Source organism: Clostridium omnivorum (assembly GCF_026012015.1).
Lineage (GTDB): Bacteria > Bacillota > Clostridia > Clostridiales > Clostridiaceae > Clostridium_AX > Clostridium_AX omnivorum.
On sequence record NZ_BRXR01000001.1, the window covers coordinates 3,006,177 to 3,121,519 of the forward strand.

General features: G+C 32.6%; 100 protein-coding genes, 1 pseudogene and 2 riboswitches (2 of these 103 cut by a window edge). Of the genes and pseudogenes, 69 read left to right on the forward strand and 32 right to left on the reverse strand.

Annotation, left to right across the window (positions count from 1 at the left end; all coding sequences use genetic code 11):
• The 3 genes from bsdE14_RS14120 to bsdE14_RS14130 form a co-directional block, all read right to left on the reverse strand.
• Positions 1-610 carry the 5' portion of an SMR family transporter gene (locus bsdE14_RS14120; RefSeq protein WP_264850609.1) on the reverse strand. 299 nt of this gene lie to the left of the window's left edge, so only the first 610 of its 909 coding nucleotides appear in the window; the start codon lies at positions 608-610; its stop codon lies beyond the left edge, outside the window.
• A 122-nt stretch (positions 611-732) separates the two neighbouring features.
• Positions 733-1,326: a rubrerythrin gene (gene rbr, locus bsdE14_RS14125; protein WP_264850610.1), complete on the reverse strand. Its 594-nt coding sequence runs from the start codon at positions 1,324-1,326 to the stop codon at positions 733-735.
• A 151-nt stretch (positions 1,327-1,477) separates the two neighbouring features.
• Entirely contained in the window at positions 1,478-2,122 is a 645-nt protein-coding gene (locus tag bsdE14_RS14130) for an adenylate kinase (RefSeq protein ID WP_264850611.1), read from the reverse strand.
• A 357-nt stretch (positions 2,123-2,479) separates the two neighbouring features.
• On the opposite strand from bsdE14_RS14130, the gene bsdE14_RS14135 reads away from it, so the two are divergent.
• Together bsdE14_RS14135 and bsdE14_RS14140 are read left to right on the forward strand one after the other, a co-directional pair.
• Positions 2,480-3,046: a CD3073 family putative ECF transporter S component gene (locus bsdE14_RS14135; RefSeq protein ID WP_264850612.1), complete on the forward strand. Its 567-nt coding sequence runs from the start codon at positions 2,480-2,482 to the stop codon at positions 3,044-3,046.
• An 82-nt stretch (positions 3,047-3,128) separates the two neighbouring features.
• Positions 3,129-3,608 carry a CD3072 family TudS-related putative desulfidase gene (locus bsdE14_RS14140; protein ID WP_264850613.1) on the forward strand — a complete coding sequence of 160 codons (480 nt, stop codon included), beginning with the start codon at positions 3,129-3,131 and terminating at the stop codon, positions 3,606-3,608.
• 87 nt (positions 3,609-3,695) lie between these two features.
• Here bsdE14_RS14140 and bsdE14_RS14145 read toward each other — a convergent pair whose 3' ends face one another.
• Positions 3,696-5,072: an MATE family efflux transporter gene (locus bsdE14_RS14145; protein WP_264850614.1), complete on the reverse strand. Its 1,377-nt coding sequence runs from the start codon at positions 5,070-5,072 to the stop codon at positions 3,696-3,698.
• Between the two features lie 156 nt (positions 5,073-5,228).
• Here bsdE14_RS14145 and bsdE14_RS14150 point away from each other — a divergent pair, with 156 nt between their 5' ends.
• Positions 5,229-6,476 (forward strand): amidase domain-containing protein, encoded by a 1,248-nt coding sequence (locus tag bsdE14_RS14150; RefSeq protein ID WP_264850615.1) that lies wholly within the window; start codon positions 5,229-5,231, stop codon positions 6,474-6,476.
• A 149-nt stretch (positions 6,477-6,625) separates the two neighbouring features.
• Positions 6,626-7,429: a polysaccharide deacetylase family protein gene (locus tag bsdE14_RS14155; RefSeq protein ID WP_264850616.1), complete on the forward strand. Its 804-nt coding sequence runs from the start codon at positions 6,626-6,628 to the stop codon at positions 7,427-7,429.
• A gap of 25 nt (positions 7,430-7,454) precedes the next feature.
• Here the strand turns inward: bsdE14_RS14155 and uvsE are convergent, their stop codons facing one another.
• Positions 7,455-8,411 (reverse strand): UV DNA damage repair endonuclease UvsE, encoded by a 957-nt coding sequence (gene uvsE, locus bsdE14_RS14160; protein WP_264850617.1) that lies wholly within the window; start codon positions 8,409-8,411, stop codon positions 7,455-7,457.
• Positions 8,412-8,758: 347 nt separating this feature from the next.
• Positions 8,759-9,649: a radical SAM/SPASM domain-containing protein gene (locus tag bsdE14_RS14165; RefSeq protein ID WP_264850618.1), complete on the reverse strand. Its 891-nt coding sequence runs from the start codon at positions 9,647-9,649 to the stop codon at positions 8,759-8,761.
• Between the two features lie 227 nt (positions 9,650-9,876).
• On the opposite strand from bsdE14_RS14165, the gene bsdE14_RS14170 reads away from it, so the two are divergent.
• Positions 9,877-10,608, forward strand: a complete 732-nt coding sequence (locus bsdE14_RS14170) for a lysoplasmalogenase (RefSeq protein WP_264850619.1) — start codon at positions 9,877-9,879, stop codon at positions 10,606-10,608.
• Positions 10,609-10,665: 57 nt separating this feature from the next.
• Entirely contained in the window at positions 10,666-10,872 is a 207-nt protein-coding gene (locus bsdE14_RS14175; RefSeq protein WP_264850620.1) for a heavy-metal-associated domain-containing protein, read from the forward strand.
• A 78-nt stretch (positions 10,873-10,950) separates the two neighbouring features.
• Here the strand turns inward: bsdE14_RS14175 and bsdE14_RS14180 are convergent, their stop codons facing one another.
• Positions 10,951-11,733: a carbon-nitrogen family hydrolase gene (locus bsdE14_RS14180; protein WP_264850621.1), complete on the reverse strand. Its 783-nt coding sequence runs from the start codon at positions 11,731-11,733 to the stop codon at positions 10,951-10,953.
• 224 nt (positions 11,734-11,957) lie between these two features.
• Here bsdE14_RS14180 and bsdE14_RS14185 point away from each other — a divergent pair, with 224 nt between their 5' ends.
• Together bsdE14_RS14185 and bsdE14_RS14190 are read left to right on the forward strand one after the other, a co-directional pair.
• Positions 11,958-13,190, forward strand: coding sequence for an exonuclease SbcCD subunit D (locus bsdE14_RS14185; protein ID WP_264850623.1), 1,233 nt, complete (start codon positions 11,958-11,960; stop codon positions 13,188-13,190).
• On the forward strand, positions 13,165-16,683 hold the full coding sequence (locus bsdE14_RS14190; RefSeq protein WP_264850624.1) for an AAA family ATPase: 3,519 nt from the start codon (positions 13,165-13,167) through the stop codon (positions 16,681-16,683). Before bsdE14_RS14185 ends, bsdE14_RS14190 begins: the two co-directional genes overlap by 26 nt.
• Before the next feature lie 33 nt (positions 16,684-16,716).
• Here bsdE14_RS14190 and bsdE14_RS14195 read toward each other — a convergent pair whose 3' ends face one another.
• Entirely contained in the window at positions 16,717-17,655 is a 939-nt protein-coding gene (locus tag bsdE14_RS14195; RefSeq protein ID WP_264850625.1) for an AEC family transporter, read from the reverse strand.
• Positions 17,656-17,865: 210 nt separating this feature from the next.
• On the opposite strand from bsdE14_RS14195, the gene bsdE14_RS14200 reads away from it, so the two are divergent.
• Positions 17,866-19,635 (forward strand): M3 family oligoendopeptidase, encoded by a 1,770-nt coding sequence (locus bsdE14_RS14200; RefSeq protein ID WP_264850626.1) that lies wholly within the window; start codon positions 17,866-17,868, stop codon positions 19,633-19,635.
• A 64-nt stretch (positions 19,636-19,699) separates the two neighbouring features.
• On the forward strand, positions 19,700-20,188 hold the full coding sequence (locus bsdE14_RS14205) for a thioredoxin family protein (RefSeq protein WP_264850627.1): 489 nt from the start codon (positions 19,700-19,702) through the stop codon (positions 20,186-20,188).
• 20 nt (positions 20,189-20,208) lie between these two features.
• Here the strand turns inward: bsdE14_RS14205 and bsdE14_RS14210 are convergent, their stop codons facing one another.
• The 4 genes from bsdE14_RS14210 to bsdE14_RS14225 all read right to left on the reverse strand — a co-directional run bounded on the left by bsdE14_RS14210 (position 20,209) and on the right by bsdE14_RS14225 (position 22,819).
• Positions 20,209-20,892 (reverse strand): DUF421 domain-containing protein, encoded by a 684-nt coding sequence (locus tag bsdE14_RS14210; protein WP_264850628.1) that lies wholly within the window; start codon positions 20,890-20,892, stop codon positions 20,209-20,211.
• Between the two features lie 12 nt (positions 20,893-20,904).
• Positions 20,905-21,276 (reverse strand): DUF4363 family protein, encoded by a 372-nt coding sequence (locus tag bsdE14_RS14215; protein ID WP_264850629.1) that lies wholly within the window; start codon positions 21,274-21,276, stop codon positions 20,905-20,907.
• Positions 21,277-21,292: 16 nt separating this feature from the next.
• Positions 21,293-22,012, reverse strand: coding sequence for a YetF domain-containing protein (locus tag bsdE14_RS14220; protein ID WP_264850630.1), 720 nt, complete (start codon positions 22,010-22,012; stop codon positions 21,293-21,295).
• A 147-nt stretch (positions 22,013-22,159) separates the two neighbouring features.
• Positions 22,160-22,819 (reverse strand): DUF4397 domain-containing protein, encoded by a 660-nt coding sequence (locus bsdE14_RS14225; RefSeq protein ID WP_264850631.1) that lies wholly within the window; start codon positions 22,817-22,819, stop codon positions 22,160-22,162.
• A 218-nt stretch (positions 22,820-23,037) separates the two neighbouring features.
• Here bsdE14_RS14225 and bsdE14_RS14230 point away from each other — a divergent pair, with 218 nt between their 5' ends.
• The 3 genes from bsdE14_RS14230 to lysA all read left to right on the forward strand — a co-directional run bounded on the left by bsdE14_RS14230 (position 23,038) and on the right by lysA (position 26,673).
• Positions 23,038-23,733 (forward strand): L,D-transpeptidase family protein, encoded by a 696-nt coding sequence (locus tag bsdE14_RS14230; RefSeq protein ID WP_264850632.1) that lies wholly within the window; start codon positions 23,038-23,040, stop codon positions 23,731-23,733.
• 68 nt (positions 23,734-23,801) lie between these two features.
• Positions 23,802-23,992, forward strand: a riboswitch (Lysine riboswitch).
• A gap of 155 nt (positions 23,993-24,147) precedes the next feature.
• Positions 24,148-25,347: an aspartate kinase gene (locus bsdE14_RS14235; protein WP_264850633.1), complete on the forward strand. Its 1,200-nt coding sequence runs from the start codon at positions 24,148-24,150 to the stop codon at positions 25,345-25,347.
• A gap of 27 nt (positions 25,348-25,374) precedes the next feature.
• A complete protein-coding gene (lysA, locus tag bsdE14_RS14240; protein WP_264850634.1) occupies positions 25,375-26,673 on the forward strand; it encodes a diaminopimelate decarboxylase in 1,299 nt (432 codons plus the stop codon).
• 68 nt (positions 26,674-26,741) lie between these two features.
• Here lysA and yidA read toward each other — a convergent pair whose 3' ends face one another.
• Positions 26,742-27,560: a sugar-phosphatase gene (gene yidA / locus bsdE14_RS14245; protein WP_264850635.1), complete on the reverse strand. Its 819-nt coding sequence runs from the start codon at positions 27,558-27,560 to the stop codon at positions 26,742-26,744.
• A gap of 220 nt (positions 27,561-27,780) precedes the next feature.
• On the opposite strand from yidA, the gene bsdE14_RS14250 reads away from it, so the two are divergent.
• Positions 27,781-28,347 carry an AAA family ATPase gene (locus tag bsdE14_RS14250; protein ID WP_264850636.1) on the forward strand — a complete coding sequence of 189 codons (567 nt, stop codon included), beginning with the start codon at positions 27,781-27,783 and terminating at the stop codon, positions 28,345-28,347.
• Positions 28,348-28,519: 172 nt separating this feature from the next.
• A complete protein-coding gene (locus tag bsdE14_RS14255; RefSeq protein WP_264850637.1) occupies positions 28,520-30,118 on the forward strand; it encodes a peptide chain release factor 3 in 1,599 nt (532 codons plus the stop codon).
• A gap of 33 nt (positions 30,119-30,151) precedes the next feature.
• Here the strand turns inward: bsdE14_RS14255 and bsdE14_RS14260 are convergent, their stop codons facing one another.
• The 3 genes from bsdE14_RS14260 to bsdE14_RS14270 form a co-directional block, all read right to left on the reverse strand.
• A complete protein-coding gene (locus bsdE14_RS14260; RefSeq protein WP_264850638.1) occupies positions 30,152-31,345 on the reverse strand; it encodes an NAD(P)/FAD-dependent oxidoreductase in 1,194 nt (397 codons plus the stop codon).
• 129 nt (positions 31,346-31,474) lie between these two features.
• Positions 31,475-32,404, reverse strand: a complete 930-nt coding sequence (locus bsdE14_RS14265; protein WP_264852272.1) for a phosphatase PAP2 family protein — start codon at positions 32,402-32,404, stop codon at positions 31,475-31,477.
• A 293-nt stretch (positions 32,405-32,697) separates the two neighbouring features.
• On the reverse strand, positions 32,698-32,856 hold the full coding sequence (locus bsdE14_RS14270; protein WP_264850640.1) for a DUF5670 family protein: 159 nt from the start codon (positions 32,854-32,856) through the stop codon (positions 32,698-32,700).
• Between the two features lie 198 nt (positions 32,857-33,054).
• On the opposite strand from bsdE14_RS14270, the gene bsdE14_RS14275 reads away from it, so the two are divergent.
• The 12 genes from bsdE14_RS14275 to bsdE14_RS14330 all read left to right on the forward strand — a co-directional run bounded on the left by bsdE14_RS14275 (position 33,055) and on the right by bsdE14_RS14330 (position 47,657).
• Positions 33,055-33,582 carry an ECF transporter S component gene (locus tag bsdE14_RS14275; RefSeq protein WP_264850641.1) on the forward strand — a complete coding sequence of 176 codons (528 nt, stop codon included), beginning with the start codon at positions 33,055-33,057 and terminating at the stop codon, positions 33,580-33,582.
• A 176-nt stretch (positions 33,583-33,758) separates the two neighbouring features.
• On the forward strand, positions 33,759-35,201 hold the full coding sequence (locus bsdE14_RS14280; RefSeq protein WP_264850642.1) for a tyrosine-protein kinase domain-containing protein: 1,443 nt from the start codon (positions 33,759-33,761) through the stop codon (positions 35,199-35,201).
• Between the two features lie 22 nt (positions 35,202-35,223).
• Positions 35,224-36,609: a UDP-glucose dehydrogenase family protein gene (locus tag bsdE14_RS14285; protein ID WP_264850643.1), complete on the forward strand. Its 1,386-nt coding sequence runs from the start codon at positions 35,224-35,226 to the stop codon at positions 36,607-36,609.
• Between the two features lie 26 nt (positions 36,610-36,635).
• Positions 36,636-37,622, forward strand: a complete 987-nt coding sequence (locus bsdE14_RS14290) for a GDP-mannose 4,6-dehydratase (RefSeq protein WP_264850644.1) — start codon at positions 36,636-36,638, stop codon at positions 37,620-37,622.
• Positions 37,612-38,613 (forward strand): polysaccharide deacetylase family protein, encoded by a 1,002-nt coding sequence (locus tag bsdE14_RS14295; RefSeq protein WP_264850645.1) that lies wholly within the window; start codon positions 37,612-37,614, stop codon positions 38,611-38,613. Before bsdE14_RS14290 ends, bsdE14_RS14295 begins: the two co-directional genes overlap by 11 nt.
• A gap of 22 nt (positions 38,614-38,635) precedes the next feature.
• Positions 38,636-39,787, forward strand: coding sequence for a glycosyltransferase (locus bsdE14_RS14300; protein ID WP_264850646.1), 1,152 nt, complete (start codon positions 38,636-38,638; stop codon positions 39,785-39,787).
• Between the two features lie 15 nt (positions 39,788-39,802).
• Positions 39,803-40,888: an EpsG family protein gene (locus tag bsdE14_RS14305; RefSeq protein ID WP_264850647.1), complete on the forward strand. Its 1,086-nt coding sequence runs from the start codon at positions 39,803-39,805 to the stop codon at positions 40,886-40,888.
• 31 nt (positions 40,889-40,919) lie between these two features.
• Positions 40,920-42,017: a glycosyltransferase family 4 protein gene (locus tag bsdE14_RS14310; RefSeq protein ID WP_264850648.1), complete on the forward strand. Its 1,098-nt coding sequence runs from the start codon at positions 40,920-40,922 to the stop codon at positions 42,015-42,017.
• A 28-nt stretch (positions 42,018-42,045) separates the two neighbouring features.
• Positions 42,046-43,134, forward strand: coding sequence for a glycosyltransferase (locus bsdE14_RS14315; RefSeq protein ID WP_264850650.1), 1,089 nt, complete (start codon positions 42,046-42,048; stop codon positions 43,132-43,134).
• Entirely contained in the window at positions 43,131-43,889 is a 759-nt protein-coding gene (locus tag bsdE14_RS14320) for a GNAT family N-acetyltransferase (protein ID WP_264850652.1), read from the forward strand. The genes bsdE14_RS14315 and bsdE14_RS14320 overlap by 4 nt, the downstream gene beginning before the upstream one ends.
• A complete protein-coding gene (locus tag bsdE14_RS14325) occupies positions 43,865-46,384 on the forward strand; it encodes an oligosaccharide flippase family protein (RefSeq protein WP_264850653.1) in 2,520 nt (839 codons plus the stop codon). Before bsdE14_RS14320 ends, bsdE14_RS14325 begins: the two co-directional genes overlap by 25 nt.
• 88 nt (positions 46,385-46,472) lie before the next feature.
• Positions 46,473-47,657: an ATP-grasp domain-containing protein gene (locus tag bsdE14_RS14330; protein WP_264850654.1), complete on the forward strand. Its 1,185-nt coding sequence runs from the start codon at positions 46,473-46,475 to the stop codon at positions 47,655-47,657.
• A gap of 59 nt (positions 47,658-47,716) precedes the next feature.
• On the opposite strand, the gene bsdE14_RS14335 is transcribed toward bsdE14_RS14330, so the two are convergent.
• Complete coding sequence (locus bsdE14_RS14335; RefSeq protein WP_264850655.1) at positions 47,717-47,887, reverse strand: zinc-ribbon domain-containing protein; 171 nt, start codon at positions 47,885-47,887, stop codon at positions 47,717-47,719.
• 306 nt (positions 47,888-48,193) lie between these two features.
• On the opposite strand from bsdE14_RS14335, the gene bsdE14_RS14340 reads away from it, so the two are divergent.
• The 5 genes from bsdE14_RS14340 (at position 48,194) to iadA (ending at position 54,817) form a co-directional block, all read left to right on the forward strand.
• Positions 48,194-48,685, forward strand: a complete 492-nt coding sequence (locus bsdE14_RS14340; RefSeq protein ID WP_264850656.1) for a YajQ family cyclic di-GMP-binding protein — start codon at positions 48,194-48,196, stop codon at positions 48,683-48,685.
• A gap of 98 nt (positions 48,686-48,783) precedes the next feature.
• Entirely contained in the window at positions 48,784-49,470 is a 687-nt protein-coding gene (locus bsdE14_RS14345) for a DUF554 domain-containing protein (protein ID WP_264850657.1), read from the forward strand.
• Between the two features lie 23 nt (positions 49,471-49,493).
• A complete protein-coding gene (locus bsdE14_RS14350) occupies positions 49,494-51,524 on the forward strand; it encodes a sigma-54 interaction domain-containing protein (RefSeq protein ID WP_264850658.1) in 2,031 nt (676 codons plus the stop codon).
• A 319-nt stretch (positions 51,525-51,843) separates the two neighbouring features.
• Positions 51,844-53,559, forward strand: coding sequence for a putative basic amino acid antiporter YfcC (yfcC, locus tag bsdE14_RS14355; RefSeq protein ID WP_264850659.1), 1,716 nt, complete (start codon positions 51,844-51,846; stop codon positions 53,557-53,559).
• Between the two features lie 82 nt (positions 53,560-53,641).
• Positions 53,642-54,817: a beta-aspartyl-peptidase gene (iadA, locus tag bsdE14_RS14360; protein WP_264850660.1), complete on the forward strand. Its 1,176-nt coding sequence runs from the start codon at positions 53,642-53,644 to the stop codon at positions 54,815-54,817.
• 52 nt (positions 54,818-54,869) lie between these two features.
• On the opposite strand, the gene bsdE14_RS14365 is transcribed toward iadA, so the two are convergent.
• Both bsdE14_RS14365 and bsdE14_RS14370 read right to left on the reverse strand, forming a co-directional pair.
• A complete protein-coding gene (locus bsdE14_RS14365) occupies positions 54,870-55,445 on the reverse strand; it encodes a GDSL-type esterase/lipase family protein (RefSeq protein WP_264850661.1) in 576 nt (191 codons plus the stop codon).
• Between the two features lie 109 nt (positions 55,446-55,554).
• Positions 55,555-55,692, reverse strand: a complete 138-nt coding sequence (locus tag bsdE14_RS14370) for a hypothetical protein (protein ID WP_264850662.1) — start codon at positions 55,690-55,692, stop codon at positions 55,555-55,557.
• Between the two features lie 177 nt (positions 55,693-55,869).
• On the opposite strand from bsdE14_RS14370, the gene bsdE14_RS14375 reads away from it, so the two are divergent.
• From bsdE14_RS14375 to bsdE14_RS14390, 4 genes are all read left to right on the forward strand, one after another.
• Positions 55,870-57,030, forward strand: coding sequence for a metallophosphoesterase (locus bsdE14_RS14375; RefSeq protein WP_264850664.1), 1,161 nt, complete (start codon positions 55,870-55,872; stop codon positions 57,028-57,030).
• A 188-nt stretch (positions 57,031-57,218) separates the two neighbouring features.
• Positions 57,219-59,330, forward strand: a complete 2,112-nt coding sequence (locus bsdE14_RS14380) for an MASE3 domain-containing sensor histidine kinase (RefSeq protein ID WP_264850665.1) — start codon at positions 57,219-57,221, stop codon at positions 59,328-59,330.
• Positions 59,331-59,404: 74 nt separating this feature from the next.
• On the forward strand, positions 59,405-59,836 hold the full coding sequence (locus bsdE14_RS14385; protein WP_264850666.1) for a DUF2935 domain-containing protein: 432 nt from the start codon (positions 59,405-59,407) through the stop codon (positions 59,834-59,836).
• Positions 59,837-59,959: 123 nt separating this feature from the next.
• A complete protein-coding gene (locus bsdE14_RS14390) occupies positions 59,960-60,556 on the forward strand; it encodes a DUF3793 family protein (protein ID WP_264850667.1) in 597 nt (198 codons plus the stop codon).
• 32 nt (positions 60,557-60,588) lie between these two features.
• Here bsdE14_RS14390 and abc-f read toward each other — a convergent pair whose 3' ends face one another.
• Entirely contained in the window at positions 60,589-62,505 is a 1,917-nt protein-coding gene (gene abc-f, locus bsdE14_RS14395; RefSeq protein WP_264850668.1) for a ribosomal protection-like ABC-F family protein, read from the reverse strand.
• Positions 62,506-62,773: 268 nt separating this feature from the next.
• Between abc-f and bsdE14_RS14400 the strand changes: the two genes are divergently transcribed.
• The 13 genes from bsdE14_RS14400 to bsdE14_RS14460 all read left to right on the forward strand — a co-directional run bounded on the left by bsdE14_RS14400 (position 62,774) and on the right by bsdE14_RS14460 (position 76,995).
• Positions 62,774-63,424, forward strand: coding sequence for a redox-sensing transcriptional repressor Rex (locus tag bsdE14_RS14400; protein ID WP_264850669.1), 651 nt, complete (start codon positions 62,774-62,776; stop codon positions 63,422-63,424).
• Between the two features lie 286 nt (positions 63,425-63,710).
• The gene (locus bsdE14_RS14405) at positions 63,711-64,493 is read left to right on the forward strand and encodes a short-chain-enoyl-CoA hydratase (RefSeq protein WP_264850670.1); all 783 of its coding nucleotides are present in this window, start codon (positions 63,711-63,713) and stop codon (positions 64,491-64,493) included.
• 31 nt (positions 64,494-64,524) lie between these two features.
• Positions 64,525-65,664, forward strand: a complete 1,140-nt coding sequence (locus bsdE14_RS14410; protein WP_264850671.1) for an acyl-CoA dehydrogenase — start codon at positions 64,525-64,527, stop codon at positions 65,662-65,664.
• Positions 65,665-65,707: 43 nt separating this feature from the next.
• Positions 65,708-66,487, forward strand: coding sequence for an electron transfer flavoprotein subunit beta/FixA family protein (locus bsdE14_RS14415; protein ID WP_264850672.1), 780 nt, complete (start codon positions 65,708-65,710; stop codon positions 66,485-66,487).
• A 14-nt stretch (positions 66,488-66,501) separates the two neighbouring features.
• Positions 66,502-67,509, forward strand: coding sequence for an electron transfer flavoprotein subunit alpha/FixB family protein (locus bsdE14_RS14420; RefSeq protein WP_264850673.1), 1,008 nt, complete (start codon positions 66,502-66,504; stop codon positions 67,507-67,509).
• 72 nt (positions 67,510-67,581) lie between these two features.
• A complete protein-coding gene (locus bsdE14_RS14425) occupies positions 67,582-68,430 on the forward strand; it encodes a 3-hydroxybutyryl-CoA dehydrogenase (protein WP_264850674.1) in 849 nt (282 codons plus the stop codon).
• A 141-nt stretch (positions 68,431-68,571) separates the two neighbouring features.
• Positions 68,572-70,515 carry a sigma-54-dependent Fis family transcriptional regulator gene (locus bsdE14_RS14430; protein ID WP_264850675.1) on the forward strand — a complete coding sequence of 648 codons (1,944 nt, stop codon included), beginning with the start codon at positions 68,572-68,574 and terminating at the stop codon, positions 70,513-70,515.
• Positions 70,516-70,735: 220 nt separating this feature from the next.
• A complete protein-coding gene (locus tag bsdE14_RS14435) occupies positions 70,736-71,902 on the forward strand; it encodes an iron-containing alcohol dehydrogenase (protein WP_264850676.1) in 1,167 nt (388 codons plus the stop codon).
• 446 nt (positions 71,903-72,348) lie between these two features.
• A complete protein-coding gene (locus tag bsdE14_RS14440; RefSeq protein WP_264850677.1) occupies positions 72,349-73,236 on the forward strand; it encodes a sulfide/dihydroorotate dehydrogenase-like FAD/NAD-binding protein in 888 nt (295 codons plus the stop codon).
• Between the two features lie 119 nt (positions 73,237-73,355).
• Positions 73,356-74,738, forward strand: a complete 1,383-nt coding sequence (gene gltA / locus bsdE14_RS14445; RefSeq protein WP_264850678.1) for an NADPH-dependent glutamate synthase — start codon at positions 73,356-73,358, stop codon at positions 74,736-74,738.
• A 151-nt stretch (positions 74,739-74,889) separates the two neighbouring features.
• The gene (locus tag bsdE14_RS14450) at positions 74,890-75,297 is read left to right on the forward strand and encodes a C-GCAxxG-C-C family (seleno)protein (protein ID WP_264850679.1); all 408 of its coding nucleotides are present in this window, start codon (positions 74,890-74,892) and stop codon (positions 75,295-75,297) included.
• A gap of 33 nt (positions 75,298-75,330) precedes the next feature.
• Positions 75,331-76,239 (forward strand): DNA-3-methyladenine glycosylase family protein, encoded by a 909-nt coding sequence (locus bsdE14_RS14455; protein WP_264850680.1) that lies wholly within the window; start codon positions 75,331-75,333, stop codon positions 76,237-76,239.
• A gap of 30 nt (positions 76,240-76,269) precedes the next feature.
• Positions 76,270-76,995, forward strand: a complete 726-nt coding sequence (locus bsdE14_RS14460; RefSeq protein WP_264850681.1) for a TVP38/TMEM64 family protein — start codon at positions 76,270-76,272, stop codon at positions 76,993-76,995.
• Position 76,996: 1 nt separating this feature from the next.
• Here bsdE14_RS14460 and bsdE14_RS14465 read toward each other — a convergent pair whose 3' ends face one another.
• Positions 76,997-77,656: a TIGR01906 family membrane protein gene (locus tag bsdE14_RS14465; protein WP_264850682.1), complete on the reverse strand. Its 660-nt coding sequence runs from the start codon at positions 77,654-77,656 to the stop codon at positions 76,997-76,999.
• 461 nt (positions 77,657-78,117) lie between these two features.
• Between bsdE14_RS14465 and groES the strand changes: the two genes are divergently transcribed.
• The 15 genes from groES (at position 78,118) to guaA (ending at position 98,433) form a co-directional block, all read left to right on the forward strand.
• Complete coding sequence (groES, locus tag bsdE14_RS14470; RefSeq protein ID WP_264850683.1) at positions 78,118-78,402, forward strand: co-chaperone GroES; 285 nt, start codon at positions 78,118-78,120, stop codon at positions 78,400-78,402.
• A gap of 30 nt (positions 78,403-78,432) precedes the next feature.
• Positions 78,433-80,058: a chaperonin GroEL gene (gene groL, locus bsdE14_RS14475; RefSeq protein ID WP_264850684.1), complete on the forward strand. Its 1,626-nt coding sequence runs from the start codon at positions 78,433-78,435 to the stop codon at positions 80,056-80,058.
• A 540-nt stretch (positions 80,059-80,598) separates the two neighbouring features.
• Positions 80,599-82,293 carry a GspE/PulE family protein gene (locus bsdE14_RS14480; protein WP_264850685.1) on the forward strand — a complete coding sequence of 565 codons (1,695 nt, stop codon included), beginning with the start codon at positions 80,599-80,601 and terminating at the stop codon, positions 82,291-82,293.
• A 28-nt stretch (positions 82,294-82,321) separates the two neighbouring features.
• On the forward strand, positions 82,322-83,527 hold the full coding sequence (locus bsdE14_RS14485) for a type II secretion system F family protein (protein ID WP_264850686.1): 1,206 nt from the start codon (positions 82,322-82,324) through the stop codon (positions 83,525-83,527).
• A 30-nt stretch (positions 83,528-83,557) separates the two neighbouring features.
• Positions 83,558-84,013 (forward strand): prepilin-type N-terminal cleavage/methylation domain-containing protein, encoded by a 456-nt coding sequence (locus bsdE14_RS14490; protein ID WP_264850687.1) that lies wholly within the window; start codon positions 83,558-83,560, stop codon positions 84,011-84,013.
• A 105-nt stretch (positions 84,014-84,118) separates the two neighbouring features.
• Positions 84,119-85,282 carry a type IV pilus assembly protein PilM gene (pilM, locus tag bsdE14_RS14495; protein ID WP_264850688.1) on the forward strand — a complete coding sequence of 388 codons (1,164 nt, stop codon included), beginning with the start codon at positions 84,119-84,121 and terminating at the stop codon, positions 85,280-85,282.
• A gap of 13 nt (positions 85,283-85,295) precedes the next feature.
• Positions 85,296-85,871: a PilN domain-containing protein gene (locus tag bsdE14_RS14500; protein WP_264850689.1), complete on the forward strand. Its 576-nt coding sequence runs from the start codon at positions 85,296-85,298 to the stop codon at positions 85,869-85,871.
• Positions 85,852-87,066, forward strand: coding sequence for a hypothetical protein (locus bsdE14_RS14505; protein WP_264850690.1), 1,215 nt, complete (start codon positions 85,852-85,854; stop codon positions 87,064-87,066). The genes bsdE14_RS14500 and bsdE14_RS14505 overlap by 20 nt, the downstream gene beginning before the upstream one ends.
• A 41-nt stretch (positions 87,067-87,107) precedes the next feature.
• Complete coding sequence (locus bsdE14_RS14510; RefSeq protein ID WP_264850691.1) at positions 87,108-88,022, forward strand: type IV pilus modification PilV family protein; 915 nt, start codon at positions 87,108-87,110, stop codon at positions 88,020-88,022.
• Between the two features lie 14 nt (positions 88,023-88,036).
• Positions 88,037-90,373, forward strand: a complete 2,337-nt coding sequence (locus bsdE14_RS14515; protein WP_264850692.1) for a hypothetical protein — start codon at positions 88,037-88,039, stop codon at positions 90,371-90,373.
• A 20-nt stretch (positions 90,374-90,393) separates the two neighbouring features.
• Entirely contained in the window at positions 90,394-90,954 is a 561-nt protein-coding gene (locus tag bsdE14_RS14520; RefSeq protein ID WP_264850693.1) for a prepilin-type N-terminal cleavage/methylation domain-containing protein, read from the forward strand.
• 23 nt (positions 90,955-90,977) lie between these two features.
• Positions 90,978-94,202, forward strand: a complete 3,225-nt coding sequence (locus bsdE14_RS14525) for a vWA domain-containing protein (protein WP_264850695.1) — start codon at positions 90,978-90,980, stop codon at positions 94,200-94,202.
• Between the two features lie 95 nt (positions 94,203-94,297).
• Positions 94,298-95,044, forward strand: coding sequence for a prepilin peptidase (locus tag bsdE14_RS14530; protein ID WP_264850696.1), 747 nt, complete (start codon positions 94,298-94,300; stop codon positions 95,042-95,044).
• 45 nt (positions 95,045-95,089) lie between these two features.
• Positions 95,090-95,187, forward strand: a riboswitch (purine riboswitch).
• Between the two features lie 240 nt (positions 95,188-95,427).
• Positions 95,428-96,882, forward strand: a complete 1,455-nt coding sequence (gene guaB, locus bsdE14_RS14535; protein ID WP_264850697.1) for an IMP dehydrogenase — start codon at positions 95,428-95,430, stop codon at positions 96,880-96,882.
• An 18-nt stretch (positions 96,883-96,900) separates the two neighbouring features.
• Positions 96,901-98,433 carry a glutamine-hydrolyzing GMP synthase gene (gene guaA, locus bsdE14_RS14540; protein ID WP_264850698.1) on the forward strand — a complete coding sequence of 511 codons (1,533 nt, stop codon included), beginning with the start codon at positions 96,901-96,903 and terminating at the stop codon, positions 98,431-98,433.
• A 45-nt stretch (positions 98,434-98,478) separates the two neighbouring features.
• Here guaA and bsdE14_RS14545 read toward each other — a convergent pair.
• The 7 genes and pseudogenes from bsdE14_RS14545 to bsdE14_RS14575 form a co-directional block, all read right to left on the reverse strand.
• Positions 98,479-98,586 (reverse strand): annotated as a pseudogene (locus bsdE14_RS14545) (site-specific integrase); the annotation flags it as partial.
• Positions 98,587-99,051: 465 nt separating this feature from the next.
• Positions 99,052-99,444 (reverse strand): spore coat protein, encoded by a 393-nt coding sequence (locus bsdE14_RS14550; RefSeq protein WP_309298138.1) that lies wholly within the window; start codon positions 99,442-99,444, stop codon positions 99,052-99,054.
• A 471-nt stretch (positions 99,445-99,915) separates the two neighbouring features.
• Entirely contained in the window at positions 99,916-100,329 is a 414-nt protein-coding gene (locus tag bsdE14_RS14555; protein ID WP_264850700.1) for a YmaF family protein, read from the reverse strand.
• A gap of 211 nt (positions 100,330-100,540) precedes the next feature.
• Entirely contained in the window at positions 100,541-101,650 is a 1,110-nt protein-coding gene (locus bsdE14_RS14560) for a GerAB/ArcD/ProY family transporter (protein ID WP_264850701.1), read from the reverse strand.
• Positions 101,651-101,662: 12 nt separating this feature from the next.
• Entirely contained in the window at positions 101,663-102,832 is a 1,170-nt protein-coding gene (locus bsdE14_RS14565) for a Ger(x)C family spore germination protein (protein WP_264850702.1), read from the reverse strand.
• A gap of 31 nt (positions 102,833-102,863) precedes the next feature.
• Positions 102,864-104,477: a spore germination protein gene (locus bsdE14_RS14570; RefSeq protein ID WP_264850704.1), complete on the reverse strand. Its 1,614-nt coding sequence runs from the start codon at positions 104,475-104,477 to the stop codon at positions 102,864-102,866.
• A gap of 154 nt (positions 104,478-104,631) precedes the next feature.
• Entirely contained in the window at positions 104,632-105,195 is a 564-nt protein-coding gene (locus tag bsdE14_RS14575) for a TetR/AcrR family transcriptional regulator (protein WP_264850705.1), read from the reverse strand.
• Positions 105,196-105,398: 203 nt separating this feature from the next.
• On the opposite strand from bsdE14_RS14575, the gene bsdE14_RS14580 reads away from it, so the two are divergent.
• On the forward strand, positions 105,399-107,228 hold the full coding sequence (locus tag bsdE14_RS14580) for an oleate hydratase (protein WP_264850706.1): 1,830 nt from the start codon (positions 105,399-105,401) through the stop codon (positions 107,226-107,228).
• 31 nt (positions 107,229-107,259) lie between these two features.
• Here bsdE14_RS14580 and bsdE14_RS14585 read toward each other — a convergent pair whose 3' ends face one another.
• A complete protein-coding gene (locus bsdE14_RS14585; protein WP_264850707.1) occupies positions 107,260-107,706 on the reverse strand; it encodes a helix-turn-helix domain-containing protein in 447 nt (148 codons plus the stop codon).
• Positions 107,707-108,023: 317 nt separating this feature from the next.
• Here bsdE14_RS14585 and bsdE14_RS14590 point away from each other — a divergent pair, with 317 nt between their 5' ends.
• A complete protein-coding gene (locus bsdE14_RS14590) occupies positions 108,024-108,752 on the forward strand; it encodes a GTP pyrophosphokinase (RefSeq protein ID WP_264850708.1) in 729 nt (242 codons plus the stop codon).
• A 132-nt stretch (positions 108,753-108,884) separates the two neighbouring features.
• On the opposite strand, the gene bsdE14_RS14595 is transcribed toward bsdE14_RS14590, so the two are convergent.
• Complete coding sequence (locus bsdE14_RS14595) at positions 108,885-109,070, reverse strand: Spo0E family sporulation regulatory protein-aspartic acid phosphatase (RefSeq protein ID WP_264850709.1); 186 nt, start codon at positions 109,068-109,070, stop codon at positions 108,885-108,887.
• Positions 109,071-109,188: 118 nt separating this feature from the next.
• The gene (locus bsdE14_RS14600) at positions 109,189-110,061 is read right to left on the reverse strand and encodes a GGDEF domain-containing protein (protein ID WP_264850710.1); all 873 of its coding nucleotides are present in this window, start codon (positions 110,059-110,061) and stop codon (positions 109,189-109,191) included.
• A gap of 426 nt (positions 110,062-110,487) precedes the next feature.
• On the opposite strand from bsdE14_RS14600, the gene bsdE14_RS14605 reads away from it, so the two are divergent.
• Both bsdE14_RS14605 and bsdE14_RS14610 read left to right on the forward strand, forming a co-directional pair.
• On the forward strand, positions 110,488-111,837 hold the full coding sequence (locus bsdE14_RS14605) for a glucose-6-phosphate isomerase (protein ID WP_264850712.1): 1,350 nt from the start codon (positions 110,488-110,490) through the stop codon (positions 111,835-111,837).
• Positions 111,838-111,840: 3 nt separating this feature from the next.
• Positions 111,841-112,281: a YaiI/YqxD family protein gene (locus bsdE14_RS14610; protein ID WP_264850714.1), complete on the forward strand. Its 441-nt coding sequence runs from the start codon at positions 111,841-111,843 to the stop codon at positions 112,279-112,281.
• Positions 112,282-112,390: 109 nt separating this feature from the next.
• Here the strand turns inward: bsdE14_RS14610 and pulA are convergent, their stop codons facing one another.
• Positions 112,391-114,523 carry a type I pullulanase gene (gene pulA / locus bsdE14_RS14615; protein ID WP_264850716.1) on the reverse strand — a complete coding sequence of 711 codons (2,133 nt, stop codon included), beginning with the start codon at positions 114,521-114,523 and terminating at the stop codon, positions 112,391-112,393.
• A 210-nt stretch (positions 114,524-114,733) separates the two neighbouring features.
• On the opposite strand from pulA, the gene bsdE14_RS14620 reads away from it, so the two are divergent.
• A protein-coding gene (locus bsdE14_RS14620) for a triple tyrosine motif-containing protein (RefSeq protein WP_264850717.1) crosses the window boundary here: on the forward strand, positions 114,734-115,343 show its 5' portion. Its footprint extends 1,394 nt past the window's final position; only the first 610 of its 2,004 coding nucleotides appear in the window; the start codon lies at positions 114,734-114,736; its stop codon lies off the right edge, out of view.

Sequence of the window (115,343 nt, forward strand, 5' to 3'; positions counted from 1 at the left end):
AAAATAGAAAAACATCTTTATATTCAATTAAGGAATACTTTTGAAATATTTTATTGGAGAATTCCGCCATTCCTCCGAAGAAGAAGAGCAATATCAAGGTTAAATTTACTCCATTTAAATTATTTTTATCAAAAGATAAATTTACAATAATAATAGAAATAATAGAGAGTGCTATTCCAACCCATTGCAGTGAAGTAGGGTATTCATTCCATAGTATTATAGACATACACATAGGAATTAGTATTCCTAATTTTCCAAAGGTACCTGAAAGGGAAGCACCATTTTTTTTAACACTCTTCTGATAATAGATAAATGATAAGAAGAAAAAGGCCCCTGCAAATACTCCAATCAGAATAGCCCAAATCAAACTTCCATACTTTGAAAAAGAACCACTGCCATTTAGTACTACTTGTACAAATTCATTATAGAAGTTACCACTTAAACTTAAAATCTCAAGCTTATTAATTATAAGCATGATGAAGCATACTATGAAAGCTGTAAAATAGTTCATAGTGGTAACAGCATATCTATTCATATTATTTCCTTCGGTGTATTTAAAAATTAGCGCTATAGAAGAACTGCATAGTATAGCTAATATCAAGTAAAACATCAAATGTACATCCTCTCAAAGTATAATACAATAGTACAATTCTATAAAAGACGTTGAAATCCTTTTAAAAGTAAAATACTTTGCCAAATTAATAGCAAAGTATTTTTTAAAGTTAAATAAATTTATGCGTTAGGAAGATTATTGTACATTATTTCAAACCAGCCTTGAGGGTATTTACATGCAGGACATATTTTTGGTGCCTCTGTTCCCTCAAATATATACCCACAATTTATGCACTTCCAGTACTGAGGGGTATTTTTCTTATAGAGTGTTCCGTTATTTAGAGCATTCATTAAATCAAGAAAGCGCTTCTCATGAGCAGTTTCTATTTCCACAATCTTTCTAAGTGCAAGCTCAACTTCAGGGAAGCCCTCTTGCTTTGCAGTATCCGCAAATGATGGATATAGTGTTCCCCATTCTTCTTTTTCTCCTTCAGCGGCATATTGAAGGTTTTGTGCTGTATTGCCATATCCAATTGGATACTCTGCATCTACCTTTATGTGTGTTTTACCAAGACCTTGAATTAAGAAGTCAAAGAAGATTTTGGCATGAGCTCTCTCATTATCTGCAGTTTCTCTAAATACCTCAGCTGTATGTATATGACCTTCTTGCTCAGCTACCTTTGCATAAATTGTATATCTATTTCGTGCTTGTGATTCTCCTGCAAAAGCTTTTGCTAGATTTTCAGCTGTTTTAGTTCCTTGTAAACTCTTCATATAAACTCTCCTTTCGCTGGAAACACAGGATAGTCTACGTTTCTTTATTGAAAGACTTATCCATAAATCCAATGCATTATTATCGTTAATTATTATTACCAAATCATCAAAAAAGTAACGATAATAATCGGGAGATCTTATAAGAAAATTTTTAAGAAATCAAAAGTGAAGAAATTTCATGGAAAACTTCATCCACAGAAAGTGTTCCATCAACTGAAGATAGTAAATTTTTATTGTTATAGTATGCAATTAGCGGCTGAGTAAGCTTATTGTATTGCACTAACCTCTCAGTCACAACTTCTTCCTTATCATCTTCTCTTTGAGTTAAATCTCCGCCACAGCTTTCACATTTTTCTTTAAGCTTTGAGGGGTTAAACTTAATGTGATAATTAGTACCACACTGTTTGCAGGTTCTTCTACCTATAATTCTCTCTAAAATAATATCATCTTTTACATTTATTAAAACGACTTTATCTAAAGTCTTATTTTCTTCGTTTAGAAGTTTATCTAATGCTTCTGCCTGAGCAGTAGTCCTAGGAAATCCATCTAGTAGGAAGCCATTGCTGCAATCATCACATTTAAGTCTTTCTCCTATTATTTGTGTAGTAATTTCGTCTGGAACTAAATCGCCTTTATCCATATATTCTTTAGATATTTTTCCTAAATTGCTGCCCTTGGCTATTTCAGCCCTAAACATTTCACCTGTTGATATATGGCATACATTAAATTCTTTAGCAATAAGCTTTGCCTGCGTTCCTTTTCCAACGCCTGGAGCCCCTAATAAAATAATTCTCACTTTTTTACACCCCCTGGTATTTCTTGTTATTACATAATTTATATTATGCATCTAAATTATTTAGGCTCTCTAATTTAGAAGTTATTTTTGAGCCTTTTGGAAATAAGTGCAATTAATACGCACATTATCTATTATACTACACTTTTTAATAAAATGTGATACACAAATGAAAGAAATAATATTAAAATAATTCAAAAAATAAAGTTTATATTGAAATTTATGTTGTAAACGTATTAAACTATATGATCAAAATCGGATTTTCTTATAGATACTGTTTCAAGTATTTAAAATAGCTATTTTACATTGGAATAACTTGCATATAAAATTACATTGAGATTAAATGTTGGAGGGAAGATTATGAGAAATAGAAAAGTATTTTTGCTAGTTATAAGTGCTATGGCAGTTGCAATTAATATAGTACTAGGAACAATAGTTTCAAGGCTTCAAATTCCGTTATTATTTTTAGATACTATAGGTACAATTTTTATAGCAGCACTTTACGGACCTTTGTATGGGGCGGCAGTTGGTACTATTACTAACCTGCTGACTCCTATTTTATCCGGAAATCCTAAAGATATACCATTTTTCTTAGTAAACCTTGCTGTAGGTTTAATTGTAGGGTTTATAGCAAAAAGGTATAAGTTTGGATTAGTTCCTGCAGTAATTACAGGTATTATATTATCAATAGTATGTCCTTTAATAGGATCTCCAATTGCTGTATGGGTATATGGTGGAATAACAGGCTCAGGTAACGATTTTATATTCACTTGGCTAAAAAATTCAGGAATGGACATATTTAGCGCTGCCTTTGTTCCAAGAATTACAGGAAACATAATAGACAAAATAGGGTCTTGTATATTAGTGTCTGCAGCTATAAAATTAATACCTGCACAATACAAGAGTTCTTCAAATTTATCGGCTTAAGTATAAGTTTAAAAGGATAGGTAGTTTCACTATACTATCCTTTTAGTTTATAAAGATATTATATGTTATAAGGAGAGTTAAATTGAGAAGTAAAAAAATACTTGTAATGAGCCACTGTGTTTTAAATCAAAATAGTGTGGTTTATCCTTTAGCCAGGGCAAAGGGTGCCTTTAGCTTTGTTAAGAAAATAGTAGATAGTGGTGTTGGAATAATACAACTTCCATGCCCTGAACTAAAATTCCTTGGTATTACAAGAAAGCCTATGACTAAAGAAGAATATGACTCTAAAGAATATAGAGAATTATGTAATGAATTATTTGTTCCGGTTTTAGAGGACTTAATTGTATATATTGAAAGTGGATATGAATTCTGCGGTATAATAGGAATTAATGAAAGTCCAACTTGCAGCATAACTGGAAGTAGGGGTGTTTTTATGGAAGAAGTGTTCAAACTGCTTCATGAGAAAAAAATTGAAACTGCATATTATGAAGTGTCAGAGGAATATAGCGATGAAGACAGTGATAATGTTTATAGAGCTATAGAAAAGGCACTGCATATATAATTATTATATTAACTATTTATAATTATATTATTTTAAGTAATAAAAAGTTGATTAATTTTATAAAATAAAAGAAGGTTGAGCCTAGTATTATAGGTTCAACCTTCTTTTGCTATAGTTATTTCTAAACTTATTTTTTTTAAATTTACGCTCAAAGAAGATAAACATTAGAAGTCCATCGGCACACCACTGTATTATAGTAATGCACCAGGCATAAACTACAGAAGCTCGGCCAAGATAGATAAAATAATACATTAGTGGTATTCTTATTAGCCAGCATGTGATAAGAGATATAACAAAGGGTGTTTTGGTATCACCGTAACCTTTTAAAGCTCCTGCATAAATTAGAGAAGCTGCTATAAAGGGCTGTTCAACAGAGCCTACCATAAGACAAAGAGTACCATAGTATATTACAGATGCTTCCTTTTCATGAAGAAATAATTGTATTAGATTTCCTGGAAATAAGAAAAATATTATACCACAGATAGTCATAGCTATTCCGCCTAGAAAGGCACAAGCATTACCATATTGCTGAGCTCGTATATAGTTTCTCTCTCCAATTTTTATTCCAACTAAGGTTGTAGCTGCTGCAGCAAACCCCATTCCCTGCATAAAGGAAATGGATTCAATTGTAGTTGCAATTTGATTAGAAGCAAAAGCAGTGGTTCCTGTATGTAATATCATTGATAAGCTGAGAAGTCTGCTTAAGCTAAAAACAGCTTCCTCTAGAGAAGTTGGCACAGCTAAGCTGATAAGTTCCTTAAGTTTTGATAATTGAAATTTTAGCATAAAATTAATATGAATTTTAATTTTGGATAAATTTAAGGTGTAAAATACTACAAAGGTAAAACCGCATATTTGAGCCACCAGCATAGAAACTGCTGAACCCATAACTCCAAGCTCAGGAAAGCCAAGGTTTCCAAATATAAGCAGGTAGTCTAAGGATAAATTTATGATGCAAATTATTGTTGAGACCAATAAAGGTGTACGTGTATTTCCATAACCTCTAATAATGGAGTCCATAGTAGTTGAAAGCATTTTAAAAAATAGACCTAAAAGGGCTAGTCTCATATAATTTGTTCCAAGGCTTAATACTGCCTTTTTTGCGCCCGCAATTGATAAAATAGTTGGACAAAAGCAAAAGAGTAGATAGCATAGAGCAAAGGATACAATTATTGCTATACTAAGTCCCATGGAGGCATATTGATCAGCTTCGGCTTTGTAACCTGCACCATATTTGCGTGCTACTATAGAAGTAATTGAAATGGCAACGCCTAAATCAATAAAAACACTGCTGAGAGAAAACATAATTTCATTTGAAAGGCCTACTGCACTAACAGCAGTTTGTCCACCATACAACCCTATCAGCATAGTATCAAAAACGGAAATAAACATATATAATATCATTTCACTCACAGCTGGAAGTGAAATGTATAATACCTCTTTTACTAATTTTTTATCTTTCATATTTCACCTCCACTTATCCACAGTTTGTACATAACTATTCTATGCAAGTTAATAAAATAAAATAATAAAAAAATTTTTATACCTTGTAATTTATATTTTTTGGGGAAAAATATTTTAGAAACATGCTTTTAGCTTTAGAAAAGGGAGGAGTTCTGCTTGCACACTTTTAATCATAAATATAATCTTTTGAAAATAGCTACTATAATACTTTTATTTACTTTTTATCTAAATAACTATTCACCAAAAGTCTATGGATATATGCTAGAACCAAATGTGAACCAGGAGAACCAGCAAACTCCTAAAAAAGAAGAGATTAAGCCACAAGAAGAAAAGCTAGATCCTAAGGAAGAGATAAAAGCTGAGATAGAAAGAATATATAATGAGAGAAATAAAGCACTTGTAAATGGGGATGCCTCAATATTAAAGTCAGATTTTGACACTTCCCAAAGACAGGGTTTATGGTCCATGGAGCACGAGGTTAAAAGAATTCAATATTTTAATCAATGGGCAAGTGAAAGAAATATGGAGTTTAAAAATATTGAATCTACAGTAAGAATAAAAAAGCTTAATGCTGGAAGCAAAAGTGCTAAAGCTTTCCTTGAGGAAACTTATAAATTTGATTATGTATATAAGGGTGATGAAGCTGCCACTTTAAATTCTTTTGGAGTAGGTATAAGGCATACTATAACCCTTAAAAACAATGGAGAAAAGTGGATTGTCTATAACGATTGGTATACAGACTGCTTTGAAGATGCACTTCAAGGTTACACTGGATTTATTCAAGAAAATCAAACATCTATGACTACAGATACAATTGAAGAATATATTGATAAATCAGCTTGGAAGTGGAAGCACTCTTACAATAGAGAAAAGGCAGTAGAATATGCAGATAAATACTGCGGAGCTGCCTGGGGGAGTACTAACGATTTTAAATATAACAAAAAATACAGAGACTACAATGGCATAGGAGGAGATTGTACTAACTTTGCCTCCCAGGTATTAGGAGATAAGGAAGCAGGAGGACTTAAGCAGGATGGCACATGGAGATGTCCGCAAAAATTATATGGGCATAGTGAAGGAACTAGTGCATGGGTAAATGCTGATGGTCTTAAAAATTATCTTGTTTACAGTGGTAAGGCAAGTGTTATTAGAAAGGGCACTTTCAAAGAATTAACTGCAGCCACACCAAATTTACCAAGCGGTGCCATAAGTAAAATACAGCTTGGAGATTTAATTTGCTATGAAAAGAAGGGCCAAATAGACCATTTTGCAATTGTTACAGGCTTTGATTCTAAAGGCTATCCACTTGTAAATTCTCATACTACAGATAGGTATCATGTACCTTGGGATTTAGGTTGGGGAGATAAGCACATAAAATTTTTATTACTGCATGTTAACGGTTAATGAAGATATGGTGCATAGAGATTAAACTTCTTTATGCACCTAAATAGAGTATTAGAGGGTAGAAATTCTTATTTTATTTCTAGTAAAAGAAAATAAGAAACAAAAGGTTAACTTTCCTCAAACATATGGGGAAAATAGGAGGTGTAAAATTGAAAAAGGGCTATAGTTTTTTATCTAAATGTGGAAATTTTACGATATTTTTTTTAGTGTTGGTATTTTGCATGCCACTTATAAGTGGCTACAATAAAATCAATGCAAGGACAAGTGCCAGCGATGTAGAAGAAAATAAGAAGGTGGTATACTTAACTTTTGACGATGGGCCAGCTAATATTGTTACAAACAAAATACTGGATACTTTAAAGGAAAAGGATATTAAGGCTACTTTTTTTGTAATAGGAGATAAAATAAGCGGAAGAGAAGAGATACTAAAAAGGATATACGGTGAAGGGCATACTATAGGGCTTCATACATATACTCATAAATTTAAAAAGATATATAGAAGTGAAGAAAGCTTTATTGAAGAAATGGATTTAACACGGAATGAGGTTAAAAGAGTTCTAAATATAGAAGCAACTGCAATAAGGTTTCCAGCAGGAAGCAAGCCTCATTTAAATGACAGCTTACTAGAAAAGCTTCATGCACAAGGTTATAAAATATATGACTGGAATGCAAGCTTATCTGATGGGCTAAATTATAATACTCCTCCAGATAAACTATATAGAGAAGCTACAAAGGTAGTAGGGAAATCTACAAATGTAGTATTATTACTTCATTGTGATCAGCCAAATACTAACACATGTAAGGCTCTTCCTAGAATTATAGACTATTATAAAGAACAAGGATATGAATTCAAACCAATCAAAGAAGATACTCCTGAATTCTACTTTAGATTCAAGAAAAATAATGTTAGGAAGACAGTAACCACATTTATAAAAAATACAATGGATAAATAAGACAGGAGGCTTAATCTCCTGTTTTTTATAATTCCAAGGTTGCATTATCTACAAAGTGCCAATCAGTTCTTACAGCCTTTATATCTTCTACTAATTTAAATAATGCCAAGTCTTTTTGCTTTGCTTCTATCATCACATCAAAATCCATATTTATGGGCTTGCACAGCTCTACAAAGGCTATAAAATCCTCTGCTTTTATAAAGTCTGCATGCTTTCTATCATATTCACTTTCTTTAGGACTTGAAAAGTGAATCTTAGGAGGAAAAGGCTGTCCCTTCCAAGTATTAAAAATATCTTTAATTATAGGTTCAAGAGAATTTCCATTATTATTGCAGAGGTGGTGATGTACATCTAGTACCATGGGAGTTTTTACTTCCTCACATATTTTAAGCACCTCTTCAGCAGTAAAGGTTTTATCATCGTTTTCTAGTATGATTTTTCCAGTTATTTCTCTAGGATAGGCATTAAAATTATGTATAAACCTCTCCATAGAAGCTTCTTTTCCACCTTGACTGCTGCCTACATGAAGTACCATTTTACCCAAAGGGTAGTTCATATCCTCAAACAGATGTACATGCTGCCACAAATTTCTTTTAGTAGCCTCAACAACTTCTTCTCTTATACTATTTATTACGTTGAATTCATCTGGATGAGTATCTACCCTCATATTACTTTCTTTAATTAATTTTCCAAGTATAGAAAAATCCTTGTTAAACATTTTTCTATATTCCCAAAGCACCTCTGGGTGTGTAGCAAGAGGTACAAGAGCTGAAGTTATTCTGTAAAAATGTATTTGCTTTTCTACATTATACTGAAGTATTTTATATAAATCATTAATGTTTGAAAGAGTGACCTGTTTTAATTTGTTAAGCTTTTTTTCCTCAGTCTCTAATTTACTGTAGTTTTTATAGGTTACAGTACTTGAAGAAGTAACTTTGGGCAAATTTAGTGCTATAGCCACATATCCAAAACGGATTCTCATAAACATCACCTCTTTATTTATTGATATAAGAGTATTATGTGTAAAGATAGAACATCTTACTAGAATCATTTTAAGCAGTTATCTAAATGGATATATGGTTTAGATGAAAGATGCACTATTGTTTTTTGTCCTACGGTGCTTTAATTGGTGGCTTTATATGAAGTATAGCTATAGCAATTCTTGCATCTATAGGACCGCTCAAAAGACTAATGGCCGACAGTGCTATTGATTCTATAAGAACAGTTGGGTAGGATAATGTAACAGCCTTAGAATATGAGAAAAAAATCAGCTGACTGAATTATGTTTCAGTGAGCTGATTTCACTTTTATTTCTTACTTATAAAATTATCAAAACCTTCTCCTGTAATCACACTTTTTGCATAGCTCCTCCACTACTTCGTGTCTAGAAAAGCCTTCATATATATCTTTAGCTCTTTTATCATTTATGATGGTTTCAAAGGAGCTTTCTTTTATATTACCTAGGTTAATTATGCCTTCACCGTCTAAGCAGCAGGGGACTACAGTGCCATCCACTAGAATTGCTATTTGATCTTTAAGACCATAGCAGAAGCCTTTGTTGTCGGATTCCTCAAGCTGAAGCTCAGGCCATTTAAATTCATATGCTTGGTTTAGATATACCTTAGGAAGAAGCTTTATACCTCTATTCCCTACTAGCACTTCTTCAATTTTATAATCTAAATCGAAGGCGGTTTCAATTCTCTCCAATATGTGTTGATTTTCACCAGCATAGGCTGTGTTATTTTCTCTAGCTGTTCTAAGCTTTTCTTCTTCTAGATTCCAGAGTCTATAGGAAACAAGTACTTCAGTGTTCTTAGCTGCTTCCCTTGTAAAGGTAAAAATATTATCTAAATATTCATCTATAGTTATGTTTTGAGTATTTGCATCAAAGCTGTGAAGTGAGAAATTCACCTGTCTTAAAGACTTTTTATATAGTATTTTATCTTTAACCCTGCCAATAAGAGTACCGTTGGTGGTTATATTAACTTTAAAACCATACTCAGATGCTAGGTCTAGCATCTTTTCAATATCAGGATGCAATAGGGGCTCACCCTTAACATGTAGATAAATATAATCAGTATAAGGCTTAATTTGAAGCAATATATTTTCAAAGGTTTCAAGGTTCATAAATTCAGGAGCTCTTTGAGTTATAGGACAAAAGCTGCAGCTTAGGTTGCATACATTGGTTATTTCTATATAAACTTTTTTAAATCTTTTCATAATTGACCTTCCTAAATTATAATAATAAGTATTGAATATATTTTACACTAAATTATAACAAACAATGATGCAAAAGTGAAAGAATAATAGTGGGTTTGGAGAAAATATATTATTAAAAGTGAGATAATGAGATTAAAGGTCTAAATGACTTTTAATGGTTAATCAACCTTGCCAATTTCCATCGGCAAGGTTGATTAACCAGTGTTTCCACTGGAAGGAGAATGAATATGAAAAAGGATAATGTTATAAAAAGCCTTGTAGTAATAGTAATATCAATGTATATTATATTTTTATTTACTGACATAGGTTTTAAAAATGTAGCAAATATTTATTCTACTATGCTAAAATTCAGTACTATTGTTTTTTGCTTTTTAATAGCTCTATTAATTGGAAATGATGGCATAGATAAAATAGACACAACTTTTGTACAGCTGGCAAGATTTTTTACTCTTCTAGCAGATTTATCATTGGTGATTTTATACCGCTTTGAACTAGGCATTGGCTGTTTTTGCATAGTTCAATTTATATATATATTAAGGCATGGAAGAGGAAAGTCATTCAAAAGTATTGCAACTAGACTTATAATCACTATGCTTTTATTTGGAATTGTCTATATAAAAATACCTATTCCCAATATAGATAAATCAATGTACATATTGGCTTTATTATATGCTTCACTACTAATAAACAGTGTAATTATGGCTGTTACAACTTACAATAGGAAGTTTTATTCTAGACTTTCCTGTACACTAATTGCTATAGGGATGGTTTTATTTTTCCTGTGCGATATAAATGTAGGACTTTATAATGTAATTGATTTTCATGATATTGAATTTATAAGGGTCAACAGTAAAGAGTTTTTGGTTGGATTCCTAATGTGGTTTTTTTATCTTCCATCCCAGCTATTGTTAACCTTAAGTGGGTTTAACCAGAATTATCTAAAAAAGCTGTTTGGATAAAAATAAGCCTTTCATTTAATACTATTAATAGTTATAAAAAATGAAAGGAGAAATATTATGCAAACAGTTCACTATAATGTATCAGGTTTAGCAAACTCACAAAGCAAGACGAAGGTATTAAATGCTCTTGACAAAATAGAAGGAGTTCAAGAAGTTGATGTGGATTTAGCAAGGGGGACTATAGAAGTTGAGTATAATAGTCCTGCAAACCCTGAGAAGATAAAAATATGTATTGAAAACACTGGATATGAAATTCAAGATTAAATGATAATAATAGACCTCTTAGTAAAAAAGTTTACTAAGAGGCCTATTATTGTTTTCGTCTATATAGTTGTTCACAAGTTATTTTAAGCTTATAGCGCTGTATAGATTTTCTCTTCTGTCATCTTTAATTGGGAAGGATTTTCTTAAGGTATTAACTTCATTTATATCTAAATCTGCAATTAATAGCGCTTCACTGTCAGAACACTGAGTTAAAATATTTCCTAGTGGATCTATTATCATAGAATCACCGGAATACTCCAGGTTGTTGATGCTGCCTACAGCATTTACTCCAGCTATATAGCATTGGTTCTCTATAGCACGTGCTTTTAAAAGTGTAATCCAGTGCTCTCGTCTAGCCTTTGGCCAGTTTGCAGCTACAGTTATAAGCTGACAGGACTTTGAAGCTATTTGAAAGATTTCTGGAAATCTTAAATCATAGCAGATAAAAGGAGTTATTTGAAAGTTCTTTAGAGAGGTATATACTATTTCATTTCCGCCTGTATAAAACTCACTCTCTGTACCGTAGGAAAAAGGATGAATTTTTGTATATGTGCATAGCTTATTTCCATCAGAGGATACTATGGAAAACTTATTTTTACCTTTTTCTGAGGTTTTTTCTATATGTCCAAAGCCAAGATTTATATTATGCACTACAGCTTGCTCTTTAAACCAGTGAAGAGTACTACTATCAGTTTCTCCCATAGCTTCAACCTTCATAGAAAAGCCAGTGAGGCTCATTTCGGGAAAAAGTAATAAGTCTACTTGATTTAAAGCTGCTTCAGCTATAAATTTAGAACACTTTTCTCTATTTAAAGCTTTGTTTTCAAATTCAATTTTCATTTGAGCAAGGCCTAATTTCATAATAAATTCACCTCTACTATAATGATTTTCTTATATAATAGTATACATTAGGAATAAGCAATTATATATATTCATTTTTCAGTTAACAATAAAATCTGTGAAAAGTAGTATATATTTCTTAAAGGACTTATATAAAAAATGGCGAACATATATACTTATATTCTTTTGAAAAAGTACTTTTTGTGCATAATAAAAATATAGAAGTTCAAAGAGGGGGATAAACTTTGAGAATTTTACATACATCTGACTGGCATCTTGGAAAAAACTTAGAAGGCTTTAGCAGACTTGAGGAGCAGGAGCAGTTTCTTGAGGAGCTTATAGAAAAGATAGAAGAGAATAATATAGATTTGGTTATTATTGCAGGAGATATATATGATAATGGAAACCCTCCAGCAAGGGCGGAAAATTTATTTTACAATGCTCTTAAGAGAATAGCAAAGGGCGGAAAAAGAGCAGTGCTTGTAATAGCTGGAAACCATGACAATCCAGAGAGATTAGTAGCTGCAAGCCCACTTGCTTATGAGCATGGAGTAATATTACTAGGAACTCCAAAGAGCTGTGCTCTTACAGGCAGCTTCGGAGGTTTTGAGATAGTTGAGGCGGGAGAAGGCTATGTGGAAATAAGCATTGGAAATGAAAAGGCAGTAATAATTACACTAGCTTATCCTAGTGAGAAGAGATTAAATGAACTTTTAACTAAGGATTTAGAGGAAACTGAAAGAAGAAGAAGCTACTCAGAAAGAGTTGGAGAATTGTTTTCAAAGTTATCAGATAAATATAGAGAAGATACTATAAATCTAGCAGTATCCCATATATTTGTGGCGGGAGGAGAAACTACAGATTCTGAAAGACCAATTCAGCTTGGAGGCAGTCTTACTGTAGATGCAGAGGTGCTTCCCGAAAAAGCTCAATATATAGCACTAGGACACCTTCATAGGCCTCAAAGGGTTAAAGGTGCCAAAACTAAAGCTTATTATGCTGGTTCACCACTACAATACAGCAAGAGTGAAATTGGGTATAGCAAATGTGCATATATAGTGGAGGTTAAAGCAGAGGAAGAAGCAAAGGTAGAGGAATTATTTTTTAGAAACTACAAGCCTATAGAAGTGTGGAAGTGCAATGGAGTTGAAGAAGCCATTGAAAGGTGCAGGGAGAATAGCGAAAGAAATATATGGGTTTACCTTGAGATAAAAACTGATAATTATATAACCCAAGAGCAGATAAAGCAGATGAAGGAGCTAAAAAAGGATATTATAGAAATACACCCTGTAATAGAAGGTATGGAAGAATCTGCGGTAGACTACGAAAGCTTTAGAGAAAAGAGCATGGCAGAATTATTTAAGGAATTTTATTTGAAGGAAAGGAAAGTTGACCCAAGTAACGAGGTTATGGATTTATTCTTAAACATAGTAATGGAAGGAGAGGAAATGGATGAAGCCAAAGAGACTGAAAATTAAAGGGCTTAACAGCTTTATAGAGACTCAAGATATAGAGTTTGACAGGCTCACTGAAAAAGGACTATTTGGAATTTTTGGTCCTACTGGAAGTGGTAAGTCTACAATCCTTGATGCCATTACTATAGCACTATATGGAAAGATAGCAAGAGACTCAAGTGAGTTTATAAATACAGAATGTGATACTCTTTCTATAAGCTATGAATTCGAAATTGGGGATGGAAATAGCAGATGCTTTTATGTGGTAGATAGAAATATTAAAAGGGACAAGAATGGAAAGTATAAGACAACCCTAGCTAGACTTATGGATAGTAATGAGATTTTAGCTGAGGGGTCTAGGGAAGTTCAAGGAAAAATTGAAATGCTTATAGGACTTACCTGCGATGATTTTACCCGCTCAGTAGTGCTTCCTCAAGGAAAGTTCAGCGAATTCTTAAAGCTTACAGGCAGAGAGAGAAGAGACATGCTTGAGAGGATTTTTAGCCTTGAAAAGTATGGAAAGGGCCTTGGAGATAAGATAAAAAAGGTTAAAAATTCAAAGCTTAAAGAAATGGACATTTTAAGTGGAGAGCTGAAGCGCTATGATAATTTGTCAGAGGAGAGCTATGAGGAGGCTGTAAAGCAATTTAATGTGCTTACAGCAGAGCAAAGGCTTTTAAAGAGCAAAAAGGATGATTTGGATAAGCAATATGAAAGCTATAAGTCCATATGGGAACTACAACAAGAGCTTAAACAATATGAAGATAAAGAAATAGAACTAAAGCAGCAGCTGTCAGACATAGAACAGTGCAAGTTAACTTTGAAAAAGGCTCAGGCTGCAGAAAAGGTTAAGCCCTTTATTGAAGATGTGAAGGGAATAGAAGCTAAAATTAAAGAGAATGAAGAAAATATAAAGAATACCATTACTCAGTTAAATTTATCGAAAGAAAAATTAGCTGCTATAGAGACCTCTTATATGGAAGCATTGAATAACAAGGAAAAGCTTGTACCAGAACTTATTAAAAAAGAAGCAGAACTTCTGCAAGCTATTGAAATTCAAAAGAAAATAAAAGCTTTGGAGGAAGATAGAGATAAATTAGCTGAGGAGTACAAAGGCATTCATGAAAAGCTTAAAGAACTTTTGACTTTAATAAATAATACCAGTGAACTTAGGGAAAAGGATGCAGTTCTCTTAGAAGAACTTGAAAAGAAAATTGTAGCCTCGGCAGTAGAGCCAGAGTATAGAGAAAAGGTTCAAAAGGCAGCTATAAAAGAAGAAGAATATAATAATAGTTCTGAACAATTAAAGGATAAAGAGCAAAAGATTAAATTAAAGCTTGAGAGTATAGCATCCTTAGAGGCTTTACATAAAAAAGCACTAAGCTTGCAGGCTGCTAAAGAAAAAGAAATTAAAGACATAGAGCTTTTCAAAGGCAATCTAGAAAAAAATTGCCCAGGAGATAATGCTCTGCTGCTTAAAATGCAAAATGATATTTTAAGCTTTAGAGAAAAACTAAGTGAAGCAGAAAAAAATTATGAGAAGAACATTGAGCTAAAGGAAAAGTTGAATTTAGTGCTGGAAAAGAAGAGCTTAGTTCAAAAGCAGTTTGAGGACACCTCAAGACAGCTAGATGGAAAGCAAAAGCGTCTACAGGACTTAAGACTAAAACTTGAGGAGCATCAAAGGAATAATATTGCAAGTTCCTTATCTTCAGCATTAGAAGAAGGTAGTCCTTGCCCTGTATGCGGTTCAACACATCACCCTAATTTAGCGGTACAGGTAGAAGAAGCTAATATTAAAAAGCTTGCTGAAGATATTGATACTCTTATAAATGAGGTAGATAGACTGCAAAAGGAAAATAAGCAGTGGGAAATTGAACTAGCAGCTGTGCTTCCACAGGAAAATCAATTTACTGAAGAAATTAGTAGTGTAATTGAAAGGATTAAGGATATAAATATTGAAGAACTAAGAAGTGAAAAGATAGTAAAAGAGCAGTTGTTTAATGATATAAAGGCATCCATAGAAAAGTGGAATATGGAGGTTAAAAGCTGTGAAGAAAAACTCTCAGCACTTAAGGATGAAAAGTCAAAGCTAGATAGGGACGAGATTAAGTATAATGAGGCTCTAAATAGTGATAAAGCTGTAGTTGCAGAATTAAACAATGAGTATAATAATCTGAAAATAAAATTTGAAGCATTGAGTAGTGAATATGAAAAATTAAATGGGGAGCTTAAGCTTGATAATATAAAGCAAAAGCTTCAAGAATTAAGAACTCTTGAAATAGAAGGGAAGAAGCTTCAGCAAAGGGAAAAAGAAACACGCCAAAAGTTAAGCACTTATGATAAGCAAAAGGAGTCCTATACATTAGAAAAATCTAAACTGGATATTAAGCTTGCCGAAATATTAAACAGTGGTAAGGAAAAAAGGGCAAGTATAGACTTGCATAAGGAAGAAATAAAAAAGCTTTCTAATGATAAAGAACCTATTTCCTATTTATCTGAAGTAAGGGAGCAAATAGTAAAACTTAATGAGTTGGAAGCAAATATAAAAAAGCAGCTTGAGGTAGAAAAGGAAAAAGTTAAGCAACTTCAAGAAAAGAATATAAGTGAAAAGCAAGAGGAATTAACTCTAAAACAGCTTTATAAAGATCAAAGTGAAAAGTTAGCAATTTCCTTGAAGGAGAGTTCTTTTGAAAATATAGAAGAAGCACTAGATAATATGCTGGATAAGCAGTCTATGGAAAGTTTGGATAAAAAGATATCAGATTATGGGGAAAGTTATAATAAGGTTAAGCTTCAAATACAAAGCATCAAAGATAAGCTTCAAGGTAAGACAGTAGATCAGGAGCAGTGGGATAAGCTTAAGCTAGAAAGAACAGCTGCTGCTGAAGCATTAGATGAAATGCTTAAGGAAATAGCTAAATGTCAGCAGATTATTGAAGTTATGAAAAGCGAGCTTCAAAAGCTTAAAGGCCTTTTAGATAAGAAAAAGGAGCTTGAACATATAAGCAGTCTACTTGATGATTTGGATAAGCTTGTACAAGGAAATAAGTTTGTAGAATTTGTAGCGCTAAATCAGCTTAGATATATAACTATGGAAGCTTCAAAAAGGCTTAAAGATATAACAAGAGGGCGATATGCACTTGAACTGGACTCAGATGGAAACTTCACTATGAGAGATGATTTTAATGGAGGAGTTGTAAGACCTACTAATACCCTATCAGGAGGGGAAACCTTCCTAACTTCCTTGGCATTAGCTCTGTCCTTGTCCTCTCAAATTCAACTTAAAGGAAGTGCACCGCTTGAATTCTTCTTCCTAGATGAGGGCTTTGGTACCTTGGATAATGAGCTTTTAGAAATAGTAATGAGCTCTCTTGAAAGGCTGCACAGTGATAGATTAAGTGTGGGCATTATAAGCCACGTAGAAGAGCTAAAGAGCAGGGTGCCGGTAAAGCTTATTGTAGAACCAGCAGCTCCAGGGCAAGGCGGCAGTAAAATTAGGATAGATTATACTTAAAATATAAATTAAGAGAGGCTTTGGGCCTCTCTTTTAACTTAATAAAAGCATATATATTGGTATTATAAACATACTAGCTATTGTGGTTACAGCAACCATCATTGCCCCATACTTGTGGTCTGCACCATAAGCTTGAGTTATTATGGCTGTTTGAGTCATTATAGGAAGTCCTGCTTGAATAATAAATACATCCTTCATGAGCATAGGAGCAGATAAAAGGTGGCAGAACAAAAGTACGGACAGTGGTGAAATAACAAATCTACCTATAAGCACCACAAGCATTTCTAAATCAAATTTAATTTCTCTTAAATCAATAGAATATATTATTATTCCAATAAATAGCATTGACAGTGGAGTTGTCAGATTTCCAATGTATTTGCAAGTATCCATTATGAAAAGTGGAAGCTTTATGTTTAGCAATATTAAAATTATAGCTGCAATAAAACCCATTAGTGGAGGAGAAAATATTCTCTTTAATGTTTCTATGGAGAATAAACTTCCTTCAGTTGAACCTCCATCTTTTCTAATATTATAAACTCCTATTGTCCAAAACATAGTGGTGTTAGCAATATAGTAATATAAAACATAAGGAACACTATGATCTCCAAATAGTGCAAGATTTACAGGCAGTCCTATAAAAATTGTATTAGATAAAAAGAACATGCATTGAAAGGTTCCTCGCCTTTTAGCATCAACCTTCACAAGCTTAGATATAATTATACTTAGTGCATAGCATAATATCATTGAAGCAAAGGGAATAACAAGTCCAACCCCAGCTTGTTCAAGTTTTTCTTTTGTGAAGGTTGTCATTAGGTTGGAAATCATAAGAGCAGGCAGGGATATGTTAACTACCAGTTTAGAAAACAACCTAGAAGTACCTTCATCAAACCATTTTTTCCAGGATAATATATAACCTATAGCAATCATTAGAACTATAGTAAGTACACTTTGAAGTGCATTTAAAACAACCAATGAAAAGACCTCCTTTTTATACACCAAATATTATTATGCCATAAAATGCTTTGTAGTGTATAGATTAATAGTGTATTTATTGAGAAATTTATGTTTTGGGTATAATAATGTTAAGAATATGAAAATATTTAACTTTCAGGAAAATATTTGAAGGAGTTATGGAGAACTTAGAGAATTAGATACATAGATTATAATTGCAGGAGGGGTATTATGGATAAAACATGGAGCTTAAAGGAACTTTATAGTTCTTTTGAAGCAGAAGAATTTAAAAATGATATGGTTAAATGCAAGGAATATATAGAAGAGCATAAAGCTAAAATAATGGAAGCTTTAAAGACACATGATAATGAAGTAGGAGTTATTGAAAAGTATATTGAAAGTGAAATAAGGCTTTATAATATTTTTTCAAAGCTTTTGGAATTTGCTAGTTTAACCTTAAGTGTAGAGGCTAAGAATGAAAAGGCAATGTCCATAATGGAAAATTTAGAAAATAGTTTTACAGAGCTAACAGAAGTAGAAGTTAATTTTAAAAAGTGGCTTTACGAAATTAAAAATCTTAATGAATTAATTGAAGGATCAAAGCTTTTAAAAGAACATGAATTCTTTTTAAAGGAGCTATGGGAGAAAAATAGATATCTATTAAGTGAAGCAGAAGAGGTTGTTATTTCAAAGATGAAGAATACAGGTTCTGGAGCCTTTTCAAAGCTTCAAAATACACTTTCTTCAACCTTATTGGTGGATATAGAGTTAGATGGAGAAAAGAAACAGCTTCCATTGCCAGTAGTAAGGAATATGGCGCACAACAAGAATGCGGAAATAAGAAAGACAGCCTATGAGGCAGAGTTAAATTCCTACAAGAAGATTGAAGAATCCTCCGCAGCCTGCCTAAATGGAATTAAAGGTGAAGTTATTACAGTAAACAAGATGAGAGGTTATAATTCAGTATTAGAAGAAACCTTAATAAATTCTAGACTTGATGCAGAGAGCCTTGAGGCAATGTTTACAGCTATGAGAGAGAGCTTCCCTGCCTTTAGAAGGTTCTATTTAAAAAAGGCTGAGATACTTGGTCATAAAAACGGTCTGCCATTCTATGATTTATTTGCACCTTCAGGGGAAGCCCATATGAGCTATACCTATGAAGAAGCAAGAGAATTTATTGTAAAGAACTTTGGAACCTTCAGCAAAGCATTAGCTGACTTTGCAGATAATGCTTTTGAAAAAAGGTGGATAGATGCTGAGCCAAGAGAAGGGAAAAGAGGGGGAGCCTTTTGTTCCAATCTGCATTCAATAGGAGAGAGCAGAGTATTATGCAATTTTTCAGGCAGCTTTAGTGATGTAGTTACTATTGCCCATGAGCTTGGGCATGGTTATCATGGAAATTGCCTAAAGGATGAAAGTATTTTAAATAGTGATTACACTATGCCTATAGCTGAAACAGCTTCTATTTTCTGTGAAACTATCGTTAAAAATGCAGTACTAAAAACTGCCACTAAAGAACAAGCTTATTCAGTACTTGAAGAGAGTATTTCTGATGCAGGTCAGGTTATAGTAGATATTTACAGCAGATTTTTATTTGAGAGCGAGCTATTCAAAAGAAGGGAAAGCTCATCCCTTTCAGTAAAGGAATTAAAGGAAATAATGATTAATGCTCAAAAAGAAGCTTATGGAGAGGCACTAGATGAAAATTATCTACATCCTTACATGTGGATTAATAAACCTCACTATTACTATGCTGAGCGCAACTTTTATAACTTTCCATATGCTTTTGGACTTCTATTTTCTAAAGGACTATATGCTGAATACGTAAAAAGGGGCCAGGAATTTGTTAAAGATTATGATAAGCTATTAGCTATGACAGGCAAAATGAGCATTCCAGAGGTTACAGCTATGATGGGAATAGATATTCACAAGGTTGATTTTTGGAGATCTTCTCTAAAACTTATTGAAGAGGATATTGAAAAGTTTATCAGTTTGGTATAGATTTAAAGGTGAGCATACTAAACAATTAATAGTATCAAAATAAGTTGAAAGGATCTGAGTAATAATGATTAATTTAAATGAAGGTCTAAGTTTTCAGCAGTATTTAGAAAAAAATACACCTGAACAAAGGGAAGCTATGCTAAAAGCTTATGATAATACACAGCTTTCAGAAGAAGGTAAGAAATATATTCAAAGTATTGACAAACCATTAAATATGGTGGTGTATTCAGAAGGTTTTTGCCCTGATTGCGTGGTAACTCTTCCTTTTGTAAGAAGAATGGAAGAATTAAATCCAAATATAAAGATGTTCATATTTGGGCGTGAAGGCAATAAAGAAACCTTAGAAGAAATGGTTGGTACAGCAAGAATACCTACAGTATTATGCTTTACTGAAAACATGGAGCCAAAGGGAGCTTATATAGAGGTACCTGAGGATATAAAGGAAATGATGATGGGTTTAAGCCCAGATAAGCAAAAGGAAATAGTAATGGAATACAGAGCTGGTAAGTTTAATAGTTCTATTGAGAAAAATTTAATAAAGATACTTAAATAAATTAACATATAAGAGCAGGACTAAGTGTCCTGCTTTTTTTTAAACACACTTAAATTCCAAGCTGAATCAAGTTCAGCTAAAGTTACTTCATTGTAAATATCTTTAATCCCCTGACTATGAATCTTATTTATAAGCCAAGCCTCGTCCTTTTTTATATGGCTTAGATTTTCAGTGATTATACTTCCGTCCATAACCAGTGGAAGCGTAAGCTGCTCATTTTGAACCTTTATATTTAAATCCTTTAGTGTTACAGGTGTGTTCTCAGCCTTTGGAAAAACAGAGATGGTGCCTTGAGGTTCAAGAATAGCTGTATTTACTTCTGCCACATTGTCATAACCCTTTTCTCTTAGAAGTCCTTGAAGCTGGTTGAGGCTTATGCTGACTTTCTTCAGTGCATCCATATCTATTTCTCCGTTTTTTATAAGTACGGTAGCAGTATGCTCTAAAGCTGGTGTAAGTTTATTAACAAGAGCAAGCCTGGAGGTTAAGACCATTAATATAACCAATGCACCAGAGCCATAAACGGATTTAACAATTACCTTATCAACTAATGGTTCTGCAGCTACATTTGCAAGAATCATAATGGTAGCAATTTCATAGGCAGTCATTTCTGCTAAGGCTTTTTTACTCATAGCTCTAGTACAGAGATAAGTAAAAAAGTAAACTATTAAAACTCTCACACTGTAGGATAAAACATCAATCATAATTACACTCCTTTAAGGACCTGAAAAGGCTTTGGCTACAAGCTTAAGTGATTCTTTTAGAGCCCCCACATATTCAATAGCGCTGTCCTGCTTATTTTCTAATGTTACTTCCAGCTGACCAAAAACAGCTTCAAAATTTGTATATATTTCAGTGGCATTGTTCATTTGAATTATCTTTCTGTACTTATCATGGGTGGCTTTTAAACTTTTCATGTTCCTATCCGCTTGTTTCCAATTCTTATTCTTAATATTCTGTTCTAAGGTAGTCAAATCACTATTCATAGCTTTATATGGAAGTGCCTTTGCAAATACTATCCATAATAATGCAAAGCACACAACCCATATTATTGCTATAATATGTCTCATATCTACTTTGTCAAACATAATATCAGCTCCTAAGCTATTCTATACCGTACATGCCATGTTTTTCATTAGTTGAACTCTTTAGTGACACATATAAATTGTTTGATGAATCAAGCCCAGCATAGAAAACATCCGATATATTCATTATGCCTTGCTTTTTTAACTGTTCTTCTATCCACTGCACTGTAAACTTTGTATCATCAAGATTTTCATTCATCAGCTTTCCATCTATAATAATGTCCTTGCTCAAACCTTTATAATATGTTGTTATTTTCATATCTGAAGGAGTAAGAGGTTGTTTTTCAGACTTTGGAAGCACAGAGAGAATGCCATCAGTTTCTAATATTGCAAATTCAACTTCAGCTGCATTAAATACGCTTTTTTCTCTTAGCAGCATCATAAGTTCATTAATGGTTACTCGGCACTTTTTCATATTTTCTTCAACCATTTGACCTTGTGAAATAAGTACTACAGGCTCAGAGTTTAATACCTTTCTTGCATTAAAGCTTTTTATATGAAGGTAGGAAGAGGCTATAGCAAGCAGTGCAAAAATAATTAAAGCTGCTGCAGAATACGGAAAAGAATTTATGTCTCCCAAGGCAACTACACCTGTTATAGTGCCTGCTGTGATACCAACAGTAAAATCAAAGAAGGTCATTTGTGAAATAAGCTTTCTTCCCATGAGTCTTGTTAACAGTAAAAGTAACAAATACGCACCAATTGTTCTAAGAAATATATTAATAAAGGCAGTCCACATAGTTAATCTCCTCTCTGTAAACAATATTGCCATACTTATTTTCTTATTTTTAAAGATTTATATGCATAAAAAAACCCTGAAGCTAAATTCAGGGTTTTATAAGATGATGTTATGACTAAGTGGCGGTAAGATTTTTAAAATTTAGCATTATACTTTTAAATAAGTATTACCATCTAGAGGAATAAGAGCCTGTAGTGGAGGTGTTTTATCAGCAAGGCCTACAGCATAGAAAGTATAAATGCGATTAGGTCTAAGATGCTGATTTGGTACATAAAGTATTCTTTCATTACTAGAAGTAAGTCTTAGTTCAAAGGAATAGGTGCCAGGGTCAACTCGAATATAGTCAGCTACTTCCTTGTACTGTAGATTTTTAAATAATACCGTCCCATCACTAAGGGTTAAATTTACACTAGGGGTATTTGGTGATAAGTGAACAAATCTAATATAAACTTTACCAGGCTCAGTTGGAATTATTGGTTCTAATATAGGCTGCAGGCTGAGATTTGGAAGAGTTCCAATAGCTGCAATAGTGAATATGGCCTTAGCTGGTATTTCTAAATTGGTATCTATAACAGGATTTTGGGTTGTTCCAGCAGGATAAACCTTTATATTATAATTTCCATTACTAACAGGAAGATAAACTGAAAAGTCTTTATAGGATAATCTTCTAATTATTAATCTGTTGTTTAAGTAAATATCAACTGAAGGAGCACCTGGTGCTGCATGAAGCACTCTCACATAGGAAACTGGAGCAGCTTCTTCTCTGTAGAGTGATTTACAATAATTATAGTATGGGCAATAAAACATGAATATATGTCTCCTTAAAATATTACTTCATTTGTATTATATGAAACATATTTTAGTTGGTAACCATGAAAAAAATTATATCTATACAGCAGATATGTAAGAAATATATTCCATTCAATATTAGAATTAAATAGTGAGTAGAGGTATATACTAAATTCATGTGCTGATTTACTGCAAAGAAGACTATATTTTAGAGCTGCATGAAATTGGGAGGAGGCATGAATTTGAAAAAGTTTCAAAAAACTATTCTAATTTTGCTATTATATACACTTTTATTTTTTATAATTCCTATAAATGTTAAGGCTTCAAATTATAATTATAACGCTGCTAACAAATATGAAATAGTGATTGAGATAGGAGAAAAAAGGCTATTTCTTGTTGATAAGAATACTAAGCAGGTTATAAAAAGCTATAGTATAGCTTGTGGGAAGGTTGATACCCCTTCACCTCTTGGTACATGGACTATTATAAGCAAAGCAGAATGGAGCGGAGGCTTTGGTACAAGATGGCTTGGTTTAAATGTACCTTGGGGACTATATGGAATTCATGGTACTAATAGACCAGGTTCTATAAGCTCTGCTGCTTCTCATGGCTGCATAAGAATGTTCAATAATGATATAGAGGATCTATATAAATACGTAAATGTTGGAACCATAGTGGTTATTCAATGTGAACTCTATGGAGCCTATAATGGAGGCTACAGATATTTAAAACCTGGAGACAGAGGTGCTGATGTGTTAGAAGTTCAACGATTGTTAAAAGCTAAAGGGTACTATTCAGGTAGTATTGACGGTGTTTACGGGGATGGAATGAAAGCTGGTATTATTCAATTTAGAGAAGAAAATAACTTGGAAACAAGCCATGATATAGATTACAAGTTCTATAAGAAAATAGGAATGGATTTATTTGACTAATTTTATGAGGGTTGCATTTAGTTTTCTTTTGTGTTAAACTGTGCTTAATTTAATACGGTATATGAGTAACCTAGGGTAGAGGCGCTGTAATTAATAGTAGCTTTCAAGAGTGGGCACACTAAGAAGGAGAGCAAAAGGAGTTATGGCCGAAGAAATTTTACTTGGCAAAGGAGATTTCTGGCTTTGCATATAATATATGCAGGGCTGTCACTTAGATATTACGGATTAAAGTCTGTATAAGTGGAGAGCTACAAAGGTAACACTAGTTGCATAGTTTTTTATTAATGCAGCAAAGGTGTTCCTTTGCTGCATTTGTTTTTTTATATAGGTTTAATAATATTCATATAAGATTTCAAATGCCCTGCCTAAGGTCGTATTAATGCTAAATATTACTTATGAAAAGGGGAGATTGAAATGTCTGTAATTGTTCAAAAATATGGTGGGAGTTCTGTAGGAACCATAGAAAAGATTAAAAAGGTAGCACAGAGCGTTATAAAAAAGCATGAAGCAGGCAATAGCATGGTGGTAGTAGTATCAGCTATGGGTGATACTACTGATGAATTAATTGCACTTGCAAAGCAGGTAACAGATAACCCTGACAGAAGAGAACTGGATGCTCTTTTATCTACAGGTGAGATGATTTCATCTTCGCTACTGGCTATGGCGCTTAAAGCTATGGGACACGATGCCATCAGCTATTCAGCATATCAAATTGGAATTAAAACCTCAGGTCAATATGGGAAATCATTAATAGACGATATTGATGGAACTAAAATACGAGAAAGGCTACAAGAAGGGAAAATAGTAATAGTTGCTGGTTTCCAAGGAATAAATGATGAGGGTGATATTACAACACTTGGAAGAGGTGGTTCTGACACTACCGCTGTTGCTATAGCTGTAAAGCTAAATGGAAGCTGTGAAATATATACGGATGTAGACGGAATTTATAGCGTTGACCCTAGAAAATATAGTGCAGCAAAGAAGCTTAAAGAAATTGACTATGAGGAAATGCTGGAGCTAGCAAGTCTTGGAGCGCAAGTTATGCATTCTCGTTCCATAGAGCTTGGTCAAAAGTATAGTATTCCTATATACGTTGGATTAAGTAATAGTGATATAGAAGGAACTGTAATTAGGGAGGTAAAGAATATGAACATGGAAAGTAAACCAGTAACAGGACTTGCAACTAGTGATGAAGATGTGGCTATAACAGTACAAAATATTTCTAATGATATAAATGTTTTATCTAATTTATTTGAAGATGTAGCAAGCAAGAGAATAAATATTGATATGATAAGCCAGACTGCACCAGTGAATGGTACTGTAAATATATCTTTTACTATACCTAAAGATGATTTGAAGGAGTGCCTAGATATAGTAAGTCTGTACTCCGAAGGGAAAAATATAATAATTGATGAAGATATAACTAAATTTTCTATAGTGGGAATAGGTATGAAAACTACCTCTGGAGTTGCTGCTAAGATGTTTAAGCTCTTTAGCAGAAATGATATATTAGTTAAAATGATTACTACCTCAGAGATTAGGATAACCTGTGCAATTAGACAAGAGGATAAGCTTAAAGCCATTAATATTATGGCATCAGAGTTTGAACTATAAAATTCAGCTTTTAAGGTGGTGAAGGATATGGAGTTCTTTGGAACAACGGAAGTTATTAATAATAAGCTTTTTATAGGTGGGGTAAATACCGTGGATTTAGTAGCTCAATATGGTACTCCACTATATGTAATTGATGAAACATTAATAAGAAATAAGTGTAAGAGATATTTTAAAGGGTTTAAAGTAAATGAAATGGGAAATAGAGTTGCCTATGCAGGAAAGGCATTTCTTACAATAGCTATGTGTCAAATTATAAATGAAGAAGGCTTATGCCTGGATGTAGTATCAGGTGGAGAGTTATATACTGCAATTAAAAGTTCTTTTCCTTTGGAGAGAGTGTATTTTCATGGAAATAACAAGACACTTGATGAAATAGACATGGGAGTAAAATATGGAGTAGGTAGATTTGTAGTAGATAATTTTTATGAAATAGAGAGAATAAACGAAGTTGCAGAAAAACATAATAAGGTGCAGAGTATTCTACTTAGAATAACCCCAGGCATTGAAGCTCACACCCATGATTATATTAAAACAGGGCAGATAGATTCAAAGTTTGGATTTACTATCTTAAATGACAACGCTTTAGAGGCAGTACGTAAGGCAGCAGCACTTCCAAATATAAATTTAGTAGGACTTCACTGCCATATAGGTTCTCAGATTTTTGAACTTGAGCCCTATGAAGAAGCTGCAGATGTAATGCTTACATTAATGAGCAGCATAAAAAATAAATTGGGGATAGAGCTTGAAGAGCTAGACTTAGGTGGTGGCTTCGGTATTCATTATAGAATGGGTGATAAGCCTAGAAGTATAGAGGAATTTTGTGAAACTATAATAAGAAGGGCAGAATATAAAGCTTTTGAACTCAATATAAAGCTTCCAAGGCTGGTTATCGAACCAGGTAGATCTATTGTTGGAAAAGCTGGTACTACCCTTTACAGCATCGGCTCTATTAAGGACATTCCAGAAGTAAGAAAATATGTGGCTGTGGATGGCGGTATGACAGATAATATAAGGCCAGCGCTTTATAAGGCAGAATATGAATGTGTAATTGCTAATAGAGTTGAAAGCAGTTCCCATGAAAAGGTGACTATATCTGGTAAGTGCTGTGAATCTGGGGATATACTTTTAAGTGATGTGGATATTCCAAGTGTAGAAAGCGGCGATATACTAGCAGTGCTTTCAACAGGAGCTTATGGGTACTCCATGTCAAGCAATTATAATAAAATACCCAGAGCTGCTGTAGTATTAGTGGGAGATGGAAAATCAAGGCTTATATGCAAGAGACAGAGTTATGAAGATTTGATTTCTACAGAATTATCACTTTAAAGAGTTGTGACACGGGGACGTTTCGTTTGGCATACTAGTGTGCCAAGCGAAACGTCCCCGTGTCACGCCTAGCTTACTTTTTCTTCTTCAAGGATAAATTTGTTTATTACTTTTGCAACGCCGTCTTCTTCATTTGTGCATGTAACATAGTCAGCTATTAGTTTAACTTCAGGGAAGGCATTTCCCATTGCTACTCCAAGTCCAGCGTATTTTATCATATCAATATCATTACCTGCATCACCAATACAGATTACTTCTTTATGAGATATACCTAGGTTTTCTGCAAGTAAGCCTACACCAAAACCTTTATTGACCTTCTTATTTAAAAATTCCAAGAAATAAGGAGCGCTTCTAACAACTGTATACTTATCATATACTTCGGAAGGCAGCTGCTCAACTACCTTTGATAGATAATTAGCTTCATCAACGAACATTATCTTAACAACATTTGTATCTAAAGGTATTTTACTAAAATCAGCAACTTCTAGTGGTATTTCATTTATTGTAGCTTCTACCATAGAATATTCATTTATTTCAGTTGTTACGCATTTTGATTCAGTTAAAAAGTGTATGTGGACCTTTAACTTTTTGCTTAGTTCATATAAGTAATTTAGGTCTTCGATATTCATTGGATTATCTGCAATTATTTTACCATCCTTAGTTCTTTGCACTAGTGCGCCGTTATATGCTACAGCGTAATCACCAGCTTCAACTAGATTAAGTTCTTTAAGATATTTTTTTATTCCATTTATAGGTCGGCCGGTTGCCAGTACTACTTTAACGCCTTTTGCCTTTGCTCTTTGAATTGCTTTAAAATTAGCTTTTGAAATTGTTTTATCTTCGCTTAATAGAGTTCCATCCATATCTAAGGCAATTAATTTATACATATCGTAACCTCCATGACATTTTTAAAAAATTCCACTAAAAATATTATAACATTACTGTATAAAAAATAAATGGAAGTAAATTCAATGAAAAGCTATACATAGATGGAAATGAAAAAATATTTTTTAAAAAATCATTCGTGGTTTTGTTGAAAAATTAGACATAAATTGATATAATTTTCTGTGGTTTGATAAATTATTGGATGTGGAGGGTCATGAAAATATGACTACAAGAATAGCAATTCTAGGTGGACCAAGATGTGGTAAAACCACCTTAATACAACAATTATATGTGGACATGAAGATTATGGGATTAAATGTAGGTTGTGCTTCAGAATATAGTACAGACTATTTAAGAGATAAAGGTATGATAGAGAGCATTGCAGAGCAATATGGAATATATTTAGGTCAGCAGAGAATTGAAGATGATTTAGGCATTTTTGATTATGCAATTACTGACTATGCAACCTTTGTACCATATGTTTATGGAAGGTTTATGCTTGGTAGTAAGAAAAGAACGAAAAAAGAGATAGAAATACTAAAGGATCTTTATTATCTTGCCCTTAGGGATATACCTAAGTATGATCATATATTCTTTGTTCCAAGAGAATTTGGATACTCTAAAGATGGAGTTAGGTGGCAGGATGAAGATACAGCAATAAGAGTAGATGAGGCAATTAAGCAATTTTTAGTTGCTGAAAATGTACCTTACACAGTAGTTGAAGGTTCAACAAAGGAAAGAGCAAAGAGAATTATAGAGATTGTAGGACTAGAAAGCAATCTTGAATAAAATATAAAGGTCTAGGAATTTTCCCAGACCTTTAATATTTCTTTTGACATGGAAACATAATAAAGATAAAATCAATAATGGTACACTTTATAGATAAAGAGGGAAATCCAATGTAGATTATTGTAATTTTATATTTATAAATATATTGATTTTATCAAAGGAGAGAAAAACATTGTCAGATTTAAGTAGAGAAATTGAAAAAAGAAGAACCTTTGCTATAATATCTCACCCTGACGCAGGTAAAACAACCTTAACTGAAAAGTTTTTGCTATATGGGGGAGCTATAAGACTTGCTGGTTCTGTAAAGGCGAGAAAAGCAGCAAAGCATGCTGTATCAGACTGGATGGAAATTGAAAAACAAAGAGGTATCTCTGTTACTTCTTCAGTTATGCAGTTTAATTATGATGGATACTGTATAAATATATTAGATACTCCAGGTCACCAAGATTTTAGTGAAGACACTTATAGAACCTTGATGGCTGCAGATAGTGCAGTAATGGTTATTGACGGAGCAAAAGGTGTCGAGGAACAAACAAAGAAGCTTTTCCACGTTTGCAGCTTAAGAGGAATACCAGTATTTACTTTTGTAAATAAGATGGATAGAGAAGCAAGAGACCCTTTTGAACTATTAGAGGAAATTGAAAATGTTCTTGGGATTAAGTCCTATCCAATGAATTGGCCAATAGGCTCAGGAGCGGATTTTAAAGGCGTATATGATAGAGAAAAGAAAGTAATCCAAGCTTTTAATGGAGGAAACCATGGGCAGACCCTAGTAGAATCTGTTGAAGGAAGCATAGAGGATAATGTATTTAAAGATCTTTTAGGTGAATCACTTCATAAGAAGCTTATGGATGATATCGAGCTTCTTGATATAGCTGGAGATGAATTTGATTTAGATAAAGTTAGTTCAGGTGAACTTACCCCAGTATTCTTTGGAAGTGCGCTTACAAACTTTGGGGTGGAGCCATTCCTTGAGGACTTTTTAAAGTTAACTACAGCTCCTCTTTCAAGACAATCAAACATAGGAGAAATTGATGCTTTTTCACCAGAGTTTTCAGCCTTTGTTTTCAAGATACAAGCAAATATGAATCCAGCTCATAGAGATAGAATAGCATTTATGAGAATTTGCTCTGGTGAATTCAAAAAAGGTATGGAAGTGTTCCATGTACAAGGTGGCAACAAGGTTAAGCTAGCACAGCCACAGCAATTTTTGGCTCAAGATAGAGAAATTGTAGAAACAGCTTATGCAGGTGATATTATTGGTGTGTTTGATCCAGGTATATTCAGTATAGGGGATACACTATGTGAAACTTCAAAGAAATTTAAGTTTGAAGGGATACCAACCTTTGCACCAGAACACTTTGCTAGGGTAAGAACTATAGATACTATGAAGAGAAAACAGTTTATTAAGGGTATTACTCAAATATCCCAAGAAGGAGCTATTCAGGTATTTAAGGAACTTCATATAGGAATTGAAGAAATAATAGTTGGGGTTGTAGGTGTACTCCAATTTGAAGTTCTGGAATACAGACTTAAACATGAATATGGCGTTGATATTAAGATGGATAGATTAGCTTACAGATATGTTAGATGGATTGAAAATACTGATATAGATGTAGATAAGCTAAATATAACTAGTGATAGCAAAAGAGTTAAGGACTTTAAGGATAGAAATCTTATTATTTTCCAAAGCGATTGGGCAATAAGTTGGGCTCTTGAGCACAATAAGGGGCTTATACTATCAGACGTAGGAAAGAATAACGAGGAATAATATAAAAGCATGGAGCAGCACTCCATGCTTTTATTATCGTTCAAAAGAAAATAAGTTTTTATCGCAATCACTGCCATATAAAATTAAATCCTTAATTATTTGGGCACCTATTATACTATATGTGTTGCTATTAGTTCCAGCAGGAAGATTAAAATAGCAGTTAGGATACTTTGTATGAGTTCCTATATAAGTCAGATCATCTTTGCTTTCTATATATCTGGAACTCCACTCATAGTCAATGTTAAGCATATTATAATCAGTATACATGCTTTGTACTTTTCGAAGAAGGTATTGACTCTTTTCTTTTAGTATAGCTTCAATGTCCATATTTTTCATTTCATCGGTGCAATATTGAAGTACCATTATCCTATTATCAGAGGTAGTTCTCAGGTGAAGCAGATTTTGGTTATCCTTAATAACCATGGAATATTTATCAATGCAGTCTTTTACCCCATTTACAGGATTAGTTACTATTCCAAAGGTGTTTTTTAAGGAAAAAGACGGCTTTTTAAACAGTTTTAAAGTTGATAATCCAGTGCAAAATACTATCTTCTTGCAAAGAATGTTAAATCCGTTGGTAGATACTTTCATTTTGTTTTCAGAGTAATCATAACTTATTAGTGGAGTCTGCTCATATATTCGCCCTCCAAGTGCTTCGAAAGCCTTTACCAGTGTATGTGAAAATTTTAGTGGGTCAATGGTTGCAGTATTTTTTGTTACAATGGCATCTTCGTCATTAATAGTGAATTTTTCAATGCAGTCTGGCAAATTGATGTATTTAACTTCAAAATCTAATTTCTTTCGCAGGTTATATTCTTTCTTCAAATCAACTAAAGGATTGATGTATAGGGTATCCTTTCTATTGAATTCACAGACCTTGCACAGATGAAATAAGGTGTTTTCAAATTCATCTGAAGCCTTTATGGATAGTTTATAAGCTCTTTCAGCAGCTTCTTTTGGTATAATTCTAGAAAGATCTAGAAGTGTTTTGCTAAGTTCTGGCTGAAGCATTCCATCCATTGAAGATGTTGTACCAGAACCTATCAAATCCTTTTCAATCAATATAGTATTCACATTATATAAGGACAAATAATAGGCTGTAAGGCAGCCAGCAAGACCAGCACCAACTACTACTACATCGCAGACTTCATTATTAGACAGTTTTGGATAGTTTTTATAGTTCTTATTAATATTATTCCAATAGGTATTTCCATATATAAGATTCATACACTCTGTCATCCTTTCTATGGTTAAAGCAATATGTTTAGTTTCTACAGTTTAATATTAAATAATGTATAAATTTATATATTTTATTATAAATAAAAATCCGCTGGTATATTTACCAGCGGATAAGTATTAATCCATTATATCAAGAAGGTATTTAGTTAGATAGGTAGACTCTTGGTGCCTATAATAAAATCTGCCAAGAGGTTTATTGAGTAAATTGTCTGCTTTTGCTAATATAAAATCTACAAGCTTAACAGTACCATAGGCAAGAATTAATCCACCAATAACATCTATAACCCAGTGTATTTCAAGGTACATGGTTGAAAATATAACGCTAAGACAGAAGAAACCCCATATCCATTTGAATAGCTTATTCTTTTCTCTTAAAACTAAAAGAAACATTGCAAAGGCTATTGAGGTATGCATAGATGGAAAACAATTTAAAGTCCATCCAGCAGCTTGTTCAGGAGTAAAGTTCCTTGCCATTCCATCTGGGTGTCCAAGTACATACCAAACCTCTTGTAGGTGGAACATAAGATAAAATGGTGTTATTAAAAATACTTGGAAGATATGCGCTGAAAGTGCATATCGTATTGCTTTTTTAAGATCTTTTGAAATGCAAGCTCTGTAAAGAGGTAGAATAACTGGCAATACAAATCCATTTTGGTAAACTAAACGCATAAACCAAGTTAAAGTATCTGATTGATAAACCCTCATAAAAGCAGCATCATTTAGCGGTATTTTACTAAATAGGGGATTTAAATCAAAAACTATTTTCCTGCTTATCTGCCAGCTTAGCATTTTTCCCCAAAAGGCATACCCATGTACGCTTATGTATTGGATTATAAGTAAAAATGGTATACAGAGTATTATAAATGGAAGCCATTTTACATCTCTTCTCATGTCAGAATATGCTGTAAAGCTAGCAAAGGCTAATAAATAAAAGTATGCCTTATAATCTACGCCTGCATTAGAATATAGAGATGTTAGAATAGCAGTTCTTAAAAAGTATAGACCTATTAAAATAAAAAAATATTTATCTATTAGTCTCCAAACCATCAATAGTTTATTTTTAAGCCAAGAACCAATTGAAGATGATTCCTTAATTCTAGAAAAAAGTACACTTAACACGAAGAGATCCTCCATTAATTATAATAATTGTGAGCAAACGAAGATGCCAATGCCACGCTTCAAATTATAACATAATATTGGAGGACAAGTACATAATAATAATGAATTTTAAATAGCTTCAAAAATTAAAATGCTCAAGCATTAAAGCAATGAGCATTGAAAATTAGATATTATTGTATTTGTAATAAGTTATCTTGAGATAATTCATTACATTTTAAAACTTATCTTGGAGTTTTCCTTCTCCCAAATATAGCATCTACAACAAATATTATTGCAGCTACTAAAAGTAGAAGATTGATTAAACTTCCACCTATTCTAAAAATTAAACCAATTAGCCAGAATAGAATAACAAATCCACCTATCCAACGTAATATAGCCATAATTATTCCTCCTTCACTGTTTTATGTACATTGAAACATATATGTAATTTTTTATGTAATAATATTATTTACATATAGTTTAGTTATTATTTGAGGAAATTTATGCCATAAATATTTTAAGTGTATCCATACATTTGCAAAAAGTGTATTAGTGTCTATAATAATATTAGGAGATTAAAGAAAACAGGGGGAATACATATGGAGGAAAGAAAAGAAGTTATGGCAAGTGCTATTAAAGTTAGCGATATTGCAAAAGTTGGAGTTATGGCAGCTCTTATATATGTTGCTACCTGGCTCATTCATATTCCAATTGGAGAAAAGGCAGTTCTGCACCTAGGAGACAGTATGGTATTCACTGCAGCAATTATTCTTGGAAAGAAGAAAGCAGGTGTAGCTTCAGCCATCGGAATGTGTCTATTTGATGTTTTATCACCTTATGCTATTTGGGCGCCATTCACTTTTGTTATAAAAGGACTTATGGGATACTTAGCTGGATGGATTGCTTATAGGAATGACTATGAAGGAAACAATTCTCTTAATAACATTTTAGCATTTACTGTTGCAGGTATTTGGATGATAGTAGGATACTATTTTGCTGGAGCATTTATATATCATAGTTTCATTATAGCTTTAAACGATATACTAGGAAATGTAATTCAGGTAGTTGGCGGAGCTGTTATAGCAATTCCACTTGCAAGATTGCTTAAAAAGGCAAATGTAAAGTAAATAATGCAATAAAAAATATATACTAAGAAACCTATAGTAGCAATGAACTATAGGTTTCTTATTTTTTTATCAAAACCTGCACAGATAGGATTATATTTAATATTTTAATAGTATACCCATGCTTTTATAGATTTTTCAAATAGAGTATGTAGCCTTATAAAATAGGGGGAGTGGAAGTGAAAGATACCAGCGAACAATTTAAGATTAGTGAAATTATAAAAATATTGTTAAGAAGGTATATAACCATATTAGTTTGTATTGTTTTATGTGTATCAATAGGTTTTTTTACAGCTTTTTTTGTAATACAGCCTTCTTATGAAGCAAGCATTAGTATTATTGTAGGAAATTCATCAACTAGCGGTACGAAGCTTGATTACGATCAATTGATGTTATATCAAAAGCTTGTGAAAACCTATTGTGCAATTGCAAAGACTTCCACTGTTGCTGAAAAAACCATAGAAAAGGTAGGCTTAAGCATATCTACTGATGATTTTGAAAAGCTAATTACTGTAGTTCCAGAGGCAGATACTCAAATTTTTGATATAAAAGTAAGAGCTAACAGCAAAAAACAGTCGGTAGAAATAATCACCGCATTAAGTCAAGTATTTATTGATGAAGTAAAGAACACCTATCCGTCAGATAGTATTAAGATTATGGATAAGGTTAAAGCTAGCGATAACCCAATATCGCCAAATAAAAAGCTTTATTTATTTATTTCTGCTTTTGCAGGATTAATGTTAGCTTTCATAATAATCATGGTAAAAGAATACTCGGATAATACCTTTAAAACAGAAGAGGACGTGGAAGATAATTTAGACTGTCAAGTAATAGGAATTATTCCAAGAGAAAATGATGGAATTAATAATTTAATAATTAAAAAATCTAACATGACTATGGAGGCCTTTAGAACTCTTAGAACTAATGTAGAGTTTTCATCCATAGATAAAAAAGTTCAATCTATCATGCTAACAAGCAGTAAACAAGGAGAAGGAAAAAGCAGTATTGCATATATACTTGCTTTCATTATGTCTCAGAATGGTAAAAAAACACTACTAGTTGACTGTGATTTAAGAAAGCCGGAACTTTATAAGTTTTTTGAAACTAGTAATAAAAAGGGACTATCAAATATATTGTGTGGAGTAAACAAATGGGAAGAAGAAAAATATAAAACAAAATTTAATAATTTGTATATGATTACGGCTGGAACAAAACTTCCAAATCCTACAGAATTATTATCATCACATAGGATGAGGGAATTTATGGAGACATGGAAACAGAATTTTGACTATATTATTATGGATACTCCACCAGTAGGTATTGTTACTGATGCTCAGGTGTTATCTACACTATGTGATGGCTGCATCTTTGTAGTGGCAGCTGGAGAATCAGTAAAAGAGGATTCCATTAAGGCAAAAAATTTATTAAAAATTGTAAACGCTAAGATAATAGGAGTGTGTCTAAATAAAGTAGAAGTGTACAAAAAATATGATGATAAAGATTATTTAGATAGCAATGAAAAAATAAGAGAACCTTTCATAGATAAGCTTAATAAATATATAGAAAAGATAAAAAAATTAATAAAAAGAAATTTACACAAGGATGATAAAAAGATAAATTGATAGCTGAAATGGGGGATTAAAAATGCTAAAGCTTGCATTTATAGGAGTAGGATATGTTGGACTAGTAACAGGTACTTGCATGGCTGAACTTGGTATGGAGGTTACTTGTATAGATATTAGTAAAGATAAAATAGATAAATTAAATTTAGGGATTATTCCAATATATGAGTTAGGACTTGAAGAGTTGGTATTAAAGAATTTAAAAAGCAATAGATTAAGCTTTACTACTGATATGAAGAGTGTGGTTGAAGAATGTGATGTAATTTTTATTACGGTAGGAACCCCTCAGGGAAGTGATGGAAGTGCAGACTTAAGCTATGTAGAACAGGCGGTAGTGGAAATTGCAAAATATATGAATAGATATAAAGTTATTGTGGATAAATCCACAGTACCAGTTGGCACTGGAGAAATGGTTAAAAGTAAAATAGAGGCTGAACTAAAGGCTAGAGGTGTAGAGTATGATTTCGACGTAGTATCAAATCCGGAGTTTTTAAGAGAAGGTACAGCAATTGGAGACTTTATGAATCCAGACAGAATTATTTTGGGGGTTGAAAGTAAGAGATCCGCAGAAGTAATGAAAAAAATTTATGAAAAAGTTTTAATTAAGGGAGTGCCGCTTTTATTAACTAATCTAGAGACAGCTGAATTAATAAAGTATTCAGCAAATGCCTTTCTTGCATCAAAGATTTCCTATATAAATGAGCTTACAGAGCTTTGTGAATCTATAGGAGCTGATATAAGGGCTGTTTCAAAGGGAATTGGAATGGATAAGAGGATAGGAAGTGCTTTTTTAAATGCTGGTCCAGGATACGGTGGAAGCTGCTTTCCAAAGGATACTGCTGCACTAATAAAAATTTCAGATGCTGCTGGATGTAAATTGTCTATCGTGGATGCTGTAATTAGAGCAAATGCTAAACAAAAAGAAAGAATGTTTAAAAAGATAACTAAAGCATTTGGGGATATCAGTAATAAAGTAATAGCAGTACTAGGTGTAACCTTTAAAGCAGATACTGATGATATAAGGGAATCTCCTGCTGTAAGCCTTATTAATAACCTATTAAACAGTGGTGCAAGACTTAGAGTATATGACCCAGGAATATCAGAACTAGTATTTATAAATAATGAGGAATCGAGAAATAACTTGTATATTTGTAATAACGAGTATGAGGCAGCAGAAGGTGCTGAGGCTTTAGTAATAGCAACTGAATGGAGTCAATTTAAGAAGCTTGATTTAAAAGCTATTAAGCATAAGATGACAAATACTTGGTTTTTTGATTTAAGGAACTTATATAGTCCAGTTGAAGTTACAAAGGCTGGTCTTAATTATATAGGTAATGGTAGAAACAATATTGTAAGTATAATTTATACCATAACTAAAGATGGAAAAGAAGACTATGAAGTCATATAGCATTAATAAACGGTAAGGAGATTACTATGAATATTGTTGTCACAGGTGGGGCTGGTTTTATTGGATCGCATCTATGTGAGGCGCTTTTGTGCAGTGGAAATAGGTTAGTAGTAATTGACAATTTTAATGATTTTTATAATCCAGACATTAAAAGAAGAAATATAAAAGAAATACTGCATATGATGAAGAAAAACAATATTCCAGAAGATAATTTGAGATTATATGAATATGACATTAGAGATAAAGAAGCAGTTGGAAAATTGATTGGCAAAGATATAGATGTTGTAGTACACTTGGCTGCCATGGCTGGTGTAAGAAATTCTATACAAAATCCTAAGTTATATTATGAGGTAAATGTGCTTGGAACTCTTAATATATTAGAGGCTTGCAAAGCAAGTAATGTTGGAAAAATAGTATTTGCATCAAGCTCATCGGTTTATGGAAATAACAAAACTGTGCCTTTTAAGGAAGAAGATAGAGTAGACTTCCCTATATCTCCTTATGCTGCAACAAAGAAATCAGGTGAGCTAATGTGTTATACCTATCACTTATTATATTCATTTAACATTGCGTCACTTCGTTTTTTTACTGTCTATGGACCAAGGCAGAGACCTGATTTAGCAATTCATAAGTTTACCGAAAAAATATTTAATGGTGAAGATATACCCATTTATGGTGATGGTACTACCAAAAGAGATTACACATATATAAGCGACATTGTTGATGGGATACTAAAGGCAATTGAATGGGTTAATAAAAATGAAAATAGTTACGAAATTTTTAATCTTGGAGAATCAAGGACTATATCTTTGAATTTTATGATTGACACAATACAAAATACAATTGGTGAAAAGGCAAAGAAAAAGATGCTTCCTATGCAGGGTGGAGACGTAAATATAACTTATGCAGATATAACTAAGGCAAAGCAGATGCTTGGATACAATCCATCTATGCAATTTGAAGCTGGAATAGAAAATTTTATTGAGTGGTATAGAAGAGTAAATGGTCGGTGATAACATGGGGGCTAATGTAAAAAAGCCATATTTTTTAATAACAATAGATACAGAAGGAGATAATTTATGGGAAAAGCCCTGCAGCATAACTACAAAGAATGCTGAATATTTGTTTAGATTTCAAGAACTATGTGAGGAGTACGGTCTCAAGCCAACCTATTTAACTAATTATGAGATGGCTTCTTCTAAGGTTTTTATCGAGTTTGCAAGGGACGTAATAAAGCGCAATACAGGAGAAATAGGAATGCACCTTCATCCATGGAACAGTCCTCCACTGATACCTTTGACAAAGGATGATTTTAGACTACAGCCTTATTTAATTGAATATAATGAAGAAGTTATTAAACAAAAGGTAGAATATATGACAAAACTCTTAGAAGATACTTTTCAAATATGTATTGCAAGCCATAGGGCAGGCAGATGGGGATTTAATGAGTATTATGCAAAAGTACTGGAAGAACTGGGCTATAAGGTGGATTGTTCAGTAACGCCGCTTATTAACTGGAATTCTCAAAAGGGAGTACCTTTAGGAAAGGGAGGAACTGATTATAGTTCCTTCCCAGATAAGGCCTATTTTTTAGATTTAAGCGATATATCAAGAGAAGGCAAATCAAGAATTTTAGAAGTACCTATGACGACTATTTCTACGGATTCTATGCTTTCAAAGGGAATAAATAATAAACTTAAGAATAAAAAAATGCTTAGAAAGTTCACAAATAGACTTTTCTCAAGTTTCTTTATGCTTAGACCAAATGGAAGAAACTTGCATAGATTACTGTGGATAATCGATAAAACAATTGAAAATGAAAAGGATTATGCTGAATTTATGATTCATTCCTCAGAGCTTATGCCAGGTGGTAGTCCTACTTTTAAGAGTAAAAATCATATTGAAAGGTTGTATAGAGATTTAAGAATGTTGTTTGACATAGTTCATAAAAGCTTTAATGGAGCTACTATGCTGGAGTATTACAACTATTTTAATGCAAAATAAGAATTAGGGGTCGAGTTGTTCTATGAAGAAGGTAGCATTTTTTATTCCTGATTTGGGTGGAGCTGGAGCAGAAAGAGTTGTATCAAACTTGACACAGGCTTTAGCTGAAAGAGGATATGATATATTTCTTATCCTTTATAATCAAAGTGATGTAGCATATCCCTTTGGGGGTAAGCTGCTCACTATTGATGGAAGAAGTAACAGCATACTATATAAAAACAAAATATTAAAGTTTTTATATAGAACTTATAAGCTTAAAATGCTTAAGCATAAGTATAAATTTGACTTTGTAATAAGCTTCCTTGAAAATCCCGATTTTCAAAATATATTAACTAAGGGAAAAGAGAAGGTATATATTTCAGTTAGAAACTATGCCTCAAAATCTTATTCTAAAAGCAAAAAATTTATTTCAAAGCTTCTATATAGAAGAGCTGATAAAATAATTGCTGTTTCTGAAGGAGTAAAAGAGGATTTAATAAATAACTTTTTAATACAAGAACGAAAGATTAAAGTAATTTACAATCCCTATGATTTAGAAAAAATAAATCTATTAGCACAGGAAGCTATTGAAGGGAAATTTCAAGATATATTCAATAAGAAATGTATTTTAAATACAGGAAGATTAACTAGGCAAAAGGGACAATGGCATCTTATTAGAGTCTTTTCCTATGTTTGTAATGAATTTAGTGATGTGGAACTAGTTTTCCAAGGAGAGGGACCTCTGCTTGAGAAGCTGAAAAGGTTAGCTGAAAGCCTAGGAATAATTGATAGAGTACATTTTATTGGTTTTCAGAGTAATCCTTTTAAATTTATGAAAAGTAGCTACATCTATGCGCTTACATCACTATATGAGGGTTTTCCAAATACGCTGGTAGAAGCAATGATTTGTGGGCTGCCCGCTATATCAGTTAATTGTAAATCAGGGCCTAAAGAAATATTACTAAGAACTAAGGATAGTACGGATGAAAGCTATGGAATTTTACTAGAGGAATTTCAGCAAAACGAAGATATTGAAGGTTTAATATTAAGCGAAGAAGAGAAGAAAATGGCTGCAAGGATATGCCAGCTCCTAAGAAATAATGAAGAATATCAAATTTATAGAGCAAAGTCAATAGAAAGGTCAAAGGATTTTAGGCTTACAAAAATTATTGAAGAATGGAGAAAAATTTTATGATATAAGGATAATTATATGATTTATGTTGTTGTTACCATTATTTTAATCTTTGCATCTTTATTAGACTATATAGAAATTCCTAAGAAATTAAGAATAACTCTAATTTATTTATTAAACGCCATGTTAATTTTTATGTCTGGATTAAGATATGAAACTGGGCACGACTATTATAACTATATTAATATATTTGATAACTTAAACGGTTTTAAGGACTATTTTGCATCCTATCAATCGAGTCCTGTTGAGGTTGGATATGCATTATTAAATATAATAATAAAGGATCTTGGAGGGGGGCCAGAAGTACTTTACTTCATTATAGCTTTTCTCACCATAGTGATATTTTCCTATGCAATAAATAAACAGACTAAACATTATTTTACTACAATGCTAATGTTCTATTTTTTACTATACTATGAAAATACCATGGGACATATTAGAGCGGGAATGGCAATGGCTATAATTTTGTGCAGTATAAAATATATTGAAAAGCAGGATTTTATTAAGTTCTTAGCATTAATAATAACTGCAGCCAGCTTTCATAGTACAGCACTAGTGGTACTTCCAGTATATTTTATAAAGAAGTATGAGCCTTCAAAACAGATAATTACTGTAACGATTTTAGCAGCTTTTTTAATTGGAAGAATTAATATTATAGCGATTTTAGTAAAGTACATTGAATTAATTAATATTAACTTTTATTTAACTAATAAAATCCTCAATTATGCTTCTAATGAAGTATTAACTGATTCATTTAAAACTATAATTATCAGATTAGGTATACTTATAGCATTTATTCTATCAGAAAAAAATATAGGCGATAAACTGAAAAATTACAAAGCAGTAATGTATATGCAATATCTAGGGACATTAATGCTGCTTATGCTATCCAGTTCCCCAAGCGATTTTGGAACAAGAGGAACACGAAGCTTATTTTTTATTCAAATTCTAATACTGCCATCATTACTTCAAAACGTAAAAAATATTTATTTAAAAATAATGGCGCATTTTGTTATTGTACTTTATGGGTTGTTTCTTTTCTTGAGTTACATGAGCGTTTATGGGTACGCATTTTTTCCGTATAAAAATATTTTTCTAAAATAAATACACTAATTCATTTCAGGGGGATAGCTTTATGGATTATGGCGAAGTCAAAATAGGACTTATGGACAGCAATGTCACAAAGCTAAAAGGTGGTCCATTAGTTTTTATGGGAAGATTAAAGGAAGGTATGATTGATAAAGGTGTATATAGCGAAGATAACTTTAATAAATGGATAAATCTTTCTTTTAAGAAAATTCCCAAAGAAGTATTAAAAAGAAGAGAAGACATGGAAATCATAGTAAGATTTGATGGAATTTATAATGTGAGTCTAGTTCCTAATAGAATTCCAAAAAGTCTAAAGAGCATTTGGGATAGAGCGTTTTTTATATATATAAATAATAAAATTGTTAAGAATTACAAAATTGCTGATAAAATAATCTACCAGAGTGAGTTTTCAAAATTTCACATTGAAGATCTGCTGTTAAAAAGATTTAAAGTAGATTTAGGTAACAAAAAGACTAAAATTATATATAATGGAATAGATATAAACAGATTTAAACCAGAAGAGAATTTAAAAAACACTTCAAATTTTCCTAATATATTAGTATCTCATAGAATGGTACCATACAAAAGAGCACATCAAATTCCTCAAATTGTTTCAAAACTTCGTAATTATTATCCTAACCTAAAAGTACATGTAGTAGGTAATGGAGTAAAAAATCCATTATATTTTAACGAAAGCTCCTTGGATTACTTCAAAAAACAAGTAAAAGCTTTAGGACTAGATGAAAATTTTTGCTTTTATGGCTATGTTGAACCGAATAATTTGCCCAAAGTATATAATAGCTGTGATTTTATGCTGAATTTATCCTATGCGGATCCTTGTCCCAATGTAGTTATTGAAGCCATGGCCTGCGGACTTCCTGTAATTGCACCTAATTCCGGAGGAATACCAGAACTTATTGGGACTAGCGAATTATTAGTTAATGAAGAAATTGATTTAGTCAAATTTTATCCTATGTTTTGTTATGAGGATTTACCTAAGATTGAAAGTGATAAATATGTAGAAAAAATATTACAGGTATTAGAGAAGCTTCAATTTTATTCACAATACTGTAGAGAAAGAGCTGTAAAAAATTTTGATATAAATAATATTATTGAAGAATATATTTCCTTTGCCTGTGAATAATATTTCATTTAATAGAGGTGGCGGGATAATGAAAAGAGTGCTGTTTATAATAAATTCACTTGGACTAGGTGGAGCAGAAAGAGTTGTAGTATCTCTTGCAAATCAGATGGCGAAAGAAGGAAATAAGGTATATATAATTTATTTTAAAAATCAGTGTATGTTTGAAGTGGATTCTAAAGTTAAAACAATTTGTCTTTATAGCAGTTTAAGTAAAAATCCTTTTAATATAATTAGAAACAAAATGTCCTTAGAGAAAATAATTAAAAGTTTAGAGGAAGAAGGCTGCTTTGACCTCATAACAGCACATCTTTTCTATTCACATTTAATTTGTAGGTTAAGTATATATAGTAATAGAGTCAATTATGTAATGCATAGCATGTATTCAAAAATGTTTAATAAGAATAAGTTTTATTTAACTTTATTTAACTTTATGTATAAAAGTAGAAATTTAATTTGCGTGTCTCAAGGGTTAAGAAATGAATTTATAAAATATTGGAAGATAGATGAGGCAAAAAGCATTTTAGTCATTAACAATCCCATTGATATAGATTATATAATGAAAAAAGCCAATGAAGAAGTTCCTTTGAAAGATAAATATATAGTTTCCGCGGGAAGGCTTACAAAAATTAAACAATTCGATGTTTTGATAATAGCATATCTGCTCAGCAGCCTAAAAAAAGATTACAAGCTTTTAATAATTGGCGAAGGTGAAGATAGAGAAAGGCTGGAGGAAATAATTCATAGGTTTAATGGAGAAAATTATGTGTTTTTAAGAGGCTATGAGAAAAATCCTTACAAATGGATTAAAAATGCTGCTGCATATGTTTGTACCTCAAGTTATGAATGTTTTCCTTTAGCATTTTTAGAAAGTTTATGCTGCAATACACCTGTAGTAAGTTTTAATTGTGATTATGGGCCAAGAGAAATCTTAAGAGGAGAGTTAAAAAAGTATTTGGTTAAAAATCATCATATTGATGACTTAATAGAGACTATTGAAAGAGCAGTTTTGGAACCTCATGAGATACCAGAAGAATATTTTATGAATTATGATGTAGAAAAAATAGTAGAATTATATTTTAAGGTACAAGAAATTACAAGGCAGGTAGGAGATAAATGATTACAGTAAAAAGAAAGAAATTTTTCTTGAATTTTCAGGATGTATATTTTGCTAAGGATAGTGAAAAAGTGACTATAGATAAAAGAACTGATATAGCTATTTTTGTACAGGCATCGGATAAAATAGTAGGCGCCAAGGAATTTCATACACAAATTATTGATTTGAATAAGTCTGAAGAAGAACTATTTAGAGATATACATGAGCATGATAGAAATAAAATTAATAAAGGAATAAAAAAGAAATGTTTCACAGTGAAAATTAATGATTCACCTTCTTTTGAAGATATTAAAGCCTTTCAAAATTTTTTTAAGGTATTTGCAGAAAAAAGAGGAATTAAAGACTGTAATATTGGAAGAATTAATTCTTTGATAAAAAGTAATGCACTTGTAATGTGTTCAGCACAAGATTGTGATGGAAAAATACTGTGTTATCATGTATATGCTGTAGACGAAAAAAGGGCAAGATTACTTTACTCAACTTCAAAGTATATTTTCGGTAATGACTCCAAATATAGAAACCATATTGGTATTGCTAATAGATATCTTCATTGGTGTGAAATAAAATATTTTAAAGGAAAAGGTTTCTCCGTTTATGATCTTGGGGGGATATCCAAAGATAAAAATGATGATCATTTGATGAATATTAATAGATTTAAGAAAGGTTTTGGGGGAAGAGAAATAGTTGAGTATAACAAGTATAAAGGTATAAGTTTGTTAGGCAGGATTCTAGTATGGATATTAAGAAAAAATGCTTGACATTAATACAAAATATTAATAGCTATATAATCAAGAATTCCAACTTCATCCTATATACAGCTTTAAGACTTATAACTACTGGCATTGGCTTCTTGATAAATATTATTATTGTAAGGAAGCTAAGTGTAGATGATTATGGCATCTACTCTATAACAATAATGCTCTTGGGGTTCGCCACTACTTTTGGATTTAGCTGGAGTTCCTCAGCTATTCTATACTTTGGAAGTAAAGAAAAGGCTGAACATGGAGATATAAACAAAACCTTTTGGTCAAGAAGTTTGATATTATCAGTAAGCTTTATTATTGTTTCAGCAATAATATTAATTTTTAGATATAAAATAAATAATTATGCTTCTCAAAATATAGTGTATAAGCTGTTATTATGGCTATGTATTCAGATGATAGTAGATTTTTTAAATCAATACTATCTGTCGGTACAAAAACAGATTTTGGCCTGCTTTATGTATCTTGTATCTAAAACGATACTTTTAATTGCAACTCTGATAATAACTTTTCGAAACCCAATGGATTTTATAAATTTAAACATTTTTACTGATTGTTTAATGATCTTGTTTATCCTTAAAATAAATAAGAAAGACATTAAGAAACCTGTTTTCAATAAAGAATATCTTAAGGAAATACTAGATTTTTCACTTTGGCAATTATTTGGATTTTCTGGCTTGTATTTAACTAACTTTGGAGATAATTGGGTAATTAAATACTTTTTAAACAATAGAGAAATAGCCATATATAACTCAGCTTATAAACTCTATAACGCTTTTTCGGATTTGTCATATCTAATAGTAAATTTTTATGGAGCATATATAATCGAAAAATTAAAAAACAATAGGCTTGATGAACTGAAGGATTTTTATTATAAGCAAAGATTTATGCTGTGGGGAATTATCTCAATTATTCATTTAGGCATAATCTTAGGATGCCGTCCAATCATAATATTTATATATGGGTACAGATACATAGAATCAATACCTATGCTTCAAATTTTACTTGTTGGAAGTATTTTTAGATATTTTACTGTGTTTTATGTTCCATTTTGTAATGCTACTAAGGGCTATGTTCAGCTTCAAATTTTGAACTTGATTCAAGCATCTTTGAATATAGTTTTGGATGTTATTTTGGTAAAAAGTATAGGAACTTTAGGAGCTGCTGTTGCTACAACCACTGCAGTAATATTTGTAGGAATATTTACCGTTATGTATTTTGAAAAGCAATTAATTAAGCAGATATATGATTCTTATGTAAATGATGAAAATGCCATTCTTAACTTCATAGTTAGGGGGGTAGGTATTGTGAACCCAATTAAAAAAAGGGAGTTAATTCATAAACTTTACAAATTGCCTTATGTTAAAGCCATAAAAAATATTATGAAAAAGAAAATAGGAAAACAAAGCAGTGCTTTTGACAGTGTAAAGTTAGAATATGACATAGGAATAAAAGAGGATCTTTCTATTGATGCAGCAGAAAAAGTGCTAATGGATTGGCCTGTTTATATCAAAAGGCCTTATGTTGGCCTTGTAAGGGAATGTGAAATACCAGGAGCATATTGGCCAATATACGAAAAATTCTTAAAAAATAATAATATCAAATATGACTATTATGATATTCACAGTAGTAATTTTATAGAAGAGGCAAGGAAATTTGATGTTATTGTTTGGAGAACTCTTAGTTATCCTTCTGAGCAGGAAGAAGCAGCTTCCAAGATAAAGATATTGGAAAATAGTATGGGAAAGCTATGTATTCCACATGAACATGAATTATGGATATATGAGAACAAAATCAATCAATATTATTTATGCAAAGTAAATTCATTGCCTGCTATAAACACCTTTATATCAAATTCAAAGGAAGAGACAATGAATTATATTAAGAATTGTAAATATCCATTTGTATCAAAAATTACTAATGGTTCTAGCTCTGAGGGTGTTTCTTTAATAAAAAATTATAAGCAAGCCAAAAAACTATGCTCAAAAATTTTTGATAATGGAAAGAGCATCTGTTGGAGCTATATAAAGCAAAAGGATTATGTTTATTTTCAAGAATTTATACCAGATGCAAAATTCGATTTAAGAGTAATGATAGTAGGAAATAACTACTTTGGATTTTATAGAGATGTACCAGAAGATGACTTTAGAGCTTCTGGGGCCCATCGTCAAAGATTTGAGCATGTACCAGAAGAAGTAATGAAATTGGCAAAAAAGTTTAAGGAAAGCTATAAAAAATGTAGACTATTAGCAGTAGATTTTCTTATGGATAAGAAAAGTGGTCAATATATTTTCATAGAAGCATCTATTTTTCCAGGCATAGAGTTTCCTTCAGATACTATAGTTGACGGTAAGATAGGATGGTATATATATAAAAATGGCAGCTTCTCATTTGTTGAAGGAAAGATATGGCCCCAAGAATTACAGTTAAAGGAAGTTATGATGGAATGGATAGAGAAGGAAAAGACTCTTATGAGAAAAAATCTGCTTTAGTACTATATTTTAAAAGTTAAAAGATAATAAAAGAGAGGTAAAACCTCTCTTTTGTACTGGAATCTCTTTAAGTAGGGGGAATAGTATTGTGAATCCTATCAGGAGAAAGGAATTAATTAATAAGCTTTATAGGTTACCTTATGTAAATGCAGTAAAAGATTTTATTAAAAAGGCTATAGGAAAACAAAGTAGTGCTTTTGACAGCATAGAATTGGAGTATGACATAGGAATTAATGAAGATCTTTCTATCGAAGCAGCAGATAAAGTATTGATGGAATGGCCTATTTATATTAAAAAACCCTACGTTGGGCTTGTAAGAGAATGCGAAATACCAGGAGCATACTGGCCAATATATGAAAGATTCTTAAAAAATAATGATATTAAATATGATTATTATGACGTGCACAGTAGCGATTTTATAGAAAAGGCAAGGAAATTTGATGTTATTTTATGGAGAACCCTTAGTAATCCAGCAGAGCAAGAAGAAGCAGCTTCAAAGATAAAAATATTGGAGAATAATCTGGGAAAATTGTGCGTTCCAAACCAGCATGAACTTTGGATATATGAAGATAAGATTAATGAATATTACTTATGTAAAGTAAATTCTTTGCCCACTATAAAAACCTTCATATCAAACTCTAAAGAAGAAACATATGAGTATATAAAAAAATGTGAGTATCCATTTGTATCAAAAATAACTATTGGCTCTGGTTCAGAAGGTGTTTTTTTAATTAAGAATTATAAACAAGCTAAAAAGTTATGTACAAAAATTTTCGATAATGGAAAGAGCAGCTGTTGGCCTTATTTAAAACAAAAGGATTATGTTTATTTTCAAAAATTTATTCCAGATGCTAAATATGATCTAAGAGTAATGATAGTTGGAAATAACTATTTTGGGTATTATAGATATGTGCCTAAAGATGATTTTAGAGCATCCGGTGGTAAAGTTCAAAGGTATGGGAATATACCAGAAGAGGCAATGAAACTTGCGAAAGAAGTAAAGGATAGCTTTAAAAAGTGCAGGTTAATAGCAGTAGATTTTCTTATGGATAAAATAAGTAATAAATATCTCGTTTTAGAAACATCAATTTTCCCTGGAATAGACTTTCCTTGTGAAACTATAGTGAATGGTAAAATAGGAAGGTATGTATATAAGAATGGTACGTTTACTTTTATTGAAGGAAAGGTATGGCAGCAGGAATTGCAGCTAAAGGAAGTTATGGTGGAGTGGATAGAAAAGGAAAGGGTTCTTATGAGAAAAGATCCCCATTAGTACATTATTTTTAAATATATGAGAAATTTAAAAAAGAGAGGTTTTACCTCTCTTTTATACTAGAATCTTTTTTCTCTGAAGTTGTTCTTTTGAGCTTTTCTTGCTTTTCTGCATTCTGGGCATCTAACTGGATCATTTTCAAATCCTTTTTCTTTGTAGAAAGCTTGTTCTCCCTCAGTAAATACGAATTCTTTTCCGCAGTCTTTGCATACGATGTTTCTGTCTGCCATTATGAAAACCTCCTTAAAATCATAGGGACTAATTTGTTCTTGGAATACCTATCTCTCTCCTATGATTGGTGGAGGAACAGTACCTTGAAACAATTAAACCCAAATAAAATATTTTGAGCTCTTGCTCTAAGTTCATTATATCAGATTTAAGGTATAATGCAATACTGTGTTTTAAAAATAATATGTGATAAATTATGATAATATTATGCATATTACTTCTATGTTATACACAATAATGTATTGATTATGTATTTATTTTACATTAATATATTTATGTGACTACTAAATGCAAAGGAGAAGATAGTTATGCCGAGTACATATTCATTTGACGTAGTTTCAGAAGTAAATATGCAGGAAGTTGACAATGCTGTAAATCAAGCAAAGAAGGAAATTGACCAAAGATATGATTTTAAAGGCAGCAAAACAGAAATTGAGCTTAAGGATGAGGAGATAAAAATTCTTTCTGATGACGAATACAAGCTTAAGGCTGTAGTAGAAATTCTAAAAGCTAAGCTAATAAAGAGAGGAATATCTCCAAAGGCTTTAGATCTTGGAAAAGTAGAAAATGCATCTATGGGAGCGGCTAGACAAATAGCAAAAATAGTTAAAGGAATTTCAAAAGAAAAGGCAAAAGATATTGTGGCTGAGATTAAGGGAAGTAAAGTAAAAGCTCAAGCTCAGATAATGGAAAACCAAGTAAGAGTATCAAGTAAAGATAAGGATGATTTGCAAGCTGTAATAACACTTTTAAAATCTAAAGACTTTGGAATTGATCTACAATTTACAAATTATCGATAGTAAAAGTTAAATGGGCAAGTAACCGTAATGGTTAGTTGCCTATTTTAAAAGTTAAAATATACTGTTATAAATTTCGCAGTAAGCTTGGAGGAATTGTAATGTTAGGGACTATAGTAAATGCATTGGCTATATTAGCAGGAAGTCTTTTAGGGTTTGTTTTAAAGGGGGGAATACCTGAAAGAATAAACGATACAATAATTAAGGGATTATCCCTTTGTGTACTTATTATTGGGATATCAGGTGCTATAAAAACCAATAATATGCTGCTTGTTATATGTTCAGTTGCAATAGGTGGATTAATTGGAGAGATAATTGATATTGATAAAGGACTCAAAAAGCTTGGGGATTTTATAGAGTCCAAGCTTTCAGGAAAAGGCGGAAAAATATCTGAGGGATTCATAACTGCAAGTTTAATGTATTGTGTTGGTGCAATGGCAATAGTTGGCTCACTTGAAAGCGGATTAAGTGGTAATCACAAAACACTATTTGCTAAGTCTATTATTGATGGAATTTCATCAATAATGTTTACTTCTTCTTTAGGGATTGGAGTTGCTCTGTCTGCTGTTTCAGTTTTCATTTATCAGGGAATTATAACACTTTCAGCATCGGCGCTTCAAGGCTTGCTTGTAACATCTGTAATTTCAGAAATATCAGCAGTAGGCAGCTTACTAATAGTTGGACTTGCTTTTAATATGATGGGAGTAACAAAGATTAAAGTTGCTAATCTGCTGCCGGCGGTGCTTATACCAATTTTTTATCAAATAATACTTAATATTATTAGTTAGTGAGTAAAAAGGGGGAAGCTATTTTGAAGAGAAAAGTTATACTCATTACGGGTACGGAAGGAACTAGAATTACACTTCAAGAACAGCTTCAGAATTATATTGGGAATTATGCAGATATAGAAAGTTATGCAATAGATGAGGGGATAAATAAAAAGCTTAAGGCTGATTTAGTAGTTATATCTACTGATTTAATTTATGAGGATGCGATAAAATATATTGAAAATATTTGCCCAATAATAGTTGCAAGAAGGGTAATAAATTATAGTGAAATTGAAAAAATATTGTTTGTTACACCAGGTGAAACAATACTATTTGTTAACGACGCAAAGGAAACAACTTTAGAGTGTATTGAATGGCTTAAAAAACTTGGAATAAGAGACTATAATTTTGTACCTTTTTATCCTGGATGTAAGGCTATAGATAGGCATATAAAAATAGCAGTTACTCCAGGAGAAGTTGAAGTTGTTCCAAAATCTGTTGAAAAGATTATAAATATAGGACCGAGGCTTATTGACATAACTACACTTACAGAAATATTGAAAGAACTTAATATATTTGAGGAGAAATGGGAAGAAATTTCTGTTATGTACTTAAATAAAATTATAAACATGGGAAAACTGCTCACTCAGGTAATCAAGGATAAAACAGAAAACTATGAGCACATTATTAAGGTTATTGATAGTGTTAATGAAGGTCTATTAGCTATTGATAATCATGGAATTATTACTGTTTTCAATGAAAATTTAAAATATATTTTAGGAATAAGAAAAGGAAATACTATAGGAAAACAAGTTAAAGAGGTAATAAAGGATAAGTCTCTTCAGAAATTTATTTTTGAAGGCAGTTATAAAGATAACGCTGTATTGGAGATTAAAGGTAATGAGTATTTGGTCTCTAGGTTTAGTATAAAAGAAGAGAATACAAAGGTAATTATTTTTAAAAGTAATAGTTCTATTGAAGATGAAATAAATTTAAAGAAGGAATTATATAAAAAAGGTTATTATGCAAAGTATAGGTTTGAGGACATAGTTGGAGAGAGCAAGGCTATTAATTTTACTAAAGATGTTGCAAAAAAACTAGCTGTATCAGAATTGAATGTTCTTATTGAAGGAGAAAGCGGCACGGGAAAAGAACTATTTGCTTCTTCTATACATAATGCCTCTAATAGGAAGGACAAACCTTTTGTTGCTGTGAATTTTTCAGCTCTATCTGAAAACTTAGTAGAAAGTGAGCTCTTTGGATATGAGGAAGGAGCTTTTACAGGAGCAGCTAAGGGAGGAAAGGTAGGATTATTTGAACAGGCCAATGGAGGAACTATTTTTTTGGATGAGATAGGTGATATCTCACCAAGGGTTCAGGCTAGTCTTTTAAGGGTACTACAAGAGAAGGAAATAATGAAAGTTGGTGGTAATAAAATAACTGAAATAGATGTTAGGGTTATAGCAGCTACTAACCAAAATTTAAGGGTGCTTGTAGAACAAGGAAAATTTAGAGCTGATTTATATCATAGACTAAAGGTTTTATATCTTAAGCTGCCAGCACTTAAGGAGAGAAAGGAAGATATACTGCCTCTTATAAGATATTTTATATATGAGAAGAGCAAAGAAAATCTTAAAATAGATGAAGAAGTTATTAAGAAGCTTATAGATTATTCTTGGAACGGAAACATTAGAGAACTTAAAAATACTATGGAATATATGCTTACTGTTTGTGATAACTTGTGTATTACTACTAGAGATTTGCCAGAAGAGAGCTTTTTTAAGGAAAACTCAGAAAGAATGCCAAAGTACTGTGAAGACGAAACTGAAATTAGAGGGGATTTTGCTTTTATATTGAAAGCATTATACAAAATTAATCAAGAAGGTTCAAATGGAAGTAGGCATAAAATCTACAGCTTGTCTAAAGAATGTGGCATGAAGCTTTCTGAGCAGATGATAAGAAATCGACTAAATGAACTTGAAAGAATGGGATATGTTAAAAAGAAAAAGGGAAAAGCAGGTACAATTCTTACATCAGTAGGATTAGGAAAGGCTAAGCTGTTATTATATAAATAAATTTAATTGGTTCATTATGGTTTATGGTGGTTAAATAATTAAGCCAGCATAAACCATTTTCTTTTCTTAATGTCATGTTTTATTCAGATAAATAAGTTTAATAGTTTGGATTGATGATAAAGTTTAATTTTCAAGGTGGGAACTATACCTGTTTATGGCTAAATAGAAAAATAATTTATTTAGAAAAAATATATTTTTATGCTCTATTGGATATTTGTGAGGAGATAGGAGCTTATAAAAAAATGATTTGGATTAAAATTGAAGTTTTGGCATAAACCTTGCTGTAAGAATATTGGAATAAATAATGGGGGGTATTACAATGTCAAAAGAAACAAAAAAGAACAAGGTAATTCAGATGCCACATACCTACGTAATTATATTTTGGGTTATTATAGTCTGCTGGCTTCTGACTTTCATTGTTCCAGTTGGGAAATTTGATACTCATAAGGTTAAGTACACTGACGCAGACGGAAATGAAAAGACAAAAACTGTATTGATGACTGACACTTTTAGATATGAACATCAGCTAAACAAGAGCAAACTTAAAACAAATCTTGAAGACTTAATTAAGGATGATGCAAAATTAAAAGATGCAGGACTTGATAAGGCTAAAGTTGAGGGGATACTTAAAGAGGATACATCTGCATGGGATGATAAAAAACTGGAGGAAGCAGGTTTAAGTGAAACTACAATTTATGGACTGTATAAAGAGGAGGTTTATGATACTAGCAGTAATGCCAAAAAGCATGCTAGAATTTGGGGTACGGAAGATTATAAAGGCTTTGGAGTTCTAAATTATGTATTTGAAGGATTAGTAACAGGGGACAAATGGTCATCAGCTGTTGGTGTAGTTGCATTTATACTTGTTATTGGTGGTGCATTTGGTATTATAATGAAGACAGGTGCTGTTGATGCTGGAATATATTCATTTATTAATGTTACTAAGGGTAAGGAGGTTCTAGCACTGCCTCTATTATTCGTTCTATTTTCTCTAGGGGGTGCCATTTTTGGTATGTCTGAGGAGACCATACCATTTGCCATGATCGTAATACCATTCGTAGTGGCAATGGGTTATGACTCATTAGTAGGAATAAGTATAACCTTTGTAGCAAGCCAGGTTGGTAATGCTACATCATGGATGAATCCTTTTGGTATTGCAGTAGCTCAAGGAATTGCAGGTGTACCAGTACTTTCAGGAGCAGGCTTTAGAATTGTGCTTTGGGTAGTAACTACTGCTGCAGGAGTGGCTTATTTAATGATTTATGCTAATAAGATAAAGAAAAATCCTACATCCTCAATAGTGTATGAATCAGATAATTATTTTAGAAAAGGCAATGTTAAAGAAGGAGAGAGGGTTGAATTTAATATTGGACATAAGCTAGTACTTCTTACTGTATTGCTAGGTATTATATGGATAGTTTGGGGAGTAACTCAAAAGCAGTTTTATTTTGCTGAAATAGCATCACAGTTCTTTGTAATGGGATTAGTATCAGGTATAATAGGAGTTATATTCAAGTTAAATGGAATGTCTGTAAATGATATGGCTAGATCCTTCCAAAATGGAGCTGCAGATTTGGTTGGAGCTGCAATTGTAGTTGGAATGGCAAAAGGTATTTTATTGGTACTAGGTGGATCTAATGCAGGTGAATTTAATACCTTAAATACTATACTTCATGGTACAGGAAAAGCATTATCAGGAGTACCAGCTGCTCTTTCAGCTGTATTAATGTATGTTTTCCAAACTGTATTTAACTTCTTTGTGCCTTCAGGAACAGGGCAAGCTGCGCTTACAATGCCTATTTTAGCTCCATTGTCAGATATAGTTGGTGTATCTAGGCAGGTATCTTGCTTAGCATATCAGTTAGGTGCAGGTTTTGCAGATGCAATAATTCCAACTTCGGCTAGCTTACTTGGAGTACTAGGAGTTGCAAGAGTAGATTGGTCAAAATGGGCTAAGTGGCAGATTAGAATGCAGGGATTTTTCTTTGCACTTAGCATTATAGCAGTTATTATAGCTGTACTTATAGGATTTTAATTAACTAATCATATTTTATTGTTAATAATTGGGTGGGAGTTAATTCCTGCCCATTATATTTAAATGACAGGAAGGTGATTGAATGATTAAACTTATTAAGGGAGCAAAGATCTATGCGCCTGAGTACAGAGGCGTAAAAGATGTGTTACTAATTGGTAATAAAATTGCAGCCCTAGAAGAAAGTATAAACTTAGGTGAAATACCTGGCGTTGAAGTAAAAGTAATTGATGGAAGTTCAAAGCTTCTTGTTCCAGGTTTTATAGATGGACATGTGCATATATTAGGAGGTGGTGGAGAGGGAGGCTTTAAAACTCGTACTCCAGAAATAACTCTTAGTGATATTACAAAAGGCGGAGTTACAACAGTAGTGGGATGTTTAGGTACAGATGGACTAAGCAGAAATATGGTGTCGCTTTTGGCTAAGGCAAAGGGACTTGAGGAAGAAGGAATAAATACTTTTATTTATACTGGTTCTTATAAAGTCCCTGTTACTACTCTCACTGGGGATGTAATGAAAGACCTTATTGCAATAGACAAAGTTATTGGCGTGGGAGAGGTAGCTATTTCTGACCATAGATCTTCCCAGCCTGAATACGAAGATATTAAAAAATTAACAGCAGATGCAAGAGTTGGAGGAATACTGTCTGGTAAGGCCGGTATTGTAAATATGCATTTAGGCGATGGTAAAGACATGATTAATTATTTATTTGATATAGTACAAAATACGGAAATACCTTTTACTCAGTTTTTACCAACCCATATGAATAGAAATCCACATTTATTTGAAGAAGCAATAAGATATGCAAAAGCAGGGGGGCATGTAGATTTTACAACTAGTTCTGTACCAAGCTTTTGGGAAGATGGTGAAGTAAGAGCATCAAAGGCTTTGAAGAGATGCCTTGAAGCTGGAGTACCTATAGAGCATATAACATTTACTTCAGATGGTCAGGGAAGTCTGCCCATGTTTGATGAAAATAAGCAATTTACTGGACTGCAGGTTGGGAAAGTAACCTCTCTATTTGAAGAAGTGAAGCAGGCAGTATTAAGCGAAAATGTACAATTTGAGGACGCAATTAAGGTTATTACTGCAAATCCTGCTGAAATTTTGAAGCTAAAAGGAAAAGGTAGAATTGCAAAGGGTTATGATGCAGATGTAGTACTTTTAGATGAGAAGGATTTAAGTATTGATACTGTTATTGCAAAGGGAAGAATTATGATAGAAGAGGGACAAGTACAGGTACTTGGAACTTTTGAATAAGCATATAGCAAAATAAGGGTGTGAGAATTTATTCATACCCTTATTTCATTTTTTAAGAAAATATAATTTTTGAAGCAAGATCATATAATAATTGATTTCCCTTAGAGTTAAGGTGTAAGCCATCAAGATAATAATTAATAGCTTTATCTTCCTCTAAAAGCCTGTGAAAAGGGGTAAAGAAGTCTATATATTTTATTCGATTATCTATTGCATAGGAAAGTATTTCATTTCTATAAGCTTTTATTTCTTCATTTACTTTATAATAATTTACACCACTGCTCCATAGCCTTTCAGCCATTATAGGAACTACAGGGGGTTGAATGGCTAATATAGGCTCTGATCCTAAGCTTTGGGCTTCTTCAATAATTAATATAATATTATCTTTTACATAGTTATATGATAGATCGGATAAAATATCATTTGATCCACCCATTATCACTGTAAAACAAGATAAGTTGGAAGATATATCTTCATAAGCTCTAAAAAGCATCCCAGCAGTTGTGTCTCCATTTATACCTTTATTTATAATATCTATTGATTTGTTTTTTGATAGCAGATAAGCCCAAGATTTATCATGGTCAACTCCGTAACCATAGGTAAGGCTATCTCCAATAAGAAGTATTTTCATTGTATTGCCTTTCTGTTTAATATTTTATATATTTATTTAAATAATACAATTATTATAAAAAAAGCACCACTGATTTTAAAGATTATTTAACAGTGATGCATTAGTTAATTTATTTTTTAGCTGGAGTAGGCTTGCTATCCAATTGTTTTTCTTCAGCAGCCTTAAATTCAGCACTTCTAGAATGATATTTTGCGCTGTCCATAGGGCCTTTTGGTTTTTTTATATATTCATACCTTTTCATTCCCATAAAATCCCCTCCTATAGCTGATAAAACATGTACGCAGCGTTAAAGATAAATTTTTTTATCCCTTATAAATATTATGTGAGGAAATTTTATTATTATGCTGTTATATCTTTGTGAAAAAGTGGTGTATAATATGAATATTACTCAGATAAGATAACTTTTAGCAGCAGAGGAGAAAATATGAAAAATTTTTTAATAATATTTGTTATTATATCTATTGGTATATTTGGAATTATTAATTATTATATAGGAATGAGGGGTTGGCAAAATGTTGGAAGCCTTATTCCTTTTTTAAATAGTAAGGTATATTGGATAGTATTTTGGGTAATAGCACTTTCCTATATAATATCAAAAATAGGCGAAAAATATATACCAGCAGGTATTGAGAGCTATTTAAATCTCATAGGTGCTTATTGGCTTGCAGCAATGTTATATTTTATTATTATTCTACCAACAGTGGACATTATAAGAATTTTAGGAGTTAAAGCTAGTTTCATTCCTATAGGAATAAAACAAAATGCTGCACTTAAAACAACTGCAGGCCTTTTAGCTTTTTTTGTTGTAATTGCACTTGTAGCTTATGGAAGCTTTAATGCTAGAAATGCTAAAGTTGTAAATTATGATATTAATATTCAAAAGAGTGCAGGCTCATTGAATAAATTAAATATTGTTATGGTTTCTGACATACACTTAGGGGATATAGTTGATAATAAAAGATTGCAAAACATGGTGGAGAAAATTAATGCTGAAAATCCAGACCTTGTTTTACTTGTAGGGGATATAGTTGATGAAAAAGTTGAACCTTTTAAAAGGCAGCATATGGGAGAAAGTTTTTCAAAGCTTAAGGCAAAGTATGGAGTATATGCAGTTACGGGAAATCATGAATATATTGGAGGAGAATCTGAACAAATAGTTAAAGAACTAGAGCTATCAGGGATAAAGGTTTTAAGGGATAATTATGTTAAAATTGATGATGCCTTATATTTAGTTGGCAGGGAAGATTTAGCAAGTGAGAGATTTAAAGGAACAAAACGTAAGACTATAAGCAGTATTTTGGATAATATTGATGTGAGTAAGCCAATAATTTTAATGGATCATCAGCCGCAAAAGTTGGAGGAAGCACAAAACAGCGGAGTTGATTTGCAATTATCAGGACATACCCATAGAGGGCAGATGTTTCCAAACGAAATTTTTACAAGAAAATTATATGAAATAGATTGGGGATATTTAAGAAAGGGTAATTTTAATGTAATTGTATCCTTAGGTTATGGAACTTGGGGACCGCCAATAAGAATAGGAAATAGCCCAGAAATAGTCAGGGTACATTTAACTTTTAAATAAAACTTTTATAGCATTTTGCAGCGTTTTGCACAAAATGCTATTTTTTTTCGAAAAAAGTAACAATTTTGATTAAAAATAGCAAAAAATATAAAAATTTAGAAGGAATTGTTAATCTGTGTATAGAATATTAACTTGGCATAATATGTATCTTGAAATACTTTTATTGTTAGAAAGGATTTGTAAGATTCATGGAGGATATTAATATTTTTAAAGTTAAGAATAGAAAAATTAAAAGAGAATATATTGAGTATTCCAAAATTGCTGTTATCCTAATAATCTTATCCATAGTAGCCATTCAAATGTCTTTTAAAAACTATGTTATATTTCATGCATTGATTGAACTTGCAGTAACGAATTTTGCAGTTACAATAGCACTTATAGCTATAAACACCTATAGAGTATCCACAAATAACTTTTCGACTTTTATTGGAGTTTTTTGCTTAGCTTTGGCTGTATTTAATGCTATTCACCTTTTCTATTATAGTGGGAACGAAGATATTGCCTTAAATTTCGTAAATAATATTGCCATGCAGGCAAGCTTAATTGAGGAAATAATATTAGGTGGTTCATTAATGATTTGTACTATATTTTTACATAAAAAAATTAATATAAGAAGGGTTTATTTTATTTACTTCTTTATATGTTTGGTAATTGGGTTAGTATTGCTTTATGGTAAAATACTACCTAATTGCTATAGCCTTCCGAATGGTGTCACTATATTTAAAAAATCAGTGAATATAATTGTTGCACTTTTTCTTTTGGCAGCAATATTTATATTGAATAAAAAAGAAAACAAAGAACAATTGCATAGGAAAGTATATATATTAATTAATTTATCAATCTTTTTTGCTTTTATTTCTGAGATTTCTTTTGTTTTCTATAAATTTTTAAATGAAAGCTATGCTGCACTAGGTCACTTATGCAAATTGATTTCCTTCTATCTTATGTATAAGGCTGTGAGTGAAACAAGTTTACAGGCACCTTATAAAGTATTATTTTACGAATTAAGTCAAGCTAATAGCAAGCTAAAACACAATAACATAGAACTACAAAGGATGAATAATGAATTAAAACGAGAAATTAAGGAGAAACAAGTTACTGAAGAAGCTCTTAGAGAAAGTGAAGAAAGATATAAACAATTGGTGGAATTATGTCCTGATGGTATAGTTGCATATGATGAGGATGAAATATTTTTTGTAAATAAATATGCAGCAAGGATGCTGGGTTATGAAAGTGCGGATGAATTAACCTGCAGTGCTGTTAATGAAATTTTAATGCCTTCTAGCAAGGAAAACTTTATAAAGGAGATTCAGAAGGTAAAAAGCAGGCTTAAAGAATCAGTGTTACTTCAAGAAAAACTTATAAAATATGATGGAAGTATGATAGATGTAGAGGTAAAGGCAAGCTGCATACCTCACAATGGAAAAGAAGCTGTTTTAGTTGTTTTAAGGGATATAGAGATAAGAAAAAAAGCAGAAGAAAATGAAAGGCTGCTTAATGATGCTAAGGAATATGATAAGATTAAAAATGAATTTTTTGCAAATATATCCCATGAGCTTAGAACACCTATTAATGTGTTATATGGAGTAATTCAATTAATGGAGCTCTATCTAAATAGAGATATGATACAAGAGCATATAAATGATGTGAATAATTATACGAAGATTATGAAACAAAATTGCTACAGGCTTTTAAGGCTTATAAATAATTTAATAGACATAACTAAAATTGATTCGGGTTTTTTTACTCTTCATATTCAAAATTATAATATTGTAAGTATTGTAGAGAATATAACTATGTCAGTAGTTGAGTATGCTAAAAATAAGGGCTTATATATTGAGTTTGATACTGATGTGGAAGAAAAAATAATGGCTGTTGATCCGGATAAAATAGAGAGAATACTTCTCAATTTGCTTTCGAATTGCATAAAATTTACTGAACCAGGCGACAGTATTAAGGTTAACATTCAGGATAATGGAAACACAGTAATATTAAAGGTAGAGGATAGTGGCATAGGTATTCCTAAAGATAAATTGGATGTTATTTTCGAGAGATTTAGACAGGTAGATAGGTCCTTAGCAAGAACCCATGAAGGAAGCGGTATAGGCTTATCTTTAGTAAAATCTATGGTAGAACTTCATGAAGGAAGTATAGCGGTGGAAAGTGAATATGGTAAAGGAAGCAAATTTATTATAGAATTACCTGTAAATGTGCTGCCCCAAGAATCGTTGCCAGTGGAGAGTGCTGTATCTGGTAATATTGAGAGAATTAACATAGAATTTTCAGATATTTATCTATAAAATTAGTTAAAGTAGTCACCTAAAACATTTTACGCTCATATACTGAAATGGAACACAGTATATGGAGGTTTATAATGTATTGTTTTACATGTATTAATGGAGTAAATTGTGTACTTAATGAATTGATGCTTTGGACAGATATATCTAGTGAGCATCCTATCTTTGTTAAGACTGTTGCAGAGCTTTCGAAGAAAAATTTGCCGCCTAGTATAGTAAATGAACTTATGCAATTAAATAAGGCCTTTACAGATTTAAACAAAAGAGCTAAAAGTCTTCAAGGCATGATGGCTCAAAATCCTAATTTAATGAACCAGTATGTAATGCAGCTTGAAAGATTAGTAAATGAATTTATAGTGATAGATAGAAGAGCAATACAGGTATATCCACAGGTAAGAGCTTATGGAAAGGATGATAAGACCTTCCAAACTCTTTTAAATCATATTGAGCATGAGCAAAGATTTATGCTTGAAACTTTTAATAACATAAGAACGCAGCTTGTAAGGTAAAACACCCTTATGTAGATTACCCCCTATGAATTAATAGTTCATAGGGGGTAATTATTTTATTAGTATAATTTTATGAATGCTGGAGAAAAAAAGAGTAATAGCATTTGTAAAGGGGATATTCTTATGATATATGACAAGCAAATTCAAGATTTTTTTAGTTCATTAAATAGGCTTGAGGATAAGGCGTATTTTAAATTTATTGTAAGTTATTTAGCAGCACCTACTCTTTATAGTTCAAAGCCAGCAACTATTTTGAGTTTTAATAAAACACAGAGAAACTTGTATGAATTATGGAATCAATATGAATATATGGTGAGAGAGTGGAACATAACTGATTACTTGCTTTTAAAGGAAGATAAATATGCAAAATTAGTAATGTTTTATAATAATAAATTAAAAGATGTTTTGGAAAAAGAAGAAAATAGAAGATATTTAATTAAACTAGGATATGACGAAAATGGAAGTATATATGATTATTTAAATGAATTAAAAAGGAGATTTCAAAAAACTTGTCCCCATGAAATAGGTATATTTTTAGGAATACCTCTTGAAGATACAAAAAAGTTTATTGAAAAAAAGGGGAAAGAGTTTAAGTATTGCGGCTACTGGAAGGTTTATGATAATTTAGAAGAGGCAATGTCTATTTTTCAAAGCTTTGATGCTGCTAGACTGGAAATAATAAACAAGGCTTTAAAAGAACTAATACATATTTCAAATTAAAGGCTGCTAAGCTTCTTAGCAGCCTTAAGATTTTATTCAAGTAAACTTTCCCATTCTTCATAAAGTTCCTGAAGGGTGGCTTCCGTGGAGGCTATTTCTTTATTTACCTCTTCACTTTTTTTAGGATTTGAATATACTTCTTCAAGACAAAGTTGATTTTGAAGCTCAGCAAGGCTACTTTCAAAATCACTAATTGATTTTTCAAGTGTTTTTATTCTTTGCTGTTTTTCTTTTTCAGCTTTTTCTTGTTCTCTCTTTTTCTTTCTTTCTTCTTGAATTTGAGTTTTAGTTTTTCCTTGGTTCTCCATTTCTTCTTGGTAGCGTAAAGGATTCTTTTTCTTTTCTATAAAATAGCTGTAGTTTCCAAGGTACTCTTTGATTCCATCCTCATTTAATTCATAAATTTTTTCTATAACTTTATTTAAGAAGTATCTATCGTGAGATATTACTAAAACTGTACCATCATAGTTAAGTAGAGCATCCTCTAAAGCTTCTCTTGAAACAATATCAAGATGATTTGTAGGTTCATCTAAAAGTAAAAAGTTAGATTTTGAAAGCATGAGCTTTAAAAGATTAATTCTGCACTTTTCACCACCACTGAGTGTGGATATGTTTTTAAATACATCATCGCCTGTGAATAAAAATGCTGCTAAGGAAGTTCGTAGCTGCGTAGTAGTCATATTAGGAAAGGTATCCCATACCTCATCAAGAATTGTCTTTTCAGGATCCAAATTCGATTGTTCTTGATCGTAATATCCAATAAAAACATTTTTACCTAATACTTTAATACCAGAATCCTGCTGCAATTTATCCATAATAATTCTAAACAGAGTAGTCTTTCCTCTACCATTTTCTCCAATAAGAGCTGTCCTGTCACCACGTTTAATATCTGCTTCTAAATTGCTAAAAAGATGTTTTTCTCCAAAGCTTTTAGAAAGCTTTTCTATATGCAATACATCATATCCACTTTTTATTTGTGTTTCAAATTTTATCTTTGATGCTTTAGCTTCTCTATCAGGAGCATCTATTCTTTCAATTTTAGCCAGTGCTTTTTCCCTGCTCTCTGCTGCCTTTATACTTTTTTCTCTATTAAAGGAACGGTAGCGCTCGATTATTTCTTCCTGCCTTTTAATTTCTGATTGCTGCAGATTATATGCTTTTAGCTGCACTTCATAATTTTTTTTCTTTAAGTCCACAAAGGTAGTGTAATTTCCATTATAGGAATTCATATGTCCACCTATAAGTTCAAAGGTTCTATTAGTAATTGAGTCAAGAAAAAATCTATCGTGGGATATTATTACTATTGTTCCTTTATAAGCTTTAAGGTATTCTTCTAACCATTCAATGGCATCTAAATCCAAATGATTGGTAGGCTCATCAAGAAGCAGTATTTCCGGACTTGTAAGTAATAGTTTGCAAAGGGCAACTCTTGTCTTTTGGCCGCCGCTTAATATGTTTATAGGCTTTTCGTAGTCATTTTCAGTAAAGCCCAACCCCTTTAATACTCTACTAATTTCTCCCTTATAAGTATATCCTCCACGATTATTATAAAGTTCAGAAAGTGTTGTGTATTCCTTGATTATTTTATCGTGATATTCCTGATTAGCAATATCATAGGGTTCATTAAGCTTAATTTCTAATTCTTTTAACCTGGCTTCCATCTCTAAAAGTTGATTAAAAACACCTAAAACTTCATTATAAATCACATTGCTGCTCTCTAATGATAAGTGTTGAGCTAGATAACCCACTTTTTTATTCTTATCAATAAATAAATCTCCGCTATCTTGTGAAAGTTCTCCAGTTAAAATTTTAAAAAGAGTACTTTTACCAGCACCATTGGCACCTACTAGACCAACTTTGTCGCATTCATTAACATTAAAGGTTACTTTATCTAAAACTATATCTATACCATAGCTCTTATGCAAATCTTTACAACTTAAAACTATCATTCTGTTCACTCTCCCACAAAATATTTTACTATGTAATGGGTGATTTTTGTAGCAAAAATAAAAAAAATCTTTAAATTGTTTTATTATACTTTACATTTTAAGCTAAAGGAGTTAATTTAGAATATGAAATAATGGCATTTATATTATGTCAAAATATTGACAGTGAAAAAAATTTAAGTAATACTATTAAATAGAATATACTATTAGGTAGAATGTGATAATAAATCGATTAATATATGCATACAAGTTAATTTGAAAGAGGTGCGCTATGGAAGGTAAAAAGAAGAATATCTCAATGGCAGTTATTAAAAGATTACCAAAATATCAGAGGTATTTAGGAGAGCTATTAAAAAATGATGTAGATAGAATCTCATCTAAAGAATTAAGTGAAAGAATCGGTTTTACAGCTTCACAAATAAGGCAGGATTTGAACTGCTTTGGTGATTTTGGCCAACAGGGCTATGGCTACAATGTAAAAGATTTATACAATGAAATCAACGGGATTTTAGGACTTACAGGAGAATATAAAACTATAATTATAGGTGCAGGAAATATAGGGCAGGCAATTGCAAACTATACTAGATTTGAAAGATTGGGTTTTTCTCTTAATGGCATTTTTGATACAAATCCTAAGCTTGTAGGTATGAAGATTAGGGATGTAGAAATCGATGACATAGATAATTTAGGCGATTATTTAGCACATAATGAAATAGATATAGCTATAATCTGCGTACCTCGGAACAGTGCACAAAGGGTATCCAATATTTTGGTGGAAGGCGGGGTTAAAGGAATATGGAACTTTGCACCAGTAGATTTGATTGTACCTAAAGATGTAACTGTAGAAAATGTGCATTTGAGTGAAAGTCTTATGACTTTATCCTATCTTTTAAAGAATAAAGACTTAGAAGACCAAGAATAAAAATAAATAATTTAAGTTAAAGGACTAAATGTAAAATTCATGCATTTAGTCCTTTAACTTTGTTAGATTATAAACAATCCCTTGTTTTTAGTGAAAATATTAAAATTTTAAGCAAAAAAACCTTGAAAAATAGAATTATAAAAATATTATAAATAATTACTCTTTTTGTTGAATTCCTATAGTGCAAGAGCTATAATAGGATTTGAGGTATAAATTAACAACTATTTTTTTCAAGCTTGTTAATAATATAACAAACTTGGGCTGAAAAAGTGATGGGAGGATTATCATGGAAGAAAAAAACGTGGTTCTTTCGAAAGAGGGCAATATTGCTGTAATTACTATCAATAGGCCTAAGGCTCTCAATGCTCTTAATACGGAAACTCTATTGGAACTCAATAACGTAATTGAAGCAGTAGAATTAGACGATGAGGTATATGCAGTTATACTCACAGGAGCAGGTGAAAAAGCATTTGTTGCTGGAGCAGACATTTCAGAAATGAAGAATATGACTGTTGTTGAAGGAAGAAAGTTTGGTAAACTTGGAAACAAAGTATTTAGGAGAATAGAAAATTTAGAAAAGCCTGTTATAGCTGCACTTAATGGTTTTACACTAGGTGGAGGCTGTGAGCTGGCTATGTCATGTGATATTAGAATAGCATCAACAAAAGCTAAGTTTGGACAACCAGAAGCTGGACTTGGAATAACTCCAGGTTTTGGCGGCACTCAGAGAATGGCAAGACTGGTAGGAATGGGAATGGCTAAAGAATTAATATTCACTGGGAAAATGATAGATGCCAATGAAGCTTTGAGAATTGGTTTAGTTAATAGTGTTTTTGAACCAGAAAAGCTTATGGAAGAGGCAAGAGCATTGGCAAACAGCATAGCTTTGAATGCCCCAATAGCAGTAAGACTTTGTAAGAGCGCTATAAATAGAGGTATACAATGTGATATTGATACAGCTCTTATGTATGAAACTGAAGTATTTGGAGAGTGCTTTGCCACAGAAGATCAAAAGGAAGGCATGACTGCCTTTGTGGAAAGAAGAGCAAAAAACTTTAAAAACAGATAATTTTCAGTAGTGCAATAAGGGAGGAATTAGAATGAATTTTCAACTCACTAAGGAACAAGAATTTGTAAGACAGATGGTAAGAGAATTTGCTATTAATGAAGTAAAGCCAATAGCTGCAGAAATTGATGAAACTGAAAGATTTCCAATGGAAAATGTTAAGAAGATGGCAAAGCTTAATATGCTAGGAATTCCAGTTCCTGAAATCTATGGTGGTGCTGGCGGTGATAACTTATCTTACATAATAGCAGTAGAAGAGCTTTCAAAGGTATGCGGAACCACAGGAGTTATTCTTTCTGCTCATACTTCACTAGCATCAGGTCTCTTGCAGCAGTTTGGAAATCAAGCTCAAAAGGAAAAGTATTTAGTTCCATTAGCTAAAGGAGATAAAATTGGAGCTTTTGGACTTACAGAACCTAACGCTGGAACAGATGCGGCTTCACAGCAAACTACAGCTGTTTTAGATGGCGATCACTATGTTATTAATGGTTCAAAGATATTTATTACAAATGGTGGAGTTGCAGATACTTTCTTAATATTTGCAATGACAGATAAGAGCAAGGGAACTAAAGGAATATCCTGCTTTATAATTGAAAAAGGATATCCAGGCTTCTCTATAGGTAAGGTTGAGAATAAGCTTGGAATTAGGGCTTCTTCAACCACTGAGCTAATATTTGAAAATTGCATAGTACCTAAAGAGAACTTAATTGGACAAGAAGGAAAAGGTTTTGGTATAGCAATGAAGACTCTTGACGGAGGAAGAATTGGTATAGCTGCTCAAGCATTAGGCATAGCAGAAGGGGCTTTTGAAGAAGCTGTTAAGTATATGAAGGAAAGAAAACAATTTGGTAAGTCACTGAGCGCTTTCCAAGGATTACAGTGGATGATAGCAGATATGGATGTAAAAATTGAAGCTGCTAGATATTTAGTTTACAAAGCTGCCTTTAATAAAGATAATGGACTTCCATATTCTGTTGAAGCTGCAAGAGCTAAATTATATGCTGCAGAAGTAGCTATGGAAGTAACTACAAATGTAGTTCAAATATTCGGTGGATACGGTTATACCAAGGAGTATCCTGTTGAAAGAATGATGAGAGATGCTAAGATTACTGAGATATACGAAGGAACTTCTCAAGTTCAGAAGATGGTTATAGCTGGTAATGCATTAAAATAGCTCAAGTAGTTACCCAGTGTTTCGAGTGAAAGGAGAAAAAGATATGAACATTATTGTTTGCTTAAAACAAGTTCCAGATACAAATGAAGTTAGAATAGATCCAAAAACAGGAACTCTTATAAGAGAAGGAGTTCCATCAATAATAAATCCAGATGATAAAAATGCTCTTGAAGAGGCATTAAAGCTAAAAGATGAATACGGTGCTCATGTTACAGTAATAAGCATGGGACCTCCACAAGCAGAAAAAGCATTAAGAGAAGCTTTGGCTATGGGAGCTGATGAAGCTATACTTGTAACTGACAGAGCTTTTGGAGGAGCAGATACTCTAGCAACTTCAAGAGTTATAGCAGCAGCTATAGCAAAACTTCCATATGATATAGTATTTGCAGGAAGACAGGCAATAGATGGTGATACTGCACAAGTTGGACCTGAAATTGCTGAACATTTAAATCTTCCACAAGTTACATATGTAGAAGAAGTTAAGTTTGAAGGAAAAGAACTAAGAATAAGAAAAGCTTTAGAAGATGGATATGAAATAGTAAGAGTTAATACACCAGTTCTTCTTACAGCTATTAAAGAATTAAACCAGCCAAGATATATGGATGTAAAGAATATTTTCAAGGCTTTTGATGAAGAAATTAAAATTTGGACAGCAAATGATATAGATTTAGATAAATCCCTTCTTGGACTAGCAGGTTCTCCAACAAAGGTAAGAAAGTCTGCAACTAAAGAGGCTAAAGGAAAAGGAGAAATAGTAAACCTGCCAGCTAAGGAAGCAGCAGCTTATGTAGTACAAAAATTAAAGGAAAAACACTATATCTAGAGGAGGGATAGCAGATGAATATTTCTGAATATAGAGGAGTTTGGGTTTTCGCTGAACAAAGGGAAGGAATACTTCAAAAAGTTTCATTAGAACTTTTAGGAAAAGGAAGAGAAATAGCAGATAAGCTTGGAGTGGAATTGACTGCTGTACTTTTAGGAGATCAGGTTGAAAAACTATCAGATACTTTAACAGCTTTTGGGGCTGATAAGGTTCTACTTGCAAATCACGAATTATTGAAATATTATAATACTGACGGATATTCAAAGGTTATATGTGATTTAGTCAATGAGCATAAACCTGAAGTATTGCTAATTGGAGCTTCCTATATAGGAAGAGATTTAGGTCCTAGAGTAGCTGCAAAGCTAGGTACTGGACTTACTGCTGATTGTACAGGTCTAGATGTTGATGAAGAAACAAAGAATCTTTTAATGACAAGACCTGCTTTTGGTGGAAATCTAATGGCTACAATAGAATGTGCTGATCACAGACCTCAGATGGCAACTGTTAGACCAGGTGTATTTGAAAAGCTTCAAAAGGATGAAACAAAGAAGGCTGAGGTAAATAAAATAAATGCTTCTCTTGCAGAAAATGATATAAGAACTAAGCTTGAGGAAATTGTAAAACTTGCTAAAGAGGAAGAAGATATTACTGAAGCACAATTTGTAATATCTGGTGGTAGAGGTGTTGGCAGCAAGGAAAACTTTGATTTATTAAAGGAAGCTGCAGAAGTGCTAGGCGGAACAGTAGGCGGATCCCGTGCTGCTGTTGAGGCTGGCTGGATAGATAAGGCATTCCAGGTTGGTCAAACTGGTAAAACTGTTAGACCAGTAGTTTACATAGCTTGTGGTATTTCTGGAGCTATACAGCATTTAGCTGGTATGCAGGATAGTGACTATATTATAGCTATTAATAAGGATTCAGATGCAGCAATTATGAAAATAGCAGACTTAGCTATAGTAGGGGATTATAGACAAGTATTGCCTGAATTAGCTGCTAAAATCAAAGAAGCTAAAAATAACTAAGAACTAAGAAGTAAGAAGTAAAAAGTAATACTTCTTAACTATTACTTATTATTTATAAATGGAGGTTTTATCATGGAAAAGATTTTTGTTCTTGGAGCAGGTACGATGGGAGCTGGTATTGCTCAAGCATTTGCTGCTAAGGGATATGAAGTTATAATCAGAGATATAAAGGATGAATTTGTTGATAGAGGTCTTGCTGGTATACAAAAGGGCTTATCAAAGCTTGTTGCTAAAGGCAAGATCACTAATGAGGCTATGGAAGAGCTTCTATCAAGAATATCAGGGACTACTGATATGAATTTAGCTGATGACTGTGATTTAGTAGTTGAAGCAGCTATAGAAAACATGGAAATAAAGAAGCAGATATTTGCTGAACTTGATAGAATATGTAAGCCAGAAACTATATTAGCATCTAACACTTCTTCTCTTTCTATAACTGAGGTAGCAGCTGCTACAAATAGACCAGACAGAGTTATAGGAATGCACTTTTTCAATCCAGCTCCAGTAATGAAGCTTGTTGAAATAATAAAGGGTATGGCAACTTCACAGGATACCTTCGACAAAGTTAAAGAGGTTTCTTTAGCTATAGGAAAGGAACCAGTTGAAGTAGCAGAAGCTCCTGGTTTTGTAGTAAATAGAATATTGATTCCTATGATTAATGAAGCTTGTGGAATTCTAGCTGAAGGAATTGCCTGCGCAGAAGATATAGATAAAGCTATGATGCTTGGTGCAAATCATCCAATGGGACCTCTAGCTTTAGGTGACCTTATTGGACTAGATGTATGCCTTGCAATAATGGATGTTCTTTATAAAGAAACAGGGGATTCAAAATATAGAGCTCACTCTCTACTTAGAAAATATGTAAGAGCCGGCTGGCTTGGAAGAAAGTCAGGAAGAGGATTCCACAACTACGCTAAATAGTTTTTAACTGTTAAGTAAAACTTTCCAAGAAAATATTTTAAAAAGCCATTGAGAATATCAATGGCTTTTGTTATGCTCTTATTGTGAAGAAAATAACGAATATAATCTATATATAAATATCCTACTATGGGAGTTGAAAATATGTACACTAGAGAAAAAAGAGAAGAGATTATTCAAAAGTCACATAAGAGATCTGCTGAATATGGTATAGAAAAAGAAAGAGTTGTTTCGAAAAAAATCCTTAAAGCAGATGAAGTTTCTAAGAATATTGAAAAGAATAAGGCCCTTATAAGGGTTGCAGAACCTTTTATGAAAGTTCTTTATGATTTTTTAATGGGATCAGGCTTTTTTATTATACTTACTGATAAAGAAGGGTGTATTCTAAATGTAGTTGGAGATAGAGAAGTGGTTAAAGCAGCGGCAGAAATGAATATGGTAGTTGGGGCCTACATGGATGAAAAAAGTATAGGAACTAATGCTATGGGAACTGCTATAAGCGAAAATGCACCTATTCAGATTTCTGCTACAGAGCATTTTATCACTGCTTACCATAAATGGACATGCTCTGCAGCGCCAATACACAGCGAGGATAGAGAAATTATTGGTACGCTAAATCTAACAGGAAGCAGCGATCTGGTTCACCCTCATACCCTTGGTTTGATTGTGGCTGCGGTAGAATCTATAGAAAATCAGATGAAGAGTGAGGCTGCTCATAATAAGTTGTTAGAGACAAATGGATATATGAGCACAATAATACAATCCATATCTACCGGGCTTTTAACTATAGACAACAGCGGAAAAATTATTATGACCAATAAAAATGCTTGCTCCATACTAGGACTAGACGAAGAGTATATTGTAGGCAGAATGCTGGTAGAACTTATCCCTAATTGTAGAGACATAAATAAGGTATTAGAGACAGGAAAGAGCTGTCTTGACGAAGAAATTACAATATATAGAGGTGGAATAAGGGAAAGATATAATTTGAATGCATATCCTATAGCGATTGAAAGCGAAAAAACAATTGGCTGTGTGGTTATGCTTAAAGAAATACAAAGGGTAATAAATTTAGTTAATAAATATACAGGAATGAGAGCTAGATATTCCTTTGAAAATATAATTGGGAAAAGTAGAGAGATTAACAACATTATTAATTATGCAAAGAGTATAGCGGACAGTCCTTCAACTGTACTTATTCAGGGAGAAAGCGGTACAGGAAAGGAAGTATTAGCTCAAGCAATTCATAACTATAGCAGCAGGAGAGACAATGGCTTTGTAGCCATAAACTGTGGAGCTATTGCTAAAAACCTAATTGAAAGTGAGCTCTTTGGGTATGATGATGGAGCCTTTACAGGAGCTAAAAAAGGTGGACATCCAGGAAAATTTGAACTTGCAAATGGTGGCACGCTTTTTTTAGATGAAATAGGAGAAATGCCGCTGGATATGCAGGTGAATCTTTTAAGAGTTCTTCAAGAAGGAACTATAACTAGAGTTGGTGGCACGAGAGAAATTCCTGTAAATGTTAGGATAATAGCGGCTACAAATAAAAATTTGAAAAAAGAGGTTGCCAGTGGTAACTTTCGTGAAGATTTATACTATAGGTTAAGTGTAATACCAATATCACTGCCAGCTTTAAGGGATAGGCAGGAGGATATTCCTCTTTTAGTTGACTATTTCTTAAGAATTAAATCTGAAAAATTATCAAAGAATATACCTAAGATAGATCATGAAGTATATAAGAACATTTTTCAGTATAGCTGGCCGGGAAATATCAGAGAATTAGAGAACTATATTGAGAATATAGTAAATTTAAATGGAAACAGCAGCTATTCTCTAATCTCTGAATATAATGGCGACGCTAAAAATGAATTTGACCATGAGAATGATAAAGTTAAAATTGGTAATAGGCAAGAAAAGGCTTACGAGGAACAGTTTATTTGCTCTTTTGAAGAATTGGAGAAAAAGGCAATAATAGCTAGCTTAAATAAATTTAGAGGAAATGTTTCACAGGCGGCTAAGGTTTTAGGAGTAAGTAGGAATACACTTTATACAAAAATGAAAAAATATGAAATAGAAGATTGTTAAAAATTATTACAAGTGTACTAAAATTGAGCATTATATTTTAATTGATTGCTCAATTTTAGTACACTTTATTTTTTTTTACTTTTTATAAATGTTGAAAAATGCTGATAATACATTGTTGTTAAAAACATATCAAAGTTGGCACGGTAGTTGCTATATATAATAATATGAAAAAAATAAGAGAAAATAAAAGTATGATAGATTATTTGGGAGGAATTTTTAAATGAACAGATTTACACTACCAAGAGACATTTATTTTGGAAAAGATTCATTAGAAACTCTAAAGACTTTAAAAGGAAAAAAGGCTATAGTAGTTACAGGCGGAAGTTCCATGAGAAAGTTTGGATTTCTTGATAAGGTTATAGCTTATCTTGAAGAAGCTGGAATGGAAGTTAAAACTCTAGAAGGAGTAGAACCAGATCCATCAGTTGAAACAGTAATGAATGGTGCTAAAGTTATGAGAGAATTTGGACCAGATTGGATAGTATCCATAGGTGGAGGTTCACCAATTGATGCTGCTAAAGCAATGTGGATATTCTATGAGTACCCAGAATTTACATTTGAAAAAGCAGTAGTTCCATTTGGATTACCAGAATTAAGACAAAAGGCTAAATTCGTAGCTATTCCATCCACAAGTGGTACTGCTACAGAAGTTACTGCCTTTTCAGTAATAACTGATTACAAGAATCAAATAAAATATCCTTTAGCTGACTTTAATTTGACTCCAGACATAGCTATAGTTGATCCAGAAATAGCTGAAACAATGCCAGCAACACTTACAGCACATACTGGAATGGATGCATTAACACATGCTATAGAAGCATATGTAGCTTCAAATAGATCTGTATTCTCAGATCCTCTTGCTATGCAAGCAATAGTTATGATAAAAGAAAACTTATTAAAGTCTTTTAGTGGAGATAAAGCAGCTAGAGAAGAAATGCACAATGCACAATGTCTTGCAGGTATGGCTTTCTCAAATGCACTACTTGGAATTACTCATAGTATGGCTCACAAGACTGGTGCTGTATTCCATATTCCACATGGCTGTGCAAATGCAATATATCTTCCATATGTTATAGACTTCAATAAAAAAGCTTGTGGAGAAAGATATGCTGCAATAGCTAAAAACTTAGGTCTTGCAGGAAATAGCCAAGATGAATTAATAGATTCCTTAACTGATATGGTAAAACAATTAAATAAGGCTATGAATATACCACAAGATTTAAAAGAATATGGAATAACAGAAGAAGACTTCAATGCAAATGTAGATAGAATTTCTGCAAATGCAATAGAAGATGCTTGTACTGGTTCAAACCCAAGAGCTATATCTGTAGAAGAAATGAAAAAATTATTTACATGCATATTTACAGGTGAAAAAGTAAACTTCTAATTAGGAGAATAGCTCAATTAATCTGACATGGTAACTTATATCTCCATGTATAAGTTGTTTTAATATATTTTAGCGCGACTCTCTTGATGATATTCATTGAGAGAGTTTTTCCTTGAATATATAATATTAGTTATGTGATATAATATTAATGAAAAGCTTCAATGTGAGAATTATATAATAATATATGTACACAATTGTCATATTTAAAAGGATACAGTATATACAATATAATATAAATGTTACTTAAATTGTAAAAGCGTGGAATAGATTATTTATAATGAAATTTGCGCAGTTTTATGAATACAGCTTGTAAAAGTATTAATAGACAATTGTGTACTCTTAAGAATAAAGGAGGCAAAAGTCCTAAATGGACTTTTACGGGCAAGTTACCGATGGGAATGGCACGGTTAAGTTGCCCCGTGTTCCAAGTTATAAGGAGGATGACTATGTATAAAATAGTAGGAAAGAGATTATTAGCACCACAGATTTACTTAATGGATGTAGAAGCGCCAAGAGTAGCAAAGTCAGCAAATCCAGGGCAGTTCTTAATAGTTAAGATGGATGAAAAAGGTGAAAGAATTCCACTAACTATTTGTGATTATGATGAAGAAAAAGGTACAGTAACAATTGTTTTTCAAACTCTAGGAACATCAACTAAGCAAATGGCAAACTACGAAGTAGGGGATTATTTTGCTGATTTTGTTGGACCACTAGGACAGCCATCAGAAATGGTACACGAGAATTTAGAAGATTTAAAGAATAAGAATGTGATATTCATAGCAGGAGGGGTAGGTACTGCTCCAGTATATCCTCAGGTTAAATGGCTTCACCAAAGAGGAATTAATGCAGATGTTATTATAGGAGCTAAATCAAAGGAATACGTTATTCTAGAAGAAGAAATGAAAGCAGCTGCAGGCAATTTATATGTAGCTACTGATGATGGTTCCTATGGCTTTAAAGGCATGGTAACTAATCTTTTAGAAAAACTAGTTAAAGAAGAAGGAAAGAAGTATGATTTAGTAGTAGCTATAGGGCCTATGATAATGATGAAATTTGTAGCGAAGCTTACTAAAGAATTAGGAATTCATACTATAGTAAGCATGAATCCAATAATGGTAGATGGAACAGGAATGTGCGGAGCATGCAGAGTAACTGTTGGAGGCGAAACTAAATTTGCCTGTGTAGATGGTCCTGAATTTGACGGACACCTTATAGATTTTGACGAAGCTATGAGAAGACAAGCAATGTATAAAACTGAAGAAGCAAAGAAGCAGTACAGAGAACAGGAAAAGCATGAAGGACATGAAGGTGGCTGTGGTTGCTGCGGCAAATAGTTATAACTATATAAATATTTATATATAAAAATATAAACATGTAAATATTCTAATGCTAAGTATTTGGTAGTAGTTACATGTTATTCCAAATAGCGTAAAAGTAATTTAAGGAGGCAATTATGGATAGAATGAAAAGAACCCCTATAGCAGAGCAAGAACCTAAAGTAAGAGCAGCAAACTTTAAAGAAGTTTGTTTAGGATATACAGAAGAAGAAGCAAAGCAGGAAGCAGCTAGATGCTTAAATTGTAAAAAACCATTGTGTGTTACTGAGTGTCCTGTAACTATATCAATACCTAAGTTTATTGAGCAGGTTAAGGAAGGCAATTTTGAAGAGGCAGCAAAAATTATATCAAAATCTAGTGCACTGCCAGCAGTATGTGGAAGGGTATGTCCACAAGAAGTTCAATGTGAAGGAAAGTGTATACTAGGCATAAAAGGAGAACCTATAGCTATAGGAAAGCTTGAAAGATTTGTTGCTGACTGGTCAAGAGAGCACAATGTTGATTTGTCAGAAGCTGCAGAAAAGAAGGGCAAAAAGGTAGCCGTTATAGGCAGTGGTCCTGCAGGACTTACCTGTGCAGGAGATTTAGCTAGAATGGGCTATGATGTAACTATATTTGAAGCTCTTCATGAACCAGGCGGAGTATTAGTATATGGAATTCCAGAGTTTAGACTTCCAAAGGATTCAGTAGTAAAGCATGAAATAGAAAATGTTAAAAAGCTGGGCGTAAAAATAGAAACTAACGTAATCATAGGAAGAACTATAACTATAGATCAGCTTTTAGAAGAAGAGGGCTTTGATGCAATATTTATAGGTTCAGGAGCAGGACTTCCTAAGTTCATGGGAATACCAGGAGAGAACTCAAATGGAGTATTTTCAGCTAATGAATTCCTAACAAGAAATAACTTGATGAAAGCCTTCAAGGAAGAATATGCAACACCAATAAGAGTAGGTGAAAAGGTAGCTGTAGTTGGTGGAGGAAATGTAGCAATGGATGCTGCAAGAACAGCGTTAAGACTTGGAGCAGAAGTGCATGTAGTTTATAGACGTTCAGAAGAAGAGCTTCCAGCAAGAGTAGAAGAAGTACACCATGCAAAGGAAGAAGGAGTAATCTTCGATATGCTTACAAACCCAACAGAGATACTAGCAGATGAAAAGGGCTGGGTAAAGGGCATGAAGTGTGTAAAAATGGAGCTTGGCGAGCCAGATGCTTCAGGAAGAAGAAGACCAGTAGAGGTTAAGGATTCTGAGTTTGTAATGGAGCTAGATACAGTAATAATGTCACTTGGAACTTCACCAAACCCATTAATATCAACAACTACAAAGGGTTTAAGTGTAGATAAGAGAAAATGTATAATAGCACAGGAAGAAACAGGAGAAACCACAAAAGAAAAAGTATATGCTGGAGGGGATGCTGTAACAGGCGCAGCTACAGTTATACTTGCCATGGGAGCTGGGAAAAAGGCTGCCAAGGGCATTGATGAATTCTTGAGTAAGTAAGAGGTAAGAAGTAAGAGATAAAAAATAAAATATATAAAGGCAGCTTTTTTACGAGCTGCCTTTAGCACTTTTTGTTGCACCTTAGAATATTATGGTATATATTTTAGATAGTGAAACAAAATAGATTATGATTATAGAGAGGTAATTTATTATGTTATTAGAAAAAGTAAGAAGATATCGTTCTGATAAATATGATTTAAACTGTGCAGAAACTATAATTTATGCTGCTAATGAAGAATATAATTTAAATTTGTCTAGGGAAACACTTAAAACTATGGCGGCTTTTGGCGGCGGTATGGGTATTGAAAGTGTTTGCGGAGCAGCAACGGGAGCGCTAGCAGTGCTTGGAATAATGTTCACACAGCAAAGAGCACACGAGAGTGCTAGAGTGAAAGAACTAGCAAAAGAATTCATGGAAAGCTTTGAAGAACAGCTTGGAACAAACAATTGCAAGGAGCTAAAGAGTAAATATAGAAATGATGAGATTGGCTGCAGCAAGATGATTGAGCTGGCTGCGGTAATATTAGATGATATAGTACTAAGAGAAATGAAAATGTAAGCTAGAAAATAATTAGACTGGGAGAGGAAACAGATGGATTATAAAAGTGTAGAGCAAATAGATGAAGGGGTTCTAGTTAAGGATGTAAAGAACTTTGAATTAGCTCATATTTTTGATTGTGGACAATGCTTTAGATGGAATAGGCAAGAAAGTGGTAATTATATAGGTGTAGCTTTTGGAAAAGTAATTGAAATAGAAAAAAGGCAAAATGATGTGATCATATATAATACTACTATTGATGAATTCAAGGAAGTATGGGTTGATTATTTTGATTTGAACAGAGATTATAGTGCAATAAAGGATAAACTAAGTAAAGACGAACTTTTGAAAAAATCTGTAGAATTTGGTCATGGGATAAGGCTTTTACAACAGGATCCATTTGAAATTACAATATCTTTTATAATTTCTGCAAATAATAGGATTCCTATGATAAAAAGGGCTATTGAGAACATTAGTAAAGCTTTTGGAAAACCACTAGAATACAAAGGGAAAACCTACTATGCCTTTCCGAGCTTAGAAGCATTAAAAAATGCTGAGATTTCAGAAATGGAGGCTTGTGGAACCGGCTTTAGAGCAAAATATATAATAGACACAATAGCTAAGATTAATGAAAATGCCAGTCCTGAAGGTGTTTGCTACAATAATGAATTTGATTTAAACTGGATAAAAGCTCAGAGTGATGATGTTTGTCATGAACAGCTGCAAAACTATAATGGCATTGGACCTAAAGTGGCAGACTGCATAATGCTGTTTTCTATGGGCAAATATTCGGCTTTTCCAGTAGATGTGTGGGTAAAAAGAGCTATGCAGCATTTTTATTTAGCTCCAGATGTGTCACTTAAAAAAATCAGAGACTTTGGAAGAAATAAGTTTGGAGAGCTTTCTGGCTTTGCGCAGCAGTACTTGTTTTATTATGCCAGAGAAAATAATATAAGTGTCTAATTTCCTTCAAAAGGTTAGAAGGGGGAATTTATGTTAAACAAAGCAGTTCAGCTGATGAAAAGGTTGCTGAGAAAATTGTATGATAATAGAGCATATTTAGTGTTAATACTTGTGCTATTAATATTTGTGTTAGTTGGATATGAGTACTTCGAAAAATATGCTAGCTTTTTCAAAGATCCTCATAAAATAAAAAAATGGGTATTATCCTATGGCAAATACAGTTTTGGAGCCTTTATACTGCTTCAGATAATACAAGTTGTAATTTTTTTTATTCCAGGGGAGATAGTACAGATAGCTGGAGGGTTTATCTATGATACCTTCTTAGGCTCAATTGTTTCGCTTATAGGAATAACTTTGGGAAGTTTAATAGCTTATGCAATAGCAAGTTACTTTGGAAGAAAATTTATAAGAAAAATTGTTTCGGAAAAGCATTTAAAATTTTTTGGCAAGATATTAAAACTAGGAAGTGTAAATTACGTAGTATTTCTTGTATACTTGATTCCTGGAATACCTAAAGATGTGGTTGCGTATATCTGCGGAATATCTGATATTAGCCTAAGCAATTTTCTCATATTTTCAACCTTAGGCAGGATACCAGGAATTTTCGTTTCAGCTTATTTTGGAGCCAATATTCATACGGGAAATAAGCTAAGCCTAATTATTATTTCAGTAGTTATGATATCACTGTCAGCCATTGGAGTTTTTAAAGGTGAAAAGATAATTAAAAAGCTTGTAAAAAAGCAGCCTTCACAATAAGTTAAGCCTTATTGTGAGTGCTGCCTTTTTTTATAGATAATCTATAAAGTAAAAATAGGATTATGCAGGATACAACTATAAATCCTAATATAAGAAGTGCACAGTGGAAGAAAAAGTCCTCTGGCAGTACATTTATTATTGGATCTTTTACAGGGTCAAACTCCCAATAGTCGTTACTAAAAAATAACTTGTGAAATACAGTAAAGCTTTTATTAAAGTTTATGGCAAAAGGAATAATCAAAAGTATTGGCATTACTATAAGGTTTGTAGCACTCCTTTTTAAAAAGACAAAATTCTTGCTTTTAAAGCCTATAAACACAGCAATGGCAGAAATAACTGTACTTATGTAGAAAAGATAATCGATATTTGTAAAAAGCTTTTTAACTTCGACAAAATGTATTTCGCCTTCCTTTGACATAGTAAAGTCTGGCATACTGAGTTTTTTTATAGAAGGTTTTTGTGTATAGTCTATAAGAATATTATAGTTTTTAATTATGGTATTCTTATCAATTCCAGAGCTTTCTGCTATATTTAAGTGGTTAACGTCATAGTAGTACAGAGGTCTAAAGCCTAAAGTGAATTTTACAGCTAAAGTAACAATAAATATACTCACTGCAATTGAAAATATAGGTGCTAATAGCGTGGAAGTAGTTTTATTCATAGTAATCCTCCTTTTAGTAGGACAATTTGCATCTTATTAGTGCCATTAAAACGGCAAGGTTCTTCCTTTTAATAAGCTATGATAACATTTTATATAATGTAAATTCTATAGTCAATAAAATTAGGATTAAAAACCTTACATAAAGACAATAATTATTGTATATAATACTCTAGGTTGACAAATTTCCTTCAGTTAAAAATATGAAATAATGTAACTAATTCTACAGAACTTGCAAGTGTAAGCATAATTGAGATAATGAGAGAAAAAAGATAAAATTCCATGCTAATATTGCTCTATTCTTTGTTATCAAGTAAATATGGCTTATAAAGTTAAATCATGGAATTTGATATTATAAAGTCTATTATTTATTATAATAAGTGTTAGCACTCGATGATGATGAGTGCTAACAAATAATTAACAACAAATTTATTAATATAAAAATAACTTAAGGAGGGGTTTAAATGAGAATTAGACCACTTGGAGACAGAGTTGTTATTAAGAGATTAGAAGCTGAAGAAACTACAAAGAGCGGAATTGTACTTCCAAATACAGCAAAGGAGAAGCCACAAGAAGCTGAAGTAGTTGCTGTAGGGCCTGGAGGAATTGTAAACGAAAAAGAAGTAAAAATGGAAGTTAAGGTAGGAGATAAGGTTCTATTCTCCAAATATTCAGGAACAGAAGTTAAGCTAGACGGAGAAGATTTTATAATTTTAAAGCAAGACGATATTCTTGCAATAGTTGAGTAATAAAAGTAATTTAGATTTGGAGGAATTAAAATGGCTAAGAAAATTGTACATGGTGAAGAAGCAAGAAGATCTATGCAAAAAGGCGTAGACATACTTGCTGATACTGTAAAAGTTACACTTGGACCTAAGGGAAGAAATGTTGTTTTAGATAAAAAATTCGGTGCACCATTAATAACTAATGATGGTGTTACTATTGCTAGAGAAATAGAATTAGAAGACCCATTTGAAAATATGGGAGCACAACTTGTTAAAGAAGTTGCTACAAAGACAAATGATGTGGCTGGTGATGGAACAACTACAGCTACATTACTTGCACAAGCTATAATTAGAGAAGGACTAAAGAATGTTACAGCTGGTGCTAACCCAATGCTTATTAGAAATGGAATAAAGATGGCTGTAGAAACTGCAGTTGAAGAAATAAAGAAGATATCAAGACCGGTTGAAGGAAAAGAAGACATAGCTAGAGTTGCTGCTATTTCCGCTGCTGATGAAGAAATCGGTAAGTTAATTGCTGATGCTATGGAGAAGGTAGGCAATGAGGGCGTTATAACAGTTGAAGAATCAAAGTCCATGGGAACTGAACTTGATGTAGTTGAAGGAATGCAATTTGACAGAGGATATGTAAGTTCCTACATGGTAACTGATACTGAAAAAATGGAAGCAATTCTTGATGACCCATATATACTTATAACTGACAAGAAGATATCAAACATACAAGAAATACTTCCAGTGCTTGAACAAATAGTTCAACAAGGAAAGAAATTATTAATACTTGCAGAAGATGTTGAAGGCGAAGCTCTTGGAACTCTAGTAGTTAATAAGCTAAGAGGAACTTTCACATGTGTTGCAGTTAAGGCACCAGGCTTTGGTGATAGAAGAAAAGAAATGCTTCAAGACATAGCTATTTTAACTGGTGGAGAAGTTATATCAGAAGAGCTTGGAAGAGAGCTTAAAGATGTTACACTTGATATGCTAGGAACAGCAGAAAGTGTTAAAATCTCAAAAGAAAATACTGTAATAGTAAATGGAAGAGGAAATAAGGAAGATATCCATGCTAGAGTATCTCAAATAAGAGCTCAAGTTGAAGAAACTACTTCAGATTTCGATAGAGAAAAGCTTCAAGAAAGATTAGCTAAGCTTGCCGGTGGAGTTGCAGTTATCAAAGTTGGAGCTGCTACTGAAACAGAATTAAAGGAAAGAAAGCTTAGAATAGAAGATGCTCTTGCAGCTACTAAAGCCGCTGTAGAAGAAGGTATAGTTGCTGGAGGAGGAACTGCTTATATTAATGTAATTGAAAAGGTTGGAGAATTAACTTCAAATGATTCCGATGTAAAAGTGGGTATAAGTATAATAAAGAGAGCTTTAGAAGAACCAGTAAGACAAATAGCTGCTAATGCTGGTCTTGAAGGTTCTGTAATAATAGAAAAGATTAAGAACAGCGAACATGGAATAGGCTTTGATGCACTACGTGAAGAATATGTTAATATGTTAAAGGTTGGTATTGTTGATCCAACTAAGGTTACAAGAAGTGCTCTTCAAAATGCTGCTTCTGTAGCTGCTACATTCTTAACAACTGAAAGTGTAGTTGCTGACATACCAGAAAAGAATCCAGCTCCTGCAATGCCAGGCGGAATGGGAATGGACGGAATGTACTAAAAGCAATAAGAACCCCTAATAGGGGTTCTTTTTATTTTTTGATATTTTAGCAAGTTTGTTGAATATATAGTTAAAGATAAAACGTAAGAAGGAATATGTAAAAGTACGGTACCAACCTAAAAATTTTTATATAGTGTATATTATGTAAAAATATGATAATAATTTAAAAAGTAAAATTATATTTTTACATTTTTCTGGAATGTACATAAATTAATAAGTGCTTTTATATTATAAAATTAGCTGATTTTAAAATAAAAGTAAAAACTTGTAATGGTCAATAATGTGTTTTGTAAACTTAAATCCGTTTTTTAAATTAATTATAAATATATGCTTATAAATACCATAATAGTACTAAAACATTGATATAATTTGTATTAATTTATGTTTTTATTTACCTTGTAAATGATATATGCTGTATTTATAATTAAAGTTGAACTACTGCGTATAAAAAAGTACTAGTTATATGAAAAAATATAGTGTTATGCCAGTAAAAAATATTATTATTTATAATATTACAATTTACATATGAGGGGTATGGAAATGGATATCAAAGTAAAAAGACGATTGGGAGATTTATTAGTTCAATCAGGAAAAATTTCAATGCTCCAACTTCAAGATGCACTAAGAAGACAAAAGACCTTAGGCAAGAAAATAGGAGAACTTTTAATAGACGATGGTATAGTAACTTCAGAGGATATTCTTCAGGTACTGGAGGACCAAACAGGGTTTGAAAGAGTAAACCTGGATATGATTAATATAGATAAGAAGGCTATAAAAGCTGTACCTGAAAGTATATGCCTAAAGCATGATTTAATACCCTTTGGTTTTAATGAAAATAAAATAAAGATAGCTATGTGGGATCCGCTAAACATATTTGCCGTTGATGATGTTGCAATAGCTTCAGGCTTTCAAGTGGAAACTTATATAGCATTAAAAAGTGAAATAAAGAAGCATATTGAAAGATACTATTCAGACCAGCAGGTTTTAAGAGCTGCTGAAGAACTTTCAAAGGAAAGACAAGGGGATAGCCGAAATCAAAATCAACTTGATGAAGAAGCTTTTGATGATATAAAAAATGCTCCTGTTGTAAAAATGGTGGATTATCTTATCAAAAATGCAATAGAAGCAAGAGCAAGTGATATACATATTGAGCCTTATGAAAAACATATAAGAATTAGATATAGGGTAGATGGACAGCTTATTCAGATTTCTACCTTAGGTATTGACTCATTAGCGGCTTTAGTAACAAGAATAAAGATTCTTGCAAATTTAAATATAGCTGAAAAACGTATTCCTCAAGATGGAAGGATAATAACCAAAGTAGGAGACAAGGAAGTTGACCTTAGAGTATCTATTCTTCCCACAGTTTCAGGAGAAAAAATAGTTATAAGAATACTAGACAGAGCTAGTTATAAAATAGGCATTGATAATTTGGGAATGAATGAAGAAGAACTAGAGCAATTACGCAGAATCATAAAAAATCCGCATGGAATAATACTTGTCACAGGTCCCACAGGAAGTGGTAAATCAACAACTCTATATACTATTCTCAACAAATTAAATAGTGAAGACAAAAATATTATTACAGTAGAGGACCCAGTAGAGTATATGCTTGAAGGGATAAACCAGGTTAACGTTAATACAAAGGCCGGACTTACTTTTGCAAATGGCTTAAGGTCTATATTAAGACAAGACCCGGACATAGTAATGATAGGTGAGATAAGAGATAACGAGACTGCTCAGATAGCAATAAGAGCAGCAATTACAGGACATTTAGTACTAAGTACACTTCATACCAACGATGCACCATCATCAGTTACTAGACTTATAGATATGGATATAGAACCTTATTTAGTTGCAACTTCTGTAGTTGGAATCATTGCACAAAGATTAGTAAGAAAAATATGTCCTAAATGCAGCACTACTTATACTGCATCTGCTTATGAAAAACACATACTTGGAATTGATGAAAATGAGGATGTTATCTTAAACAAAGGTTCAGGATGTGCCTTCTGCAATAACTCAGGTTACTCCGGCAGAACTGGTGTATATGAAATTATGGAGGTAACTAGAGAACATAAGGAATTAATAATGAATAGCAGAAATAGTGATGCTTTAAAGGATATATCCTTAAAAAGAGGGATGAAGACTCTAGGTACAGCTTGTAAAAAATTAGTACTTAATGGTGTAACCACAATTGATGAATTGGTTAAAACAGCTTACCTGCAGGAGTAAAAACTTTAAAGAAGAGGGGTTCTAATATATGCCAAAGTTTAAATATAGAGCAATGAATGAAGCTGGTGAAAGAATTGAGGGAACTTATGAAGCAGCATCTAAAGATTTAGTAATGGATATGATAAGCACTAACAATTATTATCCACTAAAGATAGAAGAACTCAATGAAGGAACCAAGATAGATTTTAGCTCTATGGTTAGAGTAAAAACAAAGGATATAGCAATATTTTGCAGACAGTTTTATACAATGCTTGATGCTGGATTATCTATTAATAGTGCTCTGCATATTTTGGCAGAGCAGATTACAAATAAAAAGCTTAGAAGTGCCCTAGTAAAAGTAGAAGAAGAAGTAAGGAAGGGAGCTACCCTTTCTGAAGCGATGAAGGAACAAAAGCAAATTTTTCCTGAGCTTTTAGTAAATATGGTAGAAACAGGAGAAGTAAGTGGTAATCTTGATAGCATCATGCTTAGAATGTCAAACCACTATGAAAAGGAAAACAAGATAAACAATAAGATTAAAAACGCAATGATATATCCAATAGTATTAGCCATAGTGGCTATAGCTGTTATTACTATAATTCTTGTTTTTGTAATGCCTATTTTCGTTGAAATGTTTACAAGCAGTGGTGTACAGCTGCCAACTAGTACAAAAATCCTTTTAGGTTTAAGTAGTGGGCTTAGAAATAATTACATCCTAGTTCTTTTGTCCTTAACTGCAATTATTTTTTTAATAAGATACTATTTAAAAACTGATAATGGTGAGCTATTCATAAATAAGGTTAAGCTTTCTTTTCCCATTATTAAAGGTCTAAATGAAAAAATCGTAGTATCCAGGTTTACTAGAACACTAGCTACAATGCTGGCAAGTGGTATTCCACTAGTGCAGGGACTTCAGGTTGTTTCTTCAGTAGTTGGAAACAAAATTGTTCAGGAGGCCTTGGAAAAAGCAAGAGAGAAGGTGATGATGGGAGAAGGTTTAGCTGATCCAATCAAGGAAACTAGATTATTTCCACCTATGCTGTCCTCAATGATAAAAATAGGTGAAGAATCTGGAGCACTGGATGATATTTTAAACAAAACAGCTGACTTTTACGATGAAGAACTAGATGCAGCTATAACTGCATTTACAGCTATACTTGAACCAATAATGATTGTAATTATGGCAACCATAGTAGGCTTTCTAATGATTTCAATCTTACAACCAATGTTTGGCATGTACAACACTGTACAATAAAATAAATAAAAATCTAAGGAGGATATTAAAATGAACAAAAATGCAAAGAAAAAGAAAAAGGGATTTACACTTATTGAACTTATTATAGTTCTTGCTATTATGGCAATTATAGCTGCAATAGCTATACCTAATTTTTCAGCAGTAAGAGATAATTCAAAGAAAAAGGCAGATACTCAAAGTTGCGAAACTATTAAAAGGACAGTATTAATGTTGGTTTCTGATAGTACTTTAGCTCCACAAAATAATGCAGATGTGGCTAAGCCTAAGACACTTACATTTACAGCTGGAAGTGATTTTACAACTACTGCTACTTCTGCTTCTCTTAGTGGAACTGGAAATTCATTTGATGGTGATAATACTTGGTCTGATACAGAAAAGTTAGAAACTGCAAAAGCTTTAAAAGAAGTAAAAACACCACAACAAGCTGGAGCACACTATGTAGTTAAAATTAATAAAAGTGGTGAAGTAGCTGTTACATTAGAATAATAAAAATTAGTATTTCAAAGTGTAAAGTTAACCCTGTTAACTTTACACTTCAATTTATATTTAAGCCACAATAAATATACTACAGAAAATAAAGAGGTGAGCTCCTTGAATTTAAAAAAGATAAAAGTACCAAGTTCAGATAGTATAAAAAAATTACTTTCAACTGATGTTTCTTCCTTAAAGAATGTAAAGAAAATACCAAAGGCATTAAAGCTTGATTTAAATTCTATGCCTAAGAACACTAAAAATGTAATTTCTTTAGATATTGGCACGGAGAAGATTAAGATTGTACTAGGAAGATTTTCAAAGGGCAGAGTAATTATAGAAAAGGCTTTTATGGTGGATACCCCAGAAGGAGCATTAGGTGATGGAACTATAATAAATTCTATGAATTTGGCAAAGACAATAGAAGGTGTACTTTCTATTGAACAAATTAAAGTTAAGGAAGTTAATTGTACAACTAATAGCACTGCAATAATAAATAGAGAAATAGTTGTTCCAGCAGCTGCGGTGGACGAGCTGGATACCCTAGTTAAATATGAAATTCAGCAGTATCTTCCAATAAATATGGATGATTATATAGTACAATACAATGTTTTGGAAGAAGTAAAAAATGACAACATATTAAAGTATAGAGTATTAGTAGTAACCTATCCTCATAAGATGGCAAAGCAGTATTATGAGCTTATTAATAATTGTAAATTAAAACCCAATATACTGGATGTAACCTATAACTCAATAAAAAAACTTGCAGGTAGTATGCAAAGTATTAATGAAAGAGAATATAACTTAGGGGATACAACAGCATTCATTGATATGGGAGCTGCAAATCTCAATGTTAATATATATAATGGCAATAAAATGGAGTTTACCAGAATAATTAAATCTGGTGGCAGCATAATTGATAGAGAAATTTCAAAGTCCTATGGCATTCCAATGGAGGAAGCAGAAAAGAGAAAAATAGAACAGTGTAATTTTGGCTATGATGAAATAAACAGTGTAATTAGATCTGTAGTAGATGAATGGGTAGAAGAACTTAATAGAATAATACAATTTTATAAAAATAAAAAGGTTGGCAATAAGTTGGACAAGATATACATTTATGGAGGTAGTTCTAACTTAAGTGGTATTAGTGAGTATTTATCTTCTAAACTGGGATTAAAGGTAGAAAAGATTGAAAACTCAGGTAATATTGAATTTCGTAATGCAGCTGTTACAAGTGATTTGAACCGTTATCTTAATGCCATTGGGGCAATAATCAGACTTTAGGTTGGTGATTGATATGAGAGATTTTAACTTTTTTTCCCCTTATATAGAATCTAAAAAGAGATTTAAAAATAACTACTTTCTTATAATAGTTTTATTTTCTATTGTAGGATTATATATGATGGGAACAACAGGCTGGTATTTATATAATAATATTACATTGAAAAAAGAAATCCGTTCTATAAATGCTGAACTTAACGACAGCAAGTTGATAGAAAAATATAAGAAAGCAGAAACTACTAATAGTAAATATAATTTAACTAGTAAATATAGTGACAGTGCTGCTGCTCTAATTAAAAGTTTTCAGAAAAAGGATATAGTAAATACAGCTTCAATAAATGAAGTTCTTTCCTGTATGCCTCAGGATGTATTTCTGGCTTCTATTAATATGAATGAAAGTTCAATACAGCTTCAATGCACAAGCAAAAGTATAGTCACTGCAGCGGAATTTGAGCATAATCTTATTAAATTGAACAAGTTTAAAGAGGTTAGCATAGGCAGTATAGCTGGAGATTCAACAAAATTGAACTACGGGTTTTCAATAAATTGTACGTTAAAGGGTGTTGATAATAATGAAAATAAGCAGAAGTGAGAAAATACTGTTAGCTATATTTGGAGCATTACTTTTAGTTTTTGCATATCATAAATTTGTTTATGCAAAACAGTATAAAAGTATAGAAACCCTGAGAACAGAAAAAAAACAGAGCAGTGACAAGCTGGATAATATTAAGCTTACTATAGCTTCCTCAGCGAAAAAAGAAAATGATATGAAAATATTAAATGCTAAGGTACATGATTCTGTAGATAGACTTTATCCTGTGATATGGCAGGAGAAAACACTAATTGAGCTTAATGATCTCTTAAGTAAGTCTAAACTTGAAGGCTCAGCAAATACAACTAATGGTGATAGCGATAAGAAAAATAGCTCTTCAGATACTAATAGTAAGGTTGATAACAATAGCAGCGCATATTCTAATCTGTATTCAATTGTTGATCAGTATAATACACAAGTTCTTTCTGCAAAAAAAGAAGAGGTACAAGCCAGAAATAATAATGCTTATACTTCTATGAAAGCTACCATAAACTTTAAAGGCAGCTACGATAATGTATATTCACTTATAAAAAATATAGAAAATTACAGCAGAAAGATTTATATTTCAAGTTTAAGTATTTCTGGAATTAGTAATGAAGTCAGCGGAACTATGAGTTTAGAGTTTTTATCAATTCCTAAGTTCGCAGATATGGACACAGATTATTATAAATGGGATTTTAATAATCCATATGGCAAGCAAAACCCTTTTGCACAGGGCAATCAAAAGACTTCTAACTCATCTATTGAACAAGCAAGCAAGATACAAGAAAATGCGAAGGATTTTTCTATGTCAGTGAGGTCTGTTAATTCAGATTTACCTGCAGTTATGCTAGGCAAGTATAACGATATAGAAAGAAAGTCATATATATATGCAGATAATAATAAGGTTGAGAATATAGAAATATCCTTTATTGAGCAGAACGGAAAATACTATTATAAGTATAAGACAAATCAAAGCGCTTATCCTAAGCAGTACAATGAAACTGGTGTAGAGTTTAAACCGAGTAACAGTAATATTTCCATTGCGATATTTTCTAATAAGCGTACTTCCGATGCGGACCAAGTGGGAGTTAACTTAAGAGTTATAAATAAAACTTCAAGGTCCATTGATGTTATTGTATCTAATGATGATACTTCTAAGCCAAGAGTAACCTTAACTGGAGAAGGAAATTCAGTAAATCTTAAAAATCAATAATATTTAATTGTATATCAATAAAGCGAGAGGAGGCTGTGCTTTTGAGAAAAAAGTTTGTTAAAAATAAAAAAGGCATTACTTTAATTGAAGTTGTCATAAGTGCGGCTATACTCAGCATAATTATAGTACCTATTAGCATGATGATAAACACATCAGTAAAGACTAATAAAAATTCTGAAAGCAAGCAGCAGGCAACAGTAATTGCACAAAAGCTAATAGAAGATTTAAAAGTAAAGAATAAACCTGTTGGAGAGTCAATAAGGCTATTAGATGGCAGCATTACTTTAAATAAAATGGTTGTTCCTGATACTGGTCATGATATAGGATATAAAGCTACCAATTTAGATGTTGGACAGGGCTTTATTGCTGATATGTCCTTTCAGAGAAGGGAAACCTATAAGGGAAATACTGCTGGTACGTTATCTGATAGTGATTTTGACGTTATTATTGATATGATTGACAGTTCTTCTTTTAAACTTACCAGTAAGGGTATTGATGGCACACCATATGAGCAGTATTCCTATACATTAGCTAATAGCTTATATATAAAAGAGGTTAGTGATACTATAATTGAGCTGTATGATTATAAAAAAATTAATGAAAAAAATCTCATAGTTTCATTGCAAAATAAGGCTGGAAAAACTGGAAAGGTTAAAATAGTTTACGAAACTGGAATGGTAAGCTCTGATATAAGGGTTTCCAGCTATAATACTACTGATTCAGATGCAAGTAAAGCATTAACAGTTTATTGTTATAAGAACAATAGCGAAACAGTTAGCAATACGGTTTCTAATATTGGAGGCTATGTGAATATATATGATAATTTAAAAGTCATCAATGTACCAACAAGTGATACAAGGGGTATATATGATGTTACTGTAACACTTTATAAAATGGATAATGGAACTAAAAAAAAGGTTTATGATGTAAAGTCATCTGTTAATTTAATGAATTAAGGAGGTGTAGTAATATGACCGTAAAAAAGAAAAAAGGGTCTTCCATGATTACAATAGTAGTTATGTTCGCAGTATTTATTACTATTGGTATTACTACATTGTCATTATTAACAGCAGATTATCAGAGGAGAATTGTGTCAAGTAAAAAAACTCAGAATTTGTATGCTTCTGACTCTGGAATAAACGTAGTTAGCGGGGCTATGCAGAAGGTAGTTGAGCAGGCTGTGAAACGTGGGAATGAAGCAGCTAATGACTTTTTAACTTCTGATCTCAGTGCCTATACAAATCCAGATGGGAGTATTAATAAGGCATCAGTAGATGCCGAAGTTAATAGCCGTTTTAAGACTACCTATAAAGCTTATATAACATCATATTTAAATGATAATGATAAAAAAACTAAACTAACCAATGGAATATATGTTGATGATGCAGGCAATGATCATCTTCTCTATGATACTACTTTCTCAAACAAGCCTACTATAACCTTAGACTTTGGTGGAGGAAGTGCAAATTTTACTACAGTAAATAGTAAGGAATTATTGAATATTAAAGTGACATCAAGCTTCAGTAAAGTACCTCTCTCAGGAGAAACTTCTAACTTAAAAGAAGTTACTGCTGTGCTAACTATATCTGCTGCTGAATACAACAAGGCATATGGGGTTAATTCCAAATCAGTTACTATAGAAGTGAATCCCATATGGAAAAATGCTATATCCATTGATGGAAACATGAAGATTAAAAGCAGTGTGAACATTTCTGGTGATGTATTTGTAAAGGGTAATTCTGAAGCTGTAAATGAAAAAGTTTATACAAAATACAATGGTGGAATTATAATTGGTTCAGACGATGAACTTTCAGCTAATGCAGCGGATATTGATAACAACAAAGTTTCGTTTAATGGAAAAGTTATAACAGGCAGCAGCTTTAATATTAATGGGCAAAATAGACTTGTAGAAGTTTTAGGGAATATATATGCAAGAAATGTTTATGTAGGAAAAAGCGAAAAGACATTACCTGCAGCTCAAAATGCTTTAAATTGTGTATTAAATGTAACACCCAAAAGTGGAAGTGAAGCAGATACAGGTGCGGTGTATACAGTAAATGACTTATGCTTAAATGCTGCAGCTTCTAAGATAAATATAGATAAATATTATGGAGTAAATGATATAAATAATCAAAGCAGCTTTAGGCCTGGAATTGATAGTGATTTTAACTCCTCAAGCAGCATAATTGTGAATACTGATGATATAGGTAAAAGTGGAGGATCATCTATAAATATTGCTACAGAGGCTGTGATAATGGGAGCAGCATATGTAAATACCAATCCAGCTTATCAGACGGGAGAATCAGTAGCTATAAAAGGAAACTATATGGCATATACTCAGCCTATAGGTGATGGAAAAATTACTAAAGATGAAGATAAGATATATGGTGAAAGTAATATGCAATTTGGATATTATGATCCATTACAACTTGCAGATAAGTTTAAGAATAATGCAGCACTTACAATTGTTGATAAGGCAAGGTATATGGAACTTGCAGATTCCTTAAAGCTTTTACCAGGTAATAATGGAATTAATAAGGCTGGAATTCAGCTTCCAAATAGCAGTGATAAGCTTATAAATAGCGGTATTGCAATCAGTAATGGAAAAATAGTAAGCAGCAATTATAGATCAGAGTTAGATAGTAGAATTATAACATTAAAAGACGGCTTTGCAGAGAAAGTTTACGAAATGGACAATCTAAGTAAAATTGGGGTTCAAAGTCCATTAGATATAAACGATGTTTATGCCTTTGGGAAGATAAATAAAACTGTATTTACTGGTGATGATAATCCGGATTATGGAAGTGATAACTCTATAAAAAATCCTGTTAAGCAGGTTATCTTAGACGGTAGTATTGTGAAAGACATTAAAAATGGAAACAATATAGAGTTTATAAGTGATTCAAAGGATGTCATTATTTTGGGGAAAAATGCTGGGGTTAGCTTTGAAAATAATGATACCACAAAAGTAATAACAGCTAAAAACGGACCAATAAGTGGTATAATAATAACTAAGAAGAATATAAAAGTATACGGTGAAGTGAATTTTTCAGGTACTATACTTGCAGGAGGGGATTTTGTAACTGAGGATACATATAAAAAATCTTTTTCTTCCAATGATAACCTTGTAATGAAATTAATAGCTGGTGATTATGATAATATTTATAAAAAAATATTCAATTATAATTATTCAATAGGAACTCAAGTAGTTACAATATCAAATTCGGCATCTAGCAATGCTGGGGAAACAGGTGAAGCCTTCCAAAGCGACTTGATAAAGGTTGGAAACTGGAAGATAGTAAAATAATTATTAAAGAGGAGGAGATTATGACTAAATGGATGAAAAGTAAAAAAGGATTCACCATTATTGAGCTTTTATTAGCTTTAGCCATAGCAGCCTCTATCTTAGCTATAGCCTTTTCATTTTTTCTTCCACAGCAAAAGGCATTGAATGATACCACGAAAAAATCAGAGTTGCAAATGGACACGCAGATTATAATGGAATCTATGACTAAAAGTGCAATGGAAGCTTCAAAGATTTCACTAATTACTACAAAGGCGGGAGTTCTCCATACCTCTGATTTAGACTCATTATACGATACACAAGACTTAGAGAAGATAGTATTCTCTGTTTATAATACAGATAATAGTGGTACAAGAAGTTTGGCTTATGAATATACATATAAAATTGTTGGAGGTAAAATTTCTTTTACAGATAGCAGCGGAATTGAAAAAAACTTAGCGGAAAATGTAAAAGCTATTAAAGTTACTCCTTTAGACGAAAAGTCCTTTGGACAGTGTGTAGGAATAAAAATAGAAGTACAATTGGCATCAGCTGGTATTAGTGATTATAATACCCAGAGCAGCGTCTACTTTAGAAATAAGTAAAGTATAGGAGTGGGGGAAAGCGTATGAAAAAGAAATTAAAAAAGATAAGTTCATTTTTAATATTGGCTTTTATACTAGTTCAATTCTGTACGGGCAAGCTAAATATAAAAGCATCGGAACTAGACAGCTTTTTAAAGCTTAATAAAACTATTACTAATTCTAAAGGCGAAACTGGGACAAGCATTAATGCCAAAGTAGGTGAAGCTTTAAAGATAAATTACTCAATTAACTCTGACAATTATACAAGCTCTAGCCAAAATAGCAAGAATAAAAAGATAGTACTTGTTATAGACACCTCGGGAAGTATGAAAACTACAGATATGAGAAATTCAGATACAAACAAAAATAATCAGGTTGGACTTTCTAGGTTGAAGGTTGCTGCAGAAGCTGCACAAAAATTTACAAAAAGCAGTGTTGGAAGTAATGTAGATATAGCAGTTGTGACTTATTCTGATGAGGCTCAACTTGCATTAGGTTTTACTAATAACAAGACTACTATAAACAATAAATTAAATGACATAAAGAATAGTACACCATATGGAGCTACTAATATAGGAGCTGGACTTAGAATGGCTTATTATATGCTTCAGCAGTACAGTGATACGGCTTCAAGTAAGTATATGGTTCTATTGACAGATGGAGAGCCCACCATGTGGACAGAAGATGGGAATGGTAAGTTTTTAACTTCTAATAGTACACCTTATTCCTATAATATTAAAGGTACAGGTTATGATGATGCATCAGGTAATTCATTAAAATATGCAAATACTATAGGTGATATGTTTGCATCGACGAAGATTAATTCTTATATGGTTGGTTTTACTTCAGATATTAATAGGGGAAAGTTAAATACTATAGCTGAGCATGCAAAAGCAGCAGTATATACAGCTAGAAGTCAAAATGACTTAAATGCGCTTTATGATGCTATTACGGATAATATTGTAAATAACTTTTCTATAAATAATGTACAGTTTCAAGAGACATTTTCAAATATGATAGAGATTGTGAGCTTACCAGCTGGATTACAAAAGAGCGCAAACAGTGATGGTACAACTACAGTGTCTGGAGTAATAGGAAATTTAGATTATACTCTTGTTCAGACTTCAACAGTAAATTATTATAAATTGAATACTCCAATTGAATTTTCTATTGATATAAAGCTTAAGGATGGGGCTTCAGGAACTTATTCTTTAAGTGATGTATCTAAAATTAATTATACTGATTTTAAGAATCAAGCTGGAACTAGAGATTTTAATAAGGTTAATATTAATGCTACTCCTACAGTTACTAAAATAAATAAAGCACCTATAGATTTTTCAAGAAGCGTTGAAAAGCAGCAATATACTCTCATCAATGGTACAACTGAAGATATAAAGGTAACAAATACAGTTACACCTAGAAAAATTGATTTTTATAGCGTTGCTCCTGAGGATTATGATAAGGAAAAGTATATAGTAGTGGTTACTGATACCTCTGGAAGTATGAAGGATTCCTTGGATTCAAGTACAAAATTAGATACCTTAAAGAATACTCTTGTTACTAGAGATAATAATAGCGGATTTATAAATAGGTTTACAGGAGTTAACAATGTTAATATAGCTCTAGTAAACTATAATTATAAGGCTGAACTTGGAAATGAAGTAGACCTTTCAACAAGTGATGATATTAAAAATGCCAAAGGTGAAACACAAGATTTTGCTGATATGGGGGATACGGCTCAAGTAACTGCTCTAAAGACTCAAGTATCTGAATTACAGCCTAATGGTGCTACTAATATTGGTGACGGGCTTAGAAGAGCATATTGGTTATTAAGTAAAGTGGATTCTAATGCTAAAAAGTATATAGTGCTTATGACGGATGGAGAACCTACAGCTTTTACTTATATAAATGATACACTTTCTTATAAAACATATTGCAAATATCGTGAATACTACGGATATTACGGATATGACGATTATTACGGGTACAAAAATCTTACTGATAAACCTGCAAATTTGAACGATATAATAAATGCATATGGAAAAAGTGGACAATTTGTAGATGAAATAGATAATCCAGATAGTGTGGAGTATATTGGTTCTACTGATTATAACAAATATAGATTTGATTCTATTAATAGTGTGGAATTAAATTATGATGACGGAACTGCAACCAATTACATGTGGAACGGTGGAACTAATGATATAGGAGGATATGGATTAACTTATAGCAAAAATATGGCAGGTAAGATAGCTGAAAAAAATATTGGAACTTACGTTATAGGCTTTAGTGATGGAATTAGCAAGGACAAGCTTACTCAAATTGCTGATAGTGCAAAAGGAGTTTACAAGGAAGCTAAAACTCCTACTGATTTGCAGCAGGTATATGATGGAATAGCTGGAGAGCTTATAAAGGATGTTTCAGTTAATGATTTAACCTATGAAACTATAATTCCAGCTGGTTTACAAGTTAAGGCTATAAGAAAAGATGGTAAGGACTATACAAACTTTACTACTACCACTGTAAATGGTGTTACAAAACTTACTTTTGATTTAGAATCTATTGCAAAGGTAGCTTACAGGCTCAATGCAGATAGGACTTATTTTGAGGCGGCTCCTATAACCTTTGACCTAGTATTAACTGCTAATACCCTTGGAACTTATACATTAGCAAGCAAAGATAGTAGTAATTATACCAAGATTAAATATAAAGATATAGATGCTAGTATAACTGATTTATATTCATCAAATTCAATAACCTTTACTATAAATGATGGAAATTCAGTGATAGATAAACATGGTTTATATCTTGATAAAACTAACGATGTTTCAGATAGTAATTTCCAATTTAGTAATGAAAAAAATATAAATTCTATGAACAACAATTATTATAAAGCTGGAGTTGTTTTAGATTTAAAGTTGACATCTGCTGTTTTAAATATTGATATAGGCTCAAGAAATCCATCAAAGATAATTAATTCCGATGATATAAAGGTAGTTATCAAAAAAGTAAAAAGTGATGGTACCCTTGAAGATACTGTTACAAATGCAGATATAAAAACCACTTTGAATTCAAATGCAAGTACAAATATCAAAATAACTTTTACAGAAGTAGGTAAGTATTTAATAACCTACACTTTCCAAATGCAAAGTCCAGGAAGTAATAGTGATGATGGTTCTTTTACAGGCTTTACTAATAATGCAACGGTTAATAATAGTAGTAAGAGTTTAAAATTTGATATTAATAATGAAATGCCAGACCTGTTTTAGTAAACAAAAGGGTGGTAATACTTTATAATAAAAGGGCAGCATAAGGCTGTCCTTTTATTAGTAGATTAAAATTATATTTTTGGGAGAGAAAAAAGTTGAGTGTATTATATTCTTTTTATTTTTTATGTTTAGGACTTTTGCTAGGAAGCTTTTATAATGTATGTATCTATAGGATTCCTAGAGAGGAATCTGTAGCATTTCCGCCTTCCCATTGTACCTCGTGCAATACTAGATTGAAACCATTAGATCTTGTGCCGGTTTTAAGCTATGTATTTTTAAAGGGCAGGTGCAGATATTGCAGAGAGAAAATATCCCCTCGTTACGCACTTGTAGAACTCTTTACTGGGATAGCCTTTTTGTGGCTATTCTTAACCTACGGCATTACTGTTGAATGCTTAAAATATATAGTACTGATTAGTTTTCTAATTGTAATAGGTATGATTGATTATGACACTACTGACGTTTATTCAATAACTACTTATAGTGGAATTGCTTTTGGAGTAATTTTCATATTAATAAATTATTTTATGGGATTTGAATTTAAGTCATATATTTATGGCGGAATTCTTGCAGCAGCAACCATTGCATTGATTATTATATTTACAGGGGGAATGGGCTGGGGAGATTTTGAAATAGCACTTATGTGCGGGCTATACTTAGGCTTTGAGAAGTCTATAGTTCTGCTATTTAGCTCATTTATAATTGGTGGAGTAGTAGGTGCTTTTTTAATCTTGACAAAGAAAAAGACTAAAAACGATTACATACCATTTGGCCCGTCAATTGCATCAGCAGCATTATTTACCTTACTCTTTGGTGAAAGAATTATTTCATTTTATATTTAATTATGCCATTGACAAATCATAAATGATAAAATAAAATAGTATAATAAATTAAAATTATATACAGCTCATATATCCCCTGAATATGGCAGGGAGTCTCTACCGGAAGCCGTAAATTTCCGACTATGGGTGTGTTTGCATATATGCATAAGTGCATGCTGCAATCACTCCATGGTTTAGAGTGATTCAGTATGCTTTTTTTGTTCTATATGCATATAAATCACTGTAAACTAAGTAGTCGTGCCATATCTTTTTTACAATTCTTTGGTCAAGCCTTATGACCGCAACAGCTTCCGTAGAGCAATCTATTTGAGTTAATAATTTCTTAAGCTTATTAAATATTTACTATATGGCAATATTAATATAGAAGAAAGGAAGTTGAGAAAATGGCAACAATATTAAAACAGGCTTATACTTTTGATGATGTTTTGCTAGTTCCACAAAAATCTGAGGTTTTACCTAAGGATGTTCAGCTCAATACCAATTTGACTAAAAAAATCAAGCTAAATATACCTCTAATGAGTGCAGGCATGGATACAGTTACTGAATCTAAGATGGCTATTGCTATGGCTAGAGAAGGCGGCATAGGAATAATTCATAAAAATATGAGCATTGAAGCACAGGCTGCTGAGGTAGATAGAGTTAAAAGACAAGAAAATGGAGTAATAACAGATCCTTTTTCACTAGCACCAGATAACACAATTGATGATGCTTTAAGCCTTATGAGTAAATACAGAATATCAGGTGTTCCAGTTACTTTAGAGGGAAAGCTTGTTGGTATAATCACAAATAGAGATATCGTGTTCGAGAAAAACTACAGCAAGAAAATCTATGAAGTTATGACAAAAGAAAACTTGATAACTGCTCCTGAGAATACTACTGTGGAAGAAGCAAAGGAAATATTAAAGAAGCATAAAATTGAGAAACTTCCTTTAGTTGATAGCGAAAATAATCTAAGAGGACTCATTACTATAAAGGATATAGAAAAAGCTATAAGATTTCCAAATGCAGCAAAAGATTCAAGAGGAAGATTATTATGCGGAGCTGCAGTAGGGGTTACTGGGGATATGATGGAAAGAGTTGAAGCTTTATATAAAGCTGGGGTAGATGTAATAACTATCGATACAGCTCACGGGCATTCCAAGGGAGTTCTTGAAGCAGTAGCTAAAATCAAAGCAGAATATCCTGAATTACAAATAATTGCTGGAAACGTGGCAACCGCTGAAGCTACAGAAGATTTAATAAAAGCTGGTGCTGACTGTGTTAAAGTTGGTATTGGACCAGGTTCTATCTGTACAACAAGAGTTGTTGCAGGTGTAGGAGTTCCTCAACTTTCAGCAGTTATGGATTGTGCAGAAGCAGCTGCTAAATACGGAGTTCCTGTAATAGCTGATGGTGGAATAAAATATTCTGGAGACGTAGTAAAGGCTGTTGCAGCAGGTGCAAAGGTAGTTATGATGGGATCAATGTTTGCAGGCTGTGAAGAAGCACCAGGAGAAACAGAAATATACCAAGGAAGAAGCTATAAAGTATATAGAGGAATGGGTTCGTTAGCTGCTATGGCTTGTGGAAGCAAGGACAGATACTTCCAAGAAGGCAATAAGAAGCTTGTCCCAGAGGGCGTTGAAGGAAGAGTGCCATTTAAAGGAGCAGTAGCTGATACTATATTCCAAATAATGGGCGGACTTCGTTCAGGTATGGGCTACGCTGGAGCAAAAACTGTAGAAGAACTATGTGAGAAGGCAGTATTTGTAGTACAGACTGCTTCAGGACTTAGAGAGAGCCATCCTCATGATATAGTGATATCAAAAGAAGCACCAAACTATAGTGTAAATCAATAAATAAGAGAAGGTGATTAGATGAACAAAGAGCTAGTTTTAGTTGTGGATTTTGGAGGACAGTATAATCAATTAATAGCAAGAAGAATAAGAGAATGTGGAGTTTACTGCGAGATAGTTCCTTACTCTTATAGTATTGATAAAATAAAAGAGAAGAACCCTGTTGGAATAGTATTTACAGGTGGACCAAACAGCGTTTATGGAGAAGGAGCACCAAGAATAGATTCAGAGATATTTAACTTAAACGTGCCAGTTCTAGGAATTTGTTATGGACAGCAGCTTATATCTCATACACTAGGTGGAAAAGTTCAAACTGCTGAAGTAAGAGAATATGGAAAGACAGAAGTAAACATAGATAATAGTTCATTATTATTTGAAAATATAGGAATAAAGGAAAACTGCTGGATGAGCCATACTGACTTTGTTGCAGAAGCACCAAAAGGCTTTAAAGTTATTGCTCATACTAGTCAGTGCCCAGTAGCAGCAATTGCTAATGAAGAGAAAAACATATATGGAGTTCAATTTCACCCAGAAGTAGAACATACTCCATTTGGAAAGACCATGCTGAGAAACTTCTTATTTAATGTTTGTAAGGTAAGCGGCAACTGGTCCATGAGTTCCTTTGCAGAGGAAAAAGTAAAAGAAATAAAAAGAATTGTTGGAGATAAAAAGGTTATTTGTGCACTTTCAGGGGGAGTTGATTCCTCTGTAGCAGCAGTTATGGTGCACAAGGCTGTAGGTAAGCAATTAACATGTATATTTGTAGACCACGGTCTTCTTAGAAAAGATGAAGGAGATCAGGTTGAGGAAATATTTAAGAAGCAATTTGACATGAATTTAATAAGAGTTGATGCTGCAGATAGATTCTTAGGAAAGCTTAAAGGAGTGTCAGACCCAGAAAGAAAGAGAAAAATAATAGGTGAAGAATTTATAAGAGTATTTGAAGAGGAATCCGGAAAGCTTGGAAAAGTAGATTTCCTAGTTCAAGGAACAATCTACCCTGATGTAGTAGAAAGTGGAACAAACACTTCTGCTGTTATAAAGAGCCACCATAATGTTGGAGGTCTTCCAGAAGATATAGACTTTTCACTATTAGAACCACTTAGAGAATTGTTTAAAGATGAAGTTAGAGCTGTTGGAGAGGAACTTGGAATTCCACATCATTTAGTTTGGAGACAGCCTTTCCCAGGACCAGGACTTGCAATAAGAGTTCTAGGAGAAGTTACTGAAGAAAAGCTAGAAATAGTTAGAGAAGCTGACTTCATTTTCAGAGATGAAATAGCAAAAGCAGGACTTGAAGGTTCAATTTGGCAGTACTTTGCATGCCTTCCTAATATCCAATCCGTTGGAGTTATGGGAGATGAAAGAACCTACTGCCATACAGTAGCACTAAGAGCTGTAACAAGTTCTGATGGTATGACTTCAGATTGGGCAAAGATACCTTATGAAGTACTTGATTTAGTATCCCGTAGGATAGTCAACGAAGTTAAAGGAGTAAACAGAATTGTTTATGACGTAACTTCTAAGCCACCAGCTACTATTGAGTGGGAATAGAAATTAAAAACGCTTTTAAGCCTTTAAAATCAACATATTTCAATTTAATAATGGAGTAAACCCAAGTTTTATAAGTAAGGATGCATGAGAATGTCTTAAGTCATGTATCCTTATTTCTTTTACACCACTTTTTTTACATACCCTTTGCATTTTCTATGATGATACAAATACGAATGAGGAAGACAAAATACTGGAGCTTATGGAAAAAGCCTATAGAGGATATAATGCAGGATATTCATTATAGATAACTTTATGACAGTTAGGTTTAACGGAAATAGGGAGGGTATATGGAGAGCATAAAACGGCTTTGTAGATAAGTTCAGAAACCTTGTAAAATACAATAATCTTATAGTCAATGTTGTCGTGTATCCGAATAAGCAGGGCGAGGTAGGAGGCACAAATGATGTGAAGAATGTTGAATTACTTAAATATATTGATAAAGCAATATAGTAAGGAATTATTAAATTAGAGGATTAAGAAATTATAAAATAAAGTCAGTGCACTGAAAATTATATCCAGTACACTAACCCTTTATTTAATACTATAAAATATTTGTTTTTTTATAGTGCTTGTACTATTCAACATTATAGTTCATTGATACAATTTAGTTTTTTAGTTTTATCCAACAATTGTGCATAGAGGAACTCTAACTAAAACAAGCTCATCTGTTCTGTTGGTTTCAACATCAAATACCAAAAATACATTTTCGCCAAATACAAATGCACAAATAAGATTTACCTCTCTTCCAGGTACTGAAGTTGGAATTTCATCTGGACCTACTATTTGACAGCGGCCAATTAATCGTATTAATGCTGCCGCTTGAGCAGGTGTTATTCTTATTGCAAACACTTGTTCGGTTTCTTGGCCCATTACAGTTATTTCTATTTCAACAAGTAATACAAAAACGTTAGGAGCTAATTCGGCAACACATGTTGCACCAATTGTGACAGGTCTGTTTTGACACATTGTTTCATTTTTAATAGATTGATTTTGAGATTCTTGTGTTGACATAGTCATTATATTAATCACCTACTTTTATATTATTGATAGTGGACATGCCCTTATCTGTAATATAATATATTCCATATATAGAAAAAGGTTACTAAAGATGCAATAAGAGATTTTGATAAGGAAAAGAAGCAAAAGTAAAACATTGATTATGATAGCTCATATAGACATGGCAATGTAAGCATTAAGACAGAAGCAAATAAAATTATGTATAGTAGAAAAGTATGATACTCTTAAGAAGTTCTATATTGATGAGATACCGTATGATGAAATAGTAGACGAGCGTAGTATTTTACTATTTTGCATTGAAGGATTAAAACTTGATGTGGGGCAAAACCTTCTCTCACAAATAATAACATAATAATGGTATCAAAGCAGCTCATGAGCGTGAATTCAAAATCAATATCAAAGTAAGTGGAAAACAAACATGTCCAGCCAATACTGCTTGTACAATATTAGCTGAACTAAAATAATTTATTGTCCTATTGGGTTATCAATAAGAGTTGCAAATACAAATTTGTGAACATGTCCATCCCTTTCTGTAGTTACTCCATATACAAAGTGAATATGCTTGTTCCTTCCTACTTTAATAGCTGGTCCTGTTGTAACAATTACTTCATGAAAGTGATCTTCGAAGAAATCAGTATTTGTATTTATTTTGTGAACATGGCATTCTTCTTCTCCTATTGCCTCACCAGAAACACCAGCAAATCTATGGTTGTGAGGATCCTCTTCAAGTTCAGCTAGTCTAGTGCTTCCTAAAAATTCGTGAACATGTCTTTGTTCTTCAGAGCAATCTTCATCAGAGGAATTATGGTTATGCTGCTTATGATTATCTGAGCAACTGCAATCTGTTTCGTGATGTTTATGGTGTCCATTGTAACTCATAAGAAAACCTCCTTCTTTATTAGGTCAGTATATACTATGCAATACTAATGAAAACGCTACATAATTAAGAAGATTTATTAAAGAATGAATAGTATTTATCACTTGTTTGTAACTCGGATTGATTCGTAAGAAATATCAAATAGCTCCGGAGTATTCCAGAGCTATTCTTGTAGCAATGCTCCACCGCAATGGGATTTTAAAGTGGTTATAATTAATTATAGTTACCTAATTTCTTTTGAAATAACACTTTTATATTATAAACTAATAGAACGACAAGAGGTATGACAATCTGCACTGGTATATGGATGTATTTTACTGTGAAATCTAATCCTAGTTTAATATGCTCAGGATAGTTTCGTGCTATCAAAGCTGAGGCTATGCCAATTACAACGCAGAAAGGGACTACAAGTGTCTTTGTATCCTTCAATTTAAAAATTTGAGCTGTTCCTAGCACAGATACGTAAGTAAGTACGCTGATTTTAAAGAAGGCAGCATAAATCATAAGTATCACTAGTAATATGTCAAACCTATTTATAAAACCTCCAAATCTAATTAGACGCATTGCCACTATATGAGGAAATATACTTAACGCTGCATATTGTGCTCCTAACGACACAATGAACATTACGTTTACTAGACTCAAGATTATTCCTTCTACTATAATGGATAAGTAGGCTGCACTTTTTACTTTTTCGGGTTGATTTACGTAAGGATATAACATAGTAAATGTGATTGTTTCACCATAAGGAAACGTTATTAATGGCCACCCTTTTTTTATTATATCTATTAGCCCATCTTCAGCTATAGGTAAAAGATTTTTAAAATCAATAGCGTGAGGAGTAATCATTAGAAAAGTGCTTTCTATAACAAGAGACAAAGCAAAAACAATTATTATCACACCTGCCATTCTTGCCACATTTTCAAAACCTTTATAAATACCATATGTAACTATAGACATAATACATATGTAAATTACGTAGGGTGGCATATATGCAATGACATCAGTAAGTAAGAGTTCAACAAAATCTCTTAAATCTCTTGCAGCTATATAGGCAAAGTATAATATGTAAACTACACTAAGTATAGTCCCTATGAATTTTCCTAGAATTTTAGGCATATAGCTTACTATAGTATCTTTAGGATATTTTTTAAAAAGGTATAAGTATATACACTGTAAAGCAATACTGGGCAAAATATAAACTAATATGCCAATCCAAACATTCTGCTTAAGTTCAGGTGTAAGGAAATACAAGGAAGCAGTAGCATAAGGAAGCATTACCATAAGGCTAAATAATTGATATACTGATATTTTAATCTTCACGTTTTCCTCCTGCTATTTAACTGTTCTATTTAGACTTCCTGGCCTTTTTATGCTGGAATGTACAGTCACATTCACTTTACAGTCAGGGAACTCTTCATCCCACTTATCCTTAATTTTTTTCCATTCTTTTGGGTACCTTCTATAAATCACTTGCCCAAAGCCAAAAATATCTTCCCTAAGATTTTTCTGTGCAGCATTCACTGCTTGTTCTACTTCATATTTTATTACCTTATTTTGAGCTTCATTAAGTTCGTCAATTATATTTGGATTTTTCATTATGTCTAAATCTGCTGTCATCTCTCTTATATTAGATCTGTTTTTTATATCTATTTGTATTACTATATCGTCTTTTCTTAATAGGGGCGTTATCTTCGCAGAGGAATCTAAAACAATGGTGGTTATGTTCCCATATTTAATATCACCTAAAACAACAGCACCATTTCGTATTCTCCCTACTACCCATTCAAGTCCCCTTGTTTCCTTTTCATTCATATATCCTGCTAATTTATCCTTATTAAATACAGCTGTACCTTCAATTTTGAAAGAATTTTCATTGAGTAAATCATTGGTGTTTCTACTTATAACTGCTACAACTGGTGCACTACTTTTACTTAAAAGAGCTTTAGTAATATCTAAATTGGTGCTATAGGGAGCATATCCTATTTTATCCTGCTGAGTTAATATATCTTCTATAGCACTAGGTGGCAAAGGGTTCTCAGTGGTTTCTATTTTCATTATTTCTAGAGCTGTTCCTTTTGCTATTATTACGGGAACATTTGGCCTCATTTGATACAATCTTTGAGAAAAGTCTAAAATATTATATATGCTTTTTCCAGCAGTCTCTTCCCCGATAATAATTACTTTATTATGCGAAAATCTTATCTCTTTACCAAGTTGCTTATTTAATTTGTTTACTGCTTGAAGTATTGTATCACCAGTTTCAACATATACCGCTGATGATGTACTATCTTTACTTCCTTTTTGCATTGCTGATCCTGAAGACTTTTGTGAGGAACCTTCGGATAGTGTTCTTATACTTACTATGTACTTTCCGTCCGGTGCAGAGTCTATCCCTATTGCCATTACTTTAGCTAGGTTCACCATTTCAACCTTTTGCTCACAACCTATAGTAAGTGAAGCAAGTACAATAATCCAAATTATACCTAATAGTCTTTTTTTCATGATTTTCACATCCATGTAAGAATCTATATTACTAATTTTTGTTAGTTTTATGCTTTCGAATTGAGTGTGCCCATGTCATTATTTTAGGTCTATTTTTCATATCTGGCATTGGTGACCTTATTACAGCATCGTCTAACTCATCTTTTACCATTGGCATTATTGGAGCCATATATGGTACACCAAAAGAGCGTTTTGATGTAAAGTTTATTAAAAGTGCTATCATTCCACAGTTCAATCCTAGTAAACCTAGCGTACCACCTAAAAGGACAAATATATAACGCGGTACTAAAATAGACATATACATTTCAGGGTATCCTAGTGTAAAAGATGATATACCAGTAAATGCTACTACAATCACAATTAACTCGCTTACTAATCCTGCGCTAACAGCAGCCTCACCGAGAACTAGAGCACCCACTATGCTAATTGCCTGCCCTAAAGCCCTTGGCATTCTGAGCCCGGCTTCTCTTAGAGCATCAAAGGCGAAAACCATTACTAGTGTCTCAAGTAATGTTGGAAAAGGAACATTACTGCGGCCTTTGATTACTGTTATCAGCAGAGCTGTTGGAAGCAGCTCTTGATGAAAGGTTATAATTGCAACATAAAATCCAGGAAGTAAAATAGATACAAGAAAAAGAAAGTATCTAATCCATCTGTTAAATGTTGTTGGAATGTATCTTATATAGTAATCTTCGCCTACTTGTAAAAATTCCATGAAAACCGCTGGAACTGTTATAGCAGATGGTGAACCATCTGTAATAATTGCAACTCTTCCTTCTAACAATTTGCTTATAACCGTATCTGGCTTTTCTGTTATAAATGCTGTTGGAAACATACTTTTACGAGCATCACCAATAAACTCCTGAAGGTCATTACTATCATAAATAGCATCTGTTCTTATTTTTTTTATTCTAGTTCGAACTTCATTTACTATCTTGTCATTAGCTATATTTTCTAAATAAATAATTATGATGTCAGTTTGAGTATTAGTTCCTACCTTGATTCGCTCTGTTTTTAAGTATTTATTTTTCATCCGTTTCCTTATCAATGCTAAGTTAATAGCTATTGATTCATTTAATGATTCTTTTGGACCTCGCAAACTTAACTCTGTATCTGATTTTTCTACAGACCTGTTTGGTGGGTTTTTGAGAGTAACTGTTATACTTCTGCTTATTCCGTTAACAAATAATATTAAATTACCTTGTAATATGGAATCAATAACTTTATCCATATCATTATAAGTGTCTTCTTTCCCTACTCCCAATAATCCCTCGTAGTAATTAATGTTATTGAAATCAGCATTTTCCGCAAATTGATATTTGATAAGTCTCTCTATTACACATTCTTCTACCAGTTCTATTGGAGTTAAATTTGCAATATAAATTATAAATGCAGGATACTGTGGGTTACTAGCAATGTTTATTTCTCTTATAATTACATCTACACAATTATTAAAGATTTTGTTCAAAAAGCTCTTGTTTGCGTTTAATTCTTTTGATACATATACAGTTTGTTTTTGTATTGCCTTAGTACTTCTCTTATAATTATTAGAATTATTCATTTCAGAATTTTTGTCACTAATAATTTTAGCCACCTCACTTAAATCCCCGCTATTAGTATCTTTTGTATAGTATTTTCTTATCATATTAATATATACAAAAGTTTTATATCTATAAAAAGTTATTAACAATACAAATAAGTGCTATCAGCCTAATCTTTAAGCTGATAGCACTTTTAATCAAGTTTAAAAGGTGTTTTTATTTTCTAACTTTAGTATTATACAGATTTCATTGAGTTCATCATGGAACCTGTTCTGAATATTTCTCCAGTGCATGCATAAAATTATCTTTCATAATAATTTCTAGTTGCCAAACGATGGTTTCTGGAGTCTCTTTCATCCCAGTGCGCACCCAATCCAAGCTTATGGCAATGAAAGCAAGGGTGTAAAAACGTGCTATAAATTCCTTGTTGTTTTTTTGAACATTCAGGTATGCTGCCAATTTGTTTACAACCTCTACCAGCATAGGATAAAGCCAATTATACGTAAAGGTTTCTAGGTATTCACGGCTGATAGAACGGTAGGTGTTAACAACCAGCGGTTTATTGTTCAGCATCCAATTCAGAATCAACTGAAAACCCTGTTGCCAGGTATCAATATCGCGGTTGTTTTCTAAGAGTGAAGCGGCTTCATTAAGATAGATCCATTCAAGAAGGCTGTAAATATCATTGAAATGATAATAGAACGCCTGACGCGATGTACCGCAGTCCTGAACTATATGTGTAACTGTAATGTTTTCCAATGTCTTTGTCTCTAGCATTTTTTTCAAGGAATCCGCAAAGGCATACTTGGCTGTTTTCAGCATCCGGCTCATCTCCGTCCTTTTTATTACCATATTATACCACTGTTTTGCTTTTGATAAAAGGCTAAAATTTATCATTTGTTTATCAGCTTTACATAGTGCCAAAGGTGTAAAGATTTTTTACAGCTGTGACATTCTGTAAATTTTACTGCCGCATCCCCATAGTTATAATGATGATATATCAAATAATTTGTGACAATAAAAGCATGAAAAAAGAAGGGGATGTGTATATGAATATTTACAAGACCATGTATCATGCCAAAAAACCACAGGGAATCGAAAATCAAAGGGCATATATCGTTGGAGGAGGTATTGCTGGACTCGCAACTGCTGCGTTCCTCGTTGATGATGCTGGTATGCCTGGGGAAAACATCACTATTTTGGAACGCCACAGCGACGTGGGTGGATGCTGCGACGGTATCCGCGGTGAATTCGGTTACCTTTGCCGTGCTGAACGTGAGCTGGAACAGTATATGGAGTGTATTTGGTACCTCTACAGTAAAATTCCTTCTCTAGAAAACCAGGGACGCACCGTTCTTGACGACATCGTGGATTTCAATCGCGACGAGCCCATCCATTCAGAAGCCCGTGTACTAACGAAAAATGGAGAAATTTACGACAAGGTACATGATTACAAGTTGGAACCACAGGACATGAAAACTATGATGCGTTTTATGGAACTGCCAGAATCAGAACTTGAGGATAAGGCTATTGAGGACTTCTTTGGTGAATCCTTTTTCCACAGCAGCCTGTGGTTATGTTTTCACAGCTGCCTAGCCTTTAAAACCTATCATAGTGCTTTGGAATGTCGACGATATTTCCAGCGCTTTGCAATGGTGACCCGTAATGAATATTTGGAGGGGATTATTCACACAAAATACAACGAATATGATGCCATGATTAAGCCTCTTATGACCTGGTTAAGCCAGAAGGGTGTGAAGACTGCCTATGGCTGTGCAGTATACGATCTTGATATGGATGCAGCCTGCAACACGGTGAAAGCCATTCTTCTCAGACAAAATGGAAATAAACAGGTCATAGAGGTTAGTGAGCGGGATCTAGTTTTTGTTACTAATGGTTCGCTAACAACAAACTGTGCTTTTGGGGATAATCACACTGTGGCCACAACCAATCGTGATACAGAAGATCTCAGCCTATTCACGCTATGGCAGAATCTTGCTAAAAAAGATAGAAAATTTGGTAATCCAGATAAGTTCCTTGGAAAAATTGATAAGACAAAGTGGATATCATTCTTCCCTACCATCAAGGGTTATCCACAGTTTGTAGAGAGACTTGAGAGGATTACAGGCAGTAAAGCAGGCACCGGCGGTGCCATTACCCTCAGGGATTCAAGCTGGGATATTTCCTTTGTACTCCATCACAAGCCATTCTTCCCTGATCAGGCGGAGGATGAAGATGTGCTTTGGGCAGATGGTCTCTATGGTGAGCACATTGGTGACTATATTAAAAAACCTATGGCTGAGTGCACAGGTGATGAGATTATGACCGAGTTCCTGTATCAGCTCAATATGCTGGATATGAAAGACGAACTTCTCAAGCATACTTATGTATCCACCTGCATGATGCCCTATGTAACCTCACAGTTTATGCCGCGCAAAGTCTCTGACCGCCCGAAATGCGTGCCGGACGGCTGCACAAATCTAGGTTTTCTAGGACAGTTTGTTGAGGTCAAGGACGACGTTGTGTTTACAGTTGAAATGTCGGTACGTACAGGTATGGAAGCAGTATACACACTGACTGGTCTTGAGAAGGATGTGCTAGAAGTATATCCTTCACGTTATGACATCCGTTATATGGTAGAACGTATCAAACGATTTAAAGGCATTGAGGGGCCAATTACTGTGAATGATCTTCCAGCTATAAACCCACTAAAGATCAATGAAATGAAGAAAGCTCTAGTGTCAATGGTTAACTCCATCCCTCCGTATTATTCAATGTATCTGGGACGTGACAAAACAGTACCGCTGAAGAAGTATGTTTTGCATCCAGAAGCACCAAAAACAGACAAATGGTAAAAGCTTAAGGCGGAACCCGACAGGGTTCCGTTTACTTATCTTTCTTTTTTGACATTTTATATTTTTGATAAAGGATATCTTTTAAAACCAAAACAGTATCCTGATCATTGAAATCAAATTCCTTTTTAAACTCATCATATAAATTTGATATTTTTTCTGAGTAGTTATTTATTCCTTGAATACTTTGATATGAAGCTAAGATAGGATATTTTTTACTCCATGCACTGGTCCAGTCGATTTCATCAACTATCATTTCAATACTAGTAACATCACCACTAATATCACTTCCACTTATAAGGTAATCATAGCTAACATTGTATAGCTGACTTAATAATTTTGCTTTTATCAGTTCAGGAACAGTTTGATTTGTTTCCCATTTACTTATTGTTTGTCTTGATACACCTAATTTTTCTGCAACTTCTTCTTGGGATAAACCAGACTTTTTGCGTAAGGATATTAATTTATCACCTAATGCCATAATAGTCACCAGCCTTTATATTATTCAAGTTAACTTGTAAATATAGTATACTAAATATATATATTGGATACTATCAAGCAAAAGTGGAAGAATGTCAACTAAAGTTAACATTCTAATATTATTTCATATATAAAATGCTAAAGACTGTGAATTTAACAAATAGTTTAACTTTAGTTTTAAAATGTTTAATAATTAGTTTGTATAATTTTATTGTGGGATTGTTTTGTATTGGAGACATGCTTGTATTATTTCAAAGGTTTAAAATATATGAAGTAGAGTTATCTTTTATTAGGTATAAGTTAAAGGAGAAAAAACAAATGGAAGTAAATACTACAATGGATGTAGAACAGTTAAAAGGTTTAAGGACAGAATTGACTAGATTTATGATGAACTATAAGTTTGGATTAGATGAAGTCAGTACAAAGGTTAACATTTTAAAACAGGAATTTGAACGTATACATGAATATAACCCAATTGAGCACGTTGAATCTAGGATAAAGTCACCACAAAGTATTATGAATAAGATTTATAGAAAGGGATATGAATTTTCATTACCTTCAATAAAAGAAAATATTCAGGACATAACTGGTATTCGTATAGTATGCTCATTTATTTCAGATATTTATAAATTAAGTGACATGCTGACAAACCAGGATGACATTACCGTAATTAAATACAAGGACTACATAAAAAATCCTAAGTCTAATGGATATAAAAGCTTACACTTAGTATTACAGGTTCCTGTTTTTATGTCAGATAGGGTTGAGAATGTGTGTGTGGAAGTCCAAATTCGTACCATTGCAATGGATTTTTGGGCAAGCCTAGAACATAAGATTTTCTATAAATATGATAAAAAAGTTCCACAAAGACTGCTAGATGAACTTAAAAATGCTGCAGAATCAGCTGCAGAACTAGACAGTAAAATGGAGAATATAAGTATTCAGATGAACAAGTTTAAAAAAGCAGCTATTTCTACCGACGAGATAAAAAAAATATCTATTAATAATGAAGAGTTTTATTTTCCTGAAGAATTTTGGCAGATATAAATAAAGATATAAAAACAAAGAACTCAGGCAGCTAAATAGATAGCATTGCCTGAGTTTATTTTAGTAGGAGTTTTCACATTTATATTTCAAAAGGTCATGGGGTAAAAGAGAGGTATAACACTATAAGTATGTCTATTTGGCAAATTGTTTCATATAGGCTACAATTAAGTCGTCTAAATATTGACTCACTGCTAGTCTTTCTTCACTATTTTTGATTTCTTCTGTGGTAATACAGAGTTCATCCAGAATTTCTCGTATTTCGTTTATAGATTTTTTTAGACTTTCTATATCAAGTGAATCTATGTATATATTACCCATAATTCCCCTCCTCAATTTCTCATGAAACAAAAATAATTATTATTTACTCAGTTATCATTGTTATTTATAATGTACTAAGTATCGCTAATATATTAGTGTATATAAAGCAAAACTACTATTACCCAATTGTTTTATTTCTTCCTAATAACTTTGCTCTAAGTAAGTTTTTACTAACATTATTTATGAATTCCTTTGCATCCATCTTGCTGTTATCAATACTATACACTCCAAAGCTGGCAGTAACTTTAATATCTGTATCATGGCATTTAAAACTTTCGTTTTCTAGGGAAATCCTTAAATTCTCAGCTAAGTTATAGGCTTTATCTAAGTCGGTGTTATTCAGTACTATTAAGAACTCTTCGCCGCCATATCTTGCAGCCCAATGATTATTATTTAAATGTTTTGTAGCAAGAGTTGAAAAGTCCTTTAAAATGCTATCTCCAATTGGATATCCATGATCTGTATTTATTTTTTCTAAATGATCAATATCGGCCATAATAATGGAAAGTGGCTTTCCGCTGGAAAATGCGTTGTTTATATCTACAGGAAGGCGTTCATTAATGTAGGATTTATTATAAATGCCAGTGAACTCATCTATTACTATTTTTTCATTTAATTTATTTATTAATGAATCTATTTGTTTTCTATAACTTTCTCTTATAGTAGTTGAAGAAGATTTTGTAATATCTTTTATCAATTCTAAAACTAATTTTTTAGAGTTGTAATTAATTGGAAGTGCAATAACAGAATAGATAGTATTAGAATCAACTGCTTCTTCTATTTTTATAAAGGAAGTATTCTCTATGTATGACCGCATAGCAATACAATTATTGCAAAAGGTCTTTCGGTTTAGAATACTGTAACATGGTTTGTCCATTGTTGCGCCATGGTCAACAACAATACACTTATTAATTGGATCTACAATTCTTAAGATATCATATATACCTTTCAAGCTAGATAGGCTAGCAGTGAGTTCATGTAAGTTATCCAATGATTCCACTCTCCTTTTTATTTTTAATGCCTTTCAAGAAAATAAAGTGTATTTATATGCAACATAATTTGGAAACAATGTATTTATATGCAATATGGTATATTATTATTATATAATATATTACCAAATATTACAAGGAATTTATAAAATATTCACAATATTCGTTAAATTATAATAATGCATTTTCAAAGGGTGGATTTTATAGTTTAATGTATTAGATAAATAAAAATGCTAAACAATATAAATGGTGAGAATAATATGAAACTTATGATGATTTAGTTTTTGTAATAAGTTACAAAAGGATTTTCAAAACTTGATTTATTCTATTAAATAGTCTAAAATTGCAGGTAGTGGAAAAATTTATTTCATTTTTAATAGTTTATTAAAATATTTTATAGATTTTAAAATATTAGGAGGTAAATAAGGATGGCTAAGGCTCTAAGTTTAGACTTATCAAAAACTACACCGTTTTTAAAAGAACATGAAATTAAATATTTTCAACCAATGATTTCAGAGGCTCACAAAATGCTTCATGAAAAAACTGGTGCAGGAAGCGATTTTTTAGGATGGGTGGATCTTCCTGTAGCATATGATAAAGATGAATTTGCAAGAATAAAAAAAGCTGCTGAAAAAATTCAAGGGGATTCAGAGGCACTTATAGTAATAGGAATAGGCGGCTCATACCTTGGTGCAAGAGCAGCAATTGAAATGCTTTCTCACAGCTTTTACAACACATTGCCTAAAGGTAAGAGAAAGACTCCAGCAATATTCTATGTTGGAAACAATATAAGCTCTACTTATATGACAGATTTATTAGAAGCAATAGAAGGAATGGATATATCAGTTAATGTTATATCAAAATCAGGAACCACTACAGAGCCTGCTATAGCTTTTAGAATATTTAAAGATTATATGGAAAAGAAGTATGGAAAAGAGGGCGCTAAAAGCAGAATTTATGCTACTACAGATAAAGCAAGAGGAGCATTAAAATCTTTAGCTGATTCAGAAGGCTATGAAACCTTCGTCATTCCAGATGATGTTGGAGGTAGATATTCCGTTCTAACAGCAGTAGGACTTCTTCCTATAGCAGCAGCAGGAATAAATATAGATGAGATGATGCAGGGAGCTGCAGACGCAAGAGAGGCATATAGTGCTGAGGATATGAGCAAAAATGATGCTTACAAATATGCAGCTGCTAGAAATGCTCTTCTTAGAAAAGGAAAGGTTACAGAAATACTAGTTAATTACGAACCTGCTATTCATTATTTTGGTGAGTGGTGGAAACAACTTTATGGAGAAAGCGAAGGAAAAGATCATAAGGGTATTTTCCCAGCGGCAGTAGATTTTTCTACAGACCTTCATTCAATGGGACAATACATTCAAGAAGGTTTAAGAAATATATTTGAAACAGTTATAAATGTTGAAACTCCAAGAAAGAGCATAACAATTGAAAAAAGCGCTGAAAATATAGATGGGTTAAACTTTCTTGCAGGTCAGACCATGGATTTTGTAAATAAAAAGGCCTTTCAAGGTACTGTTCTAGCTCATAATGATGGAGAAGTTCCAAATATAATAATTAATGTTCCAGAACTAACTCCATATAACTTTGGATATGCAGTTTATTTCTTTGAAAAAGCGTGTGGAATCAGTGGATATTTAAATGGAGTAAATCCTTTCGACCAACCAGGGGTTGAAGCATATAAAAAGAATATGTTTGCACTTTTGGGAAAGCCTGGCTTTGAAGAAATGAAGGCTGAACTAGAAAAGAGACTATAATAGATGAGAATTATAGTTGATGCAGATGCCTGCCCGGGCAGGCAGATTATTGAGGATTTAGGTAAAGAATATGGTTTGGAAGTAATAATGTACTGTGATATAAACCATGCTTTATTTAGTGATTACAGCTCAATAAGATATATGGACAGTGGCTTTCAAAGTGTAGATATGGCTATTGCAAATGAAGCTAGAGTAAATGACATTGTAGTAACTCAAGACTTTGGAGTTGCTGCTATGGTACTTGGTAAAAAAGCTCATGCTATTGGCCCAAAGGGTTTTGTATACACTAATGAGAATATAGATAAACTTCTTTTTGAAAGACATATTGCCCAAAAGATAAGAAGAAGCGGAGGTAAAACCTCAAATCCCAAAAAAAGAACAAGAGAAGACGATGAAAGATTGCATAAAAATTTAGAAAAATTAATAGTATGTAATAAGAAATAGCATTACTATAATTTGACTTAAAATAGGCCAATATTAATTTAAGGCATAGAGCGGCAATGGCTCTATGCCTTTTTGTCAGTAATTATAATAATGATACTTATAATTTATTTTAATTGTGAAATAAATTAAAGCTTAAGCCTTCAACTTCTACTGAATCAGTTTCTAAAATCCTTAATGTTTCAGTGCCGGCAATATATTTATCAGATGTTACATTCCACTTAGCAAATGGAATATTTAACTTAACATTGTTTTTATTTGCATTAAAAATGACCAAAATATTATCCCATGAATCATTGTTTGCATAGCCACTTAAGGTGAAGGCAATAACATTATTAGGAACATTTTCAATAAAGCTCAGGTGAGCTTTCACACCTTCAGTATTAGGAAGCCTAAAGGCAGGATGTTGTTTTCTTATGTTAATGAGACCTTTATAATAGTTAAATACGTCATAAAACTCAGCTTTTCTAAGCCAATTTATATTATTTATTTCATCAGGACTATTATAGCTATTTTCAATTCCGTTCTTTGTTCTGCAAAACTCCACTCCAGAGTGAAGAAAGGGAATACCTTGGCTCATTAGCACAACTGCATTTGCTAGTTTATGCATGGATTTTTTATCCTCAAAATTATCCTGTGGATTACTACACTGAAGCTTATCCCATAAAGTATTGTTATCATGAGCAGACACATAATTCACTGATTGTGAAGGAGTAATGAATAAGCCTTTATATTTTTCACTATAATTTATAAAACCAGTAATACATTTTTTTATTGTTTGTTCTTGCCCTTGTTTTCCGCTAATAAAGCCCTTATCCTCCTTTGAAAAAACACTTCCTTTTACTCCATCTCTTATACTATCATTAAAATGTCCAATGGAAGGGAACTTATATGAATTAAACATATTGGCTTTTAGGTCCTCTGAAAGCTCAGTATTCATATACCAGCCTTCACCGTAGAGCATTAAAGGCCTCCTCAAGCTGTTGAGAGCTTCTCTAATTTTATTCATTGAATTCACATCTAAAAGCCCCATTAAATCAAAGCGAAGTCCATCAAGATTATATTCATTAACCCAATATAGCGCTGAATCAACTATAAATTTTGCTGCCATAGGCTGTTCAGAGGCTATATCATTGCCGCAGCCACTTCCATCTGAACGTTTACCAGAATTATCGTATCTAAAATAGTATCCAGGAAATATTTTTTCAAAGCTATTTTCAGTATTGTGATAAACATGATTATATACCATGTCCATTACTACACATAATCCATTTTTATGAAGGGTTTTTATTAGTTCTTTTAATTCATAAATTCTACAGGTTGGGTTATAAGGATTAGTGCTGTAGCTTCCTTCTGGTGCATTAAGATTCTGAGGATCATAGCCCCAGTTATATTTTTCAGGATTTTTTTCATCTACACTCATATAACTGAAGTCAAAAATAGGCATCAGTTGAACATGGGTTATGCCCAATTCTTTAATGTGATTGAGTCCAGTGGATAAGCCATCTGGAGAAAAAGTATTCTCCTCAGCTAAACCTAAATATTTACCTTTATTTTTTACTCCACTAGTCTTACTGCCAGTTATATCGCGTATACTTACTTCATAGAGTATAGCATCGGTATAGTTTTTTATCTTTGGAGCAGGAGTATTATAAAAATCGACTGGAGTAGTTTCGTCCATATCAATAATTGCAGCTCTTAAGCCGTTAATACCAACTGCTTTAGCATAAGGATCAACTGCTTCATATTTTTCATTTAATATAACTATTTTATAAGTATAATAGAACCCTTTTAAATCCCCCTGTACCGATACATCCCACAAGCCATTATTATCGTTCATCTCAATTGCTCTAGGAGCTTCGAGGTCATCACCAGTAGAATATAAAAGCAAGGTTATGGAAGATGCAGGTGGAGACCAAACTTTAAAAGTTGTATAATTTTTATAATAGAAGCAGCCTAAAGCTTCATTAGTGAAATATTTGTTGTTGAATTCTTGGCTTTTGTATAATTGCAAGTAACTGCATATAGATGGGTTACCATCATAAAGAAGAGTACAAGGGTTCTTAATATTTATATTACGTTCTGTTTCTAATAAGATAGAGTCTTCTGTAATAGAATAATTTTTTACAGGAAGTGAGTTAGTGCCGTTAAGTACAGTTAATTTTTCTATGGCAAAGTCCGGCAGACTGATTACTTTAATTTTTATACTATTAAAATTAATAATATTTGCTTGTAGTATAAACATGTTACCCTCCTATCAGATAATTTATATCAACTATAAACTGTTATGTTTATAATATCTTTTTTAGCTTACATTTCAAATTATACCATTTTTCTATATGCTGTATTATTATATTATGAATTTTAAGAATAAAATGCAAATATGGCTATAACAGAATATGGAATTGTAGTATAATATAATCTAAGGCATATTATAAACAGGGGATGAGTAGTAGTGAATGAAATAACTGTAGTGTTTAATTTAGAAAGTCCGCAAGAAAAAGAGAAAAATATATTAATAAGTATTGGTGATAGACCAGAAGAAAACTTATTGTTTAAATTTATAATTGGTTGTGATGGTACATGGGAAACTCTTAGAGAGTTTGGCTTTGAAGAAACTGTTGAATGGATGCCTAAAGAAGAGGGTAAATACATAATAATGGTTCAGGCTAAAAGAAAAGATAGCACTAAACCATTTGATTATGTAACTAGACTAGATTATATTATTGGAAAAGTAGAAGAAAAAATTATTAGTAATGTTAATTTGGACAAGCAGCTATTGGATTTGGGAGATAAACTTAAGGTGTCAGTGGATGTAAAAAAGATGCCTGTAATGTATAGATATTGGATTAGAGAAAATGATAACTGGGAATTGGCCAAAGATTATTCCGCAGATAATACTCTGATTTGGAGTGTGAAAAGCACTGGCAAACAGGAAGTGCTAGTAGAATGTAAAACCTTGGATTCTAAAAATAAATATGATGATTTTGAAAAGGTTCAGTTTGAGGTTAAGTCTGTTAAAAAGCTTGAAATTACTAATTTTAAATGTCTTACAGAGGAAATGC

What these genes read in the sequence shown, in the direction of transcription:
- bsdE14_RS14570 (WP_264850704.1), bottom strand. Translation starts at nt 104,477, where the DNA reads ATGATAAGAAAATACTATACAAAAGATACTAATAGCGGGGATTTAAGT.
- bsdE14_RS14145 (WP_264850614.1), bottom strand. Translation starts at nt 5,072, where the DNA reads ATGAAAGATAAAAAATTAGTAAAAGAGGTATTATACATTTCACTTCCA.
- bsdE14_RS14405 (WP_264850670.1), top strand. Translation starts at nt 63,711, where the DNA reads ATGGAAGAAAAAAACGTGGTTCTTTCGAAAGAGGGCAATATTGCTGTA.
- rbr (WP_264850610.1), bottom strand. Translation starts at nt 1,326, where the DNA reads ATGAAGAGTTTACAAGGAACTAAAACAGCTGAAAATCTAGCAAAAGCT.
- bsdE14_RS14290 (WP_264850644.1), top strand. Translation starts at nt 36,636, where the DNA reads ATGAATATTGTTGTCACAGGTGGGGCTGGTTTTATTGGATCGCATCTA.
- bsdE14_RS14410 (WP_264850671.1), top strand. Translation starts at nt 64,525, where the DNA reads ATGAATTTTCAACTCACTAAGGAACAAGAATTTGTAAGACAGATGGTA.
- bsdE14_RS14515 (WP_264850692.1), top strand. Translation starts at nt 88,037, where the DNA reads ATGACCGTAAAAAAGAAAAAAGGGTCTTCCATGATTACAATAGTAGTT.
- bsdE14_RS14175 (WP_264850620.1), top strand. Translation starts at nt 10,666, where the DNA reads ATGCAAACAGTTCACTATAATGTATCAGGTTTAGCAAACTCACAAAGC.
- abc-f (WP_264850668.1), bottom strand. Translation starts at nt 62,505, where the DNA reads ATGATAGTTTTAAGTTGTAAAGATTTGCATAAGAGCTATGGTATAGAT.
- bsdE14_RS14550 (WP_309298138.1), bottom strand. Translation starts at nt 99,444, where the DNA reads ATGTCAACACAAGAATCTCAAAATCAATCTATTAAAAATGAAACAATG.
- bsdE14_RS14340 (WP_264850656.1), top strand. Translation starts at nt 48,194, where the DNA reads ATGCCGAGTACATATTCATTTGACGTAGTTTCAGAAGTAAATATGCAG.
- bsdE14_RS14580 (WP_264850706.1), top strand. Translation starts at nt 105,399, where the DNA reads ATGAAAAAAGAAGGGGATGTGTATATGAATATTTACAAGACCATGTAT.
- bsdE14_RS14250 (WP_264850636.1), top strand. Translation starts at nt 27,781, where the DNA reads ATGACTACAAGAATAGCAATTCTAGGTGGACCAAGATGTGGTAAAACC.
- bsdE14_RS14460 (WP_264850681.1), top strand. Translation starts at nt 76,270, where the DNA reads ATGTTAAACAAAGCAGTTCAGCTGATGAAAAGGTTGCTGAGAAAATTG.
- bsdE14_RS14610 (WP_264850714.1), top strand. Translation starts at nt 111,841, where the DNA reads ATGAGAATTATAGTTGATGCAGATGCCTGCCCGGGCAGGCAGATTATT.
- bsdE14_RS14520 (WP_264850693.1), top strand. Translation starts at nt 90,394, where the DNA reads ATGACTAAATGGATGAAAAGTAAAAAAGGATTCACCATTATTGAGCTT.
- bsdE14_RS14235 (WP_264850633.1), top strand. Translation starts at nt 24,148, where the DNA reads ATGTCTGTAATTGTTCAAAAATATGGTGGGAGTTCTGTAGGAACCATA.
- bsdE14_RS14215 (WP_264850629.1), bottom strand. Translation starts at nt 21,276, where the DNA reads ATGTTTGACAAAGTAGATATGAGACATATTATAGCAATAATATGGGTT.
- bsdE14_RS14385 (WP_264850666.1), top strand. Translation starts at nt 59,405, where the DNA reads ATGTATTGTTTTACATGTATTAATGGAGTAAATTGTGTACTTAATGAA.
- bsdE14_RS14320 (WP_264850652.1), top strand. Translation starts at nt 43,131, where the DNA reads ATGATTACAGTAAAAAGAAAGAAATTTTTCTTGAATTTTCAGGATGTA.
- bsdE14_RS14265 (WP_264852272.1), bottom strand. Translation starts at nt 32,404, where the DNA reads ATGGTTTGGAGACTAATAGATAAATATTTTTTTATTTTAATAGGTCTA.
- bsdE14_RS14380 (WP_264850665.1), top strand. Translation starts at nt 57,219, where the DNA reads ATGGAGGATATTAATATTTTTAAAGTTAAGAATAGAAAAATTAAAAGA.
- yfcC (WP_264850659.1), top strand. Translation starts at nt 51,844, where the DNA reads ATGTCAAAAGAAACAAAAAAGAACAAGGTAATTCAGATGCCACATACC.
- bsdE14_RS14435 (WP_264850676.1), top strand. Translation starts at nt 70,736, where the DNA reads ATGAACAGATTTACACTACCAAGAGACATTTATTTTGGAAAAGATTCA.
- bsdE14_RS14485 (WP_264850686.1), top strand. Translation starts at nt 82,322, where the DNA reads ATGCCAAAGTTTAAATATAGAGCAATGAATGAAGCTGGTGAAAGAATT.
- bsdE14_RS14430 (WP_264850675.1), top strand. Translation starts at nt 68,572, where the DNA reads ATGTACACTAGAGAAAAAAGAGAAGAGATTATTCAAAAGTCACATAAG.
- bsdE14_RS14205 (WP_264850627.1), top strand. Translation starts at nt 19,700, where the DNA reads ATGATTAATTTAAATGAAGGTCTAAGTTTTCAGCAGTATTTAGAAAAA.
- bsdE14_RS14200 (WP_264850626.1), top strand. Translation starts at nt 17,866, where the DNA reads ATGGATAAAACATGGAGCTTAAAGGAACTTTATAGTTCTTTTGAAGCA.
- bsdE14_RS14365 (WP_264850661.1), bottom strand. Translation starts at nt 55,445, where the DNA reads ATGAAAATACTTCTTATTGGAGATAGCCTTACCTATGGTTACGGAGTT.
- bsdE14_RS14465 (WP_264850682.1), bottom strand. Translation starts at nt 77,656, where the DNA reads ATGAATAAAACTACTTCCACGCTATTAGCACCTATATTTTCAATTGCA.
- bsdE14_RS14415 (WP_264850672.1), top strand. Translation starts at nt 65,708, where the DNA reads ATGAACATTATTGTTTGCTTAAAACAAGTTCCAGATACAAATGAAGTT.
- bsdE14_RS14225 (WP_264850631.1), bottom strand. Translation starts at nt 22,819, where the DNA reads ATGTTTTATTGCCCATACTATAATTATTGTAAATCACTCTACAGAGAA.
- bsdE14_RS14335 (WP_264850655.1), bottom strand. Translation starts at nt 47,887, where the DNA reads ATGGCAGACAGAAACATCGTATGCAAAGACTGCGGAAAAGAATTCGTA.
- bsdE14_RS14450 (WP_264850679.1), top strand. Translation starts at nt 74,890, where the DNA reads ATGTTATTAGAAAAAGTAAGAAGATATCGTTCTGATAAATATGATTTA.
- bsdE14_RS14425 (WP_264850674.1), top strand. Translation starts at nt 67,582, where the DNA reads ATGGAAAAGATTTTTGTTCTTGGAGCAGGTACGATGGGAGCTGGTATT.
- bsdE14_RS14585 (WP_264850707.1), bottom strand. Translation starts at nt 107,706, where the DNA reads ATGGCATTAGGTGATAAATTAATATCCTTACGCAAAAAGTCTGGTTTA.
- bsdE14_RS14595 (WP_264850709.1), bottom strand. Translation starts at nt 109,070, where the DNA reads ATGGGTAATATATACATAGATTCACTTGATATAGAAAGTCTAAAAAAA.
- guaA (WP_264850698.1), top strand. Translation starts at nt 96,901, where the DNA reads ATGAACAAAGAGCTAGTTTTAGTTGTGGATTTTGGAGGACAGTATAAT.
- bsdE14_RS14270 (WP_264850640.1), bottom strand. Translation starts at nt 32,856, where the DNA reads ATGGCTATATTACGTTGGATAGGTGGATTTGTTATTCTATTCTGGCTA.
- bsdE14_RS14260 (WP_264850638.1), bottom strand. Translation starts at nt 31,345, where the DNA reads ATGAATCTTATATATGGAAATACCTATTGGAATAATATTAATAAGAAC.
- lysA (WP_264850634.1), top strand. Translation starts at nt 25,375, where the DNA reads ATGGAGTTCTTTGGAACAACGGAAGTTATTAATAATAAGCTTTTTATA.
- bsdE14_RS14390 (WP_264850667.1), top strand. Translation starts at nt 59,960, where the DNA reads ATGATATATGACAAGCAAATTCAAGATTTTTTTAGTTCATTAAATAGG.
- bsdE14_RS14310 (WP_264850648.1), top strand. Translation starts at nt 40,920, where the DNA reads ATGGATTATGGCGAAGTCAAAATAGGACTTATGGACAGCAATGTCACA.
- bsdE14_RS14170 (WP_264850619.1), top strand. Translation starts at nt 9,877, where the DNA reads ATGAAAAAGGATAATGTTATAAAAAGCCTTGTAGTAATAGTAATATCA.
- bsdE14_RS14315 (WP_264850650.1), top strand. Translation starts at nt 42,046, where the DNA reads ATGAAAAGAGTGCTGTTTATAATAAATTCACTTGGACTAGGTGGAGCA.
- bsdE14_RS14305 (WP_264850647.1), top strand. Translation starts at nt 39,803, where the DNA reads ATGATTTATGTTGTTGTTACCATTATTTTAATCTTTGCATCTTTATTA.
- bsdE14_RS14300 (WP_264850646.1), top strand. Translation starts at nt 38,636, where the DNA reads ATGAAGAAGGTAGCATTTTTTATTCCTGATTTGGGTGGAGCTGGAGCA.
- bsdE14_RS14490 (WP_264850687.1), top strand. Translation starts at nt 83,558, where the DNA reads ATGAACAAAAATGCAAAGAAAAAGAAAAAGGGATTTACACTTATTGAA.
- bsdE14_RS14180 (WP_264850621.1), bottom strand. Translation starts at nt 11,733, where the DNA reads ATGAAATTAGGCCTTGCTCAAATGAAAATTGAATTTGAAAACAAAGCT.
- gltA (WP_264850678.1), top strand. Translation starts at nt 73,356, where the DNA reads ATGGATAGAATGAAAAGAACCCCTATAGCAGAGCAAGAACCTAAAGTA.
- iadA (WP_264850660.1), top strand. Translation starts at nt 53,642, where the DNA reads ATGATTAAACTTATTAAGGGAGCAAAGATCTATGCGCCTGAGTACAGA.
- bsdE14_RS14455 (WP_264850680.1), top strand. Translation starts at nt 75,331, where the DNA reads ATGGATTATAAAAGTGTAGAGCAAATAGATGAAGGGGTTCTAGTTAAG.
- bsdE14_RS14370 (WP_264850662.1), bottom strand. Translation starts at nt 55,692, where the DNA reads ATGGGAATGAAAAGGTATGAATATATAAAAAAACCAAAAGGCCCTATG.
- bsdE14_RS14285 (WP_264850643.1), top strand. Translation starts at nt 35,224, where the DNA reads ATGCTAAAGCTTGCATTTATAGGAGTAGGATATGTTGGACTAGTAACA.
- bsdE14_RS14375 (WP_264850664.1), top strand. Translation starts at nt 55,870, where the DNA reads ATGAAAAATTTTTTAATAATATTTGTTATTATATCTATTGGTATATTT.
- bsdE14_RS14400 (WP_264850669.1), top strand. Translation starts at nt 62,774, where the DNA reads ATGGAAGGTAAAAAGAAGAATATCTCAATGGCAGTTATTAAAAGATTA.
- bsdE14_RS14345 (WP_264850657.1), top strand. Translation starts at nt 48,784, where the DNA reads ATGTTAGGGACTATAGTAAATGCATTGGCTATATTAGCAGGAAGTCTT.
- guaB (WP_264850697.1), top strand. Translation starts at nt 95,428, where the DNA reads ATGGCAACAATATTAAAACAGGCTTATACTTTTGATGATGTTTTGCTA.
- bsdE14_RS14275 (WP_264850641.1), top strand. Translation starts at nt 33,055, where the DNA reads ATGGAGGAAAGAAAAGAAGTTATGGCAAGTGCTATTAAAGTTAGCGAT.
- groL (WP_264850684.1), top strand. Translation starts at nt 78,433, where the DNA reads ATGGCTAAGAAAATTGTACATGGTGAAGAAGCAAGAAGATCTATGCAA.
- bsdE14_RS14590 (WP_264850708.1), top strand. Translation starts at nt 108,024, where the DNA reads ATGGAAGTAAATACTACAATGGATGTAGAACAGTTAAAAGGTTTAAGG.
- bsdE14_RS14500 (WP_264850689.1), top strand. Translation starts at nt 85,296, where the DNA reads ATGAGAGATTTTAACTTTTTTTCCCCTTATATAGAATCTAAAAAGAGA.
- yidA (WP_264850635.1), bottom strand. Translation starts at nt 27,560, where the DNA reads ATGTATAAATTAATTGCCTTAGATATGGATGGAACTCTATTAAGCGAA.
- uvsE (WP_264850617.1), bottom strand. Translation starts at nt 8,411, where the DNA reads ATGAGAATCCGTTTTGGATATGTGGCTATAGCACTAAATTTGCCCAAA.
- pulA (WP_264850716.1), bottom strand. Translation starts at nt 114,523, where the DNA reads ATGTTTATACTACAAGCAAATATTATTAATTTTAATAGTATAAAAATT.
- groES (WP_264850683.1), top strand. Translation starts at nt 78,118, where the DNA reads ATGAGAATTAGACCACTTGGAGACAGAGTTGTTATTAAGAGATTAGAA.
- bsdE14_RS14190 (WP_264850624.1), top strand. Translation starts at nt 13,165, where the DNA reads ATGAAGCCAAAGAGACTGAAAATTAAAGGGCTTAACAGCTTTATAGAG.
- bsdE14_RS14440 (WP_264850677.1), top strand. Translation starts at nt 72,349, where the DNA reads ATGTATAAAATAGTAGGAAAGAGATTATTAGCACCACAGATTTACTTA.
- bsdE14_RS14230 (WP_264850632.1), top strand. Translation starts at nt 23,038, where the DNA reads ATGAATTTGAAAAAGTTTCAAAAAACTATTCTAATTTTGCTATTATAT.
- bsdE14_RS14295 (WP_264850645.1), top strand. Translation starts at nt 37,612, where the DNA reads ATGGTCGGTGATAACATGGGGGCTAATGTAAAAAAGCCATATTTTTTA.
- bsdE14_RS14420 (WP_264850673.1), top strand. Translation starts at nt 66,502, where the DNA reads ATGAATATTTCTGAATATAGAGGAGTTTGGGTTTTCGCTGAACAAAGG.
- bsdE14_RS14525 (WP_264850695.1), top strand. Translation starts at nt 90,978, where the DNA reads ATGAAAAAGAAATTAAAAAAGATAAGTTCATTTTTAATATTGGCTTTT.
- bsdE14_RS14210 (WP_264850628.1), bottom strand. Translation starts at nt 20,892, where the DNA reads ATGATTGATGTTTTATCCTACAGTGTGAGAGTTTTAATAGTTTACTTT.
- bsdE14_RS14505 (WP_264850690.1), top strand. Translation starts at nt 85,852, where the DNA reads ATGAAAATAAGCAGAAGTGAGAAAATACTGTTAGCTATATTTGGAGCA.
- bsdE14_RS14555 (WP_264850700.1), bottom strand. Translation starts at nt 100,329, where the DNA reads ATGAGTTACAATGGACACCATAAACATCACGAAACAGATTGCAGTTGC.
- bsdE14_RS14480 (WP_264850685.1), top strand. Translation starts at nt 80,599, where the DNA reads ATGGATATCAAAGTAAAAAGACGATTGGGAGATTTATTAGTTCAATCA.
- bsdE14_RS14575 (WP_264850705.1), bottom strand. Translation starts at nt 105,195, where the DNA reads ATGCTGAAAACAGCCAAGTATGCCTTTGCGGATTCCTTGAAAAAAATG.
- bsdE14_RS14325 (WP_264850653.1), top strand. Translation starts at nt 43,865, where the DNA reads ATGGATATTAAGAAAAAATGCTTGACATTAATACAAAATATTAATAGC.
- bsdE14_RS14220 (WP_264850630.1), bottom strand. Translation starts at nt 22,012, where the DNA reads ATGTGGACTGCCTTTATTAATATATTTCTTAGAACAATTGGTGCGTAT.
- bsdE14_RS14165 (WP_264850618.1), bottom strand. Translation starts at nt 9,649, where the DNA reads ATGAAAAGATTTAAAAAAGTTTATATAGAAATAACCAATGTATGCAAC.
- bsdE14_RS14605 (WP_264850712.1), top strand. Translation starts at nt 110,488, where the DNA reads ATGGCTAAGGCTCTAAGTTTAGACTTATCAAAAACTACACCGTTTTTA.
- bsdE14_RS14565 (WP_264850702.1), bottom strand. Translation starts at nt 102,832, where the DNA reads ATGAAAAAAAGACTATTAGGTATAATTTGGATTATTGTACTTGCTTCA.
- bsdE14_RS14135 (WP_264850612.1), top strand. Translation starts at nt 2,480, where the DNA reads ATGAGAAATAGAAAAGTATTTTTGCTAGTTATAAGTGCTATGGCAGTT.